The organism is Mycobacterium sp. NGS29 (genome assembly GCF_059812965.1).
The window spans coordinates 1-114,673 of record NZ_JCALDR010000012.1 but is presented as its reverse complement, the minus strand read 5'-3'; the positions used below and the strand labels follow the sequence as shown (position 1 = coordinate 114,673).

Annotated in this window: 104 protein-coding genes, 5 tRNA genes and 1 pseudogene (1 of these 110 cut by a window edge); 58 read left to right on the top strand and 52 right to left on the bottom strand. The window is 66.9% G+C overall.

Annotation, left to right across the window (positions count from 1 at the left end; genetic code table 11):
* Positions 1-461: the 3' portion of a PE domain-containing protein gene (locus tag AC5Y5Z_RS17355; RefSeq protein ID WP_499926527.1), read on the top strand. It extends 1,201 nt beyond the left edge of the window; only the last 461 of its 1,662 coding nucleotides appear in the window; its start codon lies off the left edge, out of view; the stop codon is at positions 459-461.
* A gap of 26 nt (positions 462-487) precedes the next feature.
* Here AC5Y5Z_RS17355 and AC5Y5Z_RS17350 read toward each other — a convergent pair whose 3' ends face one another.
* The 4 genes from AC5Y5Z_RS17350 to AC5Y5Z_RS17335 all read right to left on the bottom strand — a co-directional run bounded on the left by AC5Y5Z_RS17350 (position 488) and on the right by AC5Y5Z_RS17335 (position 4,825).
* The gene (locus tag AC5Y5Z_RS17350; protein WP_499926525.1) at positions 488-1,480 is read right to left on the bottom strand and encodes an alpha/beta fold hydrolase; all 993 of its coding nucleotides are present in this window, start codon (positions 1,478-1,480) and stop codon (positions 488-490) included.
* Between the two features lie 140 nt (positions 1,481-1,620).
* The gene (locus tag AC5Y5Z_RS17345) at positions 1,621-3,675 is read right to left on the bottom strand and encodes a serine/threonine-protein kinase (protein WP_463828410.1); all 2,055 of its coding nucleotides are present in this window, start codon (positions 3,673-3,675) and stop codon (positions 1,621-1,623) included.
* 329 nt (positions 3,676-4,004) lie between these two features.
* Positions 4,005-4,076, bottom strand: a tRNA-Thr gene (locus AC5Y5Z_RS17340).
* Positions 4,077-4,105: 29 nt separating this feature from the next.
* Positions 4,106-4,825 (bottom strand): hypothetical protein, encoded by a 720-nt coding sequence (locus AC5Y5Z_RS17335; protein WP_463828411.1) that lies wholly within the window; start codon positions 4,823-4,825, stop codon positions 4,106-4,108.
* 162 nt (positions 4,826-4,987) lie between these two features.
* Between AC5Y5Z_RS17335 and AC5Y5Z_RS17330 the strand changes: the two genes are divergently transcribed.
* Together AC5Y5Z_RS17330 and AC5Y5Z_RS17325 are read left to right on the top strand one after the other, a co-directional pair.
* Positions 4,988-5,707 (top strand): response regulator transcription factor, encoded by a 720-nt coding sequence (locus AC5Y5Z_RS17330; RefSeq protein ID WP_463828412.1) that lies wholly within the window; start codon positions 4,988-4,990, stop codon positions 5,705-5,707.
* A gap of 2 nt (positions 5,708-5,709) precedes the next feature.
* On the top strand, positions 5,710-7,158 hold the full coding sequence (locus tag AC5Y5Z_RS17325; protein ID WP_499926522.1) for a sensor histidine kinase: 1,449 nt from the start codon (positions 5,710-5,712) through the stop codon (positions 7,156-7,158).
* Positions 7,159-7,247: 89 nt separating this feature from the next.
* Here AC5Y5Z_RS17325 and AC5Y5Z_RS17320 read toward each other — a convergent pair whose 3' ends face one another.
* Complete coding sequence (locus AC5Y5Z_RS17320; RefSeq protein ID WP_499926520.1) at positions 7,248-7,652, bottom strand: HIT family protein; 405 nt, start codon at positions 7,650-7,652, stop codon at positions 7,248-7,250.
* A gap of 141 nt (positions 7,653-7,793) precedes the next feature.
* On the opposite strand from AC5Y5Z_RS17320, the gene AC5Y5Z_RS17315 reads away from it, so the two are divergent.
* Positions 7,794-9,263 (top strand): hypothetical protein, encoded by a 1,470-nt coding sequence (locus AC5Y5Z_RS17315; protein WP_499919055.1) that lies wholly within the window; start codon positions 7,794-7,796, stop codon positions 9,261-9,263.
* A 7-nt stretch (positions 9,264-9,270) separates the two neighbouring features.
* Here AC5Y5Z_RS17315 and AC5Y5Z_RS17310 read toward each other — a convergent pair whose 3' ends face one another.
* From AC5Y5Z_RS17310 to AC5Y5Z_RS17275, 8 genes are all read right to left on the bottom strand, one after another.
* Positions 9,271-9,687 carry a ketosteroid isomerase family protein gene (locus tag AC5Y5Z_RS17310; protein WP_463828416.1) on the bottom strand — a complete coding sequence of 139 codons (417 nt, stop codon included), beginning with the start codon at positions 9,685-9,687 and terminating at the stop codon, positions 9,271-9,273.
* Between the two features lie 7 nt (positions 9,688-9,694).
* Complete coding sequence (locus tag AC5Y5Z_RS17305) at positions 9,695-10,822, bottom strand: NDMA-dependent alcohol dehydrogenase (RefSeq protein WP_463828417.1); 1,128 nt, start codon at positions 10,820-10,822, stop codon at positions 9,695-9,697.
* 161 nt (positions 10,823-10,983) lie between these two features.
* On the bottom strand, positions 10,984-11,529 hold the full coding sequence (locus AC5Y5Z_RS17300; RefSeq protein ID WP_499919052.1) for a Cif family virulence factor: 546 nt from the start codon (positions 11,527-11,529) through the stop codon (positions 10,984-10,986).
* The gene (gene fdx / locus AC5Y5Z_RS17295) at positions 11,529-11,738 is read right to left on the bottom strand and encodes a ferredoxin Fdx (RefSeq protein ID WP_463828419.1); all 210 of its coding nucleotides are present in this window, start codon (positions 11,736-11,738) and stop codon (positions 11,529-11,531) included. The genes AC5Y5Z_RS17300 and fdx overlap by 1 nt, the downstream gene beginning before the upstream one ends.
* A 5-nt stretch (positions 11,739-11,743) precedes the next feature.
* A complete protein-coding gene (gene cyp51, locus AC5Y5Z_RS17290; protein ID WP_463828420.1) occupies positions 11,744-13,099 on the bottom strand; it encodes a lanosterol 14-alpha demethylase in 1,356 nt (451 codons plus the stop codon).
* A complete protein-coding gene (locus tag AC5Y5Z_RS17285; RefSeq protein WP_499919051.1) occupies positions 13,096-13,920 on the bottom strand; it encodes an SDR family oxidoreductase in 825 nt (274 codons plus the stop codon). Before AC5Y5Z_RS17285 ends, cyp51 begins: the two co-directional genes overlap by 4 nt.
* Entirely contained in the window at positions 13,920-15,137 is a 1,218-nt protein-coding gene (locus AC5Y5Z_RS17280) for a cytochrome P450 (protein ID WP_499926516.1), read from the bottom strand. The genes AC5Y5Z_RS17285 and AC5Y5Z_RS17280 overlap by 1 nt, the downstream gene beginning before the upstream one ends.
* Positions 15,134-15,784 carry a TetR/AcrR family transcriptional regulator gene (locus AC5Y5Z_RS17275; protein WP_463828423.1) on the bottom strand — a complete coding sequence of 217 codons (651 nt, stop codon included), beginning with the start codon at positions 15,782-15,784 and terminating at the stop codon, positions 15,134-15,136. The genes AC5Y5Z_RS17280 and AC5Y5Z_RS17275 overlap by 4 nt, the downstream gene beginning before the upstream one ends.
* Positions 15,785-15,975: 191 nt before the next feature.
* On the opposite strand from AC5Y5Z_RS17275, the gene AC5Y5Z_RS17270 reads away from it, so the two are divergent.
* From AC5Y5Z_RS17270 to purD, 5 genes are all read left to right on the top strand, one after another.
* Complete coding sequence (locus tag AC5Y5Z_RS17270; protein WP_499919050.1) at positions 15,976-17,445, top strand: aldehyde dehydrogenase; 1,470 nt, start codon at positions 15,976-15,978, stop codon at positions 17,443-17,445.
* 12 nt (positions 17,446-17,457) lie between these two features.
* Positions 17,458-18,210, top strand: a complete 753-nt coding sequence (locus tag AC5Y5Z_RS17265) for an SDR family oxidoreductase (protein WP_463828425.1) — start codon at positions 17,458-17,460, stop codon at positions 18,208-18,210.
* Positions 18,207-19,073, top strand: coding sequence for an NAD(P)-dependent oxidoreductase (locus tag AC5Y5Z_RS17260; RefSeq protein ID WP_499926513.1), 867 nt, complete (start codon positions 18,207-18,209; stop codon positions 19,071-19,073). The genes AC5Y5Z_RS17265 and AC5Y5Z_RS17260 overlap by 4 nt, the downstream gene beginning before the upstream one ends.
* The gene (locus AC5Y5Z_RS17255) at positions 19,073-19,510 is read left to right on the top strand and encodes a carboxymuconolactone decarboxylase family protein (RefSeq protein WP_463828427.1); all 438 of its coding nucleotides are present in this window, start codon (positions 19,073-19,075) and stop codon (positions 19,508-19,510) included. The genes AC5Y5Z_RS17260 and AC5Y5Z_RS17255 overlap by 1 nt, the downstream gene beginning before the upstream one ends.
* Positions 19,511-19,597: 87 nt before the next feature.
* On the top strand, positions 19,598-20,866 hold the full coding sequence (gene purD / locus AC5Y5Z_RS17250) for a phosphoribosylamine--glycine ligase (RefSeq protein WP_463828428.1): 1,269 nt from the start codon (positions 19,598-19,600) through the stop codon (positions 20,864-20,866).
* A 6-nt stretch (positions 20,867-20,872) separates the two neighbouring features.
* On the opposite strand, the gene AC5Y5Z_RS17245 is transcribed toward purD, so the two are convergent.
* The 3 genes from AC5Y5Z_RS17245 to AC5Y5Z_RS17235 all read right to left on the bottom strand — a co-directional run bounded on the left by AC5Y5Z_RS17245 (position 20,873) and on the right by AC5Y5Z_RS17235 (position 25,370).
* Positions 20,873-22,477, bottom strand: a complete 1,605-nt coding sequence (locus AC5Y5Z_RS17245) for a serine/threonine-protein kinase (protein ID WP_499926511.1) — start codon at positions 22,475-22,477, stop codon at positions 20,873-20,875.
* A gap of 174 nt (positions 22,478-22,651) precedes the next feature.
* A complete protein-coding gene (locus AC5Y5Z_RS17240) occupies positions 22,652-24,235 on the bottom strand; it encodes a gamma-glutamyltransferase family protein (protein ID WP_499926509.1) in 1,584 nt (527 codons plus the stop codon).
* 223 nt (positions 24,236-24,458) lie between these two features.
* On the bottom strand, positions 24,459-25,370 hold the full coding sequence (locus AC5Y5Z_RS17235; protein WP_499926507.1) for an alpha/beta hydrolase-fold protein: 912 nt from the start codon (positions 25,368-25,370) through the stop codon (positions 24,459-24,461).
* Between the two features lie 55 nt (positions 25,371-25,425).
* On the opposite strand from AC5Y5Z_RS17235, the gene AC5Y5Z_RS17230 reads away from it, so the two are divergent.
* Positions 25,426-26,091 carry a TetR/AcrR family transcriptional regulator gene (locus AC5Y5Z_RS17230; RefSeq protein ID WP_463828431.1) on the top strand — a complete coding sequence of 222 codons (666 nt, stop codon included), beginning with the start codon at positions 25,426-25,428 and terminating at the stop codon, positions 26,089-26,091.
* On the opposite strand, the gene AC5Y5Z_RS17225 is transcribed toward AC5Y5Z_RS17230, so the two are convergent.
* Positions 26,045-26,800 (bottom strand): DUF429 domain-containing protein, encoded by a 756-nt coding sequence (locus tag AC5Y5Z_RS17225; protein WP_499919040.1) that lies wholly within the window; start codon positions 26,798-26,800, stop codon positions 26,045-26,047. The genes AC5Y5Z_RS17230 and AC5Y5Z_RS17225 overlap by 47 nt on opposite strands.
* Before the next feature lie 180 nt (positions 26,801-26,980).
* On the opposite strand from AC5Y5Z_RS17225, the gene purB reads away from it, so the two are divergent.
* From purB to AC5Y5Z_RS17195, 6 genes are all read left to right on the top strand, one after another.
* On the top strand, positions 26,981-28,399 hold the full coding sequence (purB, locus tag AC5Y5Z_RS17220; protein ID WP_499926505.1) for an adenylosuccinate lyase: 1,419 nt from the start codon (positions 26,981-26,983) through the stop codon (positions 28,397-28,399).
* The gene (locus AC5Y5Z_RS17215) at positions 28,396-29,646 is read left to right on the top strand and encodes a cytochrome P450 (protein WP_463828434.1); all 1,251 of its coding nucleotides are present in this window, start codon (positions 28,396-28,398) and stop codon (positions 29,644-29,646) included. The genes purB and AC5Y5Z_RS17215 overlap by 4 nt, the downstream gene beginning before the upstream one ends.
* 195 nt (positions 29,647-29,841) lie before the next feature.
* Positions 29,842-32,091 (top strand): serine/threonine-protein kinase, encoded by a 2,250-nt coding sequence (locus AC5Y5Z_RS17210; RefSeq protein ID WP_499926503.1) that lies wholly within the window; start codon positions 29,842-29,844, stop codon positions 32,089-32,091.
* A gap of 119 nt (positions 32,092-32,210) precedes the next feature.
* Entirely contained in the window at positions 32,211-33,980 is a 1,770-nt protein-coding gene (locus AC5Y5Z_RS17205; protein WP_499926501.1) for a fatty acyl-AMP ligase, read from the top strand.
* Positions 33,981-33,992: 12 nt separating this feature from the next.
* Positions 33,993-34,268, top strand: coding sequence for an acyl carrier protein (locus tag AC5Y5Z_RS17200; protein WP_499919033.1), 276 nt, complete (start codon positions 33,993-33,995; stop codon positions 34,266-34,268).
* On the top strand, positions 34,268-38,434 hold the full coding sequence (locus AC5Y5Z_RS17195) for an aminotransferase class I/II-fold pyridoxal phosphate-dependent enzyme (RefSeq protein WP_499926499.1): 4,167 nt from the start codon (positions 34,268-34,270) through the stop codon (positions 38,432-38,434). The genes AC5Y5Z_RS17200 and AC5Y5Z_RS17195 overlap by 1 nt, the downstream gene beginning before the upstream one ends.
* 4 nt (positions 38,435-38,438) lie before the next feature.
* On the opposite strand, the gene AC5Y5Z_RS17190 is transcribed toward AC5Y5Z_RS17195, so the two are convergent.
* The gene (locus AC5Y5Z_RS17190) at positions 38,439-39,056 is read right to left on the bottom strand and encodes a hypothetical protein (protein ID WP_463828439.1); all 618 of its coding nucleotides are present in this window, start codon (positions 39,054-39,056) and stop codon (positions 38,439-38,441) included.
* A 95-nt stretch (positions 39,057-39,151) separates the two neighbouring features.
* Here AC5Y5Z_RS17190 and AC5Y5Z_RS17185 point away from each other — a divergent pair, with 95 nt between their 5' ends.
* Together AC5Y5Z_RS17185 and AC5Y5Z_RS17180 are read left to right on the top strand one after the other, a co-directional pair.
* The gene (locus AC5Y5Z_RS17185) at positions 39,152-40,045 is read left to right on the top strand and encodes a phosphoribosylaminoimidazolesuccinocarboxamide synthase (RefSeq protein ID WP_463828440.1); all 894 of its coding nucleotides are present in this window, start codon (positions 39,152-39,154) and stop codon (positions 40,043-40,045) included.
* Positions 40,042-42,165, top strand: coding sequence for a S9 family peptidase (locus AC5Y5Z_RS17180; RefSeq protein ID WP_499926496.1), 2,124 nt, complete (start codon positions 40,042-40,044; stop codon positions 42,163-42,165). Before AC5Y5Z_RS17185 ends, AC5Y5Z_RS17180 begins: the two co-directional genes overlap by 4 nt.
* Here AC5Y5Z_RS17180 and AC5Y5Z_RS17175 read toward each other — a convergent pair.
* Complete coding sequence (locus AC5Y5Z_RS17175; protein ID WP_463828442.1) at positions 42,134-43,732, bottom strand: DHA2 family efflux MFS transporter permease subunit; 1,599 nt, start codon at positions 43,730-43,732, stop codon at positions 42,134-42,136. The two genes, AC5Y5Z_RS17180 and AC5Y5Z_RS17175, sit on opposite strands and share 32 nt — an antisense overlap.
* 94 nt (positions 43,733-43,826) lie before the next feature.
* On the opposite strand from AC5Y5Z_RS17175, the gene AC5Y5Z_RS17170 reads away from it, so the two are divergent.
* Both AC5Y5Z_RS17170 and AC5Y5Z_RS17165 read left to right on the top strand, forming a co-directional pair.
* Positions 43,827-44,531, top strand: coding sequence for a DUF2334 domain-containing protein (locus tag AC5Y5Z_RS17170; RefSeq protein WP_463828443.1), 705 nt, complete (start codon positions 43,827-43,829; stop codon positions 44,529-44,531).
* Positions 44,532-44,554: 23 nt separating this feature from the next.
* Complete coding sequence (locus tag AC5Y5Z_RS17165) at positions 44,555-46,249, top strand: FAD-binding dehydrogenase (protein WP_499926493.1); 1,695 nt, start codon at positions 44,555-44,557, stop codon at positions 46,247-46,249.
* Positions 46,250-46,267: 18 nt separating this feature from the next.
* Here AC5Y5Z_RS17165 and AC5Y5Z_RS17160 read toward each other — a convergent pair whose 3' ends face one another.
* On the bottom strand, positions 46,268-46,906 hold the full coding sequence (locus AC5Y5Z_RS17160) for an MBL fold metallo-hydrolase (protein ID WP_463828445.1): 639 nt from the start codon (positions 46,904-46,906) through the stop codon (positions 46,268-46,270).
* Here AC5Y5Z_RS17160 and AC5Y5Z_RS17155 point away from each other — a divergent pair.
* From AC5Y5Z_RS17155 to purQ, 4 genes are all read left to right on the top strand, one after another.
* On the top strand, positions 46,883-47,611 hold the full coding sequence (locus AC5Y5Z_RS17155; RefSeq protein WP_499926491.1) for an ATPase: 729 nt from the start codon (positions 46,883-46,885) through the stop codon (positions 47,609-47,611). The two genes, AC5Y5Z_RS17160 and AC5Y5Z_RS17155, sit on opposite strands and share 24 nt — an antisense overlap.
* 47 nt (positions 47,612-47,658) lie before the next feature.
* The gene (locus AC5Y5Z_RS17150) at positions 47,659-48,411 is read left to right on the top strand and encodes an LLM class flavin-dependent oxidoreductase (protein WP_499926489.1); all 753 of its coding nucleotides are present in this window, start codon (positions 47,659-47,661) and stop codon (positions 48,409-48,411) included.
* 62 nt (positions 48,412-48,473) lie between these two features.
* A complete protein-coding gene (gene purS / locus AC5Y5Z_RS17145; protein WP_499926487.1) occupies positions 48,474-48,713 on the top strand; it encodes a phosphoribosylformylglycinamidine synthase subunit PurS in 240 nt (79 codons plus the stop codon).
* Positions 48,710-49,384 carry a phosphoribosylformylglycinamidine synthase subunit PurQ gene (gene purQ / locus AC5Y5Z_RS17140; protein ID WP_463828449.1) on the top strand — a complete coding sequence of 225 codons (675 nt, stop codon included), beginning with the start codon at positions 48,710-48,712 and terminating at the stop codon, positions 49,382-49,384. Before purS ends, purQ begins: the two co-directional genes overlap by 4 nt.
* Positions 49,385-49,386: 2 nt before the next feature.
* On the opposite strand, the gene AC5Y5Z_RS17135 is transcribed toward purQ, so the two are convergent.
* Positions 49,387-50,778, bottom strand: coding sequence for a WS/DGAT/MGAT family O-acyltransferase (locus AC5Y5Z_RS17135; RefSeq protein WP_499926485.1), 1,392 nt, complete (start codon positions 50,776-50,778; stop codon positions 49,387-49,389).
* Between the two features lie 14 nt (positions 50,779-50,792).
* A complete protein-coding gene (locus AC5Y5Z_RS17130) occupies positions 50,793-51,608 on the bottom strand; it encodes a lysophospholipid acyltransferase family protein (RefSeq protein WP_463828451.1) in 816 nt (271 codons plus the stop codon).
* A gap of 156 nt (positions 51,609-51,764) precedes the next feature.
* On the opposite strand from AC5Y5Z_RS17130, the gene AC5Y5Z_RS17125 reads away from it, so the two are divergent.
* Positions 51,765-52,856, top strand: a complete 1,092-nt coding sequence (locus tag AC5Y5Z_RS17125) for an NAD-dependent epimerase/dehydratase family protein (RefSeq protein ID WP_499926482.1) — start codon at positions 51,765-51,767, stop codon at positions 52,854-52,856.
* Positions 52,857-52,863: 7 nt separating this feature from the next.
* On the opposite strand, the gene AC5Y5Z_RS17120 is transcribed toward AC5Y5Z_RS17125, so the two are convergent.
* The 4 genes from AC5Y5Z_RS17120 to AC5Y5Z_RS17105 form a co-directional block, all read right to left on the bottom strand.
* On the bottom strand, positions 52,864-53,322 hold the full coding sequence (locus tag AC5Y5Z_RS17120; protein WP_499926480.1) for a hypothetical protein: 459 nt from the start codon (positions 53,320-53,322) through the stop codon (positions 52,864-52,866).
* Between the two features lie 95 nt (positions 53,323-53,417).
* The gene (locus tag AC5Y5Z_RS17115; RefSeq protein WP_499926478.1) at positions 53,418-54,875 is read right to left on the bottom strand and encodes a dihydrolipoyl dehydrogenase family protein; all 1,458 of its coding nucleotides are present in this window, start codon (positions 54,873-54,875) and stop codon (positions 53,418-53,420) included.
* 80 nt (positions 54,876-54,955) lie between these two features.
* Positions 54,956-55,759 carry a family 1 encapsulin nanocompartment shell protein gene (locus AC5Y5Z_RS17110; protein WP_463828455.1) on the bottom strand — a complete coding sequence of 268 codons (804 nt, stop codon included), beginning with the start codon at positions 55,757-55,759 and terminating at the stop codon, positions 54,956-54,958.
* The gene (locus AC5Y5Z_RS17105; RefSeq protein ID WP_463828456.1) at positions 55,756-56,772 is read right to left on the bottom strand and encodes a Dyp-type peroxidase; all 1,017 of its coding nucleotides are present in this window, start codon (positions 56,770-56,772) and stop codon (positions 55,756-55,758) included. Before AC5Y5Z_RS17105 ends, AC5Y5Z_RS17110 begins: the two co-directional genes overlap by 4 nt.
* 61 nt (positions 56,773-56,833) lie before the next feature.
* Here AC5Y5Z_RS17105 and AC5Y5Z_RS17100 point away from each other — a divergent pair, with 61 nt between their 5' ends.
* Together AC5Y5Z_RS17100 and purL are read left to right on the top strand one after the other, a co-directional pair.
* Entirely contained in the window at positions 56,834-58,096 is a 1,263-nt protein-coding gene (locus AC5Y5Z_RS17100; protein WP_499919083.1) for a M18 family aminopeptidase, read from the top strand.
* 77 nt (positions 58,097-58,173) lie between these two features.
* Positions 58,174-60,438, top strand: a complete 2,265-nt coding sequence (gene purL / locus AC5Y5Z_RS17095) for a phosphoribosylformylglycinamidine synthase subunit PurL (RefSeq protein WP_499926568.1) — start codon at positions 58,174-58,176, stop codon at positions 60,436-60,438.
* A 3-nt stretch (positions 60,439-60,441) separates the two neighbouring features.
* On the opposite strand, the gene AC5Y5Z_RS17090 is transcribed toward purL, so the two are convergent.
* Entirely contained in the window at positions 60,442-61,653 is a 1,212-nt protein-coding gene (locus tag AC5Y5Z_RS17090; RefSeq protein ID WP_499926476.1) for an MCE family protein, read from the bottom strand.
* A gap of 19 nt (positions 61,654-61,672) precedes the next feature.
* On the opposite strand from AC5Y5Z_RS17090, the gene AC5Y5Z_RS17085 reads away from it, so the two are divergent.
* From AC5Y5Z_RS17085 to purM, 3 genes are all read left to right on the top strand, one after another.
* The gene (locus AC5Y5Z_RS17085) at positions 61,673-62,071 is read left to right on the top strand and encodes a sterol carrier family protein (protein WP_499926474.1); all 399 of its coding nucleotides are present in this window, start codon (positions 61,673-61,675) and stop codon (positions 62,069-62,071) included.
* Between the two features lie 119 nt (positions 62,072-62,190).
* Positions 62,191-63,726: an amidophosphoribosyltransferase gene (gene purF, locus AC5Y5Z_RS17080; protein WP_463828459.1), complete on the top strand. Its 1,536-nt coding sequence runs from the start codon at positions 62,191-62,193 to the stop codon at positions 63,724-63,726.
* Between the two features lie 73 nt (positions 63,727-63,799).
* A complete protein-coding gene (gene purM / locus AC5Y5Z_RS17075; protein WP_463828460.1) occupies positions 63,800-64,864 on the top strand; it encodes a phosphoribosylformylglycinamidine cyclo-ligase in 1,065 nt (354 codons plus the stop codon).
* 61 nt (positions 64,865-64,925) lie between these two features.
* Here purM and AC5Y5Z_RS17070 read toward each other — a convergent pair whose 3' ends face one another.
* Both AC5Y5Z_RS17070 and ygfZ read right to left on the bottom strand, forming a co-directional pair.
* Positions 64,926-65,099 carry a DUF3073 domain-containing protein gene (locus AC5Y5Z_RS17070; protein WP_499926471.1) on the bottom strand — a complete coding sequence of 58 codons (174 nt, stop codon included), beginning with the start codon at positions 65,097-65,099 and terminating at the stop codon, positions 64,926-64,928.
* Positions 65,100-65,268: 169 nt separating this feature from the next.
* Entirely contained in the window at positions 65,269-66,366 is a 1,098-nt protein-coding gene (gene ygfZ / locus AC5Y5Z_RS17065) for a CAF17-like 4Fe-4S cluster assembly/insertion protein YgfZ (protein ID WP_499926469.1), read from the bottom strand.
* A 99-nt stretch (positions 66,367-66,465) separates the two neighbouring features.
* On the opposite strand from ygfZ, the gene AC5Y5Z_RS17060 reads away from it, so the two are divergent.
* Positions 66,466-67,329, top strand: coding sequence for an aminodeoxychorismate lyase (locus tag AC5Y5Z_RS17060; protein ID WP_499926566.1), 864 nt, complete (start codon positions 66,466-66,468; stop codon positions 67,327-67,329).
* 269 nt (positions 67,330-67,598) lie between these two features.
* Here AC5Y5Z_RS17060 and AC5Y5Z_RS17055 read toward each other — a convergent pair whose 3' ends face one another.
* The 6 genes from AC5Y5Z_RS17055 to lmeA all read right to left on the bottom strand — a co-directional run bounded on the left by AC5Y5Z_RS17055 (position 67,599) and on the right by lmeA (position 74,717).
* Entirely contained in the window at positions 67,599-69,107 is a 1,509-nt protein-coding gene (locus AC5Y5Z_RS17055; RefSeq protein WP_499926467.1) for a sensor domain-containing protein, read from the bottom strand.
* A 138-nt stretch (positions 69,108-69,245) separates the two neighbouring features.
* Positions 69,246-71,615, bottom strand: a complete 2,370-nt coding sequence (locus AC5Y5Z_RS17050) for a hypothetical protein (RefSeq protein WP_499926465.1) — start codon at positions 71,613-71,615, stop codon at positions 69,246-69,248.
* A gap of 3 nt (positions 71,616-71,618) precedes the next feature.
* Positions 71,619-72,287, bottom strand: a complete 669-nt coding sequence (locus AC5Y5Z_RS17045; RefSeq protein WP_463828465.1) for a heme-binding beta-barrel domain-containing protein — start codon at positions 72,285-72,287, stop codon at positions 71,619-71,621.
* Positions 72,288-72,425: 138 nt separating this feature from the next.
* Entirely contained in the window at positions 72,426-72,728 is a 303-nt protein-coding gene (locus AC5Y5Z_RS17040) for a DUF1416 domain-containing protein (RefSeq protein ID WP_463828466.1), read from the bottom strand.
* A 1-nt stretch (position 72,729) separates the two neighbouring features.
* Complete coding sequence (locus AC5Y5Z_RS17035) at positions 72,730-73,563, bottom strand: sulfurtransferase (protein WP_463828467.1); 834 nt, start codon at positions 73,561-73,563, stop codon at positions 72,730-72,732.
* 341 nt (positions 73,564-73,904) lie between these two features.
* Positions 73,905-74,717, bottom strand: coding sequence for a mannan chain length control protein LmeA (gene lmeA / locus AC5Y5Z_RS17030; protein ID WP_499926463.1), 813 nt, complete (start codon positions 74,715-74,717; stop codon positions 73,905-73,907).
* 205 nt (positions 74,718-74,922) lie between these two features.
* On the opposite strand from lmeA, the gene AC5Y5Z_RS17025 reads away from it, so the two are divergent.
* Genes AC5Y5Z_RS17025 through pstB form a run of 5 tightly spaced genes read left to right on the top strand, consistent with a single transcriptional unit; the run spans position 74,923 to position 79,370 of the window.
* Positions 74,923-75,681, top strand: a complete 759-nt coding sequence (locus AC5Y5Z_RS17025; RefSeq protein ID WP_463828469.1) for a winged helix-turn-helix transcriptional regulator — start codon at positions 74,923-74,925, stop codon at positions 75,679-75,681.
* Positions 75,678-76,607 (top strand): mycothiol synthase, encoded by a 930-nt coding sequence (gene mshD / locus AC5Y5Z_RS17020; protein WP_499926461.1) that lies wholly within the window; start codon positions 75,678-75,680, stop codon positions 76,605-76,607. Before AC5Y5Z_RS17025 ends, mshD begins: the two co-directional genes overlap by 4 nt.
* An 8-nt stretch (positions 76,608-76,615) precedes the next feature.
* Entirely contained in the window at positions 76,616-77,650 is a 1,035-nt protein-coding gene (gene pstC, locus AC5Y5Z_RS17015; RefSeq protein WP_499926459.1) for a phosphate ABC transporter permease subunit PstC, read from the top strand.
* Positions 77,647-78,561: a phosphate ABC transporter permease PstA gene (gene pstA, locus AC5Y5Z_RS17010; RefSeq protein ID WP_499919480.1), complete on the top strand. Its 915-nt coding sequence runs from the start codon at positions 77,647-77,649 to the stop codon at positions 78,559-78,561. Before pstC ends, pstA begins: the two co-directional genes overlap by 4 nt.
* Before the next feature lie 32 nt (positions 78,562-78,593).
* Entirely contained in the window at positions 78,594-79,370 is a 777-nt protein-coding gene (gene pstB, locus AC5Y5Z_RS17005; protein ID WP_463828473.1) for a phosphate ABC transporter ATP-binding protein PstB, read from the top strand.
* Between the two features lie 6 nt (positions 79,371-79,376).
* On the opposite strand, the gene phoU is transcribed toward pstB, so the two are convergent.
* The 5 genes from phoU to AC5Y5Z_RS16980 form a co-directional block, all read right to left on the bottom strand.
* On the bottom strand, positions 79,377-80,015 hold the full coding sequence (gene phoU, locus AC5Y5Z_RS17000) for a phosphate signaling complex protein PhoU (RefSeq protein WP_463828474.1): 639 nt from the start codon (positions 80,013-80,015) through the stop codon (positions 79,377-79,379).
* A gap of 54 nt (positions 80,016-80,069) precedes the next feature.
* On the bottom strand, positions 80,070-82,277 hold the full coding sequence (locus tag AC5Y5Z_RS16995) for an LCP family protein (RefSeq protein ID WP_499926456.1): 2,208 nt from the start codon (positions 82,275-82,277) through the stop codon (positions 80,070-80,072).
* A gap of 140 nt (positions 82,278-82,417) precedes the next feature.
* Positions 82,418-83,551 carry a tRNA dihydrouridine synthase DusB gene (gene dusB, locus AC5Y5Z_RS16990; protein WP_499926454.1) on the bottom strand — a complete coding sequence of 378 codons (1,134 nt, stop codon included), beginning with the start codon at positions 83,549-83,551 and terminating at the stop codon, positions 82,418-82,420.
* 5 nt (positions 83,552-83,556) lie between these two features.
* Positions 83,557-84,579, bottom strand: a complete 1,023-nt coding sequence (locus AC5Y5Z_RS16985) for an acyl-ACP desaturase (protein WP_463828476.1) — start codon at positions 84,577-84,579, stop codon at positions 83,557-83,559.
* Positions 84,580-84,711: 132 nt separating this feature from the next.
* Positions 84,712-85,338 (bottom strand): TetR/AcrR family transcriptional regulator, encoded by a 627-nt coding sequence (locus AC5Y5Z_RS16980; RefSeq protein ID WP_499919483.1) that lies wholly within the window; start codon positions 85,336-85,338, stop codon positions 84,712-84,714.
* Between the two features lie 68 nt (positions 85,339-85,406).
* Between AC5Y5Z_RS16980 and AC5Y5Z_RS16975 the strand changes: the two genes are divergently transcribed.
* On the top strand, positions 85,407-86,423 hold the full coding sequence (locus AC5Y5Z_RS16975; protein WP_499926451.1) for an oxygenase MpaB family protein: 1,017 nt from the start codon (positions 85,407-85,409) through the stop codon (positions 86,421-86,423).
* 10 nt (positions 86,424-86,433) lie between these two features.
* Here the strand turns inward: AC5Y5Z_RS16975 and AC5Y5Z_RS16970 are convergent, their stop codons facing one another.
* Entirely contained in the window at positions 86,434-86,931 is a 498-nt protein-coding gene (locus tag AC5Y5Z_RS16970) for a nucleoside deaminase (protein ID WP_463828479.1), read from the bottom strand.
* A 145-nt stretch (positions 86,932-87,076) separates the two neighbouring features.
* Here AC5Y5Z_RS16970 and AC5Y5Z_RS16965 point away from each other — a divergent pair, with 145 nt between their 5' ends.
* A complete protein-coding gene (locus AC5Y5Z_RS16965; protein WP_463828510.1) occupies positions 87,077-87,916 on the top strand; it encodes an SAM-dependent methyltransferase in 840 nt (279 codons plus the stop codon).
* 4 nt (positions 87,917-87,920) lie between these two features.
* Here AC5Y5Z_RS16965 and AC5Y5Z_RS16960 read toward each other — a convergent pair whose 3' ends face one another.
* The gene (locus AC5Y5Z_RS16960) at positions 87,921-88,742 is read right to left on the bottom strand and encodes a TIGR04255 family protein (protein ID WP_463828480.1); all 822 of its coding nucleotides are present in this window, start codon (positions 88,740-88,742) and stop codon (positions 87,921-87,923) included.
* Positions 88,743-88,825: 83 nt separating this feature from the next.
* Positions 88,826-88,898 (bottom strand) — tRNA-Lys (locus AC5Y5Z_RS16955).
* A gap of 124 nt (positions 88,899-89,022) precedes the next feature.
* On the opposite strand from AC5Y5Z_RS16955, the gene AC5Y5Z_RS16950 reads away from it, so the two are divergent.
* The 3 genes from AC5Y5Z_RS16950 to AC5Y5Z_RS16940 all read left to right on the top strand — a co-directional run bounded on the left by AC5Y5Z_RS16950 (position 89,023) and on the right by AC5Y5Z_RS16940 (position 89,311).
* Positions 89,023-89,095: transfer RNA gene (locus AC5Y5Z_RS16950), tRNA-Glu, on the top strand.
* Between the two features lie 32 nt (positions 89,096-89,127).
* Positions 89,128-89,204: transfer RNA gene (locus tag AC5Y5Z_RS16945), tRNA-Asp, on the top strand.
* A 33-nt stretch (positions 89,205-89,237) separates the two neighbouring features.
* A tRNA-Phe gene (locus tag AC5Y5Z_RS16940) sits at positions 89,238-89,311 on the top strand.
* A gap of 141 nt (positions 89,312-89,452) precedes the next feature.
* Here the strand turns inward: AC5Y5Z_RS16940 and AC5Y5Z_RS16935 are convergent.
* Both AC5Y5Z_RS16935 and AC5Y5Z_RS16930 read right to left on the bottom strand, forming a co-directional pair.
* On the bottom strand, positions 89,453-90,970 hold the full coding sequence (locus AC5Y5Z_RS16935; RefSeq protein ID WP_499926449.1) for a MutS-related protein: 1,518 nt from the start codon (positions 90,968-90,970) through the stop codon (positions 89,453-89,455).
* Entirely contained in the window at positions 90,967-92,484 is a 1,518-nt protein-coding gene (locus AC5Y5Z_RS16930) for a MutS-related protein (protein WP_499926447.1), read from the bottom strand. Before AC5Y5Z_RS16930 ends, AC5Y5Z_RS16935 begins: the two co-directional genes overlap by 4 nt.
* 483 nt (positions 92,485-92,967) lie before the next feature.
* Between AC5Y5Z_RS16930 and AC5Y5Z_RS16925 the strand changes: the two genes are divergently transcribed.
* The gene (locus AC5Y5Z_RS16925) at positions 92,968-93,252 is read left to right on the top strand and encodes a GlsB/YeaQ/YmgE family stress response membrane protein (RefSeq protein WP_463828483.1); all 285 of its coding nucleotides are present in this window, start codon (positions 92,968-92,970) and stop codon (positions 93,250-93,252) included.
* Positions 93,253-93,366: 114 nt separating this feature from the next.
* Here the strand turns inward: AC5Y5Z_RS16925 and AC5Y5Z_RS16920 are convergent, their stop codons facing one another.
* Complete coding sequence (locus AC5Y5Z_RS16920) at positions 93,367-94,017, bottom strand: biliverdin-producing heme oxygenase (protein ID WP_499926444.1); 651 nt, start codon at positions 94,015-94,017, stop codon at positions 93,367-93,369.
* A gap of 93 nt (positions 94,018-94,110) precedes the next feature.
* Complete coding sequence (locus AC5Y5Z_RS16915) at positions 94,111-94,677, bottom strand: TetR/AcrR family transcriptional regulator (RefSeq protein WP_499926442.1); 567 nt, start codon at positions 94,675-94,677, stop codon at positions 94,111-94,113.
* Positions 94,678-94,819: 142 nt separating this feature from the next.
* Between AC5Y5Z_RS16915 and AC5Y5Z_RS16910 the strand changes: the two genes are divergently transcribed.
* The 3 genes from AC5Y5Z_RS16910 to AC5Y5Z_RS16900 are packed head-to-tail and all read left to right on the top strand — an operon-like array spanning position 94,820 to position 97,026.
* Complete coding sequence (locus tag AC5Y5Z_RS16910; protein ID WP_499926564.1) at positions 94,820-95,413, top strand: sensor domain-containing protein; 594 nt, start codon at positions 94,820-94,822, stop codon at positions 95,411-95,413.
* 53 nt (positions 95,414-95,466) lie between these two features.
* Positions 95,467-96,201 carry a M15 family metallopeptidase gene (locus tag AC5Y5Z_RS16905; RefSeq protein WP_499919495.1) on the top strand — a complete coding sequence of 245 codons (735 nt, stop codon included), beginning with the start codon at positions 95,467-95,469 and terminating at the stop codon, positions 96,199-96,201.
* A gap of 12 nt (positions 96,202-96,213) precedes the next feature.
* Entirely contained in the window at positions 96,214-97,026 is an 813-nt protein-coding gene (locus AC5Y5Z_RS16900) for a class I SAM-dependent methyltransferase (RefSeq protein ID WP_499926440.1), read from the top strand.
* A 15-nt stretch (positions 97,027-97,041) separates the two neighbouring features.
* Here AC5Y5Z_RS16900 and AC5Y5Z_RS16895 read toward each other — a convergent pair whose 3' ends face one another.
* Positions 97,042-97,722 (bottom strand): cutinase family protein, encoded by a 681-nt coding sequence (locus AC5Y5Z_RS16895; RefSeq protein ID WP_499919498.1) that lies wholly within the window; start codon positions 97,720-97,722, stop codon positions 97,042-97,044.
* Positions 97,723-98,184: 462 nt separating this feature from the next.
* Here AC5Y5Z_RS16895 and AC5Y5Z_RS16890 point away from each other — a divergent pair, with 462 nt between their 5' ends.
* Genes AC5Y5Z_RS16890 through AC5Y5Z_RS16875 form a run of 4 tightly spaced genes read left to right on the top strand, consistent with a single transcriptional unit; the run spans position 98,185 to position 102,169 of the window.
* Positions 98,185-99,762, top strand: a complete 1,578-nt coding sequence (locus AC5Y5Z_RS16890) for a methylmalonyl-CoA mutase family protein (protein ID WP_463828489.1) — start codon at positions 98,185-98,187, stop codon at positions 99,760-99,762.
* A complete protein-coding gene (locus AC5Y5Z_RS16885; protein WP_499919500.1) occupies positions 99,763-100,200 on the top strand; it encodes a cobalamin-dependent protein in 438 nt (145 codons plus the stop codon). It begins immediately after the preceding gene.
* Positions 100,185-101,141, top strand: a complete 957-nt coding sequence (locus AC5Y5Z_RS16880) for an LLM class F420-dependent oxidoreductase (RefSeq protein WP_499919501.1) — start codon at positions 100,185-100,187, stop codon at positions 101,139-101,141. Before AC5Y5Z_RS16885 ends, AC5Y5Z_RS16880 begins: the two co-directional genes overlap by 16 nt.
* Positions 101,138-102,169, top strand: a complete 1,032-nt coding sequence (locus AC5Y5Z_RS16875; RefSeq protein ID WP_499926437.1) for a CaiB/BaiF CoA transferase family protein — start codon at positions 101,138-101,140, stop codon at positions 102,167-102,169. Before AC5Y5Z_RS16880 ends, AC5Y5Z_RS16875 begins: the two co-directional genes overlap by 4 nt.
* On the opposite strand, the gene AC5Y5Z_RS16870 is transcribed toward AC5Y5Z_RS16875, so the two are convergent.
* Positions 102,166-102,480 (bottom strand): hypothetical protein, encoded by a 315-nt coding sequence (locus AC5Y5Z_RS16870; protein WP_499919504.1) that lies wholly within the window; start codon positions 102,478-102,480, stop codon positions 102,166-102,168. The genes AC5Y5Z_RS16875 and AC5Y5Z_RS16870 overlap by 4 nt on opposite strands.
* Positions 102,481-102,498: 18 nt before the next feature.
* Positions 102,499-102,831, bottom strand: coding sequence for a 2Fe-2S iron-sulfur cluster-binding protein (locus AC5Y5Z_RS16865; protein WP_499926435.1), 333 nt, complete (start codon positions 102,829-102,831; stop codon positions 102,499-102,501).
* Positions 102,832-102,871: 40 nt separating this feature from the next.
* Between AC5Y5Z_RS16865 and AC5Y5Z_RS16860 the strand changes: the two genes are divergently transcribed.
* Genes AC5Y5Z_RS16860 through AC5Y5Z_RS16845 form a run of 4 tightly spaced genes read left to right on the top strand, consistent with a single transcriptional unit; the run spans position 102,872 to position 107,011 of the window.
* Positions 102,872-104,284 carry a class I adenylate-forming enzyme family protein gene (locus AC5Y5Z_RS16860; RefSeq protein ID WP_499926433.1) on the top strand — a complete coding sequence of 471 codons (1,413 nt, stop codon included), beginning with the start codon at positions 102,872-102,874 and terminating at the stop codon, positions 104,282-104,284.
* A complete protein-coding gene (locus tag AC5Y5Z_RS16855; protein ID WP_499926431.1) occupies positions 104,262-105,167 on the top strand; it encodes an acyl-CoA dehydrogenase family protein in 906 nt (301 codons plus the stop codon). The genes AC5Y5Z_RS16860 and AC5Y5Z_RS16855 overlap by 23 nt, the downstream gene beginning before the upstream one ends.
* Positions 105,154-106,242, top strand: a complete 1,089-nt coding sequence (locus tag AC5Y5Z_RS16850; protein WP_499926429.1) for an acyl-CoA dehydrogenase family protein — start codon at positions 105,154-105,156, stop codon at positions 106,240-106,242. Before AC5Y5Z_RS16855 ends, AC5Y5Z_RS16850 begins: the two co-directional genes overlap by 14 nt.
* 1 nt (position 106,243) lies before the next feature.
* Positions 106,244-107,011, top strand: coding sequence for an enoyl-CoA hydratase/isomerase family protein (locus tag AC5Y5Z_RS16845; protein ID WP_499926427.1), 768 nt, complete (start codon positions 106,244-106,246; stop codon positions 107,009-107,011).
* On the opposite strand, the gene AC5Y5Z_RS16840 is transcribed toward AC5Y5Z_RS16845, so the two are convergent.
* Together AC5Y5Z_RS16840 and AC5Y5Z_RS16835 are read right to left on the bottom strand one after the other, a co-directional pair.
* A complete protein-coding gene (locus AC5Y5Z_RS16840; RefSeq protein ID WP_499926425.1) occupies positions 107,008-107,814 on the bottom strand; it encodes a transglutaminase-like domain-containing protein in 807 nt (268 codons plus the stop codon). The genes AC5Y5Z_RS16845 and AC5Y5Z_RS16840 overlap by 4 nt on opposite strands.
* Positions 107,815-107,921: 107 nt before the next feature.
* Positions 107,922-108,797, bottom strand: coding sequence for a proline iminopeptidase-family hydrolase (locus tag AC5Y5Z_RS16835; RefSeq protein WP_499926423.1), 876 nt, complete (start codon positions 108,795-108,797; stop codon positions 107,922-107,924).
* A gap of 134 nt (positions 108,798-108,931) precedes the next feature.
* Here AC5Y5Z_RS16835 and meaB point away from each other — a divergent pair, with 134 nt between their 5' ends.
* The 5 genes and pseudogenes from meaB to AC5Y5Z_RS16810 all read left to right on the top strand — a co-directional run.
* A complete protein-coding gene (gene meaB / locus AC5Y5Z_RS16830) occupies positions 108,932-109,807 on the top strand; it encodes a methylmalonyl Co-A mutase-associated GTPase MeaB (RefSeq protein ID WP_463828500.1) in 876 nt (291 codons plus the stop codon).
* A 229-nt stretch (positions 109,808-110,036) separates the two neighbouring features.
* Positions 110,037-111,149, top strand: coding sequence for a PPE family protein (locus tag AC5Y5Z_RS16825; RefSeq protein WP_499926420.1), 1,113 nt, complete (start codon positions 110,037-110,039; stop codon positions 111,147-111,149).
* Positions 111,150-111,242: 93 nt separating this feature from the next.
* Positions 111,243-112,760 (top strand): glycosyltransferase, encoded by a 1,518-nt coding sequence (locus AC5Y5Z_RS16820; RefSeq protein ID WP_499926418.1) that lies wholly within the window; start codon positions 111,243-111,245, stop codon positions 112,758-112,760.
* 97 nt (positions 112,761-112,857) lie between these two features.
* On the top strand, positions 112,858-114,099 hold the full coding sequence (locus AC5Y5Z_RS16815) for an MFS transporter (protein ID WP_499926562.1): 1,242 nt from the start codon (positions 112,858-112,860) through the stop codon (positions 114,097-114,099).
* Between the two features lie 13 nt (positions 114,100-114,112).
* Positions 114,113-114,673: pseudogene (locus tag AC5Y5Z_RS16810) on the top strand (sensor histidine kinase); the annotation flags it as partial.

The following is a 114,673-nucleotide window of genomic DNA, read 5'->3' as shown; positions in this document are numbered from 1 at the left end:
CGATCTACGGCGGTGCGCTGGCGAATCCGGTGCCGGGCGACACCTCCGTCGCGTATTCCAGCGCTTTCACCATCGGCGTCGGCACGCTGATGAACGTCGACAACCCCAATCCGCTACTCCTGCTGACACATTCGTTGCCCAACACCGCAATAGTGCAGGTGACCGGCAACCCGGCCGGCGGCTGGACCATGAACAGCTGGGACGGCATCCCGATCGGCCCGGCGAACTTACCCACCGCCTTGTTCGTCGACTGGCGCAACTTCATCACCGCCCCGCAATACGCGGTCTGGGACGTCGGGCTGTCGTTGCTTTCCGGGGATCCGGCGGCGGTTGTCACCGCGGTTCGCGACGGCATCGACGAGATCGCCACGGCCACCGTCCAATTCCCGGCCGCGGTGGCCGAGGACGTGATCGCCGCGCTGCGCGGTGACATCGTGGCCCTGCCCAGCCTGGCCCTCTGACCGACAGGTGTAACCGTTCCGCGGTTTCAGCTGGCTGCCGGTACCGACTGCAGGTGCCGGCGCGTGCGTCGCCGGCTGATGCGCTGCATCACGGCGCGAGAGCGCGGGCCGCCGCTGCGCGAGTCAGCCGATGCCGACCAGTCCGCGAGCGACACGGCCGCAGTCGTTGCAGCACCGGCGTATTCGCCGTCCGCGCCGATGAAGTCGTCGATCAGACTCGCCACCACGTCCGTTCGTTCGGTCTGCGGGTGGTGGTAGACGCCGTCGAGGATGTGCAGTCGGCTGTGTGGCATAGCCTGGTGGGCCGCGTAGGCGTGCGAGACGGGGATCACCCGATCTTTGTCGCCGCTGATGATCATCACCGGCACGTTCGCGTTGAGGTGCAACTTGTTCAGCGCGCACACGAACTGGCCGCGCCGGTCGACGACAGCGCGCAGGGTGCGCAGCAAAGCCCGCCGGTTCTCGGGGTTGGAGAGCGCCGCGTGGGCTTCCCAGTGCTCGTCCAGGCGCGTCTTGTGCTCGTCGTTGGACCCCAGGGCCGTCACGGCTTTGCGCACCGCGATCATCGGCCGCGACGCCGCCGCCTGCAACAGAATCTCGGACCCGGGCAGCGAAATCAGCCGCAACGTGCGGTTCACTTCGGCGCCCAGTCCACCGCTGCTGATCAGGATCAGCCGCTCGCAGTAGTCACGGTGCTGGTGGGTGAACTGCATTGCGATTCCACCGCCCAGGGAGTGGCCCACCACGGTCACGCGGGGGATGCCCAACGCGTCCAGGAAGTCCCGCAACCACACCGCGTACGCGCCCAAGGAGTAGTCGCCGCGTGGCTTGTCGGTCTGTCCGTGGCCCAGCAGGTCCGGCGCGATGACCCGGAATCGCTTGGACAACGCGGGAATGATGGCGCGCCAGTTGTTCGAGCTGCCGCCGATGCCGTGGATCAGCAGCAGCACCTCGCCAGCGCCTTCGTCGCGGTAGGCGACGCGGTCACCGTGTAGGTCGATCGTGCGAATTTCGCTCATTTTGGCCTGCTTGGTCACTTCGGTGTGAACGGACATGGATGTTGCTGATGAAGTGAGTCTGCGGAGCAGGCCTTGCAGGTTTCTTGGGAACTTCTAAACGCAACCCGATCTGGGGATTGACGCCTGATGCCGGGTCGGGGTCAATCCCGGATGCGGGTGAAGACCTGATCGTAGGGACCGCCTTTGCAGGCACTGCCCGACGCGTCTTCCATCCCGTGCCCGGACAGCGTGGGGATCGGATCGCCGGCCCCCTTCGGCAGCGGGAACACCCCCGTCACCCGGACGTGGCTGGTCCCACCGGCCGGACATGGAACGTCTTCCTCGGAATTTTCCGTCCACGCGTTGTTGGCGAAGATGAACAGCTGATGGTCGGACAAATCCGTCAGCACGAACCGGCTCAGACAGCGGTCCCCGGCGCGCATGCAGAAGGTGTCCACGCTGAAGTCCTGGTCTGCGGGCCTGGCCTGGCCGGCCGCGGTGGTGAATTTCGAGCGGTAGAACCCGCGCAACCCCAGGGCGGGAGAATTCACCCGGGCCGGCAGGGCGGACGGGTCGGGCAGGCCGGAGACGTCGGCATCGCCGGTTCTGGTGAACGTCACACTTCTCTTGCTGTAGCACTTCACCGAGTCGTCGATCCACTCACCGGCCATGCTGCCGTCCGGGCGGGGTAGCAGATAGACCCAGTGCCACTCTTCGATGTCTTCGTTACCGCACCGTTCGGTGTCCAGTGCAACAGCGATCCAGCGTCCTTTGATGTCGTCGAACACCAGGCTCGTCGGGTGCTTGAAACTGCCGGAGCTTCGTGACCCGGTAGCCACGCACCCCTTGGCGCCGCAGACCGACCGCAGTTTCCACGTCTCATTGCCCGGCGGGTCCTGGCCGGCCTCAGGCTTGCCGTCCAGGCCGATGCTCTGACCGAAGGCCAGGGTGTAGGTGCCGGTCAGCGGGCCGCTGTTCGGTCCGCTCGCCGCGGTCGTGGTTCCGCTGCCGCCCTTGTCCCCGGAGCCACTCAGCGCGAAGGCTGCGACCAGCCCGATGACCAGGACAGCCGCTGCAATGCTGCCGATCAGCATCATGCGACGGCGTTTGGGATCGGCCTTCGCGCTCTGCCCGCCACCGGAGGCAGCCGGGCCGGAGGGCGGCACGGATGGGCTCGAAGGACCCGTCGGGCCACCGTGCCCGTACTGCCCGCCGGGCGCATCGGTGCCCCCGGTCGGGTATTGACGGTACTGGGTTGCGTCGGTGTTCGAGACGGCCCGGTTCTGAGCCGGCTGGTGGTAGTTGCGTGGCTGGTTCGGGGGTCCCTGCGGTATCGGCAGGCGCTGCGTTTCCGACTGACCGGGGTCGGTGTTGCGCGGGGCGGGGGGCAGCACCGTGGGCTGGGTGATCGCCGCCTTGGCCGCTGCGGCCATCTCGATCGGACTCGAATACCGCTGGTCGGGGTTCTTGGCCATCCCGATCGCGATGACGCCGTCGAGCTGCAGCGGTAGACCTTGTCGCAGCGCAGACGGTCGCGGTGCCGGCAGACCCAGGTGGCCGCCGATCTGCTGCTCGATGCTCGAGCCAGGATACGGCTGGCTGCCGGTGAGGCATTCATGCAGGACGCATGCCAGGGCGTAAGTGTCGCTGCGCGGGTCGGTCTGTCCTTGGCTCAGCCGTTCCGGCGCCATGTAGGCCCAGGTGCCGATCACGCTGCCGGTGTTGGTCATCCGCGATTCCCCGGCCGCGCTGGCGATGCCGAAGTCGATCAGATACGCGAAATCGTTCGGGGTGACCAGGATGTTGGACGGCTTGACGTCGCGATGCACCAGCCCGATCTGGTGTGCGTCGTACAGCGCCGAGGCTATCTGCTCGACGATCAGCACCGCCCGCGCCGGGTCCATCACCCCGTCGGCGATGATGCTCTGCAGGTCGCGGCCCTTGATCAGGCGCATGTCGACGTAGAGGCGACCGTCGATCTCGCCGAAGTGGTGAATCGGTATGACGTGCGGGTCGTTGAGCCCGGCGGCGGCCAACGCTTCCCGGCGGAACCGCTGCACGAAGGTCGGATCGGCGGCCAGGTTGTCGGACAGGACTTTGACGGCGACCACGCGCGAGGTCTCCGTGTCGTAGGCCCGCCAGACCTCACCCATCCCACCCCGGCCAATGAGCTCGATCAACCGATAGCGGCCGAACGGCGTCCCATCCTGGTCCACAAACCCCCCTATGCAGGTGTCGCCCAAACCGTTGACCCACTGATCTAACGGCAATGTCAAGCCCTGGACAGCGGGGCGATAGCGAACTCAAACAAAAATCATAGATTTTGCATACGCTAATCCGATTGCCAAACCCGCCGAAATGTGATCCACCGGCGGCTACGCGGTGCTGCCACCGAAGGGTTATCCAGGCTCGGGCGATGTTACCCAGTGGGATCGGGTCCGGGAAATCTTCTGCGCTAGCGGTGAATATGTATGCCACACATGTGCACATGGTGTACGTCCGGATCCGCCGCAAGTGGCCCCGCTCGCGCGAGCGGAGACGGCAGAGCCCCCTGTCAGGATTGAACTGACGACCGCTCGCTTACAAGGCGAGTGCTCTACCACTGAGCTAAGGAGGCCGGTGAAGCCGGTCAAGCCTAACCGGTGACTAGTCGGGGTCGACGATTCGTGTGGTGCGCACCGACCGCGCTGACGAGCGCGGACGCCGACCCGGCAGCGGGATGCGGTCGGCGATGGTGCTCAATGGGTTGACCACCATCGTCAGCGAGATGACAGCCTCCTGCAGCGTCGCGATGGCCGGTTCCAGCGCTTCCATCCCGGGCGCGAGCCGGGCCAGGGTGTCGGCCACATCGGCCAGTTGCTCCAGCGGACCGTTCTTGGCGGTCAGCGTGTCGATGAGGCCGCCCTCGGCGAGCAGCTTGTCGGCCAGTCCGTCTTCGGCCAGCACCCGCTCGATCATTCCGTCCGCGCCCATCAGCTGGTCGGCCAGCCCGCCGGGTTGCAGCGCGCGGTGCAGTCCGCCGCCCTCGGCGGTCAGGCGGTCGATCAGCCCACCCTCCGAGGTCAGCAGGTCGACGACGCCGCCGGGTCGCAGCATCCGGTCCATCGGGCCGTTGGGCGCGATGGCGCGGCCCAGCGGCATGTCGTCGTCCAGCAGCCGGGCCAGCCGGTTGGCCCGGGCCAGCGCATCGTCGATACCCAGCATGTTGGCCATCGCATTGGGCCCACCGGTGCTGCCGGTCTCGCCCAGCGCTTGCTTGGCAACGCCCACCGCGGCGCCGGCAAGCGTCAGGCTCGCCTCCGCGGCAGCCAGCCCGGCGCGGGCGGGGGCGGTCGCGATTCCCAACACGGCTTTGACGAGGTTCATCCTGCGAGTCTATTCGCGACGCGTGCTGATATCGCCTTGTGGGGGCTACGCGGAAACGACATCTGCTGGCAGACTGCTAGCAGAGTACGTACAACGACCTCACAGGAATCTTACAATGATCAACCAGCAAGTGCACAGGATCCAGTTCGGGGGCCGTTGGTCATGACGCGAAGTACGAATGGTCCCACCCCGCCGGAGGCGCGCATCCTTGTCGTCGACGACGAAGCCAACATCGTTGAACTGCTCTCGGTAAGCCTGAAATTCCAGGGTTTCGAGGTGCACACCGCATCCAACGGTGCGCAAGCGCTGGACCGGGCGCGCGAAGCCCGCCCGGATGCGGTGATCCTGGACGTGATGATGCCGGGCATGGACGGCTTCGGAGTGCTGCGCAGACTGCGCGCCGACGGCATCGAGGCTCCGGCACTGTTCCTCACCGCCCGAGATTCGTTGCAGGACAAGATCGCCGGGCTGACCCTGGGCGGCGACGACTACGTGACCAAGCCGTTCAGCCTCGAAGAGGTGGTCGCCCGGTTGCGGGTCATCTTGCGCCGCGCCGGCAAGGGCCGCGACGAACCCCGCAATGCCCGGTTGTCCTTCGCCGACATCGAACTCGACGAAGAGACGCACGAAGTGTGGAAGGCCGGTGAGCCGGTGTCGTTGTCTCCCACCGAATTCACCTTGCTGCGGTATTTCGTCATCAATGCGGGCACCGTGCTGAGCAAGCCGAAGATCTTGGATCACGTGTGGCGCTACGACTTTGGCGGTGACGTCAACGTCGTCGAGTCCTATGTGTCCTACCTGCGCCGCAAGATCGACACTGGCGAGAAGCGGCTGTTGCACACCCTGCGGGGGGTCGGCTACGTGCTGCGGGAGCCGCGCTGAGCGTGGCCGGTACCGAGACCGCCAGACGATATCGACGCGCAGTGCCGCTGCGGGTCGGTCTGGTCGCGGCCACCTTGGTGCTCGTGCTCTGCGGTCTGCTGGTGTCGGGTGTGGCGGTGACCTCGATCCTGCGCCACAGCCTGATCAGCCGGATCGACGCGACGCTGATGGATGCGACGCGGACCTGGGCACAGGCACCGTGGAAGCACACCGCGCCGATCGGAGAGGGGCCCGACCCCGCCCGGCCGCCGTCGAAGTTCTACGTGCGGGCAGTGAGCCCCGAGGGCAAGACCATGACAGCGATCAACGACCGCAATGCCGAACCGGCGCTGCCGGCCGACAACGACGTCGGCCCCAATCCGACGACACTGCCATCGGTCAGCGACTCCGGCATCGAGTGGCGGGCGGTCTCGGTGCGCGGACCGCAAGGTGGCCTGACCACGGTGGCCGCGGATCTGTCCGACGTCGACCACACGCTGCGCTCGCTGGTCCTGCTGCAGGCCGGCATCGGGGCTGCGGTGCTGGTGGTGGTCGGCATCGCCGGGTCCGCGGTGGTGCAACGCAGTCTGCGCCCGTTGGGTGAAGTCGAGCAGACCGCCGCGGCGATCGCCGCCGGTCAGTTGGATCGGCGCGTCACCGAACGTGACTCCCGCACCGAGGTGGGCCGACTTTCATTGGCGCTCAACGGAATGCTGGCTCAGATTCAGCAGGCGCTGGCCGCCTCGGAAGCCTCGGCCGAGACGGCTCGCGGTTCCGAGGAGCGGATGCGGCGGTTCATCACCGACGCCAGCCACGAATTGCGGACCCCGTTGACCACGATCCGCGGCTTCGCCGAGTTGTACCGGCAGGGCGCCGCGAGCGACGTCTCGATGCTGCTGTCCCGGATCGAAAGCGAAGCCGGCAGGATGGGCCTGCTGGTCGACGACCTATTGTTGCTGGCCCGGATGGACGTACAACGTCCGCTGGAGGCCAACCGGGTGGATCTGCTGGCACTGGCCAGCGATGCCGTGCACGACGGGCGTGCGATGGACTCCACGCGCAACATCGCGATGGCGGTGCTCGACGGCCCGGGCACCCCCGAAGTGGTCGGTGACGAACCTCGGTTGCGTCAGGTGCTGAGCAACCTCGTCGCCAACGCCATCCAGCACACGCCCGGCAGCGCCGACATCACCGTGCGGGTCGGCACCGAGGGCGACGACGCCGTCCTGGAGGTTGCCGACAACGGTCCCGGCATGAGCCGCCAGGATGCCGAGCGGGTCTTCGAACGGTTCTATCGCACCGATTCCTCGCGCGCCCGCGCCACCGGCGGCAGCGGGCTCGGGCTGTCGATCGTCGACTCCGTGGTCAAGGCACACAGCGGCAGCGTCACCGTGACCACCGCCCCTGGCCAGGGCTGCTGTTTCCGGGTCTTGCTGCCGCGGGTGAGCGACGTGCCCGCGCCCGTCGGTTAGCGCACGCCGGTTCCGAGAGTCCAATGGCCCTGCGCTGAGGATGACGACATTTCGTACGACTGCGCCCTGGACGCAGCGTCAGCGCGGACTCAGCACAGCTGTTCCAGTGCCGCCTTGATCTTGGCCTGCGCCTCGTCCAGGGATTCCTCGGACGGATTGCGGTCGACGTTGGCGAACCCGAAGTCGCTCAGGTTGCGGGCGGGGAACACGTGCACGTGCAGGTGCGGCACCTCCAGCCCGGCAATGATCAACCCGGCGCGTTCCGCCGAAAACGCCTTGGTCACCGCCCTGCCGATCAGCTGGCTCACCGACATCACGTGGCCGAACGCCGCACTGTCCACGCCCTGCCACTGGTCGATTTCCGCGCGCGGCACCACCAGGGTGTGCCCTTGCGTCATCGGCTCGATCGTCAGGAACGCGACGACGTCGTCGTCCTCGTAGACGAAGCGGCCGGGGAGTTCTCGATTGATGATCTTGGTAAAGATCGATGCCATCGCCCAAGCATAGGTGCGAGCCCGCGGGTGGCCGCACCCATTGACGTTCCGGCGCCGAGCCCGCGGGATGCGCCAAACTCCTGACGCCGAATCGTTAACGCACCGTTGCGGTGTCGTTCCCGGCGATCGCCACACTGCGATGTGACCCGATCCCTGGAGGGCACCTTGGCGCGAAGTCCCAAGACGCTGCTGACGATTCCGCTGGCAGTGCTCACCGCTTGCGCTGTGTCCCTGGTCCCCCTGATCACCCCAGCCCGGGCCGCCGACCCGTTTGGTCCGCTGGGGCCGCCCAACCCCTTCATGGCGCCCAACGGCATCGCGTCCATGCACAACGACGCCGGCTCCGCGGATGCGGGACCGCTGCCCGGGCCCGGTGCCCGGCTGGTTCCGATCTTCGCCTTCCCGCTGCTGGCGGCCTGTCCGACGATCACGCAGGGCACCGACGGCCTGGTGCTGGCGTTGTGCACCACCATCACCGCCCAGTCCCCGGTGCTGCATCTGCTCAACCCTGACGGCGTGCTGCCCCAGATCATCCCACTGGCCAGCATGGATATCGCCAAAGGCGGCCTGTTGGGCGGCGTCTATGCCTACGTGGACAACAACAACCAGATGGTGCTGGTCGACGGGACCAACCATCTGCTGCGTATCGCGCACAGCAAAGACGAGCGGGGTCGCTGGCACTTGTCGGTCACCGAGTCCACCGACCTGTCCACCGCGATAGCGCCGGGCGACAGCTCCGTCGGCGTGGTGCCCGACTATCAGGGCAATGTCTGGTTTGCCACCGCCAACGGGGTGGTCGGTGTGGCGAAAGCGGGCGGTGGCGTCGCCAGCATGCAGTTGCCCGCGGGAGAGCAAGTGGCGAACAGCATTTCGGCATCACCGCAGAACCGCGTCGCGGTGGCCACCACCCATGCGCTCTACGAGATCATCCTCGGTGGCGGCGGTACCCCGCAGCAATTGTGGCGGCAGGCCTATGACCGCGGCTCGGCCCGCAAGCCTGGTCAGCTGAGCTGGGGAACAGGTTCCACCCCAACGTATTTCGGGCCCACCGGCGCCGAGTACCTGACCATCGTCGACAACGCCGAACCCCAGGTGCACGCACTGGTCTACCAAGCCGGCAGCGGTGCCCCGATCTGCCAGCAGACGGTGCTGACGCTGGGCGGTCCGGGTAGCGAGAATTCGCCTATCGGCGTGGGCAATTCGATGTTCATCGCCAGCACGTACGGCTATCCCTACCCGCAGGTGCCGGCCAACGCCGGCCCGGCAGTTCCGGCGACGGCGCCGTTCGTCGGCGGCATGACCCGGGTGGACATCGACAGCCCCGGCCCGGGCTGTCACACGGTGTGGGAGAGCAAGGTCCGCAGTGCCGCGTTGCCACACCTGTCTACCGGGGACGGCCTGATCTACACCATCACCCGCGTCGGCCTCGACCAGACCACACCGGCTGACCTGTTCGCGTACTCGGTCATCGACCCCAATACGGGCAATCTCATCTACCAGCAACTGAAGTCGGCCACTATCCTCAGCGACCCGATTCAGACGTCGTCAATGGTGTTGATGGGCAACAAGATCATGCAGGGCAACATCACCGGACTCGGCCGTATCGGCTGAGCCCGCGTCACTCCTGACCGAACGTCATCATCTCCAGGTTCCAGTACCCGCGCATGCTGTCGATCAGCCCCTCGGCGTTGACGCGATAGGTGAACACCCCGCGCACCGAACTGGTCAGGCCGCCCTCGAACTTACTGTCCAACACCAGGATGTGGGCGATCTCGTTGGGCGAACTCGACGGAAACGTCTCTTCGCAGGTGATGGTCAGGTTGTTGGCGGCGATGTTGGTGTCGTAGAACGTCGCGACACCCGCTTTGCCTTTCACCCCGGTGCCGTCGGGGTTCGTGACGGACTTGCCGATCGGGTCCTCGACGACGACGTCCTCGGCCATCAGCGCCAGCCAGCCCTCCCGATCGTGGGCCTGCACGCAACGCCACGACGACTGCGAGGCGGTCAGGGCCGGGGATTGGGCAGTCTGGGTCATCGCACGGTCACCGATCTGCGTCGGTGTACCGGATGACACCGCGAATGTTCTTGCCGTCCAACATGTCCTGGTAACCGTCGTTGATCTGCTCCAGGCGGTACTGAGTGGTGACCATGTCGTCCAGGTTCAGCTTGCCGGCCTTGTACATCGACAGCAGCTGCGGGATGTCGTACTGCGGGTTGCCACCGCCGAAGATGGTGCCCTGCAGGTTCTTCTGCATCAGGGTCAGCATTGCCAGGTTCAGGGTCACGTTGGTGTCCAGCAGGCTGCCGATCGCGGTCGCGACACAGGTGCCGCCCTTGGCGGTGATGTTGAGGTAGTTGTCGATGTCGGCGCCGTGCAGTTCGCCGACGGTGACGATCACCTTGTGTGCCATCAAGCCGTAGGTGACTTCGGCGATGCCCATCAACGCGGCGTTGATGTCGGGGTAGACGTGGGTGGCGCCGAACTTCAGCGCCTGGTCGCGCTTCCACTCCACCGGGTCGATGGCGAAGATGTAGCGGGCTCCGGCGGCCACCGCACCTTGCAGTGCGGCCATGCCGACCCCGCCGACGCCGACGATCGCGGCGTCCTGACCCGGCCGGATGTCGGCGGTGCGGACGGCCGAACCGTAGCCGGTGGTGACGCCGCAACCGACCAGCGCGGCCACCTCGAAGGGCACCGACGGGTCGATCTTCACCACCGAGCTGCGGTGCACCACCATGTACGGCGAGAAGGTGCCCAGCAGCGTCATCGGGAAGACGTTCTGGCCACGGGCCTGGATCCGGAAGGTGCCGTCGGACACCGCGGCGCCGCCCAGCAGCCCGGCGCCCAGGTCACACAGGTTGCGCAGGCCGGCCTGACAGGTCGGACACTGCCCACAGGACGGGATGAACGACAGCACCACGTGGTCGCCGGGGGCGAGGTCCTCGACGCCGGGGCCGACCTCGGTGACGATGCCCGCACCCTCGTGCCCGCCGAGCACCGGGAAGCCCGCCATGGGGATGCCGCCGGTCACCAGGTGGTGGTCGGAGTGGCACATCCCGGCCGCTTCCATCTGGATCTTGACCTCGTCCTTGACGGGGTCGCCGATCTCGATCTCCTCGATGGACCACGGCTGGTTGAATTCCCAGATCAGTGCGCCTTTTGTCTTCACGATGGACCTGACCCCATTTCGCCTTTGAATTGAGTGTGCCTGGCTCCAGGCCCGGCACTAGTGGGTGACGAGTGCCACACGGGCACCCCTGACGGTCAGCATAGCGCGTGCAACAAAACAAATGCTTGGTTGGGTGCCCGCGGCCACCCCTGGCAGGGCTTTCACCAGATCGGGGAGGGCGCCTTGCCCAGCGGGTAGTAACCCGGCAGCTGCTCCCCGGCCAGGCTGCGCTCGATCCGCTTCTGCATGCCAGGTGACAATTTGCCGGCCTTCATCAAATCCAGGTACAACGCCTGCACGTGGCCGAAGTCGAAGAAGTCGCGCTGCCATTCGATCTTGGCGTCGGCGTCGAGCCGGAACCAGCTGCCGCCGATGCCGTAGATCTCCGACGTGGTGCCGTCCGAATCGGTCGCGATCTGCTTCCAGAAACCGACGATCTCGCCCTGCTTGTCGTCGATCAGCACCTTCTGGTATGGGTACTGCCAGTTCTCCAGGCCCTCCATCTCCAGGCCCAGTGCGATGTCGCGGATCTCGTTGACGCCGACGCACATCACGTCTTCTTTGGGTCCGATGTTCCAGCCGTAGGTGGCGTCGTCGGCGTAGAAGTCGGCCAACGGTTTCCAGTCGCCTGCACGCTCGGCCACCCGGTTGGCCTCCAGCCAGCGCTCGACCCAGTCTTCCAGTACCTCGCGGGGATGTGCGGCCATCAGTCTTCCTTCTCTGTGATGAATAGTGCTTGGGTAGGGCACATTTCGACCGCGCGTTCGACTTCGTCGCGGGCGTCTTCCGGGGGTTCGTTGTCCAGGATCTCGACCTTGCCGCGTTTGGGCACCCGGAAGTAGTCCGGCGCCTCGAGTTCGCACATGGCGTGGCCCTGGCACAAGTCCAGATCGACGTCGATCCTGAATGAGCCCATCGGGGTCAGCCCCGGGCGCGCTTGCGGTAGCGGACCCTGGCCGGCCGGGCCAGCTGCACGACCATCTTGGAATGGTCGTTGTGGTAGCTGTCGGCGGGCTGGGCCATCTCGAACTCGTACTCGCGCAACAGAACCGAGAAGATCGCCTTGATCTGCATCTGCGCGAACGCGGCGCCGACGCAGCGATGCCGGCCCGCACCGAAGGGAATCCAGGTCCACCGGTTGGCCATGTCGGCCTGTTCGGGTTTGTTGTAGCGGTCCGGCTTGAAGGCGTCGGGATCGGGAAAGTCCTGCGGGATCCGGTTGGAGATCGCCGGGGACGCGGCGACGAAATCGCCGTCGTGGATCGGGAATCCCTGCACCTCGAACTCGCCCTTGGCGACCCGCATCAGGATGATCAACGGGGGATGCAGGCGCAGGGTCTCCTTGACCACGTTGTCCAGCTTCGGAATCTGGCGCAGCGCATGGAAACTCACTTCCTGGCCGTCGGCGTAGAGTTCCTCGAGCTCGGCCAGCACCTCGGCGTAGACGTCGGCGTGGCGGATCAACTCGATCAGCGTCCAGGCGGAGGTGCCGGAGCTGGTGTGGTGCCCGGCGAACATCAGCGAGATGAACATCCCGGTGACCTCGTCGGCGGAGAACCGTGGATTGCCCTCCTCGTCCTTGATCGACACCAGCACGTCGAGCATGTCGCGGTCGCTCTTGTCCTTGGGCGGGTTGGCCAACCGCTGGTTCATGATCTCCTGCACCAGCGCCACCAGGTCTTTGCGGGCCTGGTCGCGACGTTGGAAGCTCTCGATCGGCAGGTAAGGATCGACGTAGCACAGCGGGTCGGTGCCGCGTTCCAGATCGTGGTAGTACTCGGCGAACCGGTGATCGAGCTGCTCGCGGAACTTCAGGCCGATCAGACACGCCGTCGAGGTGTAGATGGTCAACTCCGCGAAGAAGTCCAGCAGTTCTATTTCACCTTCGTCGCCCCAGTCGGCGATCATCTTCTTGACTTCGCCTTCGATGGTGGCGGCGTGACCCTTCATCTGCTCGCCCCGCAGCGCGGAGTTGTGCAGCATCTCCTTACGCCGCTCGGGGCTGGCGTCGAACACCACCCCCTTGCCGAAGATCGGCGTCATGAACGGGTAGGCCTCGGCCTGGTCCAATTCCTCGTCGGCAGAACGGAAGAAGAACTCGTTGGCCTCCGCGCCGGACAGGAAGATGACGTGCTTGTCGACGAGTTGGAACCAGCCGACGTCACCGCACTCCTCGCGGATGCGCTTCATCAGCCCGATCGGGTCGGTGCGGAATTCTTCGAGGTGGCCGTGTTCCTCTTCACCGCCGGAGACCCGGGGAACCACTGCTGTCGTCATTTCGGCATCCCTTCTTCGCCGAGCGCGAGCTTCTGGCGTTCTGTGGTGGCGGCCAGCGGGGCCTCGGGCTGGAGCTCCATGTTCGCGACGAAGCCACCGCGCGGCGTCTCGGCGACGAAGGTGATCGCCCGCGCCAGATCGGCTGCCCGCAGGAAGTAGTCGTGCCGGGCCTGACCCCATTTGGCCCAGTCCTCCAGGGCGGGGCCGATCTTCTCGGCGGGCAGGCTCCAGCCCATCGACGTCTTCGTCGGGCCGGGGTGCACGATCGAGGCCCGCACCCCGGTGCCCTCGAGTTCCATCTGGAAATTGGTGACCATCGCGACCAACGCGGCCTTCGCCGCCCCGTAGGCGCCCATGTGCGGCCGTTGCCGTAGGGCCACATCAGAGCCGACGAAGATCAGGTCGCCGCGCTGGCGGTCGAGCATGCCGGGCAGCACCGCGGCGGCCAGCCGGTTGGCGCCGACGAGATGAATCTGTAGCTGCGACTCGAACTCGTCGGTAGTGATCTCGGCCAGCTTGCCGAAGTACGTGTCACCCGCACCGGCGACCAGTACCTCGATGTCGCCGAGGGCATCGACCGACTGTGCGACAAAGGTTTTCACCGAATTCGGGTCGGTGACATCCAGGTGGAAGCCGACCGCCTCACCGCCCGCGGCGTTGATCTTGCCGACGATGTCGTTCAGTTTGTCTACCCTGCGCGCTCCCAGGGCGACCGGAAAGCCGTGCGCCGCAAGTTCGATCGCGGTGGCTTCTCCGATGCCGGAGGAGGCGCCGGCGACGATCGCAGGTCGACGGGCGGGTAGCGGATCGAAGCGGGGCATCAGGCAACCTCCACGGACATCGGCAGCTGCGCGAAGCCGCGGACATTGCTGGAGTGCACGCGGACGGAGTTGGCTTCGTCGACTTCGTATCCGCGGATTCGCTTGAACAGTTCGGTGAGCGCAACGCGGGCTTCCATCCGGGCCAGATGCGCGCCCAGGCAGAAATGCGCGCCACTGCCGAAACTCAGTAGCTTGGAGCCGATCTCGCGTCCGATCAGGTAATCGTCGGGGTCGTCGAAGACCCGCTCGTCGCGGTGCCCCGAGCCGGGCAGCAGCAGCAGCACGTCGTTCTCCGGAATGGTCGTGTCGTAGAGGGTGAGCGGGCCGGATACGACGCGGGCCAGGATCTGGCTGGAGGTGTCATAGCGCAGGGTTTCCTCGACCCACAGCGGTATCCGGGACAGGTCGGCGTACACCGGGGTCAGCTGGTCGGGATTGCGGTGACCCCAGAACGCGGCGTTGGCAAGCAGTTTGGTGGTGGTCTCGTTGCCGGCGATCACCATCAGGAACATGAAACCGAGGACTTCCTCGTCGGTGAGCCGGTCGCCGTCGATCTCGGCTTGCAGCAGCGCCGAGGTGAGGTCGTCGGTGAGCTTCTTGCGACGCTCGGCGATCATCTCCTGGTAGTAGACGATGAGGTTGATCGAGGCCTCGATCGCCGATGCCGGAACGTCGTTCACGCCGTCCTCGCGGTGCATCACACCGTCGGCCATGGCGCGGATGCGGTCGCGGTCGGGCTCGGGCACACCCATCAGCTCCGAGATCACGTCCATCGGCAGTTTGCCGGCGAATTCGGCGACGTAGTCGACGGTGCCGCGATCGGCCTTGTCCAGCATCACGTCGAGATGCTGCCCGGCCAGCTCGGTGACCCGTGGTTCGAGTTCGCGAATCCGGCGCGGCGTGAAGCCTTTCGAGACCAGCGTGCGCAACCGCAGGTGCGCGGGATCGTCCATCGCGAGGAACGACATCGTCTTGGACGCATGTGGGCCGCGGGAAATCGGGTCGAGTGCCACGCCGTCGCGATTGGACAGGGTGGTGCTGTTGCGGAATCCCTGATGCACGTCGCTGTGCCGCGATAAGGCCCAGAAGCCGAGTTCCTCATTGTGGTAGAGCGGCGCCTCGTCACGCAGTCGCCGGTAGTAGGGGTACGGATCTTCGTGGAAGTCGTAGTCGTAGGGATCCAGGATCAGTTCGGGGTCGTTGACACCAACAGTCATGCCTTACCGCTTTCGGGAGTACCTGGGCTGGTTGATCGTTCGGCGCCGGTGAGGATCAGGTTCACCACGCCGCCCAACCGGTCGGCGATCTCGTGATAGGTGAACTCCCCGCTGCCGGCCTGCACCAGAGCGCCGAAGAATGCCATCTGCAGCGCGGCCACGGTGTCGGCCTCGGCGCCCGGCCCGATCGCCGAGGCGATCCGCCGGTGGATCTCCGCACCGATTCGGTCGCGGGCGGCGCGCACCGCGCCATCCGCATTTCCGCCGAGTAGGGCCGCCGTGCACGCAGCCCCGACTTCGGGCTCGTCGGCGACCACCAACGCCAGATGGCGCAGTGCCTTGTCGACGCGGGTGCGCATGGGTTCGTTGACATCGGTGAAGTAGGGGACCTGGCGCACCAGATCGAGATAGACCTCGGCGATCAGGTGGTTCTTCGACGAGAAGTAGGTGTAAGCAGTGGCCGGAGCCACCTTGGCCCGGGCCGCCACCATGCGCACGGTCAGGTCGGCGTAGGAGTTCTCCCGCATGGTTGCCATCCCGGCGGCCAGCACCTTGCGGAACGTCTCTTCCTGGCGCCGGTTCCGCGGCATTCTCCCGGCCGTTTGCTGGGCCGGGCCGGGTGCCGACACCAGTGCATCGCTGGACACATGTCCAAACTAGTGGATGGGCGTGGCCGGAAGCAAGCCCCGACAATAAACCGGCACGTCAGCGTCGGTTGTCCGGGGCTATCCGGCTGACCTGCGGGATCGGCTCTTGCACCGGTAGGGAGTCGGGAGTTATGGTTCCTGGCAGAGTTATCGGACAGCTGTCCATTCAACTGAGTTTCGGGAGACTATCGATGGCCCTGTTGGCCGACGGCGCAAGCGCACTATTCATCGACGGCAAGGCGTGTGACGGCGGCGCAGGCACTTTCCCGACCGTCAACCCGGCCACCGAGGAGGTGTTGGGCGTCGCGGCCGATGCCGATGCGCAGGACATGGGCCGCGCGATCGAAGCCGCGCGCCGGGCGTTCGATGACACCGACTGGTCGCGCAACACCGAACTGCGCGTGCGCTGCATCCGGCAGCTGCGCGAAGCGATGCAGCAGCACGTCGAAGAACTGCGGGAGTTGACGATTTCCGAGGTCGGCGCACCGCGCATGCTCACCTCCATGGCGCAACTCGAGGGACCGGTCAACGACCTGGCGTTCGCCGCAGACACCGCCGAATCCTATGAGTGGAACCAGGATCTCGGCCAGGCCGCCCCGATGGGCATCCCCACCCGGCGCACGATCGCTCGTGAGGCGGTCGGCGTCGTCGGCGCCATCACGCCCTGGAACTTCCCGCACCAGATCAACCTCGCCAAGCTGGGTCCCGCCCTGGCCGCGGGCAACACTGTCATCCTCAAGCCCGCACCCGATACGCCGTGGTGCGCGGCCGTGCTGGGCGAACTCATCGCCGAGCACACCGATTTTCCGCCCGGCGTGGTCAACATCGTCACCTCCAGCGACCACAGCGTCGGGGCCATGCTCGCCAAAGACTCACGGGTGGACATGATTTCGTTCACCGGGTCCACCGCCACCGGCCGCAGTGTGATGAGCGACGGCGCGGCGACCATCAAGAAGGTGTTCCTGGAGCTGGGTGGTAAATCCGCGTTCGTGGTACTCGACGATGCCGACCTGGGCGCAGCCGCCGGGGTGGCGGGTTTCTCGGTGTGCATGCATGCCGGGCAGGGTTGTGCCATCACCACCCGGTTGGTGGTGCCCCGGGCCCGGTATGACGAGGCGGTCGCCATCGCCGCCGCCACCATGAGCGGTATCCGGGCCGGCGACCCGGCGAACCCGAAAACGATTTGCGGACCGTTGATTTCGGCGCGCCAGCGGGACCGGGTGCAGGGTTACCTCGACTCCGCGGTCGCCGAAGGGGGGACGTTCGCCTGCGGGGGCGGCCGTCCGGAGGGACGGGATGTCGGATTCTTCATCGCACCGACCGTCATCGCCGGCCTGGACAACAATGCCCGCGTCTCACGGGAGGAGATCTTCGGGCCGGTGCTCACCGTGATCGCGCACGACGGGGACGACGACGCGGTCCGCATCGCCAACGATTCCCCATATGGCCTGTCCGGCACCGTGTATGGAGCCGACCCGGACCGAGCCGCGGGCGTGGCGTCGCGGATCAGGGCCGGCACCATCAACGTCAACGGCGGCGTCTGGTACTCCGCCGATGCGCCGTTCGGCGGGTACAAGCAGTCCGGGAACGGCCGCGAGATGGGCCTGGCCGGATTCGAGGAATACCTCGAAACCAAACTCATTGCAACAGCCGCGAATTGACAGGAGACCCGGGTGGGACAGTTCGAGAACAAGGTCGCGATCGTCACCGGGTCCGGTGGCGGCATCGGGCAGGCATACGCCGAGGCGCTGGCTCGGGAGGGCGCGGCCGTGGTGGTGGCCGATATCAACGCCGAGGCCGCCGCGGGGGTGGCCAAGCAGATCACCGCCGACGGCGGCACGGCCATCAGCATTCCGGTCGACGTGTCGGATCCCGCTTCCGCCAAGGCGATGGCCGACCGCACACTGGCCGAGTTGGGTGGCATCGACTATCTGGTCAACAATGCGGCGATCTTCGGCGGCATGAAGCTCGACTTCCTGCTCACGGTCGACCCCGAGTACTACAAGAGGTTCATGAGCGTGAACCTCGATGGCGCGCTGTGGTGCACGCGCGCGGTGTACAAGAAGATGGCGAAGCGCGGCGGTGGGGCGATCGTGAACCAGTCGTCCACCGCGGCGTACCTGTACGCGAACTTCTACGGTCTGGCCAAGGTCGGTATCAACGGTCTGACGCAACAACTTTCGCGGGAACTGGGCGGACAGAACATCCGGATCAACGCGATCGCACCCGGCCCCATCGACACCGAGGCGAACCGCACCACCACGCCCAAGGAGATCGTCGACGACATCGTCAAGGGACTTCCGTTGTCGCGCATGGGCACGCCGGACGACCTGGTCGGCATGTGTCTGTTCCTGCTCAGCGACCAGGCTTCCTGGATCACCGGCCAGATCTTCAATGTCGACGGCGGACAGATCTTCCGGCCATGAGCGAGCACGTGAAACTCGGCTACATCGGGCTGGGCAATCAGGGTGCGCCGATGGCCCAGCGGTATCTCGAATGGCCCGGCGGACTCACGGTTTTCGACGTACGCGACGAGGCGATGGTCCCGTTCGTCGAAGGCGGCGCCACCGCGGCCACCAGTGTCGCCGAAGTTGCCGACGCCGACATCATCAGCGTCACCGTGCTCAACGACGAGCAGGTCCGTGACGTCATCACCGGCGACGGCGGATTGGCTTCGCGGGCAAAGCCCGGCACCATCATCGCGATTCATTCCACCATCGGTCACACCACGGCCGCCGAACTGGCACGCGAGCTCGAACCGCGGGGAATTCACATCGTCGACGCCCCGGTCAGCGGGGGCGCGGCAGCGGCAGCCAAGGGCGAGCTGGCCGTCATGGTGGGTGCTGAGGACGAGACGTTCCAGCGCGTCAAGGAACCGTTCTCCCGGTGGGCTTCGGTGGTGGTGCACGCCGGGAAGCCGGGTGCGGGAACGGCCATGAAGTTGGCACGCAACATGCTGACCTTCGTCGGCTACGCCGCGGTCGGCGAGGCGCAGCGGCTGGCCGACGAGGCCGGCATCGACCTGATGGCGCTCGGCAACGTGGTGCGGCACAGCGACGCCCTCACCGGCGGCGCCGGCGCCATCATGTATCGCAGCGATGCCAAAGACCTTGCGCCCGACCACTTCCTCTACCAGCCGTTCCAGCACACCGTGGGGTTGGGCGAGAAGGACCTGGGTTTGGTGCTGGAACTGGGCGACGCTCTCTCGGTCGACATGCCTATCGCACGGTTGGCGCGCGAGTTGCTGGCGGCCAACCTGGGGGTTCCGCACATAGAGAAAGAGTCGTGATGGACGAACAGCGCCGTAAGGGCCTGGAGAAGATGAACGAGGTCTACGGCTGGGAGATGCCCGACATCGAGGGCGACCCCTATTTCGATCTGACCGTCGACCACCTGTTCGGCTCGATCTGGACCAGGCCGGGTCTGTCGATGCGCGACAAGCGCATCATGACGCTCACGGCGGTCACCGCGGTGGGCAGCCGCGACCTGGCCGAGATCCAGATCAACGCCGCGCTGCTCAACGAGGAACTCACCGAGACCGAACTCAAAGAGATGGCGGTCTTTCTCACCCACTACCTGGGCTTTCCGCTGGGTTCGGCGCTCAATGGGGCAGTCGACACGGTGGTGCGGCGACGCAAGAAGGCAGCGGCCAAGGGCGCCGGGGAGGACAAGAAGGCCAACGTCGAGGGAGCGCTGAAGATGCACTCCGGCGGCGAGCGCGACTGACCCCGCCGAGCAGACACACAATCGCACCGGACACGGCCACTTTGTGCGATTCTCCGTCTGCTCGCGGGCAGGCTAGTGTGACGTGTCGTGCGCATCCTGGTGATCGGTTCCGGTGCCCGTGAACACGCCCTACTGCTGGCGCTCAGCAGAGACCCGCAAGTCACCGGCTTGTTCGTCGCGCCCGGCAACGCCGGCACCGCACGGCTGGCCGAGCAGCACGACGTCGACATCACCTCCGGTGACGACGTCATCGCGCTGGCCCGCAAGGTGGCGGCCGACCTGGTGGTCATCGGTCCCGAGGTGCCGCTGGTGCTCGGCGTGGCCGATGCTGTACGCGCCGCCGGCATCACCTGCTTCGGGCCCAGCAAGGGCGCAGCCCTGATCGAGGGCTCCAAAGCGTTTGCCAAGGACGTGATGGCAGCGGCCGGAGTGCGCACCGCCGCCAGCGAAATCGTCGACAACCCGGCACATTTGGACGCAGCGCTGGACCGGTTCGGCCCTCCGGCGGGCGACCCCGCCTGGGTGGTCAAGGACGATTCCCTGGCAGCCGGCAAGGGGGTGGTGGTGACGCCGGACCGCACCGCCGCCCGCGCGCACGCCGCCGGTCTGCTGGAGGCCGGGCACCCGGTGTTGCTCGAGTCCTTCCTGGACGGCCCCGAGGTGTCGTTGTTCTGCGTGGTCGACGGCGCGACCGTGGTGCCGCTGTTGCCGGCGCAGGATTTCAAGCGGGTCGGTGACGGGGACACCGGCCCCAATACCGGCGGCATGGGCGCTTATTCGCCGCTGGCCTGGCTGCCCGACGGCATCTACCGCGAGATCGTCCATCAGATCGTCGAACCCGTTGCGGCCGAAATGGTTCGGCGTGGCAGCCCGTTCACCGGGCTGCTCTATGCCGGCCTGGCGATCACCTCCAACGGCCCGGCGGTCGTCGAATTCAACTGCCGCTTCGGCGATCCGGAGACCCAGGCGGTGCTGGCATTGCTGGAGTCCCCGCTCGGACAGCTGCTGTACGCCGCGGGCAGTGGCAAGCTGGCCGATTTCGGCGAGTTGCGGTGGCGCGACGGTGCGGCCGTGACGGTGGTGCTGGCCGCCGAGAACTATCCGGGGCGCCCGCGGGTCGGTGACGTCGTCGTCGGCTCGGAAGCCGACGGTGTGCTGCACGCCGGAACCGCGCGACGCGCCGACGGGACGATCGTCTCCTCCGGCGGCCGGGTGCTCTCGGTGGTGGGGACCGGCGCCGATCTCGCCGAAGCCCGTACCCACGCGTACCGGATCCTCGGCTCAGTCAAGTTGCCCGGCAGTCATTTTCGGACCGACATCGGCCAGCGAGCGGCCGAGGGAAAGATCAACGTCTGAGCCGTCCTAGCGCTGGTACTGCGGGCAGTACACGGTGATCGCGGCGTTGACGCCGGCAGCGGCTTGCGAAGGGGTGATTCCCTCGTTGCTGTTCACTGTCGCGTTGGCGGCCTCACCGGGGCTGACGCCGTTCTGCAGCACCGTGCACAGGTTTCGGCCACTGGCGACCGCGACTGACGGGTCGGTGACGGTGACGCCCGGGATCCCCGATACGAGATCGAGGTAGGTCTGGTCGGGGCCGGGGGGTGGTTGCTGCGGGGCGGGTGCCGCAACTGGTTGCGGGGCCGGCGCCGGTGCTTTGGACGCAGGCGCAGGTGCGGGCGAAGCCGGCGGCCGTGGCGCGGCCGCGGGTACCTGCGCAACCGGGGGTCGCGGCGGCGCGGCGGGTGTGCTCGGCGCTGCGGCGGGGGCGGGCGACGGCGGTGCCGCAGGCGACGGGAGTGCCGCAGGCGCAGCCCCATTCGGTACCGGAGCCGCTGATGGTGGCGCAGCCGGAGCTGCTTGCGGCAGTCCCTGCACCGGTGCGGCCGGTGGCGCATCCTTCGCCGCGGTGGTCGGAGCGGTGCCCGGGTAGCCGCTGGCACCCACGGCGGTCAGCCCGATCACCGCGAATGCCGCCGCCACCGCCGCCCATCGGCGTCGCGACTGGTCGGTCGGTGCGGCGGCAGACGACGCCGCAGTGCTCTTGGCCGGCCGGATCGCCAGCGGTCGGGGCATGGTCGACGCCGCGGTGCCCGGGTGCCTTCTGGTGCGCGCGGCCCGCGCGAACGCCTCGGCGAACTCCGAGCACCGGGCGAATCGATCGGCCGGGTCCTTCGCGAGAGCCACCGCGAGCACCGGGTCGAACACCCTGAGCATCGGGTGGGTCTCCGCCAGTTTCGGAGGTGGCGAGCTCAGGTGGCGGCTGATCACCACGGCGGGATTGGTGTGCGGGAACAGCGGCGACCCGGTCAGCAAATGGTAGACGGTGGCCGCCAGAGCGTACTGGTCGGCGCGTCCGTCGATGGGTTCGTCCGTCAACTGCTCGGGTGCGGCATAGGGGAAGGTGCCGATGGTCATGCTGGTCGCGGTCAGGCCGCTGGTGTCGCCGACGGTACGGGCAATTCCGAAGTCGCTCAACAGGGTTCGCTGATCGCCGCTCTCGGGTTTGGCTAACAGGATGTTGGCCGGGCTGACATCACGGTGCATCACGTCGTGGTGTTCATGGGCGTAGTCGAGGGCGCGGGCGATGGCTTCCAGGATCGGCAACACCTGATCTGCCGGCATGCCGACCGGGTAGTGGTCCCGTACCAGGGTCGCGGCGTCGGTGCCGTCGACGAAATCCATGGCGAGCCACAGTTGGCCCTCGCATTCGCCGCGGTCGTTGACGCGCACGATGTTCGGATGCCACAGGCCGGCCGCCAGGTCGGCTTCCCTGATGAACCGCTGTCGGTAGTCGTCGTCCGCGGAAACAGCACTACCCAAGATCTTGAGCGCCTCGAGTCGCGGCAACCGAGGATGCTGGGCGAGGTAAACCTCTCCCATTCCACCGGCGCCCAGGAACCGGACAATCGTATAGCCAGCAAACTCGGTGCCGTCGGCCAATCCGCTGCCGGGGACCATGTCAGCCATCCCAACCATGGAACAGTCTCCTGCGATAGACATGGGCCAGCCTCGTTGCTGGCCTGCGAGTAGTGTATGGCCTTCATTTTAGATTTACTACCGAGCCACTCCCAGTTCACCTTTTGTTCACCTATGAATTCAACCAGAGACCAGCTGCCGCCGCAGTATGCGGCAAAGGTGCCGTCAGAACGCCGCGGCCTGCCCGTCCCGCCGCGGATCGCTGACCGCGAGATAACCGTCGTCCAGCCGCCAGATCGCCTGACAACTGCCGAACGAGTTGTAGTCGTCCACCGCGAGCAGGTCATGTCCGCGCCGGCGCAGCTCGTCGAGCGTCGAGGACGCGAACCCCCGCTCGCAGCTGACCTGTAGTCCCTGCACCCAACGGAACCGGGGGCCGTCACAGGCCGCCTGCGGGTTCTGTCCATAGTCGGCGATACGGACCAACACCTGCACGTGACCCTGCGGTTGCATCGGTCCGCCCATCACCCCGAAGCTCAGCACCGGTGCGCCGTCCTTGGTGACGAAGCCCGGGATGATCGTGTGGTAGGGACGCTTGCGGGGGCCGACACAGTTCGGATGTCCTTGCGTTGCAACGAAATCGAACCCGCGGTTCTGCAACGCTATCCCGGTGCCCGGTACCACCACTCCGGAGCCGAAGCCCATGTAGTTGGACTGGATCATCGAGACCATCATTCCGGAGGCGTCCGCGGCAGTCAGATACACCGTGCCGCCGCGGGGCGTCCCGGCGCCGGCCGGCTGGGCGCGGTTCGGATCGATCAAGGCCGCGCGCGCCTGCAGGTAGTTGCGGTCCAGGAGTTGGTCCGGGCGCACTCCCATGTGGTCGACGTCGGCGATGTACGCCAGCGCATCCGCGAACGCGAGTTTGAGCGCTTCGATCTGCAGGTGCACGCTATCCGCGGAATCGACTGGCAGGCTGGACATGTCGAAGTGCTCGAGGATGCCCAGTGCGATGAGCGCGACGATGCCCTGGCCGTTAGGGGGTATCTCGTGGACGGTGTAGCCGCGGTAGTGGCCGCTGATGGTGCCGACCCAGTCGGCTTGGTGCGCGGCAAGGTCGCCGGCCAGCATCGCTCCGCCATGGGCCCTGGAGTGCGCCTCCAATTGCTCCGCCAGTTCGCCGCGGTAGAAAGCCTCGCCGTGGGTCGCGGCGATCTTCTCCAGCGTGGCCGCGTGATCGGGGAAGCTGAACAATTCCCCGGGCCGTGGTGCGCGTCCGTCGGGCATGAAGGCGTCGGCGAAGCCGGGTTGGAGTGCGAACAGTGGCACCTGGGCAGCCCACTGCGCCGCGACAGTTGGCGAGACCGGAAAACCGTTGCGGCCGTATCCGATAGCTGGTGCGAAGAGCCGCTCGAAGGGCAGCTTGCCGAACCTGGCGTGCAGTTCGGCCCAGGCGGACACCGCCCCGGGTACCGTCACCGCGTTCCAGCCCAGCGCTGGAACTGGTTGTCCGGCAAAGTATTCCGGTGTCCAGGCGGCTGGGGAGCGACCCGACGCGTTGAGTCCGTGCAGTTCTTTGCCGTCCCACACGATGGCGAACGCGTCGGATCCGATGCCGTTGGACACCGGTTCGACGATCGTGAGCGTGACGGCGGCGGCGATCGCCGCGTCGACGGCATTGCCGCCGTCGGCAAGCATTCGCAGCCCGGCCTGAGCGGCCAGCGGTTGCGACGTGCACACCGCGTTGGCGGCCAGGATCGGCATGCGTGGCCAGGTATACGGGAAATCCCACCCGAACGGCGCGTTCACGATCGCGAGCGTAGCGCCGCCGAGCGTAGCGCCGCCGAGCGTAGCGCCGCGAGCGTCACGCTGGCGTGGCATTCACCGTCGAGTGCCACGCTGGCGTGACGGCTGGGCGATCGGCGAGGGTGGCGCCGTCGAGTGTCACGCTGGCGTGGCATTCACCGCCGAGTGTCACGCTGGCGTGACAGACAAAAGAGTCAGTCAGGTAGCCCGCGGCGTACCCAACCCATTACGCCGTCAGCAGCGGCGCCATCCACGTCAATTCGGCCGGCAACTGCGAGCTCCAGAATCCGCCGTTGTGCCCGCCCGGCGAGAAACCGCCTGCCGGCGGGTTGGGCAACTGGGCGATGAACTGCTTGGTCGCCGCATAGAACGGGTCGCTGTCGCCGCAGTCGATCCGGATCGGGATCGACGCCAGCGCCGGCATGCCCCACACCGAATTGGCCGCGTAATCCTCGGGTCCGTCGAACGCGCCCGGCGCGGCCGCCCCCGGCGAGGTCCATAAGGCCGGGCTCACCGCACAAATCGCCGCGGTGCGCCCCGCTCCCAATCGCCCGCCGAGCAACAGCGCGCCGTAGCCGCCCATGGACCACCCCAGGAATCCCACCCGCGAGGTGTCCAGTCCCTGCGCGTCCAGAATCGGCATCAGCTCGTTGAGGACCATCGCCCCGGCATCCTCGCCGGAGGCCCGCTTGTGCCAGTAGCCACCGCCGCCGTCGACCGCGACCACCGCAAACGGCGGCAGGCCGGCGTTGACCGCCTGCGCCACGCCCTGCTCGACGCCTCCGGCCATCACCGTGGCGGCGTCGTTGCCCTTGCCGTGCAAAGCGATGATCGGCCGCAGCGGCTTGGTCTGGCCCGGCGGCCGGGCGATCGCCCAATTCGTGGACACCCCACCGCGCGCGGCCGACACGAACGACCCGGTCGTCATCGTCGGAGCCACCTGTCCGGACGGCGCCGGATCCAGCGGCCGTGCCGGGGCCAATGGAACGTTTGTCCCAGTCTGGGCGATCGGTGCAGCCGCGGACTCACGGGCCTGAAACAGCATGTCGAACGCATATGCGCCGACTGCGCCGCCTACCGCGCTGACGCCGAGGCCCAACACGGTCCGACGGCTGATGTCAGGCATGCGGGCCATCATGCCATGTCCGTTTCGCGAAAATGGCAATGCAGTACCACTTTGACTGGCAGCATGGGTGGACGTGACAGCAGCAGTTACTCCAAAAGGAGAACGTCGGCGGTACGCGCTGGTGAGCGCTGCCGCCGAGCTGCTCGGCGAGGGCGGGTTCGAAGCGGTACGTCACCGGGCTGTCGCCCGGCGGGCGGGCCTGCCGTTGGCGTCCACCACTTACTACTTCTCCTCGCTGGATGATTTGATCGCCCGCGCGGTCGAACACATCGGGATGATCGAGGTGGCGCAACTGCGCGCCAGGGTCAACGCCCTGTCGCGGCGCCGCCGGGGGCCCGAGACCACCGCCGAAGTGCTGGTTGACCTGTTGGTGGGTGATGTGTCCGGCCCGGGACTCGCGGAGCAGCTGATTTCCCGGTACGAGCGTCATATCGCCTGCACCCGCCTGCCCGCGCTGCGGGAAAGCATGCGCCGCAGCCTGCGGCAGCGCGCTGAGGCGGTCGCCGAAGCAATCGAGCGGTCCGGCCGGTCGGTGCAGATCGAGCTGGTGTGCACGTTGATCTGTGCGGTCGACGGGTCGGTGGTCTCCGCGCTGGTCGAGGGTCGCGACCCGCGAGCGGCGGCATCGGCGACGGTGATCGACCTGATCGACGTGCTCGCACCGGTCGACCAGCCGCCGGTGCGGATCAGCCTCGCGGCCCCGGAGCCAAATCCGCCGGTAGCGACGGCGTAACGATGTGCCCGGTGGCCGCGTCCCCGTAGATCGTGATGTCGGCCGGGCGCCGGCTGGCATACAACGCCACATAGGCACAGACGACGGCGTCCACCGGATCCTCGGCCCGCCGTAGTTCGCTTTTGCGTTCGGCCGCAATGACTCCGCGTCGCAATGAGGTCCACTCGACGTTGCCGGTGACGTGCAGCGGCACCGGCGCGGTCGCCAGCGACTCGACGGCGTCCATCAGTCGCAGCAGTTCGGACTTCAGACCCTCGACGTCGCGCCCGGGCTTTGCCTTGTACTTCAGCGTCCGCGGCAGCCGAAACAACGCCACCGTCGCCGCGTGCGGGTAGACCTCGATCGCACGCCTGGCAGCTGTTGAGTACGGATCCAGGTCCAGCTGCAGCGCCCCGGCCAGGCGCGCCGCGCGCGGACCGTTGGAGAACTCCGGCTTTCCGGTGTTAGCCGGATGCGCACCCGCCTCGAACCTGCGGAAATCCCGGTTGAGTGCGGTCTCGGCGGGGCGCTGGCCCGTCGGGTTGGTCACCACCAGGGGCGCGTCGAAACCGACCAGGCAGTCGGCCTGAACGCAGCGCCCCAGCGCCGCCAGCACCTGCGCGTCGTCGCGGACAGCACCGACGCTCAGCAGGACACCATCGTCATCCAGCACCGCCACACCGGTCGGGTTGCGGCCCGCCCAGGCCAGGTCCACGCCGGCGAAGAACATGGTTAGAGGTAACCAGCACGCGTTGGCGCTGCGTTCAGGGTGGCGCTTACTCGAACTTTTGCGCCACCAGCGCAGAGTCAGCCACGAGGCCGAGCGGCCGGCGCCATCAGCGCAGGGTCAACCCCGCACGCGCCACCAGCGCAGCGTCAACCGGGCAGGCGAACCGTAAGCTGTGTGCCTGTGAGCATTCCGAATGTGCTGGCCAGCCGCTATGCCAGCGCCGATATGGTGGCGATCTGGTCGCCGGAAGCCAAGGTGGTCGCGGAGCGGCGCCTGTGGTTGGCCGTGCTGCAGGCCCAGTCCGAGCTGGGCGTGGAGGTTCCCGCCGAAGCGATCGCCGATTACCAGCGGGTGCTCGAGGTCGTAGATCTCGTCTCCATCGCGGAGCGCGAACGGGTGCTGCGCCACGACGTCAAGGCCCGCATCGAGGAATTCAACGCGCTGGCCGGTCATCAGCAGGTGCACAAGGGGATGACCAGCCGCGACCTGACCGAGAACGTGGAGCAGATGCAGATCCGGCAATCGCTGGAACTGGTGTTCGCCCACGGGGTGGCGGTGGCGGCCCGGCTCGCGGAGAAGGCGGTGTCCTACCGCGACCTGGTCATGGCCGGGCGCAGCCACAACGTCGCCGCCCAGGCCACCACCCTGGGCAAGCGGTTCGCCTCGGCCGCGCAGGAGACGCTGATCGCGCTGACCAGACTGCGGGAGCTGATCGACCGCTACCCGTTGCGGGGCATCAAAGGGCCGATGGGCACCGCGCAGGACATGCTCGACCTGCTCGACGGCGACGCGGCCAAGCTCGCCGAACTGGAACGGTCCGTCGCCGCGTTTCTCGGCTTCTCGACCGTGCTGACCAGCGTCGGGCAGGTCTATCCGCGTTCGCTGGACCACGACGTGGTCTCCGCGCTGGTGCAACTGGGTGCCGGACCGTCGTCGTTCGCGCACACCATCCGGTTGATGGCCGGCCACGAGCTGGTCACCGAAGGCTTCGCCGAGGGCCAGGTCGGCTCCTCGGCAATGCCGCACAAGATGAACACCCGCAGTTGCGAACGGGTCAACGGACTGCAGGTGGTGCTGCGCGGTTATGCGTCCATGGCCGCCGAGCTGGCCGGCGCACAGTGGAACGAAGGCGACGTGTTCTGCTCGGTGGTGCGCCGAGTCACCCTGCCGGACAGCTTTTTTGCTGTCGACGGCCAGATCGAGACGTTCCTGACGGTGTTGGACGAGTTCGGTGCCTACCCCGCGGTGATCCAGCGTGAGCTGGACCGGTATCTGCCGTTCCTGGCCACCACGAAAGTGTTGATCGCGGCGGTACGCGCCGGGATGGGCCGCGAGTCGGCCCACCACGTGATCCGCGACCATGCGGTGGCCACAGCGCTGGCCATGCGCGAACGCGGCGCCGAACCCGACCTGCTCGACCGCTTGGCGGCGGACCCCCGACTACCACTGGACCGGCCCGCGCTCGACGCGGCGCTGGCCGACCGGAACGCATTCACCGGCGCCGCCGCTGACCAGGTCGGCGAGGTCGCCGGACTGGTGGACCAACTGGTCGGGCGTTATCCGGAGGCGGCCAAGTACACGCCGGGGGCAATTCTGTGACTGCTACTCGTGCCGACGCGCTGTCCGCGATCGATTTCACCGATCTGGACAACTTCGCCCACGGGTTCCCGCACGAATTGTTCGTCGTACACCGCCGCGAGGCGCCGGTGTACTGGCACGAGCCGACCGATAACACCCCGGACGGCGAAGGCTTCTGGTCGGTGGCCACCTACCCGGAAACCCTTGAGGTGCTGCGAGATCCAGCCACCTACTCGTCAGTGACGGGTGGTGACCGGCCATTCGGCGGCACGTTGTTGCAAGACCTGGCCATCGCCGGCCAGGTGCTCAACATGATGGACGATCCGCGGCATGGGCAAATCCGCCGGCTCGTCAGTTCCGGACTGACGCCGCGGATGATCAGGCGCGTCGAGGACGACCTGCGCGCCCGGACCCGGCGACTGCTCGACGCGGTAGTGCCGGGTGAGCCGCTCGACTTCGTCGTCGAAATCGCCGCCGAACTGCCGATGCAGATGATCTGCATATTGCTGGGAGTGCCGGAGTCCGAACGTCATTGGCTGTTCGAGGCGATCGAGCCGCAGTTCGACTTCGGTGCGTCGCGCAAGGCGTCGCTGGCGCAGCTCTCGCTCGAGGAAGCCGGGACGCGGATGTTCACCTACGGACAGGAGTTGATCGCCGCCAAACGCGCTGAGCCCACCGACGACATGTTGTCGGTGGTCGCCAACGCGACGGCAGCCGACGCCGATACCCCGGTCATGACCGATCTGGAGTTGTACCTGTTCTTCAGCCTGTTGTTCAGTGCCGGCGCTGAGACAACCCGCAACGCGATCGCGGGCGGGCTGTTGGCGCTGGCCGAGCATCCTGACCAATTCCATTCGCTGCGTTCAGATTTCGACCAGTTGCCGACGGCGATCGAAGAGATGGTCAGGTGGACCTCGCCGTCGCCGTCCAAGCGGCGCACCGCCACGCACGACGTCACCCTGGGCGGGCAGGTCGTCTCGGCGGGACAGAAGGTGCAGATCTGGGAAGGCTCGGCCAATCGCGACGACAACGTCTTCGACGCCGCCGACGTGTTCGATATCGGCCGAAAGCCTAATCCGCACTTGGGTTTCGGGCAGGGCGTGCACTATTGCCTGGGGGCGAATCTGGCCCGGCTGGAATTGCGGGTGCTGTACGAGGAACTGTTGTCGCGGTTCGCCGCCGTGCGGATCGTCGAACCCGTGGAATGGACCCGCAGCAACCGGCACACCGGCATCCGGCACCTGGTCGTGGAACTGCACGGGGCCTGATCCGGCTCGCGGTATCGAGTCCGGCACCGGAGCATGACCGGGACCGGCAACCAGATTTTCAGCCCGTGACCCGGCTAATAACGCCTTTGCCGGTTTAGGATGCCACTGCGGCGTGGGCACGGTGGTGGTGCGTGCGCCGTCGAGAAGTCGCCGGGGCTGGTGGCCGGCGAGCGGTGCCCGGTAGCAGGAGCAGCGATGGACGAGACACGGTTAGAAGCCGGTACGCAATTCGGCCCGTATCTGCTCAAGCGGGTGATCGGCAGCGGCGGTATGGGGACTGTGTACGAAGCACAGGACACCACCATGGACCGAGTTGTTGCGCTGAAACTCATTTCGGGTCCCTACGCCCAGGATTCGGCTTACCGGCAGCGGCTACAGCGGGAGGCCCGCATCGCCGGACGGCTGCAGGACCCGCATGTGGTGCCGATCCACTCGACCGGCGAGATCGACGGGCAACTCTATGTCGACATGCGGCTGATCAACGGCACCGACCTGGACACCCTGTTGCAGCGTTCCGGTCCGTTGCCGCCGCACAAAGCGGTGTCGATCGTGCGCCAGATCGCCTCGGCACTGGATGCCGCCCACGCCGCCGGAGTGCTGCACCGCGACGTGAAACCGGGAAACATTCTGATCACCGCCGACGATTTCGCGTATCTGGTGGACTTCGGTATCGCCAACGCGGCCACCGAAACCAAGCTGACCCAGATGGGTGACGTGCTGGGCACGTGGACATACATGGCGCCGGAAAGGTTCCGCGGCGACGGGAGCGCAGTCACCCCGCGATCCGACACCTACGCGCTGGCGTGCGTTCTGGTCGAGGCGCTCACCGGGAACCCGCCGTTCTCCGGCGATACCGCGACTCTGGTCGGGGCGCACTTGACCGAACCGCCACCCCGGGTGAGTTCCCGCATGGGACTGCCCCCGGCGCTGGACGAGGTGATTTCGCGCGCCCTGGCCAAAAACCCCGACGACCGATACGCCACCAGCGGCGAGTTCGCCCGCGCGGCGGAGGAGGCTCTCGCGAGCCTGGGCAGCGCGACGGCGACCTTCACCATTCCGGGTAGTTCCGCACCCACGGTGCAGACCACACCCGGACAGCAAACATCATCCACGCAACCGCCGGTTCAGCAACCCTGGGCACAGCCGACTCCCCAGTACTATCCGCCCGGCCCCGCCGGGCTCGGCGGCCCATCGACCTTCGGGCCACAGGCGCTGTCGGGTAAGCGTAATCGATGGCTGCCGATCGCAGCTGCCGTCGTGCTCGTCGTCGCGATCGTGGCGGGCCTGGCTATCTGGCAGCTGACCAAAGGTGATTCCACTGCGGATTCCACCGATATCAGCAAACTCGATGTGGGGCGCTACGGCACGAAGCCGCGGTCCCTGCCCGGTCCGGCCACTGCAGATGAAGGCCGCTTCCTGGAGGCTTACCGCCTTGCCGAGGGTGTCACCGACCCTTATGCCGTCGACCCCCTGCTGGACCATGTCTACGGACAGGCGGTCCCAGACCCGGAACAGGCTGCCACCGCAATTTCGGGTACCGGAACGCCACTGACGCAACCGGTTCTGCAGAAGTACGGGATGATCTCCGGATATTTCATCGAAGGGATCTCCAAGCGCTTCCAAGAGTTCGTCCGCGACCGCACCGGGGATCTGGCGGTGATCATGTTGACGAGCTTCCCCAACGACGACGCCGCCGCCCGGGCCGCCGTGGAGATGGACTCAGTGGACTTCGCCGTCAACCCCGAAAACCAGGCCACTCCCATACCTGGCTATCCGCAGGCCAAGGCTCATTATCGGCCCGGTTCCCCGTCGGTCGGCGCCACCATGGCCTCGGGCAGGCTGGTGATGTCCATTGCGGTTCGCAGCGACAACAACCCCGACCTGTCTTATCTGACCAATCGCGTGCAGCGGATCTTGGACCTGCAGTTGCCGCTGGTGGGCAGACTCATTCCGGGTGCCGGTGTCGACCTCACTTCGATGCCGATCGATCCCGATCGGATGCTCAGCCGACTTTTCTTCGCCGGAGACCAGCCCAGAGTGTCACTCAATTTCGGCAGTATGGGCCCGCATGCTGCCGGTTTCTGTGCAGACAGCCAAGCCCGCAAAGACGGTTTGTACGCCGAAGCCGGAATCGACCGGTGCGCGTTCAGCTCTGACAGCGTCTTGCTGCGGACCAAGGATGACGAGGCCGCCAAGACGTTGCTGCCCAAGCTGGTCGAGGCCGAGCGGGGGGAGTACATGGACCACGAGGTGCCGCCGCCCAACGACATTCCCGGCGCCCGGTGTTACGAACAGAAACAGGAAATCGTGGCCGACAACGCCAACAGTCGGTTCGAGTGTGCGGTGAATTTCGGACGTTACATCGGGTGGGTGCACAGCAACGAGGACAAGGACGCGCGCCAGCGTGCGGCGGCGCAGTACGCCATCCTCGTCAACAGCGCCTGAGCCTGCGGGAATACGCCTGCGTGCCGAAACCGCAGGACGCCAAGAAATTGTTGAGAATGCTTTGAGGCCCGCCCACCAGATTGCTGTTCAACAGTGCAGCGAATCTGGGGAGTGCGGAGATGGTGGGTCCGGAAGCAACCGGGATAGCACAGGCCGTTCGGCCGCCGTTGCCGGCAACCGCGCACCTTGATCTGGTCTGCTGCCTGCGGTCGCAATTCGAAACCTACGGCGCTAGCCGGCATTTCGTCTTTCTGCGCGAGTCCGGACGAAGGATGATCGAAGAACGCGTCACCTTCGCTGACCTCGACCGCGGTGCCCGTGCGGTGGCGGTCTGGCTGAAGTCCCGCCCGGAGACCAGCCGGCCGGTACTGCTGTTGTTCGAGCCAGGCATCGAGTTTTGGATGACGTTCCTGGGCTGCGTCTACGCCGGTGTCGTGGCGGTCCCCGCGCCGTTGCCGCACGACGAACGCAGCTTGCAACGCGTCGCAGCTATCCTCCGCGACTCCGACAGCAGTCTGGTGCTGACTTCCGCCGAGCTGCGGGCCGTGATCGCCACGGGCATCGGCGACCTCGGCCTCGATCGCCCGATCACCTGCAGCGCCGACGACGACCGACCACCCGTGAATGCCGATGCGTGGACGATGCCTGAAATCACGCCCGACACAGTCGTCCTGCTCCAGTACACGTCCGGGTCGACCGGTGACCCCAAGGGCGTCGCCGTCACCCATGACAATGTGTTGCACAACGAGGAGGTTATCGCGCACGCGCTGGACGTGACTGACCAAGCCGTAGTGGTCGGTTGGGTCCCGCACTTCCACGACATGGGTCTGTTCAGTGTGCTGCTTTCCTTCGTTACCGGCGCAAACGCTGTCACCATGTCGCCGCTGGCATTCCTCAAACAACCGCTGCGCATGCTGTGGGCCATCAGTGACTACCGCGGAACACATTCCGCTGCGCCCAATTTCGCCTATGACCTGATCGCGCGCCGGGTGACGCCGGAGCAACTCGCCGGGCTGGACCTCGAGTCGTGGCGAGTCGCGTTGAACGGTGCCGAGCCCATCCGGTGGCGCACCATTGAACGGATCACCGGATTGCTTGCCCGGAACGGCTTTTCGCCATCGGCACTACGTCCGGCCTACGGAATGGCCGAAGTGACCCTACTGGCCACCGTCAGTCGCGGCGCACCGCGCCATCTCGACGCAGACACCGATGCCCTCGAACGCAATCGCTATGAAGCCGGCACGGACCACAGTGTGCGTCTGGTCAGTTCCGGTGAGCCGGGGCCGGGAATCGAGGTGCTCGTCGTCGACCCCGACACCCGCACGGTACTGCCCGATGGTCGGGTCGGCGAAATATGGTTGCGCAGTCGAAGTGTCGCCGCCGGCTACCACGGCAAGCCGGTCGAGACCGCAGACAGGTTTGCGGCATTGACCGACTACGGCACCGGCCCGTACCTGCGGACCGGCGACCTCGGATTCCTGCATGACGCGCAGCTCTACGTGACCGGCCGCCGCAAAGATCTGCTGATCGTCAACGGACGCAACCTCTACCCCCAGGACATCGAGGACTACGTCCAGACACTGCACCCGGCGTTGACGGGTGCACGGGGGGTCGCGTTCTCGGTCGACGTGGACGGCGGCGAACGACCGGTGGTGATTCACACCGTCAAGAGCAGCTTGCTCGGTGAGGTCACCTACGCCGAGCTGGCCGCCACAGTGAAGCGGGCCGTGGCAGGGGCTTTCGAGGTTCCCGCCCCCGTCGTGGTGTTCGTCGAACGCGGCGGCATCCACCTCACCACCAGTGGGAAGGTGCAACGAGCTTCGATGCGTACGGCGTTCCTACGCTCCCACCTGTCCCACGTACTGCACCACAGCCACAACGCCATCTGATGAGGAGCTTCGATGACCGCCCAACACCGTAACACCCTGCGCTGGTTGACTATTCGACTGGCTGCCGCCCTCGAAGTCGCACCGGCACTGGACCCCTTCGTACCCCTGGCGGACATGGGTGTCGACTCGGTGCGCGCGGTGAGCCTGGCCGGCGAGATCGAGACGCACTTCGACATCGATGTCGAGCCGACGCTGATCTTCGACTATCCCACCTTGTCGCACATCGCCGAATTCATCGGCACGGCCGTTGCAGAGCGAGTCGGCCACGTCGACGAAGCAGTCGCATGATGACCGACATCGCCGTTGTCGGCCTCGACTGCCGTTTTCCCAGAGCAACTGACCCGGCCGCACTGTGGCAGCTGCTGCTCGAAGGCGGCGACGGGGTGGACGAGATCACCGCGTCCGAGCGCTGGGATGGCGCCGCACTGCAGAACTCCGGAATCCTCAACCACCGCAATGCCGGACTGATCGCCGAGGCCGACGCCTTCGACAACGACTTCTTCGGCATCACGCCGCGGGAAGCCGCGGCAATGGACCCGCAGCAACGCCTGCTGCTGCACACCGCTTGGCGGGCAATCGAAAACGCCACGCTGGACCCGCGCGGACAGGCTGGTTCCCACACCGGCGTGTTCGTCGGTGTGATGGCGGCCGAATGGGCACATCTGCAGATGCGCGACTACACCCGGATCACCGCTCAAACCGGTGCCGGCAACGGCCACTTCATGACCGCCAATCGGCTGTCCTACCAGTTGGACCTCAAAGGTCCCAGTCTCGCGGTGGACACCGCGTGCTCATCCTCACTTGTCGCGGTGCACCTGGCGGCTCAGGCGCTGCGGCACCACGAATGTGACCAGGCCTTGGCCGCGGGGGTCAACCTCACCCTCACCCCGGCCATCAACGCGTTCTATACGCAGGCCGGGCTGGCCGCCCCGGACGGTCGCTGCAAACCGTTCAGCGCGGCGGCCGACGGGATCGGGCGCGGTGAGGGCGTAGCCGTCATCGTATTGCGCCGACTGGCCGACGCGGTGGCCGAAAACTTGCCCGTCTATGCCGTGATCAAAGGCAGCGCGGTCAACAGCGACGGCCGCAGCAATGGCGTCACCGCGCCGAATCGGTGGGCGCAGCAACAGGTTGTCGAAGCGGCCTGTCGTGCCGCCGGCATCGTCCCCGCCCAGATCAGCTTCCTCGAGGCGCACGGCACCGGGACGTTGCTTGGCGACATGATCGAGGTGAAGGCGCTGGCCCACGCCCATCGGCGGGGACGCGAAGAGCCCTGTGTGATCGGGTCCATCAAGGGCAACCTCGGTCACACCGAAGGCGCCGCCGGGATCGCCGGCCTGATCAAGGTGGTGCTCAGCCTGCATCACCGGATGGTGCCGCCCACGCGCTTCGCCGACGACGAGAACGCTGCGCTACGGCTGGGCGACGGTGGACTGCGATTGCTGTCCGAGCCCATGGCACTGCCGGCGGACGTGGTCTACGCCGGGGTGTCCAGTTTCGGTATCGGCGGCACGAACAGCCACGTGGTGCTCGCCAGCGCCGCTTCCGCGGCGCCCGTCCCGGCCACTACCGGTGGCGGGATCGTGACGCTGTCCGCTGACTCACCGGAAGGACTGCACCGCAACGCAGTTCGGCTTGCCGAGGACCTGGAGAACAGCACCGCACCGCTCGCGCAGTTGTGCTGGTCGACGAACAAGATCAAGGCGACCGGCAAGGTGCGCCTGGCATTGGCCGCTCGCGACCGCGCCGCAACCGTCGCGGCACTGCGCGCAGGAGACTTCGACACCGGTGCCGCCGGCGGGATTTCGGCGGGCTGGCTGTTCAGCGGACAGGGCACGCAGTATCCGGGCATGCACCGGGCGCTGTACGAGGACAGTGCCGCATTCCGCGACGCGTTCGACCGGGTCGAAAGCACGATGCTGCCGTATCTCGGCGCGCGCATCGGCCGGCTGATGGATGACGAACGCGTGCATCGCACCGAATTCGCACAGCCGGCGATCTTCGCCGCGCAGTATGCGCAGACGCAGGCGCTCGCCGCGGTCGGTGCCGAACCGGCTTGGCTGCTCGGCCATAGCATCGGCGAGTACGCCGCCGCGGTTGTCGCCGAGGTGTTCAGTCTCGAGGATGCCTGCCGACTGGTCGTGGCACGCGGACGTTTGATGCAGCGGCTGCCCGCCGGCGGCGGCATGCTGGCGATACACGCATCGGTCAACGAACTTCCGTTCCGTACAATGGATGTCGCGGCCGTGAACGGCGACGGCGAAATAGTGCTGTCCGGTGCGTTGGACGCCATCGAGCGCACGGCGGCATGGTGTGCCGAGGCAGGTATCCGCGCACGAAGGCTGGACGTGTCGCACGCCTTCCATTCGGAGTTGATGGAGCCGATGGTCGCGGAGTTCGCGGCCGTAGCCACGCAGTGCCGCTACCAGCTGCCGTTGATTCCGATGTTTTCCACTCTGCGCGGTGGCATTCCCGATCGCGACGAACCGATGGACGCGCAGTATTGGACGGCGCACGTCCGGGCCACCGTCCGGTTCGGTGCCGCGGTCACCGAAGCGCTACAGACGCACCCGACCCACCTGGTGGAGTTCGGTTCCCGGCCTACGTTGGCGCCGATGATCATCCGATCCCATCCGGATGCGCCACCCGTCCTGCCGGTGGCTCGCGGTGTGGCCGAAACCGCCGCGGCGCTGTACCGCGACGGACTGAACCCCGACTGGGACACCCTGTATCCCGCCGATGCCAGGGTGGCGCACCGACTCGGCGGATATGAATTCAGCACCGCGAACCGCTACCGGATCACCGAACAAGCCGGTCCAACATCCCGGCACGACACCGGCACCGACACCGACAAGGAGCCTACGATGGAAAGTCTGGTGGCACTGTTCCGCGAGCAGGCGGCCGTGCTCGCCGCATACCGCGGTATCGACCTGCCGGCCGAGCTGACTACGCAGCTCGAATCACCGTCGCAGGTGGACATCAGCGCCGTGGTGCGGGCCGAGATCGCCCGCGTCAGCGGGTTTCCCGCGGCGCGGCTACATCTGTCGTCGACCATCGTCGGCGACCTTGGATTCGACTCCATCATGGTGACCGATCTGATCAGCGGCTTGAAACGCAAGCTGCCCGGTCGCCAGGTTGATCTGGCGGCCTTCGGACCGGACACGATGATCGCCGATGTGGTTGCCATGGCCGGCGGCAGCGTAGGCGAGCCGGCCGAGGAAGCGACGCAGCCGCCCGCGGTCACCCCACAATTCCGGATCAGCGATTTCGATGAGGTCAAAGCGCTGGCAGAGCGGATCTCACTGGTCGACACCGCCGGCGTCGACAATCCGTACTTTGTGGTGAACGACGGCATCACCACCGACACCTCGATCATCAACGGTGTCGAGGTGATCAACTTCGCCAGTTTCAACTACCTGGGCCTGTCGGGTCACCCGGCAGTGGCTGAGGCCATGGCCGACGCAGTGCGCCGATATGGCAGCTCCTGCTCGGCGTCCCGCATGCTGTCCGGCGAGAAGCCGATCCACCGTGCGCTCGAACGCGAACTGGCCGATCTGCTCGGAACCCAGGATGCGCTGGCTCTGGTCAATGGGCACGCCACCAATGTGACATTGATCGGACACCTGCTCGGCGACCGCGACCTCGTCATCCACGACAGTCTCGCGCATGACAGTATCGTGCAGGGCTGCAAGCTATCTGGGGCCACTCGCCGACCCTTCCCGCACAACAATGCCGCCGCGCTCGACGAGCTGCTGACCGAAATCCGGCACCAGTACCGCCGCGTGCTGATCGTGATCGAGGGCGTCTACAGCCAAGACGGGGACGTCGCCGACCTGCCCGCCTTCATCGAGGTCAAGAAAAAACACCAGGCGTTGTTGATGATCGACGAGGCGCACAGCATCGGTGTGCTCGGAGCCGCTGGCGGTGGCGTCGGGCAACACTTCGGCGTCGACCGCGCCGACGTCGAATTATGGTGCGGCACAATGTCGAAAGCGTTGGCCGGCTGCGGTGGTTACGTGGCGGGAAGCCGGGAGCTGATCGAATATCTCAAATACACCACGCCGGGGTTCATCTTCAGCGGTGGCCTACCGCCGGCCATCGCGGCCGCGGCACTTGCTGCAATCACGGTGATGCGCAGCGAATCAGGCCACCTGCAGCGTCTGCACGAATCGTCGGCGCTGTTCTTGAGGCTGGCCCGGGAAGCCGGCCTGAACACCGGAGACAGTCAGGGCACCCCGATCATTCCGTGCATCGTGGGCAGCTCGATGACGGCGCTGCGGTTGTCGCACGCACTGCTCAGGCACGGCGTCAACGCCAACCCGATCCTCTACCCGGCCGTGCCCGAGGACCAAGCGAGGCTGCGGTTCTTCATCACCAGTCAACACACTGAAGAGCAGATCCGTTACGCGGTGCGGGTTCTCGCCGGGGAGCTCGCGCTCGTGCCGGCGGCGTGAGGACCTATTCCATCCGGAGCCTGACCCCCGCCGCGCGCAGTTCCAGCACGGCCAGCCCCCGGATCACGACGGGATCCTCGTAGCGCCACCCCCCGACCGGATCCGCGCTGACGGCGGCGAGCTTGGCCGGTGAGCGGTTGGCCAGTGCGCGCAGCGCCAACAGCTGCTGGCCGGCTGCGGTGGCGGCCAGCGCGGTCACGACCCACTTGCGCCGGAAGAACCGGATCCGCAGGTACAGCCACGGCATCGTCACCGCCAGGATCGGTGGCAACGCGACCGCCAGCGCCAGCACCCACGCCAGCCAACTGGCGGTGGTGTCCAGTTCGTGCCCGGCTCCGGCGATGTCCATCGCCGCCTGGCTGGCCGCGTTCAGGGGCTGGCCGAGCGCGTCGCCCAGCAGGGGAATGTTGTGCGCGCTGTGCCCGGCCGACGCCAGGTTGCCCGCCACTCCCTTCGAGCCGACTTCGACCTGCCGCCCGGCTTCGGCGATCGTGGCAATCGCCTCGTGGACGGCGAAACCGACGAAGACCCAGATCACCGTCCACAACGAGATGGTGATGTCGCTCATCAGTTGGCCGAAAAGACGGAAGGGCCGGGTCGAGTAAGGCAAGTACCGCGTCATGACACCGATACCAGCACAGCTCGCAGCAGAATGACATCGTCTTGCCGGGTCTCCTGCGGGTCTGCCCGGCCCAGCCTGCCCGATAGGCTGACCCGATGCGACCCGCATTGTCCGATTACCAGCATCTGGCCAGCGGCAAAGTCCGGGAGATCTACCGCGTCGACGACGACCATCTGCTCCTGGTCGCCAGCGACCGGATCTCGGCGTACGACTTCATCCTGGACAGCACCATCCCGGACAAAGGCCGCATCCTGACCGCGATGAGCGTGTTCTTCTTCGGCCTGGTGAGCGCCCCCAACCACCTCGCCGGGCCACCAGACGATCCGCGCATCCCCGACGAGGTGCTCGGCCGGGCCTTGGTGGTGCGACGGCTGGAGATGCTTCCGGTGGAATGCGTGGCCCGCGGTTACCTGACCGGGTCGGGGCTTGTCGACTATCAGGCCACCGGAAAGGTGTGCGGCATCCCGTTGCCGCCCGGGCTGGTGGAGGCCAGCAAGTTCAGCACGCCGCTGTTCACCCCGGCGACCAAGGCCGCACTGGGCGATCACGACGAGAACATCGCATTCGACCGGGTCATCGAACTGGTCGGCGGGGTACGCGCCAACCAACTGCGCGATCGCACCCTGCAGATCTACGTGCAGGCCGCCGATCACGCCCTGAACAGAGGAATCATCATCGCGGACACCAAGTTCGAGTTCGGCACCGACGCGCACGGAAACCTGTTGCTGGCCGACGAGATCTTCACCCCGGATTCGTCACGGTACTGGCCGGCCGCGGACTACCGGCCCGGGGTGGTGCAGACCGCGTTCGACAAGCAGTTCGTCCGCAACTGGCTCACCAGCGCCGAGTCCGGATGGGACCGGCACGGCACTGAGCCGCCGCCACCCCTGCCGGACGACATCATTGTCGCCACCCGAAACCGGTACATCGAGGCATACGAACGGATTTCGGGTAAGAGCTTCGACGACTGGATCGGTCCCGGCGCATGACCGAACGGTTGGCACCACCCGTGGCCAAACGGGTGGAGACCCGACGCGAGCACCATGGCGACGTCTTCCTCGATCCCTACGAGTGGTTGCGGGACAAGGACAGTCCCGAGGTCATCGCCTATCTGGAGGCGGAGAACGCGTACGTCGACCAACAGACGTCTGACTTGGACACATTGCGGCACCAGATATTCGACGAAATCAAGGCGCGGACCAAGGAAACCGACCTGTCGGTGCCCACCCGCCGCGGCGCCTGGTGGTATTACGCCCGCACCTTCGAGGGCAAGCAGTACGGTGTCCACTGCCGTTGCCCGGCAAGCGATCCCGATGACTGGAACCCGCCCCGGTTCGACGAACACACCGAGATTCCCGGTGAGCAGGTGCTGCTCGACGAGAACGAGGCGGCCGACGGTCACGACTTCTTCGCGCTCGGCGCTGCCAGTGTCAGCCTCGACGCGAACCTGCTGGCTTACTCCGTCGACACCGTCGGTGACGAACGTTATACGTTGCGGTTCAAGAACTTGAATACCGGCGAGCTGTATCCCGATGAGATCGCCGGGATCGGCGCCGGCGCGAGCTGGGCCGCCGACAACCGCACCGTCTACTACGTCACCGTGGACGACGCCTGGCGGCCGGATACCGTGTGGCGCTACCGACTCGGCGCGGGGCAGCCCGCCGAGCAGGTCTATCACGAACCCGACGAACGGTTCTGGCTGGGGGTCGGACGCACCCGCAGTGACGCCTACATGATGATCGCGGCAGGTTCATCGGTCACGTCCGAGTACCGCTACGCCGACGCGGCCGACCCCGAAGCGCAGTTCACTGTCGTGTTGTCCCGCCGCGAAGGGGTCGAATACTCGGTGGAGCACGCCGTGGTCGGTGACGAGCAGCGGTTCCTGATCCTGCACAACGACGGCGCGGTCAATTTCACGCTGGTGGAAGCCCCGGTCGACGATCCGTCCCGGCAACGCACTCTGATCCCGCACCGTGACGACGTCCGCCTGGACGGTGTGGACGCCTTCGCCGGTCACCTGGTGGTCAGCTACCGACGGGCAGCATTGCCCCGAATTCAATTGTGGCCGTTCGCCACTGACGGCGGCTATGGTGATCCCGGAGAAATCACCTTTGACTCCGAACTGATGGCGTCGGGGTTGGGCGCCAACCCGAACTGGGCTTCACCCAAGCTGCGGGTGGGCGCCGGGTCGTTCGTGACACCGGTGCGGATCTACGACATGGACCTGCGCACCGGCGAGCGGACCCTGCTCCGAGAACAACCGGTGCTGGGCGGCTACCGTCGGGCCGACTACGTGGAGCGACGCGACTGGGCCATCGCCGAGGACGGGACCCGGGTCCCGGTCTCCATCGTGCACCGAGCCGACATCGAATTCCCCGCTCCGGCACTGATCTACGGCTACGGGGCCTACGAGATGTGTGAGGACCCGCGGTTCTCCATCGCCCGGTTGTCGCTGCTGGACCGCGGGATGGTCTTCGTCGTCGCCCACGTGCGCGGCGGTGGCGAGATGGGCCGGCTGTGGTACGAACACGGCAAGTTGCTGCAGAAGAAGAACACCTTCACCGACTTCATCGCGGCGGCACAGCATCTGGTGGAATCCGGCCTGACCCGCCCGCAGCAGTTGGTGGCACTCGGCGGCAGTGCGGGTGGTCTGCTGATGGGGGCGGTAGCCAATATGGCGCCGGAACTGTTCGCCGGAATCCTTGCCCAGGTGCCGTTCGTCGACCCACTGACCACCATTCTGGATCCTTCACTGCCGCTGACCGTCACCGAGTGGGACGAGTGGGGAAACCCCCTGCAGGACAGCGATGTCTACGCGTACATGAAGTCGTACTCGCCGTACGAGAACGTCGCCGGCCGGCCTTACCCGGCGATCCTGGCGATGACCTCGCTGAACGACACCCGGGTGTACTACGTGGAACCGGCCAAGTGGGTGGCGGCGCTGCGACACAGCAATCCAGACGGAAACCCCATCCTGTTGAAAACCCAGATGAAGGCCGGCCACGGCGGTATCAGCGGCCGCTACGAGCGGTGGAAGGAAACCGCGTTCCAGTATGCGTGGCTGCTGACGACCGCCGCTAACCAGCCGGCGTCTTGGGCAGAAACTTAGCCGGGATGAGCGTGATCAGCACCAACGCGGTCGCGATCACCCATACCACTGTGTAACAGTGCGAAAGGTCGTGCACGAGGTTCGTGCCGAAATTCGGGTCGAGGGTCCGCGGCGGTACCGCTGCCGGGTCCAACGCAGCGTGGCGTCGCACCGCCTCCTCCTGTAGCCGACCGAGTTCGTTTGCCGCGGCGATGTTTTCACTGCGGTTGAACTGGCTGGTGAGCACCATCGACATCAGTGCCGTCCCGATCGAGCCGCCCACCTGCAGATTGACGCTGATCAACGTGGAACCGCGGGCGATCTGATGCGGGGCCAGGGCCTGCACTGACGCCCCCGACAGCGGCATCATCGTGCAGCCGGTGCCCATGCCCATGATGGTCAAACCCACCGCCAGCAGCGGCAGGTAGCCGGCCTGGCGGGCGACACCGAAGGTGAAGATACCCAGCCCCACCGCAATCAGCGTGATGCCGACCAGCACCATCTTGCCGGGACCCTTGCGGTCCATGAACACCCCGGCCCACGGCATGGTGAGCATCGCCCCGATGCCCTGGGGGATCAGGTGCAATCCGGATTGCATCGGCGTCTGGTGCAGCACCTGCTGCAGATAGCTCGGGAGCAGCAACACCGAACCGAAGAACGCGATGGCGAACAGGAATGCCGTCACATTGGCATTGGTCACCACGGGGTTCTTGAACAGCCGCAGGTCCACCAGCGGATGCTCGGCGCGGAACCAGGCGTGCAGCAGGAACGCCCCGATCAGCACCAAGCCGGCCACTGCCGGTATCAACACCTGGCGATCAACCACGGTGCCGTGGCCGGGAATGGCGGACACCCCGAAGAGAAAGCTCGCCAATCCCGGGGACAGCAGCAGGGCGCCGACCGTGTCGAATGTCTCAGACGGTGCCGGCTGATCCCGCGGAAACACCAGCGCCGCAAGGACGAACGCGCACAACCCGATCGGCAGGTTGATCAGGAAGATCCACGGCCAGCTGAAGTCACCGATCAGCCAGCCGCCCAAGATGGGGCCGCCGATCGGACCGAGCAGCATCGGGATCCCGAGCACCGACATCAACCGGCCCAGCCGCTTCGGACCGGCCACCCGGGTGAGGATCATGAATCCCAGCGGCATGAGCATGCCACCGCACATGCCCTGTACCGCACGAAAGACATTGAGCAACAGGATGTTGGGGGCGATCGCGCACAGCATCGAGCCCGCCATGAACGCCAGCACCGACCCCATCCACAGCCGTTTGGTGCCGAACCGGTCGGCCGCCCAGCCCGCCAGCGGGATCACCGTGGCCAGCGCGAGGGTGTAGCCGGTCATGGTCCAGCCGACGACGGCCTGGGTCGACTCGAACTCGACGATGAACGTGCGTTGCGCGACGCTGACGACGGTGCTGTCCAGCCCCATCATCAGCGAGGCCAGGATGCACACCCCGGCGGTTCGCAGGGTCGGCGCATCCAGTTTGTCGGGGTAACCCCCGACCTGGGCCGGCCCCGCTGCGGCGGTTCGCAACGCGGGGTCGACTGGTGGGGAAAATGCCTCATCCATGGCGTTGCTGAGCATATCTAACGGCCTGCCTCCGGCGACGGGGCCGATAGACGTCTGCCGTCAGTGTGTCCTTCACCGTCTCGACATCTGGCATCGGCAAACTACCTGCGTGTCTGGAAAACTGATCGTCTCGGTCTCAGGGATTGGCGAGCACACCCTGGCCGACGTGGCTGACTTCTGTGCGCAGATGGATTCCCGCGCTGTTCCGGTGTCCTTCCTGGTGGCGCCGCGTCTCGGTGACCGCTACCGACTGGACCGCGACCCCCGCACCGTGGACTGGCTGACCGACCGGCGCGCCCACGGCGACGCCCTGGTGCTGCACGGCTACGACGAGTCGGCGACCAAGAAGCGGCGCGGCGAGTTCGCAACCCTGCACGCCCACGAGGCCAGCCTGCGACTCAAGGGGGCCGACCGGGTGCTCGAGCACCTGGGGCTGCGCACCCGACTGTTTGCCGCACCCGGCTGGCTGGTCTCGCCCGGAGTCGTCAAAGCGTTGCCGCGCAATGGATTTCGACTTCTCGCCGACGCCTACGGAGTGACCGATCTGGTTCGGGACACCACGGTGCGGGCCCGGGTGCTTGGTATCGGCGAAGGATATCTGGCCGAGCCGTGGTGGTGCCGGATGGTGGTGATGTCAGCCGACCGGGTCGCCCGGCGCGGCGGGGTGGTCCGAATCGCCGTCGCCGCTCGCCACCTGCGCAAGTCCGGTCCGCGGCAGGCCATGTTGGACGCCGTCGACCTGGCTCTGCTGCAGCAGTGCACCCCGATGGTGTACCGCTGGCAGGCCGACAAGGCGGTCCTGGACGCCGCTTAGCTCGATGCGGGCCGCCCACACCGGTGGCACTAACGTGTATCGACATGAGCGATGCGAGTCCTGGTTCCGACGGGTTCAACGCCGACGCGATCATCGTCGGAGCCGGGCTGGCCGGACTGGTCGCAGCGTGCGAACTGGTGGACCGCGGGTTGCGGGTATTGATCGTCGACCAGGAGAACAGCGCCAACCTCGGCGGGCAGGCCTTCTGGTCGTTCGGCGGCCTGTTCTTCGTCAACAGCCCCGAACAGCGCCGACTGGGCATCCGCGACAGTCCTGAACTGGCCCTGCAGGACTGGCTGGGGACGGCTGCGTTCGATCGTCCCGAGGACTACTGGCCAGAACAGTGGGCACATGCCTATGTCGACTTCGCGGCGGGGGAGAAGCGCAGTTGGCTGCGCACCCGGGGCCTGAAGATCTTCCCGCTGGTGGGCTGGGCCGAACGCGGCGGTTATGACGCGCAGGGGCACGGTAATTCGGTTCCGCGGTTTCACATCACCTGGGGGACGGGGCCGGCGCTGGTCGAGATCTTCGCGCGACAACTGCGTAACCGGCCGAATGTGCGGTTCGCGCACCGGCACCAGGTCGACCGGCTGATCGTGGAAAGTGACGCGGTGACCGGGGTCCGGGGCACCGTGCTGGAACCGTCGGACGAAGCCCGTGGCTTCCCGTCATCGCGAAAAGCAGTGGGAAAATTCGAATTTCGTGCCTCAGCGGTGATTGTGACCAGTGGCGGTATCGGCGGCAATCACGATCTGGTGCGCAAGAACTGGCCGCGACGCATGGGCCGGGCGCCCAAGCAGTTGCTCAGCGGGGTTCCGGCACACGTCGACGGCAGGATGATCGGCATCGCGCAGAAGGCCGGCGCGCGGGTGATCAACCCCGATCGGATGTGGCATTACACCGAGGGCATCACCAACTATGACCCGATCTGGCCGCGGCATGGCATCCGCATCATCCCGGGGCCGTCGTCGTTATGGCTGGACGGGGCGGGAAATCGGTTGCCGGTCCCGCTCTATCCCGGCTTCGACACGCTGGGCACCTTGGAGCACATCGCCCAGACCGGCTACGACTACACGTGGTTTGTGTTGAACGCCAAGATCATCGAGAAAGAGTTCGCCCTTTCGGGTCAGGAGCAGAACCCCGACCTGACCGGTCAGAGTGTCCGCCAACTGTTGCGGTCGCGGACCCGATCCGGGCCGCCCGGTCCGGTGCAGGCATTCGTCGACCAAGGAGTGGATTTCGTCACCGCTGACTCGTTGGCGGAGCTGGTGGACGCCATGAACGCGTTGCCCGACGTGCAACCGCTGGACTACGAGACGGTCCACGCCGCGGTCACCTCGCGGGATCGCGAGGTGACCAACAAATTCACCAAGGACGGGCAGATCACCGCGATCCGCGCGGCCCGTACCTACCTGGGCGACCGGCTGGGCCGGGTGGTGGCGCCGCACCGGCTGGTCGATCCCAAGGCCGGACCGCTGATCGCGGTCAAGCTGCACATCCTCACCCGAAAGACGTTGGGGGGCATTGAAACCGACCTGGACTCGCGGGTGCTGAGGTCCGACGGCAGCGCAGTGGCCGGGTTGTACGCCGCTGGTGAGGTCGCCGGCTTCGGTGGAGGCGGTGTGCACGGCTACCGGTCCCTGGAGGGCACCTTCCTGGGTGGCTGCATCTTCTCCGGACGGGCCGCCGGCCGCGGCGCCGCCGCGGACATCACTTAGCCGGAACCCCCGCGCAACTCAGAAGGTGACGCCGTCCTCTTCGCGGAGCACCTGGAAGTCGGTGCTGGTCATCTCGGTGAGCCGGCCGTAGTAGATGCCGCGGGCGTCGGGAGCCACGATGCCCTGATGGATGGGCACTGCCCGCGCGGGGTTCACGGCCCGCAAATAGTCCACGGCCTCCGAGATCTTCATCCAGGGCGCCGCGGCGGGCGTGGCCAGCACGTCCACCGGCTCGTCGGGTACGAACAACGCGTCACCCGGATGCATCAACCTCGCGGGATGGTCACCGTCGCCCACCAGATACGAAATGTTGTCTATCACAGGGATTTCCGGATGGATGACGGCGTGCCGGCCACCGACCGCTCTGATGGTCAGCTGCTCGACAGACAGTTCGTCCCCCACGTGCACGGCGTGGCACGGCTCGCCCAGCTGCGCCGTGGTCTGTGGGTCGGCATACAGCGTGGCGGCCGGGTTGCCCTGCAGCAGTGCCGGCAACCGGGTGACGTCGACGTGGTCGGGATGCTGGTGGGTGATCACGATGGCGGCCAGGCCGGTGATCCCCTCGAAACCGTGGGCGAAAGTGCCGGGATCGAAAAGCACCTTGGTGTCCCCGAACTCGGCGAGCAGGCAGGAATGCCCGAAATGCGTCAGTTGCATGCTTACGATTGTGCCCTGATGGGGGCCGTGCAGTTGAGGATGTTGGTGGCGACGATGATGGTCGCCGGTTGCCTGGTGATCGCGCTGGTCGCGGTGCCGGCGGCGAACGCCGAACCGGAAACCTGTCCGCCGATCTGCGATCAGATCCCGGGGACCGCGTGGATCCAACGCGAATCGGTGCCGCTGCACGGCGTGTACCGGTGGCCGTCGTTGGCGGCGGTGGCGGTGCCCCTGACCGGCGGGCCTGCCACGCCCCAGTTCCGGTTCGAGCAGGTCTGTGGCACCGCGGCCCTGCCGCAGGACCCCCGCAAATCCGCCGTGGCGGCCCGCGCGTTGGTCACCCGGGACCACTGGCAGCTGCAGGCGCTGATCCTGCACTGGCGCGGCGACACCGCGCGCGGGGGCGCGAACGCCGCAGCGGTGTTCAGCACTGCGCTCGCAGCACTGCGCGCCTGTCAGCTCGGTGCGCCCGCGCAGTCGCCGTCGGTCACCGACGAGGAACCGACCCGGATGGCCGCCGTCATCAGCGGACCGGTCATCGTGCACACCTACCTGGTCGCACACGTGGCGAGCAGCACGGTCAGCGAACTGACGCTGTGGTCGTCGGGGTTTGACCAGGTGCCCTGGCCGGTGATCTCCGACGCCGGGGTCCTGGACGCCCTCACCGCTCCGCTGTGCGATGCGTACCTCGGCTCGTGCCCGTGACGGACGAAATTCGCTCTGGCACTGCGTATTTGCGGTAGGTTCGGCGGATGGTCACCCTCGATGTCCTCTACAGCGCGGCTCTGCATCCGTGGCCGGAGCTACGGGAGAAGGTGCTGCGCGCAGAGGCGGAGGGCTTCGGTACCGCGTACGTGTTCGACCACCTCTCCGGTGCGATGTTGTCCGGCAGCCGAATGCTGGAGTGCTTCACCCTGGTCGGGGCGCTGGCCGCAGCCACCTCCACGATCCGGATCGGCACCCTGGTGGTGAACGCGGCCAATCGGCCGGCCGGGGTGACGGTCGCGGCCGCCGCCTCGGCGCAGGAGATCAGCGGCGGGCGGTTCGTGTTCGGTCTCGGCGCCGGCGGCGCACCGGACAGTCCGTGGTCACGCGAGCAGCGGCTGGTCGATATCACCCTGGCCGACTCCCTGCGGGCGCGGCACCGGCACCTGGTCGACGTGCTCGACCTGTGCGACAGCCAGTGGGACCCCGCCAGGGCGGCTGCGTGGGCCGGCTTTCCGTTGCCGGTGCCCAGGCCACCGGTGTTGCTCGGCGTCAACAGCGTCGCCCTGGCCGAGATCGGCGGTGACCGCTGCGACGCCGTCAATGTGCGTCTGGACCATCCCCGCATCGGTGAGTTCTTCCAGGCGGCCCGGGCCGCCCGCGCCCGATCCGCCCGGGCCGGGACCCCGCTGGTGCTCAACGCCTGGACGGCGCTGTCCGATGCCGCGCTCGACCCGCACGGTTCGGTGCAGCACCGGATCAGCGACCTGGGCGGCCACGGGCTGATTTTGGTCGGGTGATCACACCTGGTCCATCGCCGGTAGAGTCGCGGGCGGAGCGATCTGAGCTGAGGAGGAGCGCGGTGGCCCGGGTGGTCGTGCATGTGATGCCCAAAGCGGAGATTCTCGACCCGCAGGGCCAGGCCATTGTCGGTGCCCTGGGCAGGCTGGGTCATCCGGGGATCTCAGATGTGCGTCAGGGCAAGCGGTTCGAGTTGGAGGTCGACGACACTGTCGACGACTCGGTACTCGCCGACATCGCGGAGTCACTGCTGGCCAACACCGTGATCGAGGAGTGGACGATAAGTCGGGAGCCGCAGTGACGGCCCGGATCGGAGTGATCACCTTTCCCGGCACCCTCGACGACGTGGATGCCGCGCGGGCGGCACGGAAGGTCGGCGCGGAGGCGATCAGCCTCTGGCACGCCGACGTCGACCTCAAGGCGGTCGATGCCGTGGTGGTGCCCGGCGGCTTCTCCTACGGCGACTACCTGCGGGCGGGTGCGATCGCCAGGTTCGCCCCGGTGATGGGCGAAGTGGTGGCGGCGGCCGGTCGCGGCATGCCGGTGCTGGGCATCTGCAACGGCTTCCAGGTGCTCTGCGAGGCTGGTCTGCTGCCGGGTGCGTTGACCCGAAACGCCGGCCTGCACTTCATCTGTCGCGACGTGTGGTTGCGGGTGGCGTCGACGTCGACGGCCTGGACGTCGCGTTTCGAGAGCGACGCGGACCTGCTGATTCCGCTGAAGTCCGGCGAGGGCCGATACGTGGCACCGCGGGAAACCATCGAAGAACTCGAGGGCGACGGGCGGGTGGTGTTCCGCTACCGCGACAACCTCAACGGCTCGCTCAACGACATCGCCGGCATCAGTTCGGCCAACGGCCGCGTGGTCGGGTTGATGCCGCATCCCGAACATGCCATCGAAGCGCTCACCGGCCCCTCCGACGATGGCCTCGGATTGTTCTATTCAGCGCTGGATTCGGTGCTGGCCGCCTGATATCAGGCCGACAAGACCGCGTAAGGTGCTGCGGCACGGCGCAATTCGTCGAATTCAGCGGTGATCGCAGCAGTCGCGTCATGCACGTCGGCGAAGGTCTGGTCGTCGGTCAGCACCGCGATTCCCAGTTGGTCCGCGTAGCTCCACACGGTGATGTTGACCGGAGCACCCGGCGACAGCACGCCCGTGGAGTAGATCTCGCTGACCGGCGCACCGCCGAAGTGACCCCGCTGTCGCGGTCCCATGACGCTGGAGACAGCAACATTCATGATCTTGTTGTGGCCCTCGCGTCGACCCAGCCAGCGGAACATCGCCGGGGCGATCGCGGCCGGCAGGTAGTTCATCAGCCGGCCGCAGAGCCGGGAGCCGAGTATCTCGTGGTCCTCCTTGGCGTACCTGGACGCCCGTGCTACCAGCCGCACCCGCTCGAGTGGATCGGCGACGTGCACCGGCAGCGACACCGACAGGCCGCTGATCTCGTTGCCACTGATCCGGTCGGACTTGTCGGTGGCAGTGGGGACCGACGCGATGATCGGGCGGTCCGCGATGCCGTCGTAGTCGAGCAGCAGGGTCCGCAGACCTCCGGCGGCCATGGCCAGGATCAGGTCGTTCATCTTGACGCCCAGTTCGGCGGCGGTCGCTTTCACGTCAGCCAAAGGCAGTGCGGCGCTGGCGAAGCGGCGCTGTGGTGACACCACGTGGTTGAGGAAGGTCGGTGGAGCGTCGAACGTGTCGGCCAGATCGGGGTGGCTGCCGCGTTCCCGTGCGCGACGACGCATCCGGACCGTGCCCGAGACGGCGTCCCGGATCAATCCGGGCAGCGCGGCCAGTTGCCGCACGTGGTCACGTGCGGCCGCACGCAGCAGGTCCGCGGAAGTCGCTGTGGCGCTGTCGTTCTGAATCGGCGCGACGGTCATGTCGACGAGATCCATGGCCCGGGCCAACAGGTTCGCCGATGCGACACCGTCGGCCAGCGAGTGGTGCACCTTGCCGATCACCGCGAAACGGCCCCCGGCCAGGCCCTCGGCGAAATAAAACTCCCACAGCGGGCGACTGCGGTCCAGCGGTGTGGAGGCGATCTCGCCGATCAGCTGATCCAGTTCGCGGCGCCCGCCCGGCGCCGGAACCTGCACGCGCCGTAGGTGGTAGTCCAGGTCGACCGCGCAATTCTGCTGCCACACCGGGTGATTCAAACGCCAGGGAATCTCGACCAAGCGGTATCGCAACGGCTCCAGCAGGTGCAATCTGGCTTGCAGGTGCTTGCGGAATACCTCGAAGCCGAACTCGCCATCGAATGTCGATGCGTCGACGACGGTGACCTTCAGGGTGTGGGTGTGCAGGTTGGGCGTCTCGCTGTAGAGCAGCATCGCGTCCATCCCGTTGAGTCGTTTCATCTGACACCCCGTTCTCAGCCGACGATGGGCAGTCGGCGCTCGCCGGCCAGGCGGTCGAGCGCGGTCTGCATCACCGCGCGGACATGGGCGTCGACCTCGGCCACGTCGGGATCCGCACCGAACTGGGCGACGACGTCGATGGGTTCGAGCACCTCGGTGACGACCTTGGCCGGCATCGGCAGGTTGGGCGGGAAGAAGACGCTGAAGCCGAAGGGAAAGCCGAAGCTGACCGGCAAAATATCCGACCGCAGCTTATTGAGGCCGAGTCGGCGGGCCAGCCAGTTGCCGCGGGTGAGGAACAACTGTGTTTCCTGCGCGCCGATCGACACCGTCGGCACGATCGGAACCCCGGCTTCGACGGCGGTTCGGACGTAGCCGGTGCGCCCGTTGAAGTCCACAGAGTTGGCCTCGAAGGTGGGCCGGTAGGAGTCGTAGTCACCGCCGGGGAAGACCAACACTACCGCGCCGGAGTGCAGGGCGGCCGCGGCGTTCTCCCGGCTCGCCTCGATGACGCCGAGGCGCCGCAACCAGCCGTCCATCGGCCCCATGAACAGCGCGTTGTGCCCCAGGGTGTAGACCGGCCGGTCGTAACCGAAGGTGTCGTAATACTGCGGCGAGAAGATGAACACATCCGGGGTGAACATGCCCCCCGAGTGGTTGGACACCACCAGCGCGCCGCCGACCGCGGGCACGTTGTCCATGTGGCGCACTTCGGCGCGATGCCACCGCTTGATGACGGGTGCGACGGTGTCGATGACCTGTTTGGTGAACGCGGGGTCCCACTTGGCGATCTCGCGGTCGTCGCTGCTGTTACTGACATCACCCGTCATGGCTTCTCCGATTGCGTTTAGGACCCCGCCTGCGCTGGGGATTCCTGAAGTGAGCGCTCTCTACATCCGTAGAGGATATGCTACTCTCATTTTAAGAGAATGTCATTATCGTGCGGTTGTGGCATACCGCACACATCGCAAGTGCAGGGAGCGAGAATGTCCGAAAAAGTTCTGGTTACAGGTGGATTCGGGTTGGTCGGTGCGCAGACCGTGCGGCGGCTGGCCGCCGACGGGCATCAGGTAGTCGCCACCGACCTCGGCACGAAGCCGCACCGCAGGGCGGCCGCACAACTGCCGGCCGGCGTGGCAGCGCGCTGGGCAGACCTGACCGATCCGGACGCCGTCGCCATGCTGGTCGCACAGGTCGAACCGACCGTGATCATCCACCTGGCCGCGGTGATCCCGCCGGTGATCTACGGCATCCCGGACCTGGCGCGCCGGGTCAACGTCGACGCCACGATGGCATTGTTGCGGGCCGCCGAAGCGTGCGCCCGACCACCGCGGTTCGTGCAGGCATCGAGCAACGCCGTGCACGGTGCCCGCAACCCGCACCGGCATACCGAGTTGCTCAGTGCCGACAGCCCGGTCGCGCCGTCGGATCTGTACGGAGCCCACAAAGCCGAGGCGGAGCAGCACGTTCGGCTGTCCAGCCTGGACTGGGTGATCCTGCGCCTCGGCGGCGTCATGAGCGCAGACCCGGGTGCGATGCCCTTCACCTTCGATGCGCTGTTCTTCGAGAGCGCGCTGCCGACCGACGGGCGGATGCACAGCGTGGATGTCCGTGACGTAGCGGCTGCGTTCGCCGCGGCGACCATCGCTGCGCGGGAGGACGTGGTCGGTCAGATTCTGCTGGTCGCCGGCGACGAAACGCACCGGTTGCGCCAAGGCGAGGTCGGCGCTGCGCTGGCGGCCACCCGCGGTCTGAAGGATGTGCTGCCCGGCGGCCGGCCTGGTGATCCCGCGAGCGACGAGGACTGGTTTGTCACGGACTGGATGGACACCACGCATGCCCAGCAGGTGCTGGCTTTTCAGCAGCACAGTTGGCCGGACATCCTGGCCGAGATGCGTGCTGCCGCAGGGTGGCGGCGGTACCCGATGCAGTTGGTGGCGCCGCTGGCGCGACTGGTGCTCAAGCGCCGCGCAGCCTACCGGGACGCGCCCGGCCGCTACGCGGATCCGTGGGGTGCTTTCCGTAGGAAGCTGGGCGAGCCACGGCCGGACCGGGTGCTTGCCGGCCGGATCGGGTAGCCGCTACTCAGCCCGCCGCGCGCAGCAACGGTGCCGAGGGCAGCTCGGCGACGGGGTTCAACCTGCTGAAGAGATCGACCGCGGCGGCCAGCGCGCGGTCGACGTACGTGGCGAGGTCGTCGAAACCGACCCGTTCGCCGATCCATCGTGACTGTTCAGCGGTGACGCCGACGCGCCGCGGATCTGACGATCCGTGCACCGTCGCGGTGACGTCGCGGTTCTGCTCGTTCCACGTGTCGGCGACGTGCACCAAGCGCTCGTGTTCGGTGCTGGGATAGAAACACGCAGGCGTGATGCGCACGGTGACGACATCCGGGTGCAGCGTGGGGATTTCGAGGTGGACATGCAGGCGGCGCTCGGCGTTCAGGACGAAGAAGAATTCGGCATCGTGGCGGCCGCGGAAATACCGCCGCCCGCGGGTGCGCAGGTAGCGCTCGATCAGGTCGGCGGTCAGCGGCTCAGTCATAGTTCTCCATGCTCCGGCAGGTGACTATGCGGGTCCTGGTTCCAGAGACAGGAAAACTGAAGAATCAGTTGAGAATTGGCTGAGCGACGGTGCCGTCAGACAACGACGAAAAACGAATCCCGGTACGCCTCGAGTAGTCGCAGCCACAGCTCGCTGATGGTCGGGAAACAGGGCACCGCGTGCCACAGCCGATCGATCGATACCTCGCCGGCCACGGCGATGGTCGCCGCGTGCAGCAGTTCGGTCACGCCCGGGCCGACGAGAGTCACCCCGAGCACATGACGGCTGTCGACGTCGACCACCATGCGTGCCCGCCCGGCGTACCCGTCGGCGAAAAGCTTGGCGCCGGTGACGACGTCGCCGATCTCGATATCGATGACTTTGGTGCGGTGACCGGCCTGCGCAGCCTGCTCGGCGGTCAGGCCCACCGCGGCGACTTCGGGGTCGGTGAAGAACGCCTGCGGCACCGCGTGATGATCCGCGGTGGTGGCGTGTGCGCCCCACGGCTCGGTGTCCAGCGCTCGACCGGCGGCGCGGGCACCGATGGCGGCGCCGGCGATTCGCGCCTGGTACTTGCCCTGATGGGTCAGCAGTGCGCGGTGGTTGACGTCGCCGGCGGCGTAGAGCCAGCCGTCCTCGACCGCCTTGACCCGGCACGTGTCGTCGACCTCCAGCCAACTGCCGGGGGTGAGCCCCACAGTTTCCAAACCGATGTGGTCAGTGAGGGGTTTGCGGCCGGTGGCGAACAGGATCTCGTCGACCTCGAGGCCGGTGCCGTCGCTCAATGCCAGCGATACCGGGCAGTACGGGTAAGCCCGGCTCAGTTCCTGCACCGAGACGCCCAGGCGCACGTCGACTCCCGCGTCGGTGAGTCCGCGGCCGACGAGTTCCCCCACGAAGGACTCCATCCGCGGCAGCAATTGCGATCCGCGGGCCAACAGGGTCACCTTTGAGCCCAATCCCTGCCAGGCCGTTGCCATTTCAACGCCGACACCGCCGCCTCCGACGACGGCCAGCCGATTGGGCACGTCGCTGCTGTCGGTGGCTTCGCGGTTGGTCCAGGGCCGGGCGTCGTAGAGGCCGGGCAGGTCGGGCAGGGCGGGGCGGGTGCCGGTGCACACGACGACGGCATGCCGCACGGTCAGCACCATTTCGGCACCGCCTGGGGTGGTGACCACGACCCGCCGGGGCCCGTCCAACCGTCCGTGTCCGCGGATCAGGGTGGCGCCGATGCCGTTCACCCAGTCGACCTGGCCGCTGTCGTCCCAGTCGCTGACGTACCGATCGCGGCGGGCGAAGACGCCACCCGGGTGGATCGGACCGATGATCGCCTGACGGGCACCGTCGACGCGGCGGGCCTCGGAGACGGCGATGACCGGACGCAACAATGCCTTGCTCGGCACGCAAGCCCAGTAGGAGCACTCGCCGCCGACGAGTTCGCGCTCGACGACGATGACGCTCAGGCCCGCAGCGCGCGCCCGGTCTGCGACGTTCTGCCCGACCGGACCCGCGCCGAGCACCACGACGTCGCATTCCTGCTGCTCTTCCGGCATGGTTCAAACAATCCTTTCGGCTCGGTTCTGCCAACGAAGCTACTCGGGCCGCAGCAGCCCGCTGACCATCGCGCGCCGCGCTACGCCGGCGGACTCAACGCCACCGACGCCTCAGCGGTGTAGCACAGGAAGGTCAGTGTCTCCTGCAGGTAGAGCTGCACGGTGTCGGCGTCGTGGCGCAGGTAGCCGATCGACACGTCGGTTCCCAGTTGCAGGTCGAAGTCGCCGCCCCGGGTGGTCAGCACGAACGCGCCGTCGATGGCCGGCGCCCAGATGATGTCGCCGTCGACCAGGCGGTTCAGGTGTTCGAGGATCGGATAGCCGCCGGCGGTGGTCTCGCTGACCTGGGTGTAGGTGTCGGCCGACAGCAGCACCGAGTACGGTCCGTCCACACCGGCCAGCCGCAACGACGTCAGAGCCTGCGTGATCACATCGGGAATGTCGCGGGGGTCGTCGGGCAGGGTCAGGGGCGGATTGGAGCTGGACTTGCGGATGCCGTCGATCGAGGCCGGCGCGTAGCCCTCGAAGATGCCACGGTCCTCCACGAAGGCGAGCTTCTTGGCGGCCGCCTTGACCGGCTCCCAGTCGGGGTCGTTGGATCCGCGCTCGACATCGTCGATCTCGTTGCGGGACAAGGTGAATGGCACGCGCAGCCGTACCAGCGGTCTACTGTCGCGAAGATGGGCGATCACCCCGTCGGCGGGCGACGCCAGGTCGATCAGCCGGCCGGTGCTGACCGAGGCGGTCACCGGGCCGCCGGGCTCGCTGACGTCGACCACCCTGCGGCCGGCGATATGCCGCTTGAAGGTGCGGGTGGCCTCCAATTCGATGTCCGCCCAGGCGACTTCGGTGACGGGTGCCAGATCGCGGTAGAGATTGTTCATCCGGAGTGTCCTTTCAGGCTGCCGATCGAAAGTGAACCGTCCTGGCGCGCCGGGGCCGGCGGCGCGTCGGCGCCGGGTTCGGGCAAGGGCGGCGGGTCGTCGAGGAAATCGACCGTGGGGGAGAAGAACAATCCCCCGGTGACCGCGGTGGAGAAGTCCAGAATGCGATCGGTATTGCCCGGCGGGTCGCCGAGAAACATGTTGCGCAACAGCCTTTCGGTCACCGCGGGGGCGCGGGAGTAACCGATGAAGTAGGTGCCGTATTCGCCCTTGCCGACCTCCCCGAACGGCATGTTGTGCCGGACGATCTTGAGTTCGGTTCCGCTGTCGTCGGTGATCACGTTGAGCGCGATGTGCGAGTTTCTCGGTTTGACCTCGTCGGCCAGTTCGATGTCTTCCAGCTTGGTGCGCCCGATCACCAGCTCCTGCTCGGTGACCGACAATGACTCCCACGACGTCATGTCGTGCACGTACTTCTGCACGTGCACGTAACACGAGCCCGCGAAGACGGGATCCTCGTCGCCAATCGCCGTGGCGCTGCGGGCAATCGGTCCGTCGGGATTCTCGGTGCCGTCCACGAAGCCGAGCAGGTCGCGGTTGTCGAAGAATCGGAAGCCGTGCACCTCGTCAACGACGGTCACCGCACCTGCCATCGCCTTGAGGATGCGCCCGGCGAGCTCGAAGCACACGTCGAGGCTTTCGGCGCGGATGTGGAACAGCAGGTCGCCCGGTGTCGAGGGGGCGTGGTGGCGCGGTCCGTCCAGCGCCACGAACGGATGCAGCTGCGCCGGCCGTGGCCCGGCGAACAACCGGTCCCAGGCCTGGGAGCCGATCGAGGTGATCACCGACAGGTGCTTGGCCGGGTCGCGGAATCCGATCGCGCGGACCAGCCCGGAGATGTCGGGCAGCGCGTCGTGCACCGTCGCTTCGCCGCCATCGTCGATGGTCGCGACGAGGAAGATCGCGGCGGGCGTCAGCGGTGCTAGAACGGGTTGGGGCTGTACCGGCGGCACTCTGCTGACCCTATCGTCATCAGTGGCGTTCCGAACAGCGATGATGGTGGACATGTCCGGCATGTCGGCAACCGCAGCAGGTCTCGGCCAGTTCATCGACGCTTCTCCCTCGCCCTTTCACGTCTGCGCCACGACGGCTGCGCGGTTGCTCGCAGCCGGCTACACCGAACTCGACGAAACCGATCGCTGGCCGGCGCAACCCGGCCGGTACTTCACCGTGCGCGCCGGATCGCTGGTGGCCTGGCGTGCTGGGGAGTCCGTGACCGCGTTCCGCATCGTCGGCGCGCACACCGACAGCCCCAACCTGAGGGTCAAGCAACACCCCGACCGGGTGGTCGCCGGCTGGCAGGTGGTGGCACTGCAGCCCTACGGCGGCGCGTGGCTGAACTCCTGGCTGGACCGGGATCTGGGCGTCAGCGGACGCCTGTCGGTGCGGGACGGCACCGGGGTCGGGCACCGGCTGGTGCGGATCGACGAACCGGTGCTGCGGGTGCCGCAGCTGGCCATTCATCTGGCCGACGACCGCAAGTCGCTGACGCTGGATCCGCAGCGACACCTCAACGCGGTGTGGGGGGTGGCCGACGAGGTACCGACGGGCGGGTTCGTTGAATTCGTTGCGCAACAAGCCGGGATCGCGGCCGTCGATGTGCTGGCCGCCGACCTGATGACGCACGATCTGACCCCGTCGGCGGTGATCGGGGCGGATTCGAGCCTGCTGAGCGCGCCGCGGCTGGACAATCAGGCCAGCTGCTATGCGGGTCTGGAGGCGTTGCTGGCCGCCGAGCCCAGCGATGTGGTGCCGGTGCTGGTGTTGTTCGATCACGAGGAGGTTGGCTCGACGTCGGATCACGGCGCCCAGTCCAACCTGCTGATCACCGTGCTGGAACGCATCGTGCTGGCAGCCGGGGGAAGTCGGGAAGACTATCTGCGGACGCTGCCCGCCTCGCTGCTGGCGTCGGCGGATATGGCGCACGCGACGCACCCCAACTATCCGGAGCGACACGAGCCGGGCCACCTGATCGGGGTCAACGCGGGACCGGTACTCAAGGTGCACCCCAATCTGCGCTACGCCACCGACGGACGCACCGCCGCCGCCTTCGCGATGGCCTGCCGGCAGGCCGGAGTTCCGTTGCAGCGCTACGAGCATCGGGCGGACCTGCCGTGCGGCTCGACGATCGGGCCGATGACGGCAGCCCGCACCGGTATCCCGACCGTCGACGTCGGGGCCCCGCAGCTCGCCATGCACTCGGCGCGCGAACTGATGGGCGTGCACGACGTCGAGACGTACGCGGCTGCCCTGCACGCGTTTCTCTCGCCGCGCTGAGCACGCTGAGCTGACGCTTCGCCATCAAGTCGGCCCCGTTTCCGGGGTGAACCTAGAATGTGTCCGTGACGAGCCCTGTGACTGACACCGTCGAGCACGCCGCAGCCACCCCCGACCAGCCGCAACCGTTTCACGAGCTGGGCCTCAAGGATGACGAGTACCAGCGCATCCGGGAGATCCTGGGCCGCCGGCCCACCGATGCCGAGCTGGCGATGTACTCAGTGATGTGGAGTGAGCACTGCTCCTACAAGTCCTCCAAGGTGCACCTGCGTTACTTCGGTGAGACGACCACCGATGAGATGCGCACCGGCATGCTGGCTGGAATCGGCGAGAACGCCGGCGTGGTCGACATCGGCGACGGGTGGGCGGTCACCTTCAAAGTGGAGTCGCACAACCACCCGTCCTACGTCGAGCCGTACCAGGGTGCGGCCACGGGTGTCGGCGGCATCGTCCGCGACATCATGGCGATGGGCGCGCGGCCGGTCGCTGTGATGGACCAGCTCCGGTTCGGGGCCGCCGAGGCGCCCGACACGCGCCGCGTGGTCGACGGAGTGGTTCGCGGTATCGGTGGTTACGGCAACTCACTGGGCTTGCCCAATATCGGCGGCGAGACCGTCTTCGACGCCTGCTACGCCGGCAACCCGTTGGTCAATGCGTTGTGCGTCGGCGTATTACGCCAAGAAGACCTGCACCTCGCCTTCGCGTCCGGGACCGGCAACAAGATCATCCTGTTCGGTGCGCGCACCGGCCTGGACGGGATCGGCGGGGTGTCGGTATTGGCCTCGGACACATTCGACGCGGAGAACTCCCGCAAGAAGCTGCCGTCGGTGCAGGTCGGCGACCCGTTCATGGAGAAGGTGCTCATCGAGTGCTGTCTCGAGCTCTACGCCGGCGGGCTGGTGATCGGCATCCAGGACCTGGGTGGTGCCGGATTAGCCTGCGCCACATCGGAATTGGCGTCCGCTGGAGACGGAGGCATGGCGATCGACCTGGACGCCGTCCCGCTGCGAGCCAAATACATGACGCCCGCCGAGGTGCTGTGCAGCGAATCCCAGGAGCGGATGTGCGCGGTGGTGGCACCGGAGAACGTGGATGCGTTCATGGCGGTGTGCCGCAAGTGGGAAGTGCTGGCCACGGTGATCGGCGAAGTCACCGACGGTGACCGGTTGCGCATCACCTGGCACGGCGAGACCGTCGTCGACGTGCCGCCGCGCACGGTGGCCCACGAAGGTCCGGTCTATCAACGTCCGGTCGCCCGGCCCGACACACAGGACGCCCTGGTCGCCGACACCTCCGCCGGGCTGCCCCGGCCCCGGACGGGCACCGAGCTGCGCGCGACTTTGCTTGCGCTGCTTGGCAGCCCGCATCTGTGCAGCCGCGCGTTCATCACCGAGCAGTACGACCGCTACGTGCGCGGCAACACCGTGCTCGCCGAACATGCCGATGGTGGCGTGCTGCGCATCGACGAGGCGACCGGGCGTGGTATCGCGCTGTCCACCGACGCGTCGGGGCGCTACACCCAATTGGATCCCTACACCGGCGCGCAACTCGCACTGGCCGAGGCCTACCGCAATGTCGCCGTCACCGGCGCCACCCCGGTTGCGGTGACCAACTGCCTCAACTTCGGCTCGCCGGAGGATCCCGGGGTGATGTGGCAGTTTTCCGAAGCAGTGCGCGGACTGGCCGATGGCTGTGCGGCACTGCGGATTCCGGTCACCGGCGGCAACGTCAGCTTCTACAACCAAACCGGGTCGTCGCCGATCCTGCCGACACCGGTGGTCGGCGTGCTCGGCGTGATCGACGACGTGACCCGGCGCATCCCCACGGCGCTGGGCACCGACCCCGGCGAATCCCTGATCCTGCTGGGCGACACCCGCGACGAATTCGACGGCTCGGTCTGGGCGCAGGTCACCGGCGATCATCTGGGCGGGCGACCGCCCGCTGTCGACCTGGCACGCGAGCAACTGCTGGCCGAGATCCTGAGCGCGGCATCGCGGGACGGGCTGGTGACCGCCGCCCACGACCTGTCCGAGGGTGGCCTGGCCCAGGCCGTCGTCGAAGCGGCGTTGGCCGGTGAAATCGGTTGCCGTCTGGTGCTTCCCGAGGACGCCGACCCCTTCGTGACGCTGTTCTCCGAGTCATCGGGCCGGGTCCTGGTCGCGGTGCCGCGCACCGAGGAGAGCCGGTTCCGGTCCATGTGCGAAGCGCGCGGGCTGCCCGCCGCCCGCGTCGGGGTCGTCGACCCGGCCTCGGACGCGATCGAGGTGCAGGGGCTGTTCACCGTGTCGCTGGCCGAACTGCGGGAGACGTCGGAGGCGGTGCTGCCCCGATTCTTCGGGTGAGCCTCAGGGATTGATCGTGTAGTCGCCGAGCTGACGTCCCCACACGTAGTCCAGCACCAGCGGCGACGGCAGCTCGAAGTGATTGTAGGGCGCCAGGCTGGCACCGACGTCCATCACCAATAATGGTGCAGGCCACAGGGTTCGGGTGATCGTCTGCCAGCAGCCCGGTTTGCCGCCCGGCCCGCCGCGGGCGTTGACCCTCGGCAGGTTCTCCGGATAGAAGTACGGGGGCGGGGACCCGGTGATGGCGCCCGCGGACGTCGCGCCGAGCGAATATCCGTTGGAGCCCAGGGCGGCCTTGATCCGCGGCGCCACCTGGTTGTAGTTGCGCAGCGTGCAGAAGACCTCCGGGCTGTACTCGTCGAGCAGCTCCGCGGTGGGTCTCAGATCGACGGCGCCGCGGGCCAGATACGGTCCCGCGCGCTCGAACACCGGGGCGCCGATCTGGCCCAGCCCGGCGGCCGCCAGCAGCGCCGCGTCCAGTTCGCTGCGCTGCCGGTCCACGGTGCGTGCGGTGGTGGCGGCCCGGTTGAGCGCATCGAGCAGATCGGGCACGGCGTCGGCGTAGACATCGCCCAGCGCCGCCAACCGCTGAATGTCCAAACGCGCCTGCGGCAGTTGCGGATTGAGGTCCGCGAGGATGGCATCGCCGGTGGACAGCGAGGCGCCGAACTTGTCGCCCAAGCCGGTCAACCCCTGGGCGGCCGCACTCAGCGTCAGGTTGAGCTTGACCGGATCGACCTTGTCGGCGAGGGCGCTCAGCGTCTCGAACAGGCTGTTGAACTCGGTGGTGACATGCGTGGCGTTGATCACCGTCGAAGACGTGATGTGTTGTGGCGATGGGGTTTTCGGTGAACTCAGCGCGATGTACTTGTTGCCGAAGACGGTGGTCGCCTTGATCTCGGCGGCCACATTGGCCGGGATCTGCGGGATATAGCGCGGGTAGATGTCCAGCGTCACCTGCGCCGCCGGTCTCCCGTCGCGGGTGATCTCGGAGATCGCCGCCACCCGGCCGATCTGCACACCGTTGTAGGTGACCTTCGCGCCGGGGTCCATCACCAGGCCGGCCCGCGGGGCGATCATGGTCAGCTTGGTCTTCGCGGTGAAGTTGCCGCGGAATTGCCAGTACAGCGCCCCGAAGACGAGCATCAGCACCACCAGCGTCAGCAGGCCGATGGTCTTGAACGGCGGTCGCGCGCCCGAACGACGACCCATGACTCTGAGACCCTAAGGTATGACCGCCCGGAATAGCGCCGATCCGGTGAAGACCCGACAGGCCGTGTTGACCGTTGCCGACTGGCTCCGCGACCCCACCCGCCCCGCCCCGGACCGCGCCACCCTCGGGTCGGCGGTGCGTCTCACCGCCCGCACTCTGGCTGCTGTCGCGCCGGGCGCGAGTGTGGAGGTCCGGGTCCCGCCCTTCGTCGCGGTGCAGTGCGTGGCGGGGCCCCGGCACACCCGCGGCACACCACCCAATGTCGTCGAAACCGACCCCCGGACGTGGCTGTTGGTGGCAACGGGACTGATGGGGTTTCAGGATGCGTCGGCGACGGGCGAATTGGCGCTGTCCGGCTCGCGGGCCAGTGAAATATGTCACTGGTTGCCGCTCGTGGATTTAGGCCCTGAGCACTGAGTTTGCCGCGACACGAAGATTCGGTGAACAGCAACACGCGGGTTTGATTCGGCACGGGGGCGTCGCGGCCCGTAGACTCCGTAAGCGTCACTAACCGCGCCCTAGGGAGCCGCCACATCGTGACCGCGCAGCAGCCTGAAGAAGACTTCAATTCGCCTCGTGAAGAGTGTGGCGTATTCGGGGTCTGGGCCCCCGGCGAGGACGTCGCCAAACTCACCTACTACGGCCTCTACGCATTGCAGCATCGCGGCCAGGAGGCCGCGGGCATCGCGGTTGCCGACGGATCCCAGGTGCTGGTCTTCAAGGACCTCGGTCTGGTCAGCCAGGTGTTCGACGAGCAGACGCTGGCGGCCATGGAGGGCCACGTCGCCATCGGCCACTGCCGCTACTCCACCACCGGCGACACGACCTGGGAAAACGCGCAGCCGGTCTTCCGCAACACCGCAGCCGGTACCGGGGTTGCGCTGGGACACAACGGAAATCTGGTCAACACCGCAGAACTTGCCGCCCGGGCCCGTGATGCGGGGTTGATCGCCAAGAGGTGCCCGGCGCCGGCGACGACGGACTCCGACATCCTGGGCGCGCTGCTGGCCCACGGCGCTGCCGACTCCAGCCTGGAGCAGGCGGCATTGGAACTGCTGCCGACCGTACGTGGCGCGTTCTGCCTGACTTTCATGGACGAGAACACCCTGTACGCCTGCCGCGACCCGCATGGCGTGCGGCCGCTGTCGCTGGGACGGCTGGATCGGGGCTGGGTCGTCGCCTCCGAAACCGCGGCGCTGGACATCGTCGGTGCATCCTTCGTCCGTGACATCGAGCCCGGCGAGCTGTTGGCGATCGACGCCGACGGGGTGCGCTCCACCCGGTTCGCCAACCCCTCGCCCAAGGGCTGCATCTTCGAGTACGTCTACCTGGCCCGGCCCGACAGCGTCATCGCCGGCCGGTCGATCCACGGTGCGCGCCTCGCGATCGGCCGCCGCCTGGCGCGGGAGCGCCCGGTGGACGCCGACCTGGTGATCGGCGTGCCCGAATCCGGCACACCGGCCGCGGTGGGTTACGCGCAGGAATCGGGCATTCCCTACGGCCAGGGCCTGATGAAGAACGCCTACGTGGGCCGCACCTTCATTCAGCCGTCGCAGACGATCCGGCAGCTCGGCATCCGGCTCAAGCTGAATCCCCTCAAAGAGGTGATTCGCGGCAAGCGGCTGATCGTCGTGGACGACTCGATCGTGCGCGGGAATACCCAGCGTGCCCTGGTGCGGATGCTGCGCGAGGCCGGGGCGGTGGAGGTGCATGTCCGCATCGCCTCGCCGCCGGTGAAATGGCCGTGCTTCTACGGCATCGATTTCCCGTCGCCGGCCGAGCTGATCGCCAACGCTGTCGAGGACGAAGACGAGATGCTCGAAGCGGTACGGCACGCGATCAATGCCGACTCACTCGGTTACATCTCGTTGCGCGGCCTGATCGCCGCCACCGAGCAGCCGGCTTCGCGGTTGTGCACGGCGTGCTTCGACGGGTCCTACCCGATCGAGTTGCCCAGTGAAAGCGCGTTGGGCAAGAACGTCATCGAGCACATGCTTGCCAACGCCGCGCGCGGCGCCGGACTGGGCGAGTTGTCCGAGCCGGAAGTCCCCGAAGTTCCCGTCTCGCACTGACGAGAGCGACTCGGGGCGGGCAAGCGGTGGTAACGCTCACTGACGTCACCCCCTACCGGTAGCCTTTATCGCGATGACGGAACCCGAAGGCGTTACCTACGCATCGGCCGGGGTGGACATTGAAGCCGGTGACCGCGCTGTCGACTTGTTCAAGCCGCTGGCAACCAAGGCCACCAGACCCGAAGTACGTGGCGGTCTCGGCGGATTCGCCGGCCTGTTCGCGTTGCGCGGTGACTACCGCGAACCCGTGCTGGCCGCGTCCACCGACGGCGTGGGCACCAAGATCGCAGTCGCTCAGGCGATGGACAAGCACGACACCGTCGGTCTCGATCTGGTCGCCATGGTGGTCGACGACCTCGTCGTGTGCGGGGCCGAACCACTGTTCCTGCAGGACTACATCGCAGTCGGTCGCACCGTTCCGGAACGGGTGGCAGCGATCGTCAGCGGCATCGCCGAAGGGTGCGTGCGGGCGGGGTGCGCGCTGCTGGGCGGTGAGACCGCCGAGCATCCCGGCCTGATGGAGCCGGACCACTACGACATCTCGGCCACTGGCGTCGGGGTGGTCGAGGCCGACGACGTGTTGGGCCCGGACCGCGTCAAACCCGGTGACGTGATCATCGGGATGGGCTCGTCGGGGTTGCATTCCAACGGTTACTCGTTGGCCCGTTCGGTCCTGCTCGACATTGACCGGATGAACCTGGCCGGCTATGTGGAGGAATTCGGTCGCACGCTGGGCGAGGAACTACTGGAGCCCACGCTGATCTACGCCAAGGACTGCCTGGCGCTGGCCGCTGAGACCCAGGTCCGCACCTTCTGCCACGTCACGGGCGGCGGGCTGGCCGGCAACCTCGCGCGCGTCATCCCGCACGGGCTGGTCGCCGAGGTGGACCGCGGCACCTGGACACCCGCGCCGGTGTTCGCGATGATCGCCCAACGCGGCCGGGTTTCTCGGCCGGAGATGGAAAAGACCTTCAACATGGGGGTGGGCATGATTGCCGTCGTCGCACCCGAGGACACCGACCGAGCCCGGGCGATTCTGACTGCGCGCCACGTGAACTGCTGGGTGCTGGGCACCGTCTGCAAGGGCGGGAAGGAAGGCCCGCGGGCCAAGCTCGTCGGGCAGCACCCACGGTTCTAGGCGCAGACGCTGAATCGACCGTGCCGCTGCATGGGGCAGAGGCACGGTCGATGTGTCTGACCTAGGGTCGCCAGCCGTCCTCGTCGTCGTATGAATCGTCAACCCCACGGTCCGATTCATCGGTGCTCGTCCCGGACAGCTCGCGCTGAAGCCGCGTGAAGTCGGTTTGAGGGGAGCTGTATTTCAGTTCTCGAGCAACCTTGGTCTGCTTTGCCTTAGCCCGGCCGCGGCCCATGGGGGAACCCCCTCGCGAAATAACGGAGCGGCCTAACACGTAGGCGGCTCCGATCTCTTAGTGTCATTGTCCTGCCGATAGCTTACCGTGCCGCGCCGCTGCGCGTGGTCGCGCCCTGCCAGCCGGTCGCGAGATGGCGGATGTCACAGCCGATGCCCAGCATCGGACATCATCGGCTGCCGCCGCGCAGCCGTTCGACCGCCAGCCGCCCGGCACCCACCTCATCGAGGGGCGGCAACGATTCGGCGTCAACCACCGCGGCCACCTTGCCGTCGGCGCCGGTCGACAACTCCGTATCGGCCGGTACGCCCCGTTTCAACAACGCCAGTGCGACCGGGCCCAGGTCGACATGGTCGACCACCGTTCCCAGTCGTCCGACGGCTCGCCCGCCGGCGGTGACGGGGTCACCGGTGGACGGCCGATCCCCGGAGCCGTCCAGGTGGAGCAACGCCAGCATCCGCGGCGGTTTGCCCAGATTGTGCACCCGCGCGACGGTCTCCTGGCCGCGATAGCAGCCCTTGTCCAGGTGCACCGCTCCCTGGCCGGGGCCGCCGATCCACCGCACCTCATGCGGGATGGTCCGCTCGTCGGTGTCCACGCCCAGACGTGGACGCAGCGCGGGCGCCGGGTTGGTCACTCGATGCGCCTCATAGGCCCACACCCCGGCCGGCTGCACTCCCGCGCTGTGTAGCCGCTGCTGCCATCGCACCGAGTCGGCGCGCGGCACCAGCAGGTCCAGCGCGGTGGTGGCACCAGGCATCCGGCGCACGAAACCACCCCCGGCCAGCGGGACCGCCTGCCAGTCGGCGGGCAGGACGTCGATGCCCAGCACGTCGAGCACCGCTTTGTCGGCGAGTCGCGGACCGAGCAGCGACAACACCGCCAGGTCCGCGGCGGCCACCGTGACATCGGACCAGAAGACCATTCTGCTCAGGTAGGCCAGCAACGGCGGGCCCCGCCAAGGCTCGGTGTCGAGGTAGGTGATCCCGCCCAGTTCGGTCTGAAGCCAGTGGTCCTCGACGCGGCCCTGACCGTCCAGGCTGAGGTTCTGGGTGCCGGCGCCCTCGGGCAGCGCGCTGACGTGTTGGGTGGAAATGTTGTGCAGCCACGGCTGCCGGTCGTTACCGGCCAGCGTCAGCACCGCCCGATGCGACCGGTCCACCAGGACGGCGTCGGTGTCGCCGGCTCGCTGTTCACCCAGCGGGTCGCCGTAATGCCAGATCGCGCCGGCGTCGGGCCCGGGATCGGGGGCGGGGACTGGATTCACACATCAACTCTACGGCGGGTCGCCGTCGCCCTCGCCGAGCGTCACGCTGGCGTGACGCTCGGCGGGAAGTAATCGCTAGGCTGACCCCTCATGGCTGGTGTGGTGGTCACCCTCGACGGCACGATCGTCGATCCCGGGACGCCGTTGTTGCACGCCGACGACCTGGCCGCGGTTCGCGGCGACGGGGTCTTCGAGACGCTGCTGGTGCGCGATGGCAGGGCCTGCCTGGTCGAGTCGCACCTGCAGCGGTTGACCCAGTCCGCCAAGTTCATGGACCTGCCCGCCCCCGACCTGCCCGGGTGGCGCCGTGCGATCGACGTGGCGACCCGCCGGTGGGTGTCGAGCACCGCCGACGAAGGGGCGCTGCGGCTGATCTACAGCCGCGGCCGGGAAGGAGGTTCGGACCCTACCGCGTATGTCGCGGTCAATCCCGTCCCGGACCGTGTGGCCGCGGTGCGCTGCGACGGCGTAGCGGCGATCACGCTGGATCGGGGGTTGCCGGCCAAGGGAATCGACGCGATGCCGTGGCTGCTGGCCGGTGCCAAGACGCTGTCGTACGCGGTGAACATGGCGGTCCTGCGCCACGCCGCCCGCCAAGGCGCCGGCGACGTCGTCTTCGTCAGTACGGATGGCTTCATCCTGGAGGGTCCGCGCTCGACGGTGGTCATCGCGGCCGCCGGCGAGAACGGCAGTCCACTTCTGCTCACACCGCCGCCATGGTTTCCCATCCTGCGGGGCACCACCCAACAGGCGCTGTTCGAGGTCGCCCGCAGCGCCGGCTACGACTGCGACTACCGCGCCCTGCGCGTTGCGGATTTAGTTGCCGCCCAAGGTATTTGGCTTATCTCGAGCATGACGCTGGCCGCCCGGGTGCACACCTTGGACGGGCAGCGGTTGCGCCGTTCGCCGTTCGCCGACACCTTCGCCGAACTCGTCGACGCCGCAATCATCAGCGATCGGTGACCGCGCCTGCCCTGCGAAATTAAAAGGCTGGCAACCCTTTCGGAGTCGATGGTAGTTTCGTCAGTACACAGGAAAGGAGGTGGTCCGCGAATTGATAGCATCATGGACATGTGAGGTGGCTGCGCGCTAGCTGCACGGCTCGGAAGAGTCAGCGAGCAACGCGCGCTGGCGAATTTCCCGCAGCCACCCGGCCCCCGAGCCTCCGGTCTGTCCAACCGGAGAACGGCTCGGGGGCCGCTCCATCTGTGGGCCGGGGGGCCGGTGCGCCGCTACCTGGCCGCCTTGGCCGCCATCTGTTCGACGAGCCGGCCGGCTTGATCGGTGACGTCGTTGTTGCCACACGCCTCGACCTCGACCACCAGCGCACCGGTTGCGCTGAGGGCGTGCTGGCATGTCCGGCCGCTGGGCTCGGTGCGGGTCTGGCTGATCTTTGCTTCGGCGCCGGTGACGTCGCCGAAAGTCCATTCACCGCTCTTGCCCGAGTTGGTGATCTTGACAGTCTTGGTGGCGCAGGCACGCCATCTCGTAGCAGACCCCTCTATGAAGGCGCGTGCCTTCTCGGCCGAAGGGAACTGCGCCACCGCTTGAATGACCCGGTGCGCCGGGTTCTCTCCGCGGGTATGCACGACCTCATTGCGCGTCGCGGTGGGCCCGTGCGGGCGATACACCGATTCCTGGAACGGCTCGAAAGCCGACAGGCACTCCTGATCCGACAGGGTTCCCTGCGGCGCGCGCAGTCCGTCGGCGCGCTGACCGACCTCCATGTTCGGATCACCCAGGACATTCCCGATGTCGGCTACGTCGAGCAGGACGGACTGGATTTCCGCCGGCGCTGACGCACCGGTCTCCGCGGCGGTCGAGGCGGCGCCGGGTTTGGCCGCGGGCCTCTTACTGCCTCCGCCGCCGGCGAACACCACGACCAATACGATCGCCACCACCGCGGCCACCGCGGCACCGCCGATGAGCAGTAGCTTGCTGCCAGACTTCCCGCCGGTGCCGGGCGCGGGGCCGGGACTGACCGCCGGGGGCGGGGGCGATTTGGGCAGGGCGGCCTGGGTCGCGGCGTCGGCCGCGGGTGCCGGCCGTGGTCCGGCTACGGACGGTCCGGCCGGTGAACCGTCTCTGGCCTCGATCTCGGCCAGCACGTTGTCGATCTCGGTGCGGGTGCGGTAGGTGACGTCGTGCCGCATCCGCAACATACGCAGGAGTTGGGCGATGTCGCTGCGGGCGCTGGGATCCGAGCCGTCCTCGTCGAGCCCGGACCGCAACTCGACCAGCAACTGCATCTGCTGCTGCGGGGTGAGCTCCTTCTCCGACAGGGTGTTGCCCAGCCGCATGATGTAGCCGAACGGCAACGGCGGCTCCTCGGGCAGCGGTGCGGGCAGCGGCGGCGCCTTCTCCTGCAGGGCGTGAATCGCGGTGACCAGTCCGATGCCGGCCTCGACCGTCGGGTTCTGGTAGTCGATGATCTGCAGCGCCGAGACCGGATTGACCCGCACGCTGTCCACCGGCCCCACCTGGACGGGCAGGATCGGACGGTTCAGCGCCTGGGCGTAGCGCAGCTCGGCCTGACTTGGCTTGGACTGCAACCAGTTGTTGGACAGCGCGACGATGAAGACGTCGCAGGAGCGGATCTGCTCCAGGATGGAGTTCCACCACGCGTCCCCACCGCCGAGTTCCTGGTCGAACCAGACCTTTTGTTGGGCTCTTTTCAGGGCGGTCGTCAGCGCTTCGAGCGACGTCCTGTCTTGGCTCGAGTAGCTGATGAAGATGGCCACAGCGGACTCCTCAACGGAAGGGAAGGGAAGGGTGCGGGAGGCAGATACGCCGAAACCGTGAGGCGACGGTAGCGCATGGCATCAGCGGCAGCAATCGATTCCGGCAAACTCTCGGACACGACCCGGCACAGTGACGGGTCAGTCGCCGTCGTGGAGCTGCGCGTCGACGGGCGGGTGATATTCGGCGTAGCGCTGACCGAACTCGTGCCCCGGCACCGGCCACTGCTCACCCTCGCCGCCGCGGACCACCCAATCACCCTCCGCGGCCGTTGTCGGACCCTCCAGGGTGTTGATCGTCTCCCCGGCCTGGGCCGGGCGGGCCTGCACACGTCCCTTGCGGCGCCACTGGCCGTCACCGGCCGGCTCGTAGGTGAGCTGGAAGATGTCGTCGCGCACCGACCAGGTCTTGCCATCGGAGTGCACGGCCCAGTCGCCGGGCTCGGCCTGCATCGTGGCACCCGCATCCGACTGCCAGGTCCACGGTTCGTTGCGCTGCTCGGCGGCCACCGTCCCGGTCCGGGTGAAGGGGCGCCACAGTGGGCGGGACCGGTAGCCGAGCTGACGCAGGCTCCACAGGGTGGCGGCCAGGCTGCGCACCGCGGCGTCCAGCAGGTCGGGGTCGCTTTCGACCTCAGACCAGTCGACGAGCTTGTTGTGGATTTTGCGGGCGTCGTCGCGCGGTACCCCGTATTTCCAGCCGTTGCGCCGGTAGTAGCGGCACCAGTCTTCGTGCTCGGCACGTGCCATCGCCAGGGCCGCGGGCCGGTCGAACCCCAGCAGCGAAAGCTGTTCCAGCGCAGGAGAATCCGCCATATCTTGACCGGAAAGCTGGGCGGGTGGATTGCCCCAGGTGTTCCAGGTGTGGCCGGCGATCTGCTCGACCATCCATAAGGCGTTGCGCACCTGGCGGCGGTTCGAGCCCCGGTAGAATTCGTCGAGTTCGCTCCACGGCACCGCCGCGGGACCCCGCGGCCAACTGGGATCGATGGTTGCGACGTAGCGCTCGTGAATGAGCCGTGCCGCCCGCTCCCAGGCGTCCTGGATCTGGCCTTCCCGGGTGTCGAGCACCAGCGAGTAGGACTGCAGCATCCCGACTACCTGAATCGAATCGTCGGCGATGCTGGTGTTGAGGTCGGAGGTGAAAATGGGCATGTCGGGGAAGCGGGCGGCCAGCCTGGTGCCGGTGGTTGCGGTGTGGGTGTCCACCAGGATCAGCGCGCACGAGACGGAGTCGGTGTCGCCGATCAGACTCAGCATGGTCGGGATGGTCGGCGCCTCCGACACGGCGTCGATCGCTGGGCCGTCGGAAGCGAAGCCGGCCTGCCGGCGATAGAAGTGATGGTCCCTGAGGTATTCCTCGGCGTCTCGTTCCACCAGGGTCAGCGCTGGCAGCGGGTGCGCCCCCGGCGGGGTGTAGAACTCGCGCTCCAGCGCGCGGCGGGTCAGGTCCGCGCACAGGGCCAACGTCAATTGCGAAGTGCCGCAGACGAATACACGTTTGGTGTGGCCGGTGGCGATGATGCCGTCCAACAGTCGGCTCGCGGTGACCTCGTACTTGCCGACTACGTCCGCGGCCCACCGGGTGTCAGAGCCACCGAACTGCTGGGCCCGCCATGCCTCAGCCAGCCACGGGTCGTCGATGCGCACGATCAGCGGCAGGCGCCGCTTGTCCGCCACCTCCGCGAGCCGCCGACCGATCAGGTCGAGCCACAACAGGTTGACGGCCGGATCGGGGGCCATCAGGTAGAGCCGGCCCAGGTGACGCCACAGCCGCAGCGACACCAGCGTCGATGGTGTGTTGAAGTCCACCAGCACCACCCGGGCGCCGAGTCTGCGGACCCGTTGCACGCGATCGTCGCCGGCACTGGTGATGACCACCAGGGTGCTGCGCCGGTCCAGCGTGCGTCCCACGCCGCTGACCATCGATTCGGTGTCGTCGTCGACGCCGACGATCGCGGTGACCGAATTGGCGAAGTTGGCCCGCAGCCGGTCCACCTGCGCCCGGAACACGCCGACCAGCGCTCCGCCGAGGCCGGTGAAGATCGCTGAAACCGCTGCCATACGGGCTAATTCGAGGCCGACCGGGGTGGGCTCGGGACAGACGTGACCGGCCAGGGAGTAGTCGCCGCTGCTGCCTTTGATCAGCTGGGCGGTCAGCATCAGCGGCGTGAAGACGGCCGGGTGGTTCGCGTCGTGGCAGTTCCAGTAGGCGCTGAGGCCCAGGATCGCGCTCACGCTGATGAGCACCGCGATCACGCTGAACGAAACACCCACCACCCGGTGGCTGGCGTTGGAGCGGAAGGTCAGGACGCACACGGCGACCAGCACGCCCACCGCGATCGCGGTCGTCGACATCGATCCCGGCCGGCCGAACCAGCGCAGCTCCGGGGGCAGCGCGGCCAGGATGCCGGGCTCGAACGCGACCGCGGCCAGATAGGCGATCAGCACCACCGCCACGGTGGACAGGGTCCAGCGCAGGTGGCGCGGTACGGTCCTGGTCTGCCGCATCCGTCAGCCGACGTAGCGGGCCAGCCGTGCCGACAGGTGCGGCACCAGGGCGCCGTCGGCGTCTACGCGCTCCTCGACGTAGCCCAGATCGCCACCTTCGACGATGCCGTAGAGCCGTTTGGCCCCGCCGACCAGCACGCCCGACCGGCTGCGTGCCAGCGCATCGGTGGCCAGCTCCCACGACGACTGGGTGAGCGGCCGGCCGTAGAACAGTTCGACGTATCCCGACGAGTGCGCCAACAGCAGCTCGATCGCCGTGGACTCGGTCGGGTCGTCGGGGTCGCTGACGAAACGCCAGAAACCCGACTCGCGCAGCCCGGGCTCGTCGTAGCCGCCCGATTCGTTCAGGCGCCACGAGCGGGCTTCCCAGTTCAGGTAGTCGCCGCCGTCGTGCGAGACCACGATCTGCTGGCCGAATCGGTAATCGCCGTGTGTTCCGCGGCCCTCACCCTCGCCGCGCCACACCCCGACCAGCGGCAGCAACGCCAGCAGCGCGTCGTTCAGGCTGGCGCCCTCGCGCAGGTTGGCGGTGTCGGAGGGGAGCGGCAGGTCGTCGAACGCGGGAATGTTGCGGGCAGCGGTCAGCTTGGCGCGTTCGGCCGCGGCGGCGACAGCACGGTCCGCCGAACCCGCCGCGTCGTCTGCCGCGGCATCGCCGTCGTTGGGGGTCACGACTCGTCGGTGATCAACCGGTACAGCGCATACAGCGCAAACCAGGAGATGACCCCGGTCGCCAGGACCAGCATGATCTCGAAGAACAGCACCACGACGCCGAGTCTATTCGCCGCAGCCGCGTGACTTCGCAGGCGGTCAGGCGATCTTGATGTCCACCTCGTGGACGCCGGCGCCCTGCGGTGCCACCGCGGCGTCTCCGTTGCCCAGCTTGGACAGCGCCCGCAACGTCCACGAACCGGGCGCGGCGAAGAACCGGAAATCGCCGGTGGCCGAGGCGACGACCTCCGCGGTGAACTCGTCGGAGGCGTCCAGCAGACGCACGAAGGCGCCACCCACGGCTTGACCGTCCCGGTCGACGACCCGACCGGTGATCACGGTTTCCTTCTCCAAGTCGACGCTGGCGGGCAACGTCAGTCCTTGCTTTGGCGCAGAGCACATGTCAGCTTCCCAACTCGATCGGGGCACCCACCAGGGAGCCGTATTCCGTCCAACTGCCGTCGTAGTTCTTCACGTTCTGGTGTCCGAGCAGCTCCTGCAGCACGAACCAGGTGTGCGACGATCGTTCCCCGATTCGGCAGTAGGCAATCGTTTCCTTGGTGCCGTCCAGGCCGGCGTCGGCATACAACTTGGCCAGCTGATCGTCGGACTTGAACGTGCCGTCCTCGTTGGCCGTCCTGCTCCACGGCACGTTGATGGCGCTGGGGACGTGGCCGGGCCGCTGGCTCTGTTCCTGCGGCAGGTGCGCCGGGGCCAGGATCTTGCCGGAGAACTCGTCGGGCGAACGCACGTCGATGAGGTTCTTGGTGCCGATGGCCGCGATCACCTCGTCGCGGAAGGCGCGGATCGAATTGTCCGGCGCGGCGGCCGTATAGGAGGTCGCGGGCCGGTCGACCGGATCGCTGGACAACGGCCGGCCGTCGAGTTCCCACTTCTTGCGGCCGCCGTCGAGCAACTTCACCTTCTCGTGGCCGTACAGCTTGAAATACCAGTAGGCATAGGCGGCGAACCAGTTGTTGTTGCCGCCGTAGAGGATCACGGTGTCGTCGTTGGAGATGCCGCGGTCGGAGAGCAGCTTGGAGAACTGCTGTGCGTCGACGAAGTCGCGCTTGACCGGGTCCTGCAGGTCGCTGCGCCAGTCCAGCTTGATCGCGCCGGGCAGGTGACCGCCGTCATATGCGCTGGTGTCCTCGTCGACCTCGACGAAGACGACGCCTGCGGCATCCAGATTGCTCTCCGCCCAGTCGGCGGAGACCAGGACGTCGGAGCGTGCCATGGTGGGATCCTTTCGATTTCTCTTGTGAATTTTCGAGCGCTAGCCGACCGCTGGGCGGCGCGGACGTCCACGCACTCGGGCGGTGGTAGTGCTCGACACGGACTTACTCCTAGGTATGCCTGTTGCGCATGGGGAGATGCCACGGGGGGATTCCGGGCTGCTCCGAGTGCTGCGCAGATGAGGCGCGGCTACTCAGCAGCTACAGCAACAGCAACAACCCGCTGTGCGGCACAGGTCGACTGTGCGGCACTTGGTGAGCAGAAGCTCGGCGCGGGCTGACACGTCGGTCAGCTTACCCAATGACATAGTGATCAAGCCAACAGCGATAACCGGACCGAAGCTCAGGACTGTTTGAAGTCGTCGAGTCGGATGGTGACGTTGTTGGTGATGCCTTCGATGATGACGTCGGATCCGCGGGCCCCGACGGTGTTCGGCGCCACGCCGAACGGCAATTTCTGGCTGTACAACCTGCCGGTGAAGGCGCGCAGCACCGCGGTCAGCTTGTCATCCGGAACGCGCTGGTCGGCGGTGTCGGGGCCGGTCAGCACACCGGTGGGGGTGATGACCAGCGTCGCGGGGTCCTCGGCGGCGATGGACAGGTCCACCGACACGCTGACGCGGTGGTCGAAGTCCGCCGATTTCGGGGTGCCGCTGAACACCAGTCCGTGGCTGCCGGATATTCCGGACTCGGTGGTCCCGCCGGTGGCGTCGTTGGACTCCTGCGGGGGTGCCTCCACCATGAGGTCGGTGATGCCCAGGTAGCGGCCCAGGTGCACCGAGTCGATGATGATGCGGCTCTCCAGCTCGCCCACCGGAATTTTGGCGTCCGGCCTGATCAGCCAGGATGCGTCGGTCAGGTCCACCGCGTGCATGGTGGCCTCGAGCAGTGCCCGGCCGACCGCCGGCTGGTCTCCCGTGTAGGCCTTGATCTCCAGTTCGTTGTAGCGGTGGTTCATCGCCTGCGGAATGAACGGGAAGGCCAGGATCGCCACGAACGGATCGGAGCCCAGGTCGGCGGCGTGGCGAACTGCGGTCGAGAGCCGGTATTCGGCGTAGATGCTGGCGCCGTAATCGACGCCGAGGGCACCGAACCCGACCACACCGACAGTGATCGCCGTGGCGGTAGCACCGACCAGCATCTTGCGCATCGCCATATTGTGACATCGCCGCGGGCCATGTTGCATTGGTCACAACCGCCGCGCGGCGGCGAATCCGCTGGTCTAACCGCTGGTACCGGTGGGCCGCGACGCCCTGTCAGAAGGCCAAAGACCAGGTGGCACGTTATCGTTAGATGTTCTGGCCGCTAACGCGATGTGTCGCGATGTGCCTGGAGGCCTTACCCACGAACGCTGGAGGGGCTTGTTGGAGCTACTACTGCTGACCTCGGAGCTGTATTCCGATCCGGTCCTACCGTCGCTGTCGCTGCTCCCTCACTCCGTGCGGACGGCGCCGGCGGAAGCTTCTTCGCTGTTGGAGGCAGGCAACGCGGATGTCGTCCTGGTCGATGCGCGTAACGACCTGTCGGGGGCGCGCGGTCTGTGCCGGCTGTTGAGTACGGCCGGTAGGTCGGTCCCGGTGCTGGCCGTGGTCAGCGAAGGCGGGCTGGTGGCGGTCAGTGCCGATTGGGGTCTGGACGAGATCCTGTTGCCCAGTACCGGGCCGGCCGAGATCGATGCCCGGTTGCGGCTGGTGGTCGGTCGGCGCGGAGGTCTGGCCGATCAGGAAAGCGTCGGCAAGGTCAGTTTGGGCGAATTGGTGATCGACGAAGGCACCTACACCGCCCGACTGCGCGGCCGTCCGCTCGACCTCACCTACAAAGAGTTCGAACTGCTCAAGTACCTGGCCCAGCACGCCGGCCGGGTGTTCACCCGTGCTCAGTTACTGCACGAGGTGTGGGGATACGACTTTTTCGGCGGCACCCGCACTGTCGATGTGCATGTCCGCAGGCTGCGCGCCAAATTGGGCTCCGAGCACGAAGCCCTGATCGGCACTGTCCGCAACGTCGGTTACAAGGCGGTTCGGCCTGCGCGCGGTCGTCCGGCGGCCGCCGAGTCCGAGGACGAAACCGAGGCAGACGGTCTGCAGGACCCGCTGGCCGACCCGTTGCGCAGTCAGTGACCACCCTGACCTGGCGCTCGGCGCTGACCGCCGAGGACCAACGCGCGATCCGTGAGATCATCAGCGCGGCAACAGAATTCGATGAGGTCGCGCCGGTCGGAGAACAGGTGCTGCGGGAGCTGCCGCAGCAGCGCACCCATCATCTGCTGGCCGTCGAGGGTGATGACGGCGGTGCCGTCGTCGGGTACCTCAATCTCACGTCCGCGCGAGATGACGCCGCCGCGATGGCCGAACTGGTCGTGCACCCGCAGCACCGGCAGCGTGGCATCGGGACCGCACTGGCGCGCTCGGCCCTGGACAAATCGGGTGGTGGCAACCAGTTCTGGGCGCACGGCACGCTGGCGGCGGCCCGGGCCACCGCCGCGGCGCTGGATCTGGTCGCCGTGCGGGAACTGCTGCAGATGCGACGTCCGCTGCGCGATGCGCCCGCCCCGGTGCACCCCGATCGGCTGCGTGGGTTGCGGATCCGTACCTACGCCGGCCCGTCCGACGACGACGAGTTGCTGCGCGTGAACAACGCTGCGTTCTCCTACCACCCGGAGCAGGGGGGTTGGACCGAACGAGATCTCGACGAGCGGCGCGGCGAGCCGTGGTTCGATCCCGACGGGCTGTTCCTGGCGTACTCGGCCGCCCCCGCGGACGGAGACGAGAGACTGCTGGGCTTTCACTGGACCAAGGTGCATCCCGGCACCGCGGGATTGGGGGAGGTTTATGTGCTGGGCGTCGACCCCGCCGCGCAGGGCCGCGGACTGGGGCAGACGCTGACGTCGATCGGCCTGGCCTCGTTGGCGCAGCGGCTGGCTGACCGGCCCGATCCCACCGCGCTGCTGTACGTGGAATCCGACAACAAGGCCGCGGTGCGGACCTACGAGAAGACGGGTTTCTCCGTCTACAGCGTCGACACCGCCTACGCGGCCGCCACCTGAGCATCGCCATGACGACGCCGAACCCAGCCGACGCAGGTTCGGGCGAGGTCGTGGCCGCGCCCTTTCCCGAACCACAGGTCATTCCGCTCAGTTCACGGGGGCTCCCCGAACCCCGCCTGGCGGATCGGCTTTTTCGTCGGCTGTCCGCGGCCTCCGGGGCGCTGATCGTCGTCCTGCTCTCAGCCATCGGCGTCGTCCTGCTCCTGCAGGCCTTACCGGCGCTGTCGCGCAACCGGGAGAATTTCTTCACCTACGCCGGCACCTGGATCACCACCGATGCCGCGACGCTGCGATTCGGCATTCTGGAGCAGCTGCAGGTTACGGTCTTCGTGTCCTTGTTCGCGCTGGTCGTGGCGCTGCCGGTGGCGCTGGGGGTGGCGCTCTACCTCACCCACTACGCGCCGCAGTCGCTGGTCGCGCCGCTGTCGTACCTGGTCGACCTGCTGGCTGCGGTGCCCTCGATCATCTACGGCGTGTGGGGCCTGCACGTGCTTGCGCCCCAGCTGCGTCCGGCGGCCGGCTGGCTCAACGCCCACCTGGGTCAGTGGTCTCTGTTCGCCGCCGGTGACGGGTCGATCAGCGGTGGCGGCACCCTGTTCACCGCCGGGATCGTGCTGGCGGTGATGATCCTGCCGATCATCACCGCAGTCACCCGTGAAGTGTTCGCCCAGACACCACCGGACCAGATCGAGGCCGCGCAGGCTCTCGGCGCCACCCGGTGGGAAGTGGTCAAGTCGACCGTGCTGCCCTTCGGGCGATCCGGCTTCGTCAGCGGCGCGGCCTTGGGTCTGGGCCGCGCCCTGGGGGAGACGATGGCGCTGCTGATCATCCTGCGTGGCACCCGCGAGGAGTTCGGCTGGTCGCTGTTCGACGGCGGCTCGACCCTCGCCACCAAGATCGCCGCCAACGCACCCGAATTCGACAACCATTACCGCGCCGGTGCCTACATTGCTGCCGGGCTGGTGCTGTTCCTCCTCACGTTCGTGGTCAACGCGCTGGCGCGGCGCGCCGTGTCCGGGTCGCGGGCCGGGGGAGCGCGATGACCTCCTTCCTGGACCGCCCCCTGAAGTGGCGAAAAATCTCGGGTCTCAGTCGGCGCCGCCGATTCGCCGACCGGGTGGCCACCCTGCTGGTGAACGCAGCGATGCTGCTGGCCTTGGCACCGCTGGTGTGGGTGCTGTGCGCGGTGGTGGTCCGCGGGATGAAGGCACTCGGCTCCAGCTGCTGGTGGACGCATTCCCAGGCGGGTATCTCGGTCTCGACGGCCGGCGGCGGGGCTCTGCACGCGATCGTCGGCACGCTGCTGCTGGGGCTGGTGTGTGCGGTGATCTCGATTCCGCTCGGGATCTCGATCGGGATTTATCTCGCCGAGTACGGGGGCGACGGTGCGATGGCGCGCCTGGTCACGTTCACGGTGGACATCCTGGCCGGGCTGCCGTCGATAGTGGCGGCCCTGTTCATCTACGCGGTGTGGGTCGCGGTGTTGGGTCTGCCGCGCTCGCAGTTCGCGGTGGCGCTGGCGCTGGTGGTCCTGATGTTGCCGGTGATCGCACGGGCCACCGAGGAGATGTTGGGGATCGTCCCGGTCGACCTTCGCGAAGCCAGTTACGCGCTGGGAATACCGAAGTGGAAGACCATCTCCAGGGTGGTACTCCCGACCGGCCTGTCCGGCATCCTGGCCGGCATCATGCTGGCCTTGGCCCGGGTGTTGGGCGAGACATCACCGCTGCTGGTCCTGGTCAGTTACTCGAGCGCGACGAAGTTCGATATCTTCGGCGGGTTCATGGGCTCGTTGCCCGGCATGATCTATCACCAGACGAATGCGGGCGCCGGTGAGAATCCGGTTCCCACGGATGCACTGTGGGGTGCCGCGCTGACACTGGTCCTGTTGATTGCGATGATCAACGTCGGGGCCAGGGTGGTCGCGAGAGTTCTCGCCCCGAAGAAGGCGTGACCCGAAGCAGTATCAAGGCGGGAGCTGTAGCAGTGGCCAAACGGTTGGACCTCAACGAGGTCAACATCTACTACGGGTCGTTTCACGCGGTCGCAGACGTGTCATTGTCGGTGCTGCCGCGCAGCGTGACGGCGTTCATCGGCCCGTCCGGCTGCGGCAAGACGACCGTGCTGCGCACGCTCAACCGGATGCACGAGGTCATCCCGGGTGCACGGGTCGAAGGCAGCGTGTTGCTCGACGACGAGAACATCTACGGCACCCGCATCGATCCGGTGGGAGTGCGCCGCGCCATCGGAATGGTGTTTCAGCGGCCGAATCCGTTCCCCGCCATGTCGATTCGCGACAACGTGGTGGCCGGTCTGAAGCTGCAGGGCGTGCGCAACCGCAAGCTGCTGGCCGAGACCGCCGAGCATTCACTGCGCGGCGCCAACCTGTGGGACGAGGTCAAGAACCGGCTGGACAAACCGGGCGGCGGATTGTCCGGTGGGCAGCAGCAGCGGCTGTGTATCGCCCGGGCCATCGCCGTCCAGCCCGACGTTTTGCTGATGGATGAGCCGTGTTCGGCTCTGGACCCCATCTCGACGATGGCGATCGAAGAACTGATCAGCGAACTCAAGCAGGACTACACCATCGTCATCGTCACCCACAACATGCAGCAGGCCGCGCGGGTCAGCGATCAGACGGCGTTCTTCAACCTGGAGGCCACCGGCAAGCCCGGCCGTTTGGTGGAGATCGACGACACCGAGAAGATCTTCTCCAACCCAAGCCAGAAGGCCACCGAAGACTACATCTCCGGCCGATTCGGCTGAGGTTGGCTACAGCGTGCCGGTGGCCTGGAAAATGACCCGCCGGGCCACCTCGACCGCATGGTCGGCGAAGCGTTCGTAGAACCGGCCCAGCAGGGTCACGTCGACGGCGGCGGCCACACCGTGCTTCCACTCCCGGTCCATCAGCACGCTGAACAGGTGCCGGTGCAGGTCGTCCATCGCGTCGTCTTCTTCGCGGATCCGCGCGGCCTTCTCAGGATCGCGGGATATCAGCACCTCTTGCGCGCTGTTGCCCAATTCGACTGCGACACGGCCCATCTCGGCGAAGTAGCCGTTGACCACTTCGGGTAGCGCGTGCTGGGGATGGCGACGCCGAGCGATCTTGGCGACGTGCAGGGCCAGCGCCCCCATCCGGTCGATATCCGCCACGATCTGGATTGCACTGACGATGGACCTCAGGTCCCCGGCGACCGGCGCCTGCAGCGCCAGCAGTACGAAGGCGCTCTCCTCCGCCTGCGTGCTGAGCGCCGAGATCTGTTCGTGGTCGGTGATCACCTGTTCGGCCAGCACCAGATCGGCCTGCAGGAGCGATTGCGTAGCACGCTCCATTGCCATCCCGGCCAGCCCGCACATCTGACCGAGGCGCTCAGAAAGTTCCGTGAGCTGCTCGTGGTAAGCGGTCCGCATGGGTAGAGCCTACGTTCTAGCGGCCGGAATCGGAGTGAAGCACCGCACGTCCTGCTACTCGCACGTGGTGTCCGCGGCGTTGGTCACCGTCAGGTCCTCCGGCAGCCTGGTCGGAGTGCTGCCGGACGCGCGACTGATCTGCATGCTCACCGAGGAGCCGCTGGGCGGCGGCGTGTTCACCGCGTTGAAGTCCGAGCCGATGACCACCTGAACCACCGAGCCTATTCCGGTGACCCGTTCTACCTTCGAGTTTCCGAAGGCGGCGGCGACCGTCGCCGCGGCCTGCTCGTTGCCCGGCGAGAAGAACACCGTGGTGGCCTTCAACGTGTTGGGGTAGTCGTCGGGCGTCATGACGTTGAACCCGTTGCGTTTGAGCTGGCCGGCGGCGGTGGCGGCCAACCCGGTGGTGCCGGTGCCGTTGGACACCTGCACGGTGACCTCTTGCGGCGAGGTGGTGATGACCTGCTCCCGGCGCGTCTCGTTGGTCGGAGTCGCCTCCGGCGCCTTGCTGGCGGTCGAGGGTGTGGTGGTGGTCCCCGACGTGCGCGGCCGGAGCGTCTGCGCGTTGTGGTCGTTCTCCAGCGGCAACGGATCGTCGTTGATGATCGCTGTGAACAACGCCTTCATGTCGGCCGTGCGCGGCGGCTCGTTGCCGTCCTGGTCGGTGATCCCGGTCGGAACGGTCACGAAGGTGACATGCCCGGCCGCCATGTGCTGCAGTGATCGACCCAGCTCGACGAGGTCCTTGGTCTTGACGTTGTCGACGTAGCTGTTGCCGATGAACATGTTGACGACGTTGTTGAGCTTGTTCAGGTCCATCAGCGTGTCTTCGGAGATCATCGTTCGCAGCAGCGACGACAAGAACAGCTGTTGACGCTTGATGCGACCGTAGTCGCCGTTGCTCTCGGTGGTGACCTGGCGCGCGCGCACATAGTTCAGCGCGGTGGGCCCGTCGATGATCTGGCGTCCGGCGTGGTCGAGGACGGTGCCCAGCTCGTAGTCCTTCAACGCCGTGGTGCTGCACACCTCGACGCCGCCGAGAGCCTCGACCATGCGCCCGAAGCCGACGAAGTCGATGGCGATGAACCGGTTGACGCTCAAGCCGGAGAGCTTCTGGATGACTTTGACCAGACACTTGGGCCCGCCGAAGGAGAACGCCGAGTTCAGTTTGGTCTCGGTGTAGACCATGCGCGGACCCGTCTTGCCGGTCTTCGGGTCGTAGATGGGGCCGTACTTACCCGTCTCGGGGTTCCAGGCTTCGCACTGGATCGGATTGATCGCCAGGTCGCGGGGAAACGACACCGCTACCACTCGTTTGCGGTCGGCCGGGATGTTGACCAGCATCACGGTGTCGGACCGGGCGCCGCCCGCATCCTCGGTATCGCCGGCCCCGACGTTGGCGTTGGCACCCAGGCGGGAGTCCATGCCGACGATCAGGAAGTTCTCGTCGCCGTATTGGGCATTGGGGTCGACGATGTCCGCCGATTGCGGATCCAGCGCACTCACGGTGTTCAACCGGTTGTTCTTCGATGCGCTCCACTGGTAGGCGCCACCGGTCATTACCAGAGCCAGCACCGCGACGACGGCGACCGCGGCGCGGCCCGCAATCAACAGGCCGCGGTGGTTGCGCCGCTTCGCCTCGCGCGTTCTCGGGCCGTTGTCCTTAGCCGCGGAGATCCTTCGGAATCGTTTGCGTCGCGGCTTTGCCGAGCCGGCGTCCTCGTCGTCGGGGTCGAGCGGGTAATGGGCGGACCCCAGGTCGGGCAGCTCCGACTGCAGTTGCAGCGAGTAGGCGGGGATGGGAAGGATCTGGGTGTCGGTCAGGTCGTCGCGGTCGGGTGCTTCGTCGGATTGCGGCACGGGCCGCTGGACTTCGGCAATCTCGGGCGATGCCGGCGATGCCGGCTCTTCTTCGGGCTCGTCAGCGACCTGCGGCTCGTCAGCGTCCTCGGGCTCCCCGGCGACGTGATGGTGCCGCGGGCGCTCGGAAACAGTCGCACCGAGCTTGGCGATCAGATCGGCGACACTGAGCGGGCCGCGGTCGTGGCCGGCCGCGGTGTCGGCCTGCTCCGGACGCTGATCAGTCTCGACGGCTGGGGGTTTGCCCGACCATCGGCACAGGTCCTCGTCCACTGCAGATTCGGTGAAGCGCTCCCACGGCGCGGCGCCTGGCATTGCCGACGCTTCTGCGGTAAGCCAGTCATCATCGCGGCCGGAGCTGCGCGGGAGGCCGGGAGTGGCGTCCTTCTCGCCGTCACTCATTCTTTGTTGGCCTCCGAACGTGCGCATGAGTAGGCGCAGCACCATCGGACAAGTGCCGCGCAACTGCAGTAGGGCTCATATCGTACTGATTTCTTGGCCGAGGCGCGATTTCAGTAGCGTCTCGGTTCGGCTACCCGAACTCAGCCGCCGGAGTGCATGACGTCGGCGCCCTGGGGCACTCGGCAGTCTTCGGGGTCCTCCAGCCAGCCCGCTGGGAGCGCCACCTTGGCTGCCGACCCCTGCCGACCGCGTGGGCCACTGCCGACCTCCGGGAAGGGGACGCTGCCGTCCAGCCGTTCCAGAAGTTCGTCGAGTTCGTCGAGGGACGTGACCAGAGCCAATGCCCGTCGTAGGTCGGACCCGGCCGGGAAGCCGTGCAGATACCATCCGACGTGCTTGCGGATGTCGCGCATGCCTTTGTCCTCGCCGAAATGCGCGGCCAGTAGCACGCCGTGCCGGCGGATGATGTCGGCGACTTCGCCGAGGGTGGGCGGGGTCGGCGCCGGGCGGCCGGTGAAAGCTGCCGACAACTCGGCGAAGAGCCAGGGCCGGCCGAGACAGCCGCGGCCGATCACCACCCCGTCGCAGCCGGTGCTCGCCATCATGGCCAGGGCGCCGGTGGCGTCGTAGATGTCGCCGTTGCCCAGCACCGGGATCGTGCGCACCTGCTGCTTGAGCGCGGCGATCTGCTCCCAGTCGGCGGTGCCCGAGTAACGCTGCGCGGCGGTGCGGGCGTGCAGCGCCACCGCTGCGGCGCCTTCGGCTTCGGCGATCCGTCCCGCGTCCAGGTGGGTGTGGTGCTCGTCGTCGATCCCGATGCGGAACTTCACCGTCACCGGGATACCGCTGCCCGCGGTGGCGCGCACCGCGGCGGCGACGATGCGGCCGAACAGCCGCCGTTTGAACGGCAGGGCCGCCCCGCCGCCGCGCCTGGTCACCTTGGGCACCGGGCAACCGAAATTCATGTCGATGTGGTCGGCCAACCCCTCGTCGGCGATCATTTTCGCCGCGGCGTAGGTGGTGTCCGGGTCGACGGTGTAGAGCTGCAGCGAGCGCGGTGACTCGTCCGGCGCAAAGGTCGTCATGTGCATGGTGACCGGGTGGCGCTCGACGAGCGCGCGGGCGGTCACCATCTCGCACACATACAACCCGCTCACCGTGCCGACTTTGGCCAGCTCCTGTTCCCGGCACAGGGTGCGGAACGCGGTATTGGTCACGCCGGCCATGGGTGCCAGCACCACCGGGCTGGCCAGCGTGATCGGACCGATACGCAAGACCCCTACCGGCGACTCATCGTCAGCTTGCCCGCGGTCTGGTGCAGTTCGAACGCAGTGGTCCTCTTGCCGGTGCGGAGCTCCCGGTCGAGTTGACGCTGCTTGGACACCTCGAACTTGTCGCAGGACTGCTCGAGTTCCTTGATCAACAGGGCCAGGTCGTCGCGCAGCGCGGCCGCCTCGCCGGTGATGTCCTCGCGCTCGAAGAACCGCCACTTCTTCAGCACCGGCATCACCACGTCGTCGAGGTGGATGCGGGGGTCGTAGACGCCGCCGACGGCGATGAATACGGCCTTGCGACGGAATTCCGGAACCTGGAAGCCGGGCATCTGGAAGTTGCGCAGGATCTTGTGCAGCGACTTCGTTGCCTGGTTGGGGCAGATCTCGAAACCGGCCTCGCTGACGTCGCGGTAGAAGATCATGTGCAGGTTCTCGTCGGCGGAGATCTTGGCCAGCATCTGATCGGCGACCGGCTCGTTGCAGGCCTTGCCGGTGTTGCGGTGCGAAATCCGGGTGGCCAGTTCCTGGAACGTGACGTAGATGACGGAGTCGAAGAGGCTCTCGGCGAACAGGTCGTCGCGGACCTGGTGGTTCTGGCCTGGGCTGAAGCCCCGGTTGACCACCTCCATGCGCAGCTTCTCCAGCTCATAGGGGTCGACCGCACGAGTCACCACCAGGTAGTCGCGCAGCGCGATGCCGTGCCGGTTCTCCTCGGCGGTCCACCGGTTGACCCAGTGTCCCCAGGGTCCGTCCAGGCCGAAGTTCATGGCGATTTCGCGGTGATACGACGGCAGGTTGTCTTCGGTCATCAGGTTCTGGACCATCGCCACCTGCGCGAGGTCGGACAGCTTGCTTTCCTCGGGATCCCAGTCCTGCCCGCCGAGAGCGTAGAAATTCTTGCCATCCGACCACGGAATGTAGTCGTGCGGGTTCCAGTCCTTGTGCATCTTCTCGTGCCGGTTGATGTACTTCTCGACGACCGGCTCGAGCTCGTGCAAAAGCTGCAGGTTGGTCAGCTCGGCTGACATGATCCCTCCAGTTATCTGTGTCTTTGGGTTGCAGTCAATATATCTGTGTCTATCAGTAGCATCAAGTTTCTCGGCGGTGTGGCGTATCACGCTCGGGTCACATTCGAAACGGGTGCCCGAGGGCGTCCGGCGCTAATCCTGGGCAGCGTCGCCGGCGGGGAAATCAGCCAGCGGTACGTAGGTAGCGGCGGTGCTGAGCAGCATGTCGACGCAGTAGTCGATGAACTGTTCGCGACTGGCGCCCAGCTGCCCGCTCAGGTAGGCGGTGAACAATCCGGTCAGCGCGCCGATCAGGCTGGTGGCGACCAGTTTCTGGACGACGGGGTCAGCGATGCGGGACAACTTGCGCTGCAGCAGGGCGATGAAGTTGGGCATCCACTCCGCGCCGGACTGGGTCAGTATCGGCTCCACCGCGGGAGCCAGCAGCAACACCCGGCCGCGCACCGGGTCGTCGACCATCAGCGCGACGAATTGCTCGACGGCTTCGCGTGGCGTTTTCGCTGAGGTGAGAGCGGCCATCGCCTTGGTGCAGACGTCGTCGTAGACGGCGCGGACAAATTGGTCGCGGTCGGCGAAGCTCTCGTAGAAGTAGCGCTCGGTCAAACCGGCTTTCCGGCAGACGGCGCGCACAGTGAGCGCCGGGCCGTGTTCCCCGCCGAGTAACTGCACGCCCGCGGCGACCAGGTCGTCACGGCGCAGGGCATGGCGGTCCTGCACGGGAACACCCGACCAGCGCCCCCGCCGTTGACCCCCCTGCACTTCTGCTCCTAAGATTGATTCTGACAACGCGCGTAGTCAGAATGGTCGAGAACCGAGGTTGAACACTTGTGACTCAAGATACGTCTGCCGGCTGCCCGCTGACCAGCGATGATGCCCCATCCGATGAGGTGGTGGCCGCCGGTTGTCCGGTGTCGTCCGGCTACGAGGCGCCGCCGACCCCGCTCGGCCCGGGTTCGCTGACCTGGAAGTATTTCGGCGACTGGCGCGGCATATTGCAGGGCCCGTTCGCCGGGTCCATGCAGAACATGCACCCCCAACTGGGTGCGGCGGTCGAACAACACTCGACGTTTTTCCAAGAGCCGTTGCCGCGGGTCTTGCGGTCGCTGTACCCGATCGGCGGGGTGGTCTTCGACGGTGACCGGGCGCCGACGACGGGCGCCGAGGTGCGCGACTACCACATCGGCATCAAGGGTGTCGACGATCAGGGGCGGCGCTACCACGCGCTGAATCCCGACGTCTTTTATTGGGCGCACTCAACATTTTTCATGGGCACCATCCTGGTGGCCGAGCGGTTCGGCGACGGACTGTCCGAGGCGGACAAACGCCAACTGTTCGACGAGCACATCCAGTGGTACCGCATGTACGGCATGAGCATGCGGCCGGTGCCCAAGACCTGGGAGGAGTTCCAGGACTATTGGGATCACATGTGCCGCAACGTGTTAGAAGACAACTATGCGACGCGCGCCGTACTCGATCTGACGATCTACGACAAGCCGCCGATCGCGCCCTGGATTCCGGATCGGGTGTGGGCAGCGCTGACCAAGCTGTCCCGGCCGATGTTCGTCTGGCTCACGCTCGGCTTCTACCATCCGGCTGTGCGGGAACGGTTGGGTTATCAGTGGTCTGCCCGCGACGAGTGGCTGCATCGGCGCTTCGGGAACCTGGTGCGGGCCATCTTCGCCTTCGTCCCGCCCAGATACCGCAAGCATCCGCGGGCCCGCGCCGGTCTGGATCGTGCCAGCGGGCGCATTCCGGCCGACGCGCCGCTGCCTCAGACGGCCGCGCGCAATCTGCCGCCGCTGGAGCGGCGCGGCAGCCTCAATCACTACTGCTCAGAGGTCTGACCGGATCCGCTCACTCCGGCAGGGCGGTTGCCTGACGCTGCCCGTCGTTGCGGTCCTGCCAGAGCCGGTAGACGTCGACCGCGGCGTCGCGCGGCTCGTACCGCATGGGCAGTCGCCGGTCCTGCCAGTCTTTGGCGAATTCGTCGTAGAAGGTGGCCAGTTCGAAGTATTTGCGGTCGTCGACGTAGTGCGGTTCGTAGGCATCGCGGGTGGTGAGGAAGACGACCTCATCAGGTGAGCAGTAGTAGAGCGAGCCCAGGCACATCGGGCAGGGATGGGCCAGCACGTAGATGGTGGTGCCGACCAGGTGCTCGGTGCCCAGCCTGGTGCAGGCGTCGCGGATCGCCAAGATCTCGGCGTGTGCGGTCGGGTCGCTGGTCTGAGCCACCTTGTTGGCGCTCTCGGCGAGGACTTCGCCGTCCTTGACGATCACGGTCGCGAACGGGCGACCACCTTCTTCGACGTTGCGGCGCGCGAGATCGATGGTGCGTTGGGCGAAGTCGGTCACAGATCGCAGCGTAGTCCCGATCGTGCCGGTCTCGACCGAACGTGATACTAACTAGATTATCTATATTTTTTGCTGAGGGGAGTTGGTCGTGCGTAGCGATCGCGATCGTTGGGATTTGGCTACGAGTGTCGGCGCGACGGCCACCATGGTCGCGGCTCAGCGTGCGCTGGCCTCCGAGCGTGCCCTTATCGACGACCCGTTCGCCGCGCCCCTGGTGCGTGCGGCCGGCCTCGACGTCTATGTCCGGCTGGTGAACGGCGAGATTCCCGCCGACGCCGAGGCTGGGTTCGATCCAGACCGGATGGCCCAGGGAATGGCCTGTCGCACAAGGTTTTACGATGATTTCTTCCTGGACGCCGCCCGCAGCGGGATCGCACAGTTCGTGATCCTGGCCTCCGGCCTGGACGCGCGCGCCTATCGGCTGCCGTGGCCGGCCGGCACCGTCGTCTACGAGGTCGACATGCCTGAGGTGATCGACTTCAAGACGCGGACGCTCAGCGAGTTGGGTGCCGAGCCGACCGCAGAACGCCGGACCGTTTCGGTCGACCTGCGCGACGACTGGGCAGCGGCACTGCGCGCGGCGGGATTCGACGCCCAGGCGCCGGCGGCCTGGAGCGCGGAAGGACTGCTGGTCTACCTGCCCGGCGACGCGCAGGACGCGTTGTTCGACAACATCACCGCGTTGAGCGCGCCCGGTAGCCGGCTGGCTTTCGAGTTCGTACCCGACACCCGGATCTTCGAGGACCGGCGGTGGCGGGAACACTACGACCGGATGGCCGAACTCGGGTTCGAGGTCGATTTCAACGACCTCGTCTACCACGCCGAGCGCAGCCACATCCTCGATCATCTGTCCGGCGAGGGGTGGCAGACGTCGTCGCGCACCGTCAAGGAACTGCAGGATGCCAACGGCTTCGCCTACCCCGACGACGAACTTTCCCAGGCGTTCGCCGACATGACCTACAGCAGCGCGGTGCTGGGGTCGTAGAGCGCTACTGCTGCCCGCGCAGCAGGTCGTCCTTGAGGCGCGTGGTCAGCATGTCCTGGAAGACCGTCTGCGCCGGGGCATACAGATCCCGGAAGGTCGAGAGCAGCGCCTCGCGGTTGTACTCGGGGATCGCGCCGGTGGGCGGCGTCCAGAAGCTGTCGATATCCATCAGGAAGAACTGGCCCGTCCCGGCCGGTGCCACCCGGCGCAGGTGGTAGCTCTGGTCGAGGGCCTGGCCGACCCCCGGCCCGTACCGGACGATCAGCGACCTGCCGGGCTGTGCCTCCCGGAAGACGCCCGCGCCCTGCCATTCGGTGAGCGTCAGCCCGCCGGGAGCCAGCCGCTGCGGCCCCAGCAGGCTTTCGTCGATCCAGTTGGTCCATTCGATGCGGCCGTCGACGCCGGCGGGTACCCGGATCTCCAGGACGTAGCGCAACCCGATGCGCTCGACGCCGACAATCGAGGAAATGCGCGAGCGGGCGTCCACCACGCGCATCGCAACGTCGAGGAAGGTGTCGAAATTGGTGTAGGCGGTGGTCTCGACGACGATCGCCTGGTTCTTCAGCGACGCCGCCGTGGTGTTCTCGCGGTTGGAATAGCGCACGAAGCGGTCGGCGACGGGCTGCGGGGGCTGGCCGGGAGCCGTCATACCCCACTGGACGTCCTGTGCCTGGCGCTCGATCGGCAGGTCGGCGAGCAATTGTTGCTTCAGCTCGCGGCTCGCCGATTCGGTGAGGGTCTCTGCGGCCGGATGACGAATTTCCAGCGTTACCAGGGCTACGGGGGCGTTTGGTTGGGCATCAACGGAAGTCACGTCCGGAAGCATAGCCGCGAGCATAACCGTGCGGGGCGGCATTCGAACGGTGCGCCCAACTTCGCGTCGGCAGCGGGACGTGACCAGCGCCGCGGTGCCCCCAGCAGGGCTCGAACCTGCGACCTGCGGATTAAAAGTCCGTAGCTCTACCAACTGAGCTATAGGGGCGTGGAGACTCAGGATACTGGGTGGCCGGTTGGGCCTCGTTTGAGGATTGGGCCCGGGGTGCCCTAAGCTGACTTGGCTCCCAACGGTGATCTCGTTGCGAGTGCCCCGGAGAGATTCGGTTCTGGCCCCCTTCGTCTAGCGGCCTAGGACGCCGCCCTTTCAAGGCGGTAGCGCGGGTTCGAATCCCGTAGGGGGTACTTGCGACGCGGGTGACCGCGGAGCAGAGCAAGGCCCTGTGGCGCAGTTGGTTAGCGCGCCGCCCTGTCACGGCGGAGGTCGCGGGTTCGAGTCCCGTCAGGGTCGCCAGCACGGCGAGGCACACGCTGCCTGCCGGCTTCCGGCCAGGTAGCTCAGTCGGTACGAGCGTCCGCCTGAAAAGCGGAAGGTCGGCGGTTCGATCCCGCCCCTGGCCACTTCAGAGGTCCAACGCATGAAGATCCACCGCCAGTTCGCCTGGATCCCCCGAAAGGACCTCCTTGCGACCCTGGATCGGTGGCTGAGTAGGCGGTGACGCCCACCCGTTGTGGCGCTCCCCGGTTGTGGTTGTTCGTCGTTCACAGCGTCCCGTCCCGAGAGATCCCGAAGATCCGCCGGAAAGAATCCTCGCCGTAGCTGGTGGCTTCGGGCCTGCCGGCGGTCAACCGGAACGTCCGCGAACCATCGGTGCGCCGCTCGGCCCGCAGAAACAGGTCAGTCGGATCCTGACGCGCGTACAGACTGTCCGCAAGGTCGTAGAGGTGGGTCACGAAGAACACCCTGACTCCGCTTTCGACCATGGCGTGCACGATGCCCCGCGCGATCTGAGATCCTTCGAGCTCGTTGGTCGAGGCGAACGACTCGTTGCACAGCAGCAGCGACCCCGGCCCCATGTGCTCGACCATCGCGCTGAGCCGGGCCAATTCCTCCTCGAGCTTGCCGTGCCGCAGGCTGGCATCCTCTTCCCGCTTGAAATGGGTGAAAACACCGTCGCGGACGTTGGCACTGAACGCCGCTGCGGCGACGAACATGCCCGCCTGCATCATCAACTGGGCGACACCCACGCTGCGCAAGAAAGTCGACTTACCGCCTTCATTGGCCCCGGTGATGACGATCAAGTTCTTGCCGTCGGCGTCGACGTCGTTTCCGGTGATTTTCCTCGTGGTGGTCAGACAGAGTGCAACGTCGCGCAGACCCCGGGTGTCGAATTTGACCGTCCCGATCGGTGCTGGCACCGGAACACACAGTGGCACAGACCGTTTCGTCAGCGCATCATGCAGATTCAGGCAGCCGAGGTAGAACGCCAGTTCCAGCCGCAGGCGTCCGAAGAACGTCTGGAAATGTTCGGCTGCCTGGGTGACCACGCTGGCGACGTCGTTGACTGCCTGACCGGCCAGCTTGTCCAGCGCTTGCTCCCCGGCCATGTCCTCCTTGTCGACGACGAATCCGTACCCGTCGCGGGAACCTCCGAGCGGCCTGCCCCACCGATTGCGCTGGGGCGGTTGGTGTAATTCGTGGTGTTCTCCTCGGTTGCCGAGTCCGAGCCGGGCGCTGAGCAACACCCCGCGGGGCAGATTCAATTCGGCCAGGTATTCCTCGAACCGCTCGAGATAGTCGTCGGGCATCAGTTCGGCGAGCATCGCGAAGAACTGCCCGAACCCGGCCGAACGGAACCGACCGGCTGATGCGTCGGCCAGACCACGCAGCCCTCTGAACGTGGTGACGAGCAGTTCCAGGATCCGGACCGAGCGGCGCAGCATCAACGCGGGGTCGCCTGAACTGAGACCGCCGAGAAACACCTTGTGTCGCAGCTCGATTCCTTCAACGGCGGAGGCGATGTCGTACATCTTCTGCACCACACCGCGATTGGCCAGGCAGTCAGCGAGCACCTGTTGGCGGTACCGGATGACCTCCGGCTCGCTCACGCTCCATGGGACCACCTTCTTGGCGGTTTCCAGCAGAAAGGGATCGCCGGCTGCCATTGCGTCGTAGAGTCTGCCCAGCTCCAGGTCTTCTTCGGTGAGAATGCTGAGCCGCCAGGGCAATCGGGCCTTGAGGTCGAAATCCGACTCGGGATGAAGCAGGCGGACTTTCACCGGCCGATCCTCTGTCGCAGGGCCTGGTGGGTGAGTCCGTACTTGTTCGCCAGCGCGGCGGCGTAGGCCAAACCGTCCGCGGGTCGACGGGTGAACTTGAACGTCCGCCGCGCGGGGTCGTCGGGTGCAACCTCGCCCACCATGCTGACGCACGCGCGATCCACGCTGGCCAGCTGATCGAGGAAACTGACATAGACTGCAGTGCAACGTATTTCCACAATGCGCCGAACAACCTTCGTAGCGATCAGCAGAGCATCGTTGAGGGCTGTGGAGGCGAAGCTCTCGTTCAGGATGACCAGACTGGTGGCGGTGGCACTCGACAGGATCTCGTGGATCCGGACCAGTTCGTCCTCGAGTTTGCCGTGCAGGGTCGTCAGGCTCTCCTGTCGTTCGAAGTGCGTGTAGATCGTGTCGGGCACCGTGAACCTGGCATGTGCGGCGGGTACCGGGCAGCCGAGGGAGGCAAGATAGGCGCACTGGCCGATGGTCCGGGCGAAGGTGGTCTTGCCGCCCTGATTGGGACCGGTGATGACCAGCACCCGTTCGGCCTCCGAGAACCGGAAATCGTTTCCCACCAACGGATGATCCGACTTGATCGCCAACGCGAGGTCGACGGCGTCGTCGGCGGCCAGCACCCCCGGCTCGGCGGTGACCTCGGGGTAGCTGAAGCGCAGGCCGGCTGCGGACATGCGACGCACGAAGGTCAGATAGTAGAGATAGAACCGAATTTCGTGGTCGAACCGGATCACGGTGGACTCGGTGAAGCCGGTGTTACGGCGGCAGAATTCCGCAAGCTGTTTGAATGCGTTCGGGTAGAGCTTCGCGACGCACTCGAGGATCTGCCGTTCAACGTGGTTCATGTCGGCCGAGTCCCGATGGGTGACGTGGTAATCGATCGCTTCTTCGGTCGCGAATCGCTCGAATGTCGCCACCGCGTCGGGACTGTAATCGGTTTGGCCGGAATATTTTTCGACGTGCACGCGGCGGTCTTGGATATGCACGGTGTAACGAACGTCATGCAACGCAGCCCGGACCGTCGAGGTATCGGCCAGCAGGCTCTGGAAGGTGTCGCTGTCGACGTATTCGGTTAAGTAGGAACAGAACTCGGACAATCCGCGAGAGGTCGGTGCTACTCGGCCGAGTGCCTGGCGCAGTGTCGCCACGGTTTCGCAGTAAGTCTGCACCGCGTAGATGAACCATCCTTGCCGCTGCAACGGATGTCGGAGTCCCCTCGCCTGCTCACGCCGGTGCCGCATCGTTCGCAGGCCGTTGACGAAATCCGTGATGGGCTGGCGAATGCGCTCGTCCTGCAGATCCCGGAACACCTGATGGCGGTGCTCGATGGCGGCGACATCGGGCAGCGGTTGGCGAAAGTATCGATCGACGTCGTCGGCGTGCCCCGCGTTGATGGCCGTGATGATTTCGTCGAGGTGCAGATCGGAGAGGCATTCGGGCGCCGCGTCTGCTCCCGTTGCGGCATCACCCGCTGGGAACAGGATGCTGAAGCGGGCCATCGAGCCCCCTTCGGTCGTGAGCATTGAGGTCGGTGCGGAACGTGGGCCCGCGTCAGCTCAGTCTACGACCGGCGGCAGCTGCAACTAGCTGGCCAAACCCGACCAGACAGGTCCTTGGGTGACCAGATCGGCGCCACCGGCCCCGGCCCACGTCGACTCCCTCGCCATCGTGGGGATCAAAGGGGCTCCGAAAATGTTGTTCCCGGAGAACACTTCTCCGGGGCAGCAGAACGCGCATAGAGCCGGTTTGAGCGTCGGATAACCGCACGCCGGGCAGACATGGGATGTCATGCGCGCTGCCTCCCTAGTGGACGTCTGTGGAACGAATCGCGTTTACCCCTCCTGAGGGTGTTCAAACCCTTCTGGCGCAACGGTTGCCGGACGAATCAACCGAATCAACATGCGTGTTATAAGCGGCTCGGTTCGGGGAACTCGCGTGTCAGGAGGTGCTCAACAGGAGCGCCGCTGTGCACAGGAGTTGAAATGATCGGAACTATTCTCATGGCCCTGGTTGTCGGCGCCATCATCGGTCTCGTGGCACGGCTGGTGATGCCGGGCCGGCAGAACGTCGGGTTGCTCATGACCGTGCTGCTCGGCGCTGCCGGCGGACTGCTCGGGTCCGTGGTGGCGAGCCAGTTCGGTTACCACAACGCCAACGGGGGAATCGCCTGGATTCCGTTCTTCATCGGTGTGGGCCTGGCCATCGTCTTCATTGCTGTCTACGAAGCCCTGACCGGTCGCCGTACCCGCACCGGCATGTTCCGCTAGTTCAAAAGTCCCCGGCCGCAACTCATTTGCCGTGGGACCGAATGGATGACGAGCGTAACGCTGCGGCGAAAAGTTGAGGGGAAATTTCGCCGCAGCGTTACGCTCGCATCCGTTTCAGCGTCGGTAGGCGGATAGATTTTGCGCCAGCTCCGCGAACAACGCCTGATTCAGGTTGAAGGCGATTTTCACTTCGTCCACCGCGCGACCGATTTCGTCGGTGTCGAGTCCGAGCCGGTCGAGGCGGGCGCGGTAGGCGTCCTTGTACGGCTTCGGCCGCATCGGAAACTTGTAGAACGACAGGCCGGCGCCATCCAGATCGAAGGTGCGGTTGAGAATCTTGCCGATGGCCTGTCCGCCGGACAGATCGCCGAGGTAGCGGGTGTAGTGGTGGGCCACCAGTTCGCCGCCCCACGAGGCGTCGGCCAACCGGTCGCGGTAGGCGCGCGCAGCGGGGGAGTCGACGTCGTGGCCCGCGCCCGGCGCCCAGTACTGCAGGTCCGTGTCGATAGCCTCGAGCCGCTCCAGCGCGGGATCGTAGACGGCAGCCACCAGTGGGTCTTCCCGGTGACTCCGCACCGCCCGCTCCAGGGCTTCGTAGATCATCCGCAACCGCAGCAGGTAGTCGGCGTAACCCTGACGGTTGACGCGGCCGGCGAGCAGTTCGGACACGTAGGGCGAGTGCTCGGCGGCCTCGTGCTCGGCGGTCGAACCTTCCTTCATCGCGACCGAGAAGGGTCGGACGGCCTCGGCGGTGCTGACTGACACGTTCTGCTCCCGGTACTCGGCTACTGCTCCAACGGCTCTGACAACATGTCAAAATGATGCTGACAATCTGTCAGAAACATAACACAAGCCGCACTACGGTGTCGCTCCCAGCGCGCGCAGTACGAATCGCTCAATAGCGGCGGTCGGCAGGTCGCGCGGCGCCAGACAGGCGTGCAGCAACGACATGGTGGCAGCTTCGTCCTCCACCACGAACTGGCCGGAACGAACTCCGTCGGCCAGGATTTCGCGCAACACGTCTTCGATGGCCACCACGTGCTCGCGGATGGCGCGCATGGTCTCCTGCGACAGCGCGCCGTAGAGCTGCGGCCCGAGACCCATGTGGAATTGCTCACCCGCACCGAGCTGATGGCGCGCGTAGATCCTGAGCCGCTCGGCCGGGTCGTCGACATCGGCCAACTCGGCGCGCAGCCCGTCGATGTAACGGCTTGTCTCGTGCGACGCGAATGCCACGACAACGGCTTCCTTGTCGGCGAAGTGGTGGTAGATCGCGGTGCGCCCGATGTCCGCGGCGGCGGCCAGCTTAGCCATCGTGATCGCGTCGAAACTGTGCTCGGCCATCAACGTGGCGAACGCCTCGAACACACGTCGTTGCACCTGCTCGCGGTGCTCCTCCACCGACGAAGCGCTGATCTTGGGCACACGCGACTCTAACTCCCGCGTGCGCCGCCGAGCGTGTGACGCACTCGCCCGTAGGATGACCAGTGGGCCGCGACCGGGGAGGGTGGATTTGCTCAGACCACGAACCGCGCGCGGTGGCCGGCATCTGATCGTCACCTGCGTGATGGTCGCGCTGACGGCGTGTTCGTCGCACAGCACGTCGGCCAAACCCACCACCAAGCCGGGCTCGCGCGCCGATTCGCTGATCGTCAGCATCGAAGAAGTTCGTCGCATCGCCAACTACGAGGAACTCACCGCGCACGCGCACGCCGACCTGCACCAGCCACCACCGAGCGACCTCAACGCGCCGGCGCCGTGCCGAGCCGCGGGCATCAGCGACGTCACCTTCGGTTCCGGCTGGTCGGAGTTCCGCAGCGCGGGCTACCACGGCATCACCGATGACCTCAAACCAGGCCCGCCCGCACTGATCCAAACGGTCAGCCAGGCCGTAGCGGTGTATCCCGACTCCAGCATGGCGCGCGGTGTCCTGCACCAGCTAGAGACGTCGTTGCAGGCCTGCGCCGACTTGCACGACCCCCGCTACCAATTCACCCTCGACCGGCCCGACGGCGCGACGGTGCGGATCAGCGCCAACGCGTGGAGCCACCTCTACCGGGAGAAGTCCTCGGTGCTGATGTCGGTCGGTGTGGTGGGGCTGGAACCCGCCGCCCAGATCGCACAGGTCATCCTGCAAACGGCGACCGATCGCATCGGTTGAGACCCGCGCGCCGGCTCCCCGTTTCCGGGGTCGCGACCCGCGACAATGAAGCAATGCGTCGAACAGTGCAGTTCCAGCTGATCGTGGCCATCGTGTGCCTGGTGGCCGGGTGCGGTGCGCCATCGTACGGCGCCTCGGTGCGACCGGTGGGCACCACGATTCCGCTCAGCCCTGGCGTGCCTCCGGTGAGTCCCGAGGCGGCCGCGGCCGGACTCGTCGACGTGCGCAGCATCGTGGGCGACGCAGTGATCGATCTGCGATACGCCACCACCGACAACTTCACCCACACGCAGCTGTACCCCCCGGGCGCCCGTTGCCTGGTGCACCACACCATGGCGCCCGGGCTCGAAGCGGCCGCCAATTCGCTGCGCCCAGCCGGGCAACTGCTGGTCTTCTGGGATTGCTACCGGCCGCACGAGGTTCAGGCCAGGTTGTATCAAGCGGTGCCCAACCCGGCGTGGGTGGCCCGTCCCGGCCCGTACGCCACCAGCCATGAGGCCGGACGGTCGGTGGACGTCACCTTCACCACCACCCAGCAACCGTGTCCGACAGTACGGCGGGCGGCGCAGTTCTGCGTGGCTGACATGGGCACCGATTTCGACGACTTCACCGCGCGGGCAACGGCTTTCGCGACCAAAGATGTCAGTCCCACCGCGCAGGCGAACCGGTCCCGGCTGCGGGATGCGATGAAGTACGGTGGGCTGCAGGTGTATTCCGGTGAATGGTGGCACTTCGACGGCCCCGGGGCCGGGGTGCAGCGGCCGATTCTCGATGCCCCGGTCGACTGAACGGACCACTTCATGAACGAGGAACCCCAGGCGATCTACACCCACGGACACCACGAGTCGGTGCTACGCGGACACCGGCGACGTACCGCGGCGGACTCCGCCGGCTACCTGCTGCCGCACTTGCGGCCGGGCCTGTCGCTTCTCGATATCGGCTGTGGCCCAGGCACTATCACCGCAGACCTCGCGCTGCGGGTCGCGCCCGGCGCAGTGACCGCCGTCGAGCAGACCGAACAGGCGCTGGGCCTGGCGCGCACCGAGGTCCAGTCGCGCGGCCTGCGCAACGTGTCGTTCACCACCTCCGACGTGCATGCGCTCGACCTGCCCGACGACGCGTTCGACGTCGTGCATGCCCACCAGGTGCTGCAGCACGTCGCGGACCCGGTGCAGGCGCTGCGCGAGATGAAGCGGGTGTGCGCACCGGGTGGGATCGTCGCCGCTCGGGACGCCGATTACGCCGGGTTCATCTGGTACCCGCGTCTGGCGCCGCTGGACCGCTGGCTGGACCTGTACACACGCGCCGCCCGCGCCAATGGCGGCGAACCGGATGCGGGCCGCCACCTGCTGTCCTGGGCTCGCCAAGCCGGCTTTGACGACATCACGCCGACCGGCAGCCTGTGGTGCTACGCAACCGACGAAGCTCGGCGCTGGTGGGGTGGCATGTGGGCCGATCGGATTCTGCACTCGGATCTCGCCCGTCAGCTGGTCGAGTCAGGCCTGGCCGTCAGCGCCGAGCTCGACGAGATATCGGCGACCTGGCGGGCGTGGGCCGCGCACCCGGATGGCTGGTTCGCCATCCCCAACGGGGAAATACTGTGCCGCGCATGATGGTGCGCGGACTGCTCAGCGAGACAGGATCGCGTTGCGGGTGAAATCGGCGGCTTGGTTGGCCATGCCGTTGTCCCGATAGGTGCTGTGCGCGGCGCGGTCCCGGCCGCCGGGGAAGCACACCGGATCGCCGTCCGCGCACAGTTGCAGCGTTTTGGCCGTGTACAGCGGACCGATCGCGATCGGCGGAGCGCTGCGGTCGACAATGCTCAAGAATCCGTCCGACGGGGCCGCGAACAGTACGACCGCGGCGACCTTGGACGCGACGGCGGGCGGCATCGGCCCGGTCCCGTCGGGCAGCGCCACGCCGTCCGGGACGGAGTCGGCCGTGGTGTATGCGGCGACGGCCGCACCTTGGGAGTAACCGCCGAGCACGATCTTGGTGTTCGGGCAATTCGCGGCCGTGGTCTCGACCTTGCTGCTCGCGTCGGCAACACCGTCGACCGCCCTGGCGAAGTCCAGCGACGCGGGATAGTTGACCGGGTCGACGGCGACGTTCTTGCCCACCAGCCGAGCGTTGAGGGCATCGACGAACGCCTGTCCGGTAGCGCCGACGCCGGGAGCCTCGAAGGTCCCGCGCGCGAACACCACACTGACATCGGGACATCCCGGATCAGCGCCGGCGCGGGCCGGCTCGCCGAACGGCGACATGAGTGCGGCTACGGCGCCGACGATCACGGCCAGCCTGGGTGCCATCCGCCGAAGGGAAGGGTTTCCGGTGCGGCGCAAAGTCAGCTCTTTTCCGTTGATTTGGGGGCTCCGCCGATACGAACTCGCGTCGGGAGCGGTTTGTTCCGCGCCCGTGATTTCCGGGGCGATGTGCTGAGCGTAAAACACAGGTTGAATTGGCGCTGCCGGCAGCGGCCCGCGGCCGGGGCGCGCCATAGCTGCGCTCGAAGCGCATTTCCGCACTTGATCGGCGATGACAGGCGCCGCCGGGACCGGACTTCGGCCCCGCCGCGATGTGCTGATGTTCACACATCCGCAGCCGCGGAATCGCTGGCTCGGTGCGGCGAGCGGACAACTTCGAGCCGACCACCCTGCTGGGCCCGAATAGCCGGGGCCGTGTGGCCCCAGACGCTGCTGGCGCGGCACCGTTTCAGCAGGTCAACACTATGGTATTGGCATTCTCTTTTTTTGCAAGTACGTTATTCACCGATGGATAACGCAGCCCACACCCCATCAGGCATACCGCTGGCCCCGGTGTATGGCCCGCAGGACCGCGGCACCGAGCCCCCGCCTCCGGGTGAGTTCCCGTTCACCCGGGGTAACTTCGCGTCCGGATACCGCGGCAAGCTGTGGACTTTCCGGCAGTACTCCGGTTTCGGCACCGCTGAGGAATCCAATCGTCGCTACCGCTACCTGCTGGACCAGGGCGGTACCGGTCTCTCGGTCGCGCTCGACCTGCCGACTCAGTGTGGCTATGACTCCGACGATCCTGATTTCGGTGAGGAAGTGGGCCGGGTCGGGGTCGCGGTCGACACCCTCGCCGACTTCGAGATCCTGTTCGACGGGATCCCGCTGGACAAGCTGAGCACCAGCATGACGATCAACGGCACGGCGGCGATTCTGCTGGCCTTCTACGTTGCGGCCGCGGAGAAGAAAGGCATACCGCGCGCCAAGCTCACCGGCACCATCCAGAACGACATCCTCAAGGAATACGCCTCGCGGGGAACTTGGATCTGGCCGCCGGAGCCGTCGCTGCGGCTGATCGCCGACACCATCGAGTTCTGCGCGGCCGAAGTCCCGCGTTTCAACGCGATCTCAGTGGCCGGCGCCCACTTCCGTGACGCCGGCGCCACCGCGGTACAGGAGATGGCCTTCACCCTTGCCGATGGGGTCACCTACTGCGACACCGTGGTGGAGCGCGGCCGGATGAGTATCGACGAATTCGCGCCGCAGATCTCGTTCTTCTTCTACACCCACGGCGACTTCTTCGAAGAGGTCGCGAAATACCGTGCGGGACGCCGACGTTGGGCCACGATCGTGCGGGAGCGGTACGGGTCGACCAAGGACAAGGCGTCGATGTTCCGGTTCGGCTGTGTCTGCGGCGGTGCGTCGTTGTACGGTCCGCAGGCCCAGAACAACGTGGTGCGGGTGGCCTACGAGGCGATGGCGGCGGTCCTGGGCGGTGTTCAGTCCATGTTCACCGCGGCCTGGGACGAACCCTTCGCGCTGCCCTCCGAGGACTCCACCACGCTGGCCCTGCGCACCCAGCAGATCCTCGCCTACGAGACCGGCGTCGCGCAGGTCGCCGACCCACTGGGTGGCTCCTACTTCGTCGAAGCACTCACCGACGCCACCGAGACCCGCATCATCGAAATCATGGCCGACCTCGAACAGCACGGCGGCATGGTCAGCGCGATCGAGGACGGCTACCTGCAGGGGCTGATCGCCGACGAGGCTTACCGGATACATCAGGACATCGAGAGTGGCGCCAAACCGGTGGTGGGGGTCAACCGATTCGTCTCCGAGGAACCCGAACCGGATATCGACACCTACGAACTCGACGCCGAGGGCCGCGACCTGCAGCTCAAGCGGCTGGCCCAGGTGAAAGCCGAAAGAGACAGCGGCGCAGTGGAATCCACCCTGGCTGCGCTGGCCCGCGGCGCCGAAGGAGACGACAACCTGATGCACCGGCTGATCGACTGCGCCAACGCCTACTGCACGGTCGGTGAGATGGTCGCCACGCTCAAGGCGGTCTGGGGCGAATTCCAGCAGCCGGTGGTGTTCTAGATGGCCGCCCGCATACTGGTCGCCAAACCCGGTCTGGACGGACACGATCGTGGCGCCAAGATCGTCGCCCGTACCCTGCGCGACGCCGGCTTCGAGGTCATCTACACCGGTATCCGGCAGCGCATCGAGGACATCGCGTCGATCGCGGTTCAGGAAGACGTCGCCGTCGTCGGCTTGAGCATCCTGTCCGGAGCCCACCTGACGCTGACCGCCCGAACGATCGCAGCGCTGCGCGCGGCCGATGCGGCTGACATCGCGGTCGTGGTCGGTGGAACCATCCCGCACGCCGACGTGCCCAAGTTGCTGGAAGCCGGTGCCGCAGCGGTGTTTCCGACCGGCACACCGCTGGACGCGTTGGTGCGCGAGATTCGCACGCTGACCGGAACACCCGAACCGGCTGCCCAGACGGCACAGGAGGAACCGTGCGTGTCGGAGTGATGATCGGCGCCGAGCGTGGCGACATGTCCCGCAAGGTGACCAAGCTGGTCGCCGACATCGAATGGGCCGAATCGGCGGGTCTGGACACGGCCTGGATGCCGCAGGTTCCCGACGACTTCGACTGCTTGACCATGGTGTCGCTGATGGCCGCCCACAGCTCACGCATCGAGCTGGGGACGGCGGTGGTGCCGCTGCAAGCTCAACATCCCATTGCTCTTGCCCGTCAGGCACTCTCGATACACGCGGTGGCCGGGGGGAGGCTGGCGCTGGGTGTCGGACCGTCGCACCACTGGATCATCCGGGACATGCTCGGGCTGCCCTACGAGAAGCCGGCCGCCTACACCCGCGACTATCTCGAGGTACTCAACGCCGCCGTCGCCGGACCGGGACCGGTTGACGTACAGAACGATTCGTTCACAGTGCACAACCCGCTGGCGATCGGAGCCGATACCCCGATGCCGGTGCTGGTCGCCGCACTGGGTCCGGTGATGCTGCAACTGGCCGGTGAGCATGCCGACGGCACCGTGTTGTGGATGGCCGACGAGCGTGCGATCGGTGACCACATCGCACCGAAGATCACCAAGGCCGCCGCGGATGCCGGCCGCCCGGCGCCGCGGATCATCGCGGGTATCCCGGTATGTCTTTGTGCGGCATCCGAAGTCGACACGGCCCGGGAACGGGCCAACCGCATCCTGGGGGAAGCTGAAGTCTCGCCCAACTATCAGCGGCTACTCGAACGCGGTGATGCCCGCGACGTCGGTGACCTGTGCGCGGCCGGCGACCCCGAGCAAATTCTCTCCCGGATGCGGGGATTCGCCGACGCCGGGGTGACGGATCTGTCGGTGCGGCTGCTGCCGATCGGTGACACCCGCGAGGAACTCATTGCTTCCAAGCGACGCACGCGGGAGATGATCGCCGAACTCGCCCGGGAGTTGCGGTGAGCAGTGCCGGTCCGCTGGCCGGCATTCGGATACTCGAGGTCGGCACCATGCTGGCCGGACCGTACGCCACCATGTTGCTGGCCGACCTGGGCGCCGACGTCACCAAGATCGAGCCGCGCGGCGGGGAGATCTCCCGGGGGGTCTCCGACAGCTATTTCGCCAGCCTCAACCGCAACAAGTCCAGCATCTGTCTGGACCTCAATTCGCAAGGCGGACAACAACGCTTAGGCAGACTGGTTGCCGACGCCCACGCGCTGCTGGTGAATCTGAAGCCGTCGGCGATCCGGCGGCTGGGATTGACCTACGAGACGCTACGGCAGCACAACGAAAAGATCGTCTGCGTGGCCATCACCGGATTCGGACTCGACGGCGGAGACGACCCGGCCTTCGACTACGTGGTGCAGGCCGGAGTCGGTATCGCCGCGCTGACCGGCGATCCGCAAGGCCCACCGACCCTGCCGGGATATTCTTCGGCGGACAATTCCACCGGCATGACCGCTGCGCTCGGACTATTGGCCAAGATCATCTCGGGCAGCGGTGGTCAGGTGGACGTGTCTTTGCGCGATGTGATGTTCTCGCAGCTGAACTATCACGCTGCCGCCTACCTCAATGACGGTGTCGTTCCTCAGCGCCGGCCCTACGGTGCGCACTCGTATTATGTTCCCGCACAGCTCTTCCCGACTTCCGATGGGTTCCTGGCACTGTTCATCACCCACGACGGTTTCTGGAAATCCTTTGCCTCCGAGGCAGGTATCGGCGGCTTCGAGACGATGGCCGAGCGGGTATCCCGGCGCGACGAGGTGCTGGCGGTCGTGACGGCGATGCTGGCGACCGACACTGCCGTCAGCTGGGAGCAGCGGCTGCGTCCCCTCGGGGTGCCGGCCGCGGCGGTGCGGACGCTGCCCGAAGCGCTGGAGGCGACACCGGAAGTTGTTGTCCAGGCTGGAGATTCGCGCTTGGTGGGCAGTCCGATTCGGGTGTCCGGTTACGAACCGGACTACCGGCCGCCGCCGAAGCTGCCCGATTAGTCCGACGGAGGGTGGTCGGTGATCACCTCGAGCAATCGCGGTATCGGCGGCGGATCGAGTTGCAGCGCACTGGACATGGTCAGCTTGGCAGTGCTCATGCCCTGCAATATGGCCGGCAGGTCGTCACCCTCGATCTCGTACAGCGCGACGTACGGCCCGTCACCGTCGACCGGGCGTAACCGGCGTGCCGAGATGATGCCGTCGAGCGCCACGAGTTCGCCCAGGTGCACCTCGTCGTACCAGGTGTTGTACTCCTGCTCGCGGTCCGGCGCACTGGGGTAGGTCTCGACGTAGATGATCCCTCTGGCCATGTGCCGCCTCCCTGGTTGCTACTCGTAGTGCACGGTGATCGGTGCCGCGTCCGGCACGGCCTGGCAGGTCAGAATGTAGCCGTCCTCGACCTCGTCGTCGTCGAGGGCGTCGTTGATCCGCATCGTCGCGGTGCCTTCGGTGAGGTGCGCCATGCACGTCCCGCAGTTGCCGGCCTCGCAGTTGAACGGCGGTTCGAGCCCGGCTCGTCGCGCGCTTTCCAGCAGCGTCTCGCCGGGGACCAACGGCACCGACACCTTCTTGCGGTCGAGGTGAATCGTCACCATGCCGGCCTCCGTCACGCGCACCTCCCTGCACTTTGTATTCTTCACTATAGAGAATAGTATTCTCATTAGACGATAGGGTCTTCTCAGACGGTTGGAGGATCGAGACGTGACCGAGCCGGCCGCGCTCGCGTTCGAGGACCGGCAATACAGCCTGTCTGACCTCGACGCGCTGACCGACGGACTGGCTGCCACGCTGCGGAAGCGGAACGTCCACGCGGGTCAGCGGGTCGCGGTGATGGCGTCCAACCGGCCCGAGTTCTTCATCGCCCTGCAGGCGATCTGGCGGCTGGGGGCCACGGCGGTGCTACTCAGCCCGGCCTGGAAGCGGGCCGAGGTCGAGCACGCCCTCGCGCTGACCGACCCGGCCCATGCGATCGGGGACAACCCGGTGCTGGCCGGTCTGATGCCGATGCTGCACCTGGACGAACCGGTCGGTCCCGGTGCACCGGGGGGTGCCGGGTCGGCGCCCGGCGATGCGGTCCTGGTGTTCAGTTCCGGCACCACGGGATTGCCGAAGGCGGTGCGACACACCCATGCTTCGCTGGACGCTGCGGTGCAGCACTGGCGCGAAGCGCTGCAGCTGACCGGTCGCGACCGGATCCAGGTCGCCACCCCGCCGTCCCACATTCTGGGCCTGTTGAACATCCTGACCGCATTGCGCACCGGGACATGGTTGCGGCTGCACCGCCGATTCGACATCGACCGGATGCTGCGGCACATCGAATCCGATCGCATCACCGTCGAAATGGCCGTCGCCCCCATTGCATTGGCCATCGCCTCCCATCCCGGCCTCGAGTCCTACGACCTGTCGTCACTGCGTTACATCATGTGGGGTGCCACACCGGTGACGGCCAGCATCGCTGAAACCGTCACCCGACGCACCGGCATCAGCTGGGTCCCCGCCTACGGCACCACCGAGCTTCCGGTCATCGCCTGCAACCCCGTCGTCGGATCGCGGCTGGACTCGGTCGGCCGGGCGGTGTCCGGCGTGCAACTGCGGGTGGTCTGCCCGGACACCGGCGAGCCCGTCGGCCCGGGTGACGTCGGCGAGATCCAGGCGCGGTCGAATTCGATGATGGCGGGCTACCTGCCGGCCGAGGCGACCGCCGAAGTGCTCAGTGACGGTTGGTATCGCACCGGGGACGTCGGCGCGCTGGACGATGGCGGCTGGCTGCGCATCACCGACCGTCTCAAAGAGATGATCAAGGTACGCGGATTCCAGATCGCACCGGTCGAGATCGAGACCGTGTTGCACGGTCATCCCGCCGTCCACGACTGCGCGGTGTTCGGTGTGCCCGACGGTGTCAACGGCGAAGCTGTGGTGGCGGCCGTGACCACCCACGCGGCCGGCCAAAGCACCGCGCTCGCAGCCGAACTCGCTGAACGCGTCGAAGCGGAACTGGCGTCCTACAAACGATTGAGCCGGGTTGTGTTCGTGCCCGATATTCCCCGCCTGCCCTCGGGCAAGGTGCTCCGCAGAGTGCTCAAGGAGAGCTATGGATGTACGTCTGACAGCTGAACAACAGCAACTACGTGACGCCGCCGCCAAGATGGCCGACGACCTGGGCGCCGGGGCGGTACAGGACCTGGCCGACCAGAGCCGAATCAGCAGACTGGACAAGCAGATTGACCTGACCGGATGGCGATCGCTGCGCTCGGATGAGGCCTCTGGGGTCGAAGTGGCCATCGTCGCAGAGGAATTCGGCCGCCGGTTGGTCGACGCACCCTTCCTGGGGCCGGTGCTCGCCGGCGACCTGGCCCGCCACCTCGATGCCGACGTCGGACCGGTGACCATCGCGGTGGACGATCGCGCCGTCGACGCGCGCGGCTATCAGCGGGCGTTGCTGCTCTCCGGCACCACGGTCTCGGTCGTCGATCTCGGCGGCGACGACGGTGGTGCCGATCTGACCCGGACGTGTGCGTCGATTGCCGGATCCCCGACGCCGCTGGGGGAGGTGTCCGCGGAGGCCGCCGGCCGATGGCGGGCACTTGCCTTGGTGGCCACGGCCGCCGACCTGGTCGGAGCCGCCCGCGGCGCGCACGCCACCGCCTGTGACTACGCCAAGCTGCGGGAGCAGTACGGCAAACCGATCGGGTCGTATCAGGCCGTCGCCCACCTGCTGGCCGAAAGCCTGGCGCTGATCGAAGGTTCGGTGAGCGTGCTACGCCACGCGGCATGGGCGGTCGACGAACTCGACCCCGCCGAAGCGATCCGGGCCGCGCAGGTGGCCAAGGTCTACTGCGCCAGGGCCGCCCGCACCGTCTGCGAGACCGCGATACAGGTGCACGGTGGCATCGGCAACACCTGGGAATGCCTGGTGCACGTGTACCTGCGCCGGGCGCTGACGTCGACCGAGCTGTGGCCGGTCACCCTGAAGGAGGTCGGTCGTGGACTTTCGTGATTCGCCGCAGGAGGCCGAGTTCCGCAACCGGCTGCGGTCCTGGCTTTCGTTGCACGCCAAGGAGTTCGGCGGGTCGGGCGACGAGTACTGGGCCCGGCAGGCCGACTGGCACCGCGCGTTGTACGAAGAGGGTTTCTTCGGTCTGTCGTGGCCGCGCGAGTACGGCGGCCGGGAGTTGCCGCCGGTGTACGACGTCATCGTCGACGAGGAGCTGGCCCGCGCCGGTGCTCCGCCACGGCCCAGCGTCGGCTACCTGGTCATCGGCATCGGCCGGCACGGCAGCGACGAACTGCGGCAACGCTTCGTGCCCGGCATCATCAACGGCACCGAGCGCTGGTGCCAGGGGTTCAGCGAGCCGGGTGCCGGTTCGGACCTGGCGTCGTTGACCACTACCGCCACCCGCGAAGGCGACGAGTACGTGATCAACGGGCACAAGATCTGGACCAGTTACTCCGACGTCGCCGACTGGTGTCTGCTGCTGGCGCGAACCGACCCCGCCGCCAAGCGGCACCGCGGCCTGTCGGCTTTCATCGTTTCGATGAAACAGCCTGGTGTACAACAACGTCCGCTGCGCATGATCAACGGCGTCACCAACGAATTCGGCCAGGTGACTTTCGACGGTGCCCGGGTCCCGGCGGACCGCATGGTGGGTGCCCCCGGCGATGGGTGGGCAGTGGCCATGACCGTCGTCGGGCACGAACGCGAACCGTCCACCCTGGGTTACGCGGCCCGGTACAACAAACTGGTCGCGCAACTGGTGGCGCGCAGCGACGGTGAGGTCGACGACGACGTGGCATGGGCAGCTGTCCAGGCGCAGATGCTCACCCACCACGTGCGGCGGCGGCTGTCCGAACAACTCGACGGCGTGTCGCACGGACCTGAGGGCTCGCTGGATAAGCTCTTGATGACCTGGGTGGAACAATCCGTCGGACATGCGGCGCTGGCCGTCGGCGGCACCCGCGATCCGGACCTGCTCAGTGCCTACCTGTACAGCCGCGCGCAAAGCGTGATGGGCGGCACCTCGCAGATACAGAAGAACATCATCGCCTCGCGAATCCTGGGACTGGGAGTCTGAAATGTACGACATGCCAAGCGAAATCGATGTGCGCGCCGACGGTCCGCTGCGGATCATCACGCTCAACCGTCCCGATGACCTCAATGCGGTCAACGACAATTTGCACGTCGGGCTGGCGCGGTTGTGGCAGCGACTGACCGACGACCCCACGGCGCGTGCGGCGGTGCTCACCGGCGCCGGTAAAGCATTTTCGGCCGGTGGCGACTTCGCCTACCTCACGGAGCTGGCCGAGGACGCCGACCTGCGCGCCAAGACAATTCGGGACGGACGCGAAATCGTGCTGGGTATGGCACGGTGCCGGATCCCGGTGGTCGCGGCGGTCAACGGACCCGCCGTCGGGTTGGGGTGCAGCCTGGTCGCGTTGAGCGACATCGTCTACATCGCCCCGCACGCGTTCCTGGCCGACCCGCACGTGCAGGTGGGATTGGTGGCCGCCGACGGTGGGCCGCTGACCTGGCCGCTGCACATCAGTCTGCTGTTGGCCAAGGAATATGCCTTGACCGGCACCAGGATTCGCGCCCAAAGGGCGGTCGAGCTGGGCCTGGCCAACCATGTGGTCGAGGACCCGGTGGCCGAAGCGGTGGCGTGCGCCACACGCATCCTCGAGTTGCCGCAGCAGGCTGTGGAGAGCACCAAGCGGGTGCTCAACATCCACCTGGAGCGTGCGGTGCTGGCCAGCATCGACTACGCGCTGTCGGCCGAGCACCAGTCGTTTGTGACCGAGGACTTCCGGTCGATCGTCAGCAAGCTGAACGCGGGCAAGAACTAGCCGAGCGAGACCAGGTCCTCGACCGAGTCGCGCGGCAGGTCGTCGCTGCTGATCGCGGTGACGACCATGTTGGTCAGGTCGATCCCGCCGCCGTGGTTGTCCAGGAAGGCGGTGTCGGCCGCGTCCCGGCCCGTGGCGATGCGCAGCATGGTCTGGCGCGGCGCCAGGCACGTCGCGTCCACTACCCGCCACTGTCCGTCGATCAGCGCTTCGGCCACGGCGTGGAAGTCCATCGGGTCACACCCGGGCGCGTACACCGAGACCAGTCGGGCGGGCACGTTGACAGCGCGCAGCAGCGCGATCACCAGGTGCGCGTAGTCGCGGCACACGCCGGCACCGGCCAGCAGCGTGTCGGTCGCTCCGTCGATCGGATCGCTGGAGCCCGGAACATACTGCAGCCGCGTCCCCACCCACGACGACACCTTCTCCAGCAGTGTCACGGACTGGTTCGTGTACTGACCGAACTCGGTGGCGGCGAATCCGAAGAACTTGTCCGCCTCGGCGTAGCGGCTCGGCCGCAGGTAGGTCGAGACTTCGATCTCCTTGACCGGAAGTGGCTCGGCACGTCCGACGACGGTGGCCTGGTACTCGACGTTGAGCTCACCGGCGCCGAGGTCGGCGGTGTGGATGCGGGTGCCGTATTCGCCGTTGATCTCACGCAGCGAGACGGGTTTCCCCTCCAGGGTCGCGGTCAGCGACTCGTTCACGTCCAGGCCCGGCAGCCGAGCGACCGCGATCTGGAATTCCAGCGCGGTGGGTTCAGAAATACCGACCTGCAGACTTGCCGCAACCTCACGCTTCATCGACGCGCCCCCCTTGTTTCGATTCCGTCGCAACTTCATGGCGTGCAGCCAATCATGCGTGGCCTATACCCGCACCTCGGCACTTCACGCACACCCGGGAGCTTTTGTCAGCAGTCGTGCTGCCGGAGAAACTCCCGCATCACCCTATCGAACCGAGTCGGCTCCTCGATGAATGGCAGATGAGCGCTGTTCTCGAAGAACTCATAGCGCGAACCGGGGATGCGCTCGTGCATCTCGCGCATGTGGTCGGGCGAGCATTCGTCGAACCGGCCCGCCAGCAGCAGTGTCGGCACTGTGATCTCGCTGAGCCGATCGAGCACATCCCAATCGCGGATGGTCCCGACGATATGAAAGTCGCTGGGGCCGAACATTGTTTCGAAGATTTCGGTGCCCATGTTCTGGAAAGCCCGATAGAGATCTTTCGGCCACGGCAGGCGGCGGCACAGGAAGGTTTCGTTCCAGGTGGTGACGGCGGCCCGGTACTCGGCCGAATCGGTGGTACCGGCCGCCTCGTGACGATCGATGGCGTCCCGGGTGGCAGGGTCCAGCTCGCTCTTGAGCCGTGCGACGTTGGCGGCGAACGCAGGGATGGAGGCGGCGCTGTTGGAGATGGTGAAGCTGACGGCGCTGCAGGCGATGTCCAGCAGGTACTGCTGCGCCAGCATCGCGCCCCAGGAATTGCCGAAGATGTGAAAGTCGTTGAGACCGAGAGCCGTTACCACCGCATCCAGTTCGGCCACGGACCGCTGCATGGTCCACAGGTCGGGGTTCGACGGTCGCTCGGAGTTGCCGCAACCGAGTTGATCCCAGAAGATCACCTCGCGGTCGTCGGCCAGCCGCTGCAACGAATTCAGGTAGTAGTGCGGCAACCCCGGGCCGCCGTGCACGACGAGCAACGGTCGACCGGAGGCTGTCTCGTTGGACGGGCCCACCCGCTTCGCCCACACCGTGCCGCCCGGCACCGCGATCCTCGACTCGGTCACCGGCAGCCTCCTTCGGGACGGGCACCCAGGATCGCACGGAGCACCCCGGCGGCGCGCGGGCAACCTTGCAACTCGTACTCTCTAACTGAGAGAATAGTGTTCTCATTTGGCGCGGAAGGGCGTAGCGCACCACCATGGACGTATCCGATCTGATCGGCAAGGCCCGCAACGGATCTCCACGTGCCGCGGGCCGGTTGCTGAGCCTGGTCGAAAGCGAGCGCCGCGACGAGGTATTGGCCGGCATCGGCGCGGCACAGCCGGTCCGGGTCATCGGCATCACCGGCCCGCCGGGTGCGGGTAAGTCGACGACCATCGGCGCGTTGGTCGGTGCATACCGGCAGCGCGAATGCCGGGTCGCGGTGTTGGCCGTGGACCCGTCGTCACCGTTCAGCGGAGGCGCACTGCTGGGCGACCGGATCCGAATGACCGCGCACATCAACGATTCCGACGTGCTGATCCGCTCGGTCGCCAGTCGCGGTCACCTCGGGGGCCTGGCCGCGGCCGTGCCTGCCGCCATCGCGCTGCTCGGGGCGATCGGCTACGACGTGGTGCTCGCCGAAACCGTCGGGGTGGGACAGTCCGAGATCGAGATCGCTGCGGTGGCCGATCCGACCATCGTCATCCTGAACCCCGGGGCCGGCGACGCGGTGCAGGCCGCGAAAGCCGGCGTGCTGGAGGTCGCTGACATCGTGGTGGTGAACAAGGCCGACCGCGAGGGTGCCGAGCAGACCGTGCGGGACCTGCGCGCGGAGACCAAAGCTCCGATCGTGAGCCTGGTCGCTGCCCGGGGCGAGGGTCTGACCGAACTGGTGGACGCGATCGACGCTCACCATCGCGCCGACAACCGCGCCCGTCGGCTGGCCCGCGCCCGGGCGCAGATCCTCTCGCTGGCGCAGACCAGGTTGCGTGCCCGCACCGACCTCGATCGGCTCGCCGAGTCGGTGGTCGACGGCCACGACGATCCCTATGCCGCGGCCGAACGGTTGCTGTCGCCCCAGCAACAGGATTGAACCTGCGGGGCCTGCCCTCCCACGATCGGGGGACATCCCGATTCAACCGGCGGGTGGCCGCTCACCGGACAGACAGCAACACCGCCGGGCGGCACGCTGAACGCCATGTCGCCAATCGTGCCGCACCAGTCCTACCTGTTGATCTCGGCCGCAGGAAACCGAGGGTCGGTCGACACCACGATGACCGCCGGCAACGCCGCAGCGGATCGCTGAAAGCGCACGGCAGCAGATGGTTTACGGGGCATTGCCGCCGGAGGTCAACTCCGGGCGGATGTACGCAGGGCCAGGTGCCGGATCGATGCTGACGGCCGCCGCCGCCTGGGACGAGCTCGCGGTCGAATTGAGAGTCACGGCAACAGCTTTCGAATCGGTGATCACCGATCTGGTCAGCGGTCCCTTCCTGGGGGCCGCGGCCACCGCCATGGTTGCCGCTGCCACACCGTATGCGGCCTGGCTCGATGCGACTGCCGCGCAGGCCGAGGCGACCGCCGGCCAGGCCAAAGCCGCCGTCGCCGCCTACGAGACCGCCTACGCGATGACGGTGCATCCCGCCCAGGTGGCGGCCAATCGCGCGCAGCTGGCCACCCTGGTCGCCACCAATTACCTGGGTCAGAACATGCCGGCGATCGCGCTCACCGAGACCCGGTACGGCGAGATGTGGGCACAGGACGCAGCCGCCATGTACGGCTACGCCGCCGCCTCGGCCGCCGCCGCCCGGTTGACCCCGTTCGCCGAGCCGCCGCAAGTCGTCAACCCGGCCGGGGTGGCGAGTCAGACAACCGGGGCGGTGGCCGCCGCCGGAAGCGTCGTGACGGTGTTGACCCAACTGGGTTCGATCGGCGACACCGTGCTGCCCGGGTGGATCACCGATCTGGACACCCTGATGAGCATCTTCGGCACGCCGTTCTTCGTGTGCACGTCTTCGGCCGGCCTGATGATGTCGATGATGTCGACGATCAACGGCCTGTTCCCCGCGGTCGCAGGCGTCGGCGGTCAGATCGCGGCATCGGTGGGATCCGCTGCGGCAAACGCACTGGGTGCTGTCTCGGCCTCGTCGGTAGGCGCAGCCGGATCGGTGTCCGCGGCGCTCGGTGAAGCCTCGTCGGTGGGGGCGCTGTCGGTCCCGCGAGCCTGGGCCGCATCGGCACCGACCCTGAGCCACGCCGCGGTGGGGGCGCTGCCGGGCACGGTCAGCGGAGTCGCACCGTTGATGGGTTCGGCTGCTCCGGAACTGCTGGGCGGGCTGCCGGTGGGGGCCGGCTCCGGACGCGCCCAGGCGGCCGGAGTCGCGATCCAGGACGGAATCGCACCGCTGCGAGTGCTCCCCTCGCTGGTCGGATAGCCGTGGTGTCCCCCGATCGTCCGACCGGCCTCCGCCCCCGCACGGCCCGATCGGTGGAGTTGCCGAAATGTGATCGTCAATACCGTTCCAGGCGTGACGACAATCGCCCCGCTCGCAGTCCCCGCTCACCCGCCCACAACCTTGGCTGATCTGCACTTGCGGCCGGCCCCACTGCAGGACCAGGTCTTCACCGAGTGTGCGACCGAAGTCGCGCACACCATCCTGCACGACTTCGCCGAGACTCATCCGCAGATGTCCGCTCGGCATGGAATCCTGTTGTGGCAGAAACGTTTTGCCCAGACTGTCGGGGCAGCGTGCGTCGTCGCTGCGGTGGTCGCGCCGTCGGCACTGCTGATCACCCTGCTGGCGGTCACCTCGCTGATTGTGGCGGTGTCGGTCGCCGTCGCGATCGCAGGTCGGCGACGCTGCGCGGATCGGGCCCGTCAACCCGGTCCGGTGCTGACCGACGAACAGCTACCCAGTTACACCGTGCTGGTTCCGGCCTACCGCGAGGAAGAGGTCATCGGCGATCTGGTCGGATGCCTGGCCAAGCTGAACTACCCGGCCGAGCGGCTCGAGGTCCTGTTCCTGGTCGAACGGACCGACGTCGAGACCCAGGCGGCGATCGCCGCCGCGCAGCCGCCGTCGCACATGCGCGTGCTGCAGGTGCCGCCCGGGCCGCCGCGCACCAAACCGCGCTCGTGCAACGCCGGCCTACTGGTTGCCAAGGGCGAGTTGCTGGTGATCTTCGACGCGGAGGACCGTCCCGAGCCCGACCAACTCCGCCGAACCGCGGCGGTCTTCGCCGACGATAATGCCGAACTCGCCTGTGTCCAAGCGGTTTTGCAGACCAGCAACGTCGAGACCAGCCTCCTGGCGCACTGCTTCGGGGTGGAGTATGCGCGCCGCTTCCGCATGACGGTGCCGGGTCTGGCCGCCCTGGGTGCGCCGTTTCCACTCGGTGGCACCAGCAACCACTTCCGCACGGAGGTGCTGCGCAGGGTGGGCGGCTGGGACGCCTGGAATGTCTCCGAAGACGCTGATCTGGGGATGCGCCTGCACGCGTTGGGCTACCGGTCGGATGTCGTCGACTCGGTCACCTACGGCGATGCACCGGACCGGTTGCGTGACTGGATCTCCCAGCGCACCCGCTGGCACAAGGGGTTTCTGCTCACCGGGCTGGTCCACACTCGGTCGCCCCGCGACGCGATGCGACGGTTCGGTCCCCGCGGGCTGCTGACCCTGCTGATCTTCGTGTTCGGCATGCCGGTCCAATTCCTGGCGCAGACAATGATTTTCGGGCTCGGCGTCGCCGACATGCTCGGCTACGGGGGGCTGGTGCAGGTCGAGGCCGATCCCTTGCTGATCGGTGGGGTGCAGGCGGTGAGCACGCTGGCCTGGCTTCTCACCACCTACCTGGCGTACGGCGAACGCCGCAGGAGCCACCTCCGCGCGATCCTTGCGCTGCCGCTGTACTGGATCGCGCACTGGGTGGCGGCATGGCGGGCGCTCTATCAACTGGTCACCGCCCCGTTCCTGTGGGAGAAGACCGCTCACCGCGGCTCCGTCCCGGCCCCGCAGCCCGCGGTGCCGCAGGCCCTGGCGGCCTGATGTCCCCCGATCGGCGGACAGGCGGTCAACCCGTTGTCGGGCCGATCGGAGGTACTGCGGCCGCGTTGCACTTTCTACCGTCAGTTACGTGAGCACAGTGGCGGTCGAGGACCGGATCCCCAGCGTCGCGCAGCAGACCCACACCGAAGATCATTCGACGGTGATCTGGCTGCTGCTGGGCGGGAACCTGGTGGTTCGTTCGGCCGGATTCGCCTACCCGTTCATGGCCTACCACGTCGCGGGCCGCGGTTACGCCGCAGGCGCTGTCGGTGCTGTGCTGGCGGCCTACGGCGTCGGCTGGGCGGCAGGCCAACTGCTGTGCGGCCGCCTGATCGACCGCATCGGTACCCGAACCACGCTGGTGTCCACCATGTCGGTCGCGGCCACGGTGCTCGTCGTGCTGGCCGGGGCCCACGACTTGGCGACGCTGCTGCTCGGGGCCGCGGTCGCCGGCCTGGTCTGCGATGCTCCGCGCCTGGTGCTGGGCGCCGCCATCACCGAGTTGGTGACAGATCCGCAGCGGCGGGCGCGGTTGGACAGCTGGCGTTACGGGTGGGTCCTCAACGTGGGTGCCGCCATCACCGGTGGCATCGGTGGTCTGACCGCCGACTGGTGTGGCACTCCCGTGCTGTACTGGGTCAACGCCCTGGCCTGCGCGGCCTTCGCACTGGTGTCGGCCCGATGCATCCCGGCCGGCACCCGTCGCCCGACCGACTCGCCACCCGGGCCGAGCAGCTACCGGCAGGCGTTCTCGGACCGCCGCCTGCTGCTGTTGTTCGCATCCAGCCTGGCCAGCCTGACCGCACTGATGGGCATCTTCGCCGCGGTGCCGATGCTGATGGCCGAGTCGGGTCTGGGGGCCGGCGCCTACGGGTGCGTGCAACTCGTCAACGCAGTGGCGGTCATCGCGTTCACCCCGTTGATCACGCCCTGGCTGAGCGCGCAGCTCGCCGCCGGCCCGCGACTGGACATCCTGGCCGGCGCGGGTGCCTGGGTGACGGTCTGCATGGGCGTCTCGGCGCTGGCCCACACCACGCTGGCGTTCAGCGTGACCGCGATCGCGTGCTCGCCCGGTGAGATCATCTGGTTCGTGGTGGCCGCCGGCGTCGTGCACCGCATCGCGCCGGCCGCGAACCGGGGTCTCTATCAAGGGATCTGGTCGATGACCACCGCGATCGCCTCGGTCGTCGCGCCGGTCCTGGTCGCGTGCAGTCTGCCCCTCGGGGGGCGCGCCACGCTCGCGGTCGCGACACTGGCCATCGGTTTGCTCGGCGCCGCACTGTGCAAACCGCTGGCGGCCGTTGTGACCGGCGCCGGCTGCCCGCGGGTGCTGTCCTGAGTACGGTGTTCCGGTGGCGATCGCCAGTGACACAGAAATGGACCGGGTGCGCAACATCCACCGGTTGCGCTCCTATCGTGTTGTCGCCGTGCTCCGGGTCGGTGTCCTGGCCTTCGTGATCGGCGCCATGGTGGTGGCCACCCCCCGCTCCGAATGGAGAGGGCAAATCACCCTGGTGATGCTGTACGCCTTCGCCACCGTGTGCGCCCTGATCTTGGCTTTCACGCCGTTTCGGCGCCTGGGGATGAGCCGGTTCGCCGAGCTGAGCCGACTGGAGCCGTTCGTCTTCATCGCCATCGACGTGGTGGTGCTGACCGCGCTGCAGTTGCTGTCCAGCGACGGAATCTATCCGTTGCTGATCATGATCCTGCTGCCGGTGCTGGTGGGCGTGGACATGTCGACCCGCCGGGCGGCGGTGGTGCTGGCCTTCACCCTGGTCGGGTTCGTGTTCGCCGGAATTCAGGACCACGTGCAGAAGCGGGCGATCGGCTGGCCCGACACCGCGTTTCTGTTCGGGCTCTATGGATTTCTGTGCGCGGCGGCGCTGGTGATGGTGCGTATCGAAGAACTGCAT

Coding starts and splice junctions, on each gene's coding strand:
- AC5Y5Z_RS17350 (WP_499926525.1), bottom strand. CDS start 1,480: ATGAGCGAAATTCGCACGATCGACCTACACGGTGACCGCGTCGCCTAC.
- AC5Y5Z_RS17335 (WP_463828411.1), bottom strand. CDS start 4,825: ATGAACCTCGTCAAAGCCGTGTTGGGAATCGCGACCGCCCCCGCCCGC.
- AC5Y5Z_RS17330 (WP_463828412.1), top strand. CDS start 4,988: ATGACGCGAAGTACGAATGGTCCCACCCCGCCGGAGGCGCGCATCCTT.
- AC5Y5Z_RS17320 (WP_499926520.1), bottom strand. CDS start 7,652: ATGGCATCGATCTTTACCAAGATCATCAATCGAGAACTCCCCGGCCGC.
- AC5Y5Z_RS17310 (WP_463828416.1), bottom strand. CDS start 9,687: ATGACCCAGACTGCCCAATCCCCGGCCCTGACCGCCTCGCAGTCGTCG.
- AC5Y5Z_RS17300 (WP_499919052.1), bottom strand. CDS start 11,529: ATGGCCGCACATCCCCGCGAGGTACTGGAAGACTGGGTCGAGCGCTGG.
- fdx (WP_463828419.1), bottom strand. CDS start 11,738: ATGGGCTCATTCAGGATCGACGTCGATCTGGACTTGTGCCAGGGCCAC.
- cyp51 (WP_463828420.1), bottom strand. CDS start 13,099: ATGACGACAGCAGTGGTTCCCCGGGTCTCCGGCGGTGAAGAGGAACAC.
- AC5Y5Z_RS17285 (WP_499919051.1), bottom strand. CDS start 13,920: ATGCCCCGCTTCGATCCGCTACCCGCCCGTCGACCTGCGATCGTCGCC.
- AC5Y5Z_RS17280 (WP_499926516.1), bottom strand. CDS start 15,137: ATGACTGTTGGTGTCAACGACCCCGAACTGATCCTGGATCCCTACGAC.
- AC5Y5Z_RS17270 (WP_499919050.1), top strand. CDS start 15,976: ATGGCCCTGTTGGCCGACGGCGCAAGCGCACTATTCATCGACGGCAAG.
- AC5Y5Z_RS17260 (WP_499926513.1), top strand. CDS start 18,207: ATGAGCGAGCACGTGAAACTCGGCTACATCGGGCTGGGCAATCAGGGT.
- AC5Y5Z_RS17255 (WP_463828427.1), top strand. CDS start 19,073: ATGGACGAACAGCGCCGTAAGGGCCTGGAGAAGATGAACGAGGTCTAC.
- AC5Y5Z_RS17245 (WP_499926511.1), bottom strand. CDS start 22,477: ATGGCTGACATGGTCCCCGGCAGCGGATTGGCCGACGGCACCGAGTTT.
- AC5Y5Z_RS17235 (WP_499926507.1), bottom strand. CDS start 25,370: ATGATGGCCCGCATGCCTGACATCAGCCGTCGGACCGTGTTGGGCCTC.
- AC5Y5Z_RS17225 (WP_499919040.1), bottom strand. CDS start 26,800: ATGTTCTTCGCCGGCGTGGACCTGGCCTGGGCGGGCCGCAACCCGACC.
- AC5Y5Z_RS17210 (WP_499926503.1), top strand. CDS start 29,842: ATGGACGAGACACGGTTAGAAGCCGGTACGCAATTCGGCCCGTATCTG.
- AC5Y5Z_RS17205 (WP_499926501.1), top strand. CDS start 32,211: ATGGTGGGTCCGGAAGCAACCGGGATAGCACAGGCCGTTCGGCCGCCG.
- AC5Y5Z_RS17200 (WP_499919033.1), top strand. CDS start 33,993: ATGACCGCCCAACACCGTAACACCCTGCGCTGGTTGACTATTCGACTG.
- AC5Y5Z_RS17195 (WP_499926499.1), top strand. CDS start 34,268: ATGACCGACATCGCCGTTGTCGGCCTCGACTGCCGTTTTCCCAGAGCA.
- AC5Y5Z_RS17190 (WP_463828439.1), bottom strand. CDS start 39,056: ATGACGCGGTACTTGCCTTACTCGACCCGGCCCTTCCGTCTTTTCGGC.
- AC5Y5Z_RS17185 (WP_463828440.1), top strand. CDS start 39,152: ATGCGACCCGCATTGTCCGATTACCAGCATCTGGCCAGCGGCAAAGTC.
- AC5Y5Z_RS17180 (WP_499926496.1), top strand. CDS start 40,042: ATGACCGAACGGTTGGCACCACCCGTGGCCAAACGGGTGGAGACCCGA.
- AC5Y5Z_RS17175 (WP_463828442.1), bottom strand. CDS start 43,732: ATGCTCAGCAACGCCATGGATGAGGCATTTTCCCCACCAGTCGACCCC.
- AC5Y5Z_RS17155 (WP_499926491.1), top strand. CDS start 46,883: ATGCCCGAAATGCGTCAGTTGCATGCTTACGATTGTGCCCTGATGGGG.
- AC5Y5Z_RS17160 (WP_463828445.1), bottom strand. CDS start 46,906: ATGCAACTGACGCATTTCGGGCATTCCTGCCTGCTCGCCGAGTTCGGG.
- AC5Y5Z_RS17150 (WP_499926489.1), top strand. CDS start 47,659: ATGGTCACCCTCGATGTCCTCTACAGCGCGGCTCTGCATCCGTGGCCG.
- AC5Y5Z_RS17135 (WP_499926485.1), bottom strand. CDS start 50,778: ATGAAACGACTCAACGGGATGGACGCGATGCTGCTCTACAGCGAGACG.
- AC5Y5Z_RS17130 (WP_463828451.1), bottom strand. CDS start 51,608: ATGACGGGTGATGTCAGTAACAGCAGCGACGACCGCGAGATCGCCAAG.
- AC5Y5Z_RS17125 (WP_499926482.1), top strand. CDS start 51,765: ATGTCCGAAAAAGTTCTGGTTACAGGTGGATTCGGGTTGGTCGGTGCG.
- AC5Y5Z_RS17120 (WP_499926480.1), bottom strand. CDS start 53,322: ATGACTGAGCCGCTGACCGCCGACCTGATCGAGCGCTACCTGCGCACC.
- AC5Y5Z_RS17115 (WP_499926478.1), bottom strand. CDS start 54,875: ATGCCGGAAGAGCAGCAGGAATGCGACGTCGTGGTGCTCGGCGCGGGT.
- AC5Y5Z_RS17110 (WP_463828455.1), bottom strand. CDS start 55,759: ATGAACAATCTCTACCGCGATCTGGCACCCGTCACCGAAGTCGCCTGG.
- AC5Y5Z_RS17100 (WP_499919083.1), top strand. CDS start 56,834: ATGTCGGCAACCGCAGCAGGTCTCGGCCAGTTCATCGACGCTTCTCCC.
- AC5Y5Z_RS17090 (WP_499926476.1), bottom strand. CDS start 61,653: ATGGGTCGTCGTTCGGGCGCGCGACCGCCGTTCAAGACCATCGGCCTG.
- AC5Y5Z_RS17085 (WP_499926474.1), top strand. CDS start 61,673: ATGACCGCCCGGAATAGCGCCGATCCGGTGAAGACCCGACAGGCCGTG.
- purM (WP_463828460.1), top strand. CDS start 63,800: ATGACGGAACCCGAAGGCGTTACCTACGCATCGGCCGGGGTGGACATT.
- AC5Y5Z_RS17070 (WP_499926471.1), bottom strand. CDS start 65,099: ATGGGCCGCGGCCGGGCTAAGGCAAAGCAGACCAAGGTTGCTCGAGAA.
- AC5Y5Z_RS17050 (WP_499926465.1), bottom strand. CDS start 71,615: ATGCGGCAGACCAGGACCGTACCGCGCCACCTGCGCTGGACCCTGTCC.
- AC5Y5Z_RS17040 (WP_463828466.1), bottom strand. CDS start 72,728: ATGTGCTCTGCGCCAAAGCAAGGACTGACGTTGCCCGCCAGCGTCGAC.
- AC5Y5Z_RS17035 (WP_463828467.1), bottom strand. CDS start 73,563: ATGGCACGCTCCGACGTCCTGGTCTCCGCCGACTGGGCGGAGAGCAAT.
- lmeA (WP_499926463.1), bottom strand. CDS start 74,717: ATGGCGATGCGCAAGATGCTGGTCGGTGCTACCGCCACGGCGATCACT.
- pstC (WP_499926459.1), top strand. CDS start 76,616: ATGACGACGCCGAACCCAGCCGACGCAGGTTCGGGCGAGGTCGTGGCC.
- pstA (WP_499919480.1), top strand. CDS start 77,647: ATGACCTCCTTCCTGGACCGCCCCCTGAAGTGGCGAAAAATCTCGGGT.
- phoU (WP_463828474.1), bottom strand. CDS start 80,015: ATGCGGACCGCTTACCACGAGCAGCTCACGGAACTTTCTGAGCGCCTC.
- AC5Y5Z_RS16995 (WP_499926456.1), bottom strand. CDS start 82,277: ATGAGTGACGGCGAGAAGGACGCCACTCCCGGCCTCCCGCGCAGCTCC.
- AC5Y5Z_RS16985 (WP_463828476.1), bottom strand. CDS start 84,579: ATGTCAGCCGAGCTGACCAACCTGCAGCTTTTGCACGAGCTCGAGCCG.
- AC5Y5Z_RS16965 (WP_463828510.1), top strand. CDS start 87,077: ATGGTCGCGGCTCAGCGTGCGCTGGCCTCCGAGCGTGCCCTTATCGAC.
- AC5Y5Z_RS16960 (WP_463828480.1), bottom strand. CDS start 88,742: ATGCTTCCGGACGTGACTTCCGTTGATGCCCAACCAAACGCCCCCGTA.
- AC5Y5Z_RS16930 (WP_499926447.1), bottom strand. CDS start 92,484: ATGGCCCGCTTCAGCATCCTGTTCCCAGCGGGTGATGCCGCAACGGGA.
- AC5Y5Z_RS16925 (WP_463828483.1), top strand. CDS start 92,968: ATGATCGGAACTATTCTCATGGCCCTGGTTGTCGGCGCCATCATCGGT.
- AC5Y5Z_RS16910 (WP_499926564.1), top strand. CDS start 94,820: ATGGTCGCGCTGACGGCGTGTTCGTCGCACAGCACGTCGGCCAAACCC.
- AC5Y5Z_RS16905 (WP_499919495.1), top strand. CDS start 95,467: ATGCGTCGAACAGTGCAGTTCCAGCTGATCGTGGCCATCGTGTGCCTG.
- AC5Y5Z_RS16900 (WP_499926440.1), top strand. CDS start 96,214: ATGAACGAGGAACCCCAGGCGATCTACACCCACGGACACCACGAGTCG.
- AC5Y5Z_RS16895 (WP_499919498.1), bottom strand. CDS start 97,722: ATGGCACCCAGGCTGGCCGTGATCGTCGGCGCCGTAGCCGCACTCATG.
- AC5Y5Z_RS16890 (WP_463828489.1), top strand. CDS start 98,185: ATGGATAACGCAGCCCACACCCCATCAGGCATACCGCTGGCCCCGGTG.
- AC5Y5Z_RS16885 (WP_499919500.1), top strand. CDS start 99,763: ATGGCCGCCCGCATACTGGTCGCCAAACCCGGTCTGGACGGACACGAT.
- AC5Y5Z_RS16870 (WP_499919504.1), bottom strand. CDS start 102,480: ATGGCCAGAGGGATCATCTACGTCGAGACCTACCCCAGTGCGCCGGAC.
- AC5Y5Z_RS16865 (WP_499926435.1), bottom strand. CDS start 102,831: ATGAGAATACTATTCTCTATAGTGAAGAATACAAAGTGCAGGGAGGTG.
- AC5Y5Z_RS16855 (WP_499926431.1), top strand. CDS start 104,262: ATGGATGTACGTCTGACAGCTGAACAACAGCAACTACGTGACGCCGCC.
- AC5Y5Z_RS16845 (WP_499926427.1), top strand. CDS start 106,244: ATGTACGACATGCCAAGCGAAATCGATGTGCGCGCCGACGGTCCGCTG.
- AC5Y5Z_RS16840 (WP_499926425.1), bottom strand. CDS start 107,814: ATGAAGCGTGAGGTTGCGGCAAGTCTGCAGGTCGGTATTTCTGAACCC.
- meaB (WP_463828500.1), top strand. CDS start 108,932: ATGGACGTATCCGATCTGATCGGCAAGGCCCGCAACGGATCTCCACGT.
- AC5Y5Z_RS16825 (WP_499926420.1), top strand. CDS start 110,037: ATGGTTTACGGGGCATTGCCGCCGGAGGTCAACTCCGGGCGGATGTAC.